Source organism: Gilliamella sp. B14384G10, from assembly GCF_016101685.1.
GTDB classification, from domain to species: domain Bacteria; phylum Pseudomonadota; class Gammaproteobacteria; order Enterobacterales; family Orbaceae; genus Gilliamella; species Gilliamella apis_A.
Window position 1 is genome coordinate 1 of sequence record NZ_JACFQA010000006.1, and the last position, 84,380, is coordinate 84,380.

An 84,380-nucleotide genomic window follows, 5' to 3' on the forward strand; every position below is an offset into this window, starting at 1 on the left:
TTCGCGAAACCATTTGATCATATGACAAGATGTGTATCCACCTTAACTTAATGATTTTTACCAAAATCATTAGGGGATTCATCAGTATTGGGTTCAATATCTTCCTTTCTTTCCGCCAATCCTGGTAATTGATAACTCCAAAGATTAATTCTTGCAAAAAGATCTTCACGAAACTCACCTTGTGCTATAGCCTGTTTGAGATCTTTATTGGTACCAGCAATTAATTGAAAATTGCTTTGAATCGGTTTGTCACTACCATAAGGATAAAATTGTTTTTCTTCAATGGCTTTTAATAACATCGCTTGCTCATCAAGCCCCAGTTCACCAATTTCATCTAAAAACAATAAGCCACCATCGGCACTTTTAAGTAATCCGGTGCGCGCAATATTGGCACCAGTAAAAGCACCTTTAACGTGACCAAACAAGGTTGACATGGCGCCATCACCGCGTAATGTTGAACAGTTGATCTCAACAAATTGCCCTTGAATTTGATGATTATTGTGTTTGAGTAAATAAATCTGTTTAGCTAAAAATGATTTACCCGCACCAGTAGGCCCAGACAATAAAATCGGCGCATGTGATCGACTAGCAACTTGTTCTATTTCGGCTATGAGCTGATTAAATCGCTGATTACGGGTTGCAATACCCGACTTTAAAAGATCGGTGGCCTGAGATGCATAGTGTTGGAAACGAGTCAGGATCTTATCATATCGATGTAGATTCAAATCAATCTGATTCATTGTGCCACGAGGAGTCATTGCTAGTATGTCATCGTCATTTAACTCATTATTGCTAGCGCTAATATCTTTTGGTTGTGGCGGTGACATTTGGAGCAATTTGGCCGGAAAGTAACGTGATTCAGTCAATAAAAACCAGCAAATCTGTGCAACGTGTGTCCCAGTAGTAATGTGAACATAATATTCTTCTTTATCAGGCTCAAAGGTATATTTTTCGGCAATATCAAATAAGCAAGTATAAACTTGCTCAAAATCCCATGGATCTGCTAGGTCTATGACTATTGGTCTAACTTCAGTCTGTGGTGATAACAGTTTAATATCATTAATGATTTCACAAAGAAGATGATAATCATTTTGATAATAAAGTAATTCTAAACGAGAAATAGGTTTATCGGCATGATGACATAAAGCAATGGTTGGTCGCCAATGCTTCCATCGTCGTTTACCTTTGCCTCGTTGGTCAAGGACATTTCCGAGAAAACCAAACACCACATTCTTTTTCATAAACTTATCTATTTTTATAAATTAATATCTAAAATTATAAAAAATACCTTTAAAAAAAACCATGTAAATTTTAATCAATAATGAAGAAAAAAATTTATTTCATTTAAAAACATGTAATTAAAAAATAATTTTAGCTTTTTTTATTAATTGGCACGCTTTTCGCAATAATTAATATGAAGATATAAAAAATATTTTTATAAAACTAAACTTATCAACAAGTGATAACTTGTTAAATGAAATGAAAAAGAGAAAAGGAATTAAAAATGACTCAATATCATTTATTGCAAACCGAAAATGCCAAACCGATTAAGATGTGGACAGAAGGAGTACCAGTTGATCAAGGAGCTAAAGACCAATTAAGCAAAACAGCACAACTTCCTTTTATTTTTAAGCATATTGCTGTAATGCCTGATGTTCATGTTGGTAAAGGTTCGACTATTGGTAGCGTAATCCCAACAATGGGCGCCATTATTCCTGCTGCCGTCGGTGTGGATATTGGTTGCGGGATGATAGCCGTACAAACATCATTAATGGCAACAGATTTACCAGATAATTTATTACCATTAAGAACTGAAATAGAAAAAGCGGTACCACATGGTATCTCGCCCAAAAATCATAAACGAGATAATGGTAGTTGGCATAATCCACCGACTTTGATCGACCAATATTGGCAACAATTATTACCAGATTTTCAGAAGTTAATTGACAAGTATCCTCATTTGGAAAATACCAATAACTATCGACATCTAGGAACACTTGGTACAGGTAACCATTTTATCGAAATCTGTTTAGATGAAGCCGACCGAGTTTGGATCATGTTACATAGTGGATCACGTGGTGTCGGTAATGCCATTGGTCGCTTTTTTATTGAGATGGCGAGAAAAGATATGGAAGTCCATATAAAAAATCTACCAGATAGAGATTTAGCTTACTTAGAAGAAGGTACTGAACATTTTCAGGATTATGTCGATGCCGTTCATTGGGCACAAGAGTTTGCTCGACTTAATCGTGAAGCAATGATGACCAATGTGATTTTAGCTATGCGTAAAATCATTACTAAACCATTTACAACACATATGTCGGCAATTAACTGTCACCATAATTATGTGCAAAAAGAGCATCATTTTGGTGAAGAGATCTTTGTTACTCGTAAAGGAGCAGTTTCTGCCCGTAAAGGGGAATTAGGGATTATTCCAGGATCAATGGGAGCGAAAAGCTACATTGTTCGCGGACTGGGTAATGAAGAAAGCTTTTGCTCTTGTTCTCATGGTGCTGGACGGGTTATGAGTCGCACAGAAGCGAAAAAGAAATTTACCATCGCAGATCAAATTAAAGCAACTGCACATGTTGAATGTCGTAAAGATGCCAATGTTATTGATGAAATTCCAATGGCATATAAAGATATTGATGCTGTAATGACGGCACAAAATGAATTAGTTGAGATTGTTCATCAACTACGACAAGTGGTCTGTGTGAAAGGATAAATGATATCGAGGATAACTTCCTCGATGATCATGACGGTAATAATATGATAACTAATAATTACTTATAACATTTTGATATAAACAATTAATCATTCACGATAACGATAAGATATTTTAAGGATAAACAATGACAACGAATTTAAACACAACAACTGAGCAACCATTCCCAATAGTATGGGATAACAATAGAATCAGTATTTATCATTTTTTACTCCCTTATCAAAATGCTGATAAATTACCAGAGATAGCGCAAACGCTTCCTGATGAATCTTTGGATAATAACGAATTCAAATGGGCAGATGGAGCAATGGATGGTGTTATCAATCATCACGGCGCATCAACAGAACAAAATTGTGCAGAAAATATGCTAATGTTGCTTCAACAAATAACAATACAACCTAATCAATCAAATATCGAGCAACTGTATAATTTAGTCACCACTGAACGTACATTAAGCTTTATTGATGATTTAGCTGAAGCAATACCGAACATTAATGTTGATTTTGATAAATTATATGAGTTTGTCTATTGGTTAGCCATTAATAGCCCTGATCGTGAAATCATTAAATTTAGTATTGCTATATTGGGCTGTTTTACCACCGAACAAACCGAATTATTTATGTTATTCGGTATGCATAATGAGTTTAGCTTATATTCTGCTATTGCATTAGAAAATACATTATCATCTGAAAATGATATTGAAAATACCTTAATGAAACTAGCCCAAAAAGTTGATGGTTGGGGACGTATTCAAATCGTCGAACGGTTAACCAACTATCCATTATCATCAGCAAGCAAAGATTGGTTGTTAAGAGCTGGTTATCAAAATAGCATTATGAATGAATATCTTGCTTATACCTGCGCAGTAGCTGGTGAATTAGATAAGGTGCTAGAGCAAGAGAGTATTGATAATGAATTAATTAGCTCAATCGGTGAAATTCTAGAAGCATTAATTAACGGTGGGCCTGCTGAGGATATATATTGTTATGATGTTGGTGCTCAAATTTGTGCCAGTTATTTAACTCATCTACTTAAACAACCAAACTTAGTCGATCTGAATATATTACGAACGGTTAAATTAATACATAATTTTGTTGCTGAAGAGGTAGATGAAAATACGCCTAACTGGCAAGAACAAATAAAAGATGAAATAATCGAAAAAGCTAATCAGTTTATTCAACAAGATAAATGGCTAGAATTGATTGAAGAAAACCTAACGGCTAACAATGAGAATCAATTTTCGCTAGCAGCAGAACTTTATTCTCAATATGGTTTTGATGCATGGCCAGCACGATTTGAATATCAGAAAAAATATAATGGTGATCAGTGGAATGATTTGATGCAAAGTGATTCAATATCAAGAATCCAACAAGTTATTCAATTAGCTAATCAACAATATGATTTTGCTAAACTCGCAACTGGACCAACATTGGATGATGGCTTTGGCGAAGATGATGCACATTATATATTATTAATGATATTACAAGAACTTAATCGTTTTCCTGAGGTTGGTGAAAATTTAATATTAATCGCTTTAAAAAGCCCGCTAATACGACATCGAACTATGGCATTAAATGCTATAAAAGCTTGGGAGCGGTCATTATGGTCAGACAATATCAAAACAGCAATACAAGAATTGGCAATCATCGAACCTGATGACGAGATTAAAGAAGATTTAGCCGCATTAATAGCTGAAATGAATGATTAAAAATTTTATTCAATTGATGGTTATTATAAAAATTAATAAGGATGTTATTGAAAATGCAAAACCGTATACAAGAAAAACTTATTGAATTAGAACAACAATATAACATCAATATCATTTTTGCCTGTGAATCTGGTAGCTGAGCATGGGGATTTCCCTCACCAAATAGTGATTATGATGTTCGTTTTATTTATATTCATCCAATTGATAAATATTTATCAATTGATAATCCTGCTTCTCATCTGACTTTTCCAATCGACGATGAGTTGGATTTACATGGGTGGGATTTGAAAAAAACGTTACAGTTAATTCGCAAATCCAATACTACGCCATTTGAGTGGTTGCAGTCACCAATTATTTATCAGCAAAATGCTGCAATTGCTGAGCCATTATGGCAATTATGCGCAGAATTTTTTAATGCCCGCGGTAATATTTTTCACTATTTAGGTATAGCGAAAAGTGCTTGGCAAAGTAGTGAAGGGCAACAAATTGGTGTCAAAAAGTTATTTTATGTGTTAAGACCACTATTATGTGCTAAATGGTGTTTAGAAAAACAGCAAATCGCACCGATGGCAATAGCACCATTATTGACGCTATTGCCCGAAAATTTACGTAACAAAATCAATAAGATTATTGAGCAAAAAGCAACCATGGCTGAATCACAACTTATCGCTATCGATCCTGAAATATTACTATTTATTGAACAATCGATGAATGATATTTTGCAACAGGTTGCACCAATAACAGAGCGACATTTTAAACCAGCTAAATTAGATCAATTTTTCATAAAAACATTGATGGATTTGTAATAGGGAAAAGAATATCAAATGACAATTGATGATTTAAAAAGGCAAAATTTAATCTTATTTGAGGTTATCAGTGGTAGCCGTGCTTTTGGATTAGCCACTGAAACATCCGATACTGATATCAAAGGGGTATTTTACTTACCAAAAGAAAAATTTTATGGACTTGAATACATTCCGCAAATTAGTAATGCCTCGAATGATATTGTCTATTATGAATTAGGCCGGTTTGTTGAATTACTGCTTAAAAATAACCCTAATATTTTAGAAGTGTTAGCTTCCAGCCCGGAATGTATTTTATATCAACATCCGATTATGCAGCAGTTGACCCTCGATCTTTTTTTATCTAAACAAACCGAACAAACATTTGCTCACTATGCAATATCGCAAATAAAAAAAGCTAAAGGGTTGAATAAAAAAATCAATAACCCAGTGGAAGTTAAACGAAAAACAGTACTGGATTTTTGTTATATTATTCAAGGACAACATACTTATCCAATGACCAACTGGTTAACACAAAATGGTTTACAGCAACAGTGTTGTGGTTTGGTTAATATACCTCATGGTAGAGATTTATATGCTCTCTTCTATGATGCGTCAGGTAGTTGTGGTTATCATGGCATTATTCAGCATGAAGATTCCACGGAACTCTGTTTATCTTCGGTGAAAATCGATACCCCTGTGATGGCTTATTTGAGTTTTAATCGTGATGGCTTCTCATCGCATTGCCGTGACTATAAAGCGTATTGGCAATGGGTCGCCAATCGTAATCAACAACGTTATAAAAATAATATTGAAAATGGCAATGATTTTGATGCTAAAAACATGATGCATACCATTCGGTTATTGCAAGTTGCCTACGAAATCATGACAAAAGGAACCATTACCAATAAACGATCTAATCGCGATGAACTGTTAGCCATTAAGCAAGGTAAATTAAGCTATGATGAGATTATGCAACTTGCTGAGTCGTTATTAGCAAAAATTGAAACCGCATCATTGTCATCGCGATTACCTGACCAACCTAATCGCCAAAAAGCATTAGCGGTTTTACTAACTATGCGTAATCACTTATATCAATCATAATGATTAATAAAAAAGCGCTCATTTTAATAACGGCGCTTTTTTACATTCATTTTTACTAAAGCTTATTATTTATCATCACCAGCCAATAAATATAATGCTTCGTATGGTCTTAATTGGATTTCAGCGTCGAATGCGGTTGCTTGCTGATAATTACTCAATAATCTTTGCCAATTAGTACCTTGTAAGGTTTTTGGTAACTGCCAGTTAACAGGTTGTTCAGTTAGATTGGTTATCACTAATAGTTGTTGATTATTGTAGCGGCGCAAGTAACACCAATAATCAGCAACATTGGCGGTTAAATCTTGATAATCACCAAAAATAAATATTGGGTACTCTTTGCGTAATTTAATTAATGTTTGATAGCAGTAAAAGATCGAATTCTGATCAGCCAATGCGGCTTTGACATTAATTTGTCGATAATTATTTGCCACCTCAATCCATGGTTTTCCCGTTGTGAAACCAGCATTTAAGCTATCATCCCATTGCATAGGCGTACGACTGTTATCACGTGATTTACTCGCTAAAATTGCTAAAATTTCCGCTTCATTCATCCCTTCAGCTATTTTTTCTTGGTAGATATTTAAACTTTCGACATCACGATATTGGTTAATACTATTAAAATGCGGATTGGTCATGCCGATCTCTTCACCTTGATAGAGATATGGCGTACCTTGTAATCCATATAGTAACATAGCAAGCATTTTCACTGATTCACGGTGATATTGGTTTTCATTACCTAAGCGTGACACAATTCTCGGTTGGTCATGATTACACCAAAAAATGGCATTCCATGCTTTAGCATGCATCCCTGTTTGCCAATCACCAATAATATTCTTTAACTCAAGCAAATCTGGTTTAGCTAATGCCCATTTATAGCCATTTGGATAATCAACTTTTAAATGATGAAAGTTAAAAGTCATAGTGAGCTCTTTTCCGTCTAACGAGGCATATTGCAAACAGTTAGCTAATGAGGTCGAAGACATTTCACCAACAGTTTTGAGATCATTAGGTTGGAAAGCATCACGACTCATCTCTTGTAAAAACTCGTGGATTTTGGGGCCATCGGTATAGAAACGTCGACCATCACCATTGTTGTCATCAGCAAAATCCTGTTGTTTGGAGACTAAATTAATCACATCCAGTCTTAATGCATCAACGCCTTTATCTGCCCAAAATTGGCATACTTTCTTAATTTCGTTGCGAACTTGTGGATTTTCCCAATTAAGATCTGCTTGCTCTTTAGCAAATAGGTGTAAGTAATATTGCCCAGATTGTTCATGCCATTGCCATGCTTTACCACCAAACTTGGAGCGCCAATTATTGGGCTCGCTACCGTCAGCCTTAGCATCTTTCCAGATATAAAATGAGCGATAAGGGCTAGATTTATCTAAGGCTGATTTAAACCATGGATGCTCGGTTGAGGTATGGTTAAACACCATATCCATCATAATGCGGATGCCACGTTCATGCGCCTGTTTGACTAATAATTCAAAATCCGCTATTGAACCATAAGCCGGATCGATATCGTAATAATCGGCAACATCGTAGCCGTTATCTATTTGCGGTGATGGGTAAATCGGCGTTAACCAAATTGCGCTAATGCCGAGTTTTTTTAGATAATCTAATCGGCTAATGATGCCTAATAAATCGCCTGTGGCACTATCTTGGCTGGCTTGAAAACTTTTTGGGTAGATTTGGTAAATGGTGCCGTTTTGCCACCACGGAATATCAATTTTATTCATCGCTTGCTCTTGATTTTTAATCAGTAAATTGTAATATTCACCCTTCTGTAAAGTTAGGTGAATCACCCTGGCTATTCTTTATTGGACATTGAGCGTGCCTTTTTTCTGTTTTATCTTATAAACCACTATCGTTAATAAGATCGGAACGACAATCGCCACTAACATCGCCAATGCATAAATCAACCAGTAAACAGGCTTTATCGATAGGATACCGGGTAATCCCCCCACGCCGATACCGTTGGATAATACGCCATTTAAACCACAGATTAATCCAGCACAAGCGGCACCAATCATGGCGCAAAACATCGGGAATTTATAGCGTAAATTGATACCATACATCGCTGGCTCTGTCACACCGAGATAGCCAGATATTGCCGCAGGAATGGAGACTTCTCGTTCATTATGTTTTTTACTTATTAAGATGATACCAACCACCGCTGATGCTTGGGCGATATTGGATAAGGCGATAATTGGCCAAATAGGTGTGCCGCCCATACTTTCGGTCATCTGCATATCGATAGCTAATGTGGTGTGATGAATACCAGTAATAACCAAAGGAGCATAGAAGAAGCCAAAAATAGCTGAACCAATAAAGGCATAATCACCGGTCATTAAATACTTAACCACATAAGCAATCCCATCACCAAGCATGCGTCCAATAGGCCCTAAAACAAAGTGGGCTAAGACGACTGATAGCATTAAGGCAACGATTGGCACAATCACTAGATTTAAGTAATCAGGAATAATTTTACGAAGGCGTGTTTCAATCCATCCTAATGCTAATCCAGCAAAAATTGATGGTATAACTTGTGCTTGATAACCCACTTTGGCAATGGTAAACCAACCAAAATCCCATACTTCAGGAATAACCTTACCCAAATTATAAGCATTCATCAATTGTGGTGAAACTAACGTTATACCTAAAACAATACCTAAAACCGGCGATCCCCCCATTTTTTTAACAGTTGACCAGCAAATAGCCACCGGTAGAAAATGGAAAATCGCTTCACAAGGTAACCATAAGAAACTATGAATCGGTACTAACCAATGATAGGTATCGGTAAGAGGTTTATCGTCAATAGTTGGCATTTCACCAATCACATTACGCAAGCCAAGTAATAAACCACCGGCAATTAAGGCTGGCAACAATGGCACAAAGATTTCAGCTAAGTTTGAAATTAACCGTTCAAACCACGACATATTTTGCTTAGCTGCAGCTTTGGTTTGTTCTTTGGTTGCTTCATCAATATTTAGTTGTTCAATCAATAATTTGTAATAACTATCGACATTGGTACCAATAATAATTTGAAATTGCCCAGCATTATTAAAACAGCCTTTGACAAAAGGCAATTCTTCAATAGCATCAACATTGGCTATTTTCGGATCAGCAAGCGCAAATCTTAATCTGGTTAAACAATGGGTGACACTGGCAATATTTTCTTTTCCACCAACCAGCTCAATTAGTTGCATAATTGATGCGGTTGAAACTTTAGGTGCTTTCGCCATTGTTAAGTCTCCTTATTTTCAATTTAAGCCAATATTTTGGTTTTTAGTTAAATCATTTCGATCCTAATTTGATAGAGATTAAGCATAAATGGTATTACTATTTAAATAAATGGGAACGTTCCCTTTTTGTGATAAACCTCACAATTTTCAGACAATCACAACTAAATGCTATACATAGTGAGTTATTTCAGTAGTTGGGATGGAACAGTAATAATTTTAGCGTTTACCTGTTTTTCTAACATCAGTAATAGCTCGTTTGCCGCATAGATGCCTGCTTTATCAAAACCAAGATCAACCGTTATCGTTTGAGAAAATAAGAAATTTAACAACTCACTACTACCGATACTAATAACAACAATATTATTAATATTTTTTTCCGATAAAAATTTATTTAAGCCTAAAGCAATCGAATCAGTAGCACAAACTATCGCTGTTGGTGAATGAACTAACACCGATTCGGCAAGCTCATAACCAGAATAATAACTTAAATTACCAAGTACGGCGTTAGGTTGAATTTTATAGGTAGTACAAAAATCAATATAGGCCTGATAACGTAAACCACCAGTAGTTTGATCTTGCTTATCAACGCCAATAAAACCTATTTTTTTATGTTTTTCTGATTGATATAAGTAAGTTAGTGCTTTATTTACTGCACCAATATCATCATAACAAATACAAGAATAAGCTGAAAATGGCCTAGCAATCACCACACATTTATGTTGCCAAACCGTTAACAATGAACTGTCCAATCCCGTAAAAGCAAACACAATAATACCATCAGCTTGTTTTTCTCTTAACATCGTCAGATGTTCGGCGACTTTTGCGGCACTAAATTGACTCTCGATAATTATAGGATCATAGCCATTAGCATAAAAAATCGGCAACATACTTTGCACTGCATGATTTTCAGATATTGAATCAAGGCGTGTGACAATAATACCGATAACCTTATTCCCATAACCGCGCATTGCTCTTGCTGATTTAGAAGGAGTGAATTGATATTGTTCAACAATTGCCATCACTTTATTGCGAGTTGACTCCTTCACCATAGGATCGTGATTAATCACTCGTGAAACCGTCGATTTACTGACGCCACTTAATTTAGCTATATCTTTAATGGTTAAATTAGTTGATGATTTACTCATAATCAATTTGTTGAATGAATATCAATTAAATCATAGTAATATAGATTAAAGAAAATAGCGATATTGACGCTTATTATACGGTGGCAAAACAACTTAATCTGTTATTTAAAAATAACATTAGTGTATTGTTTTAATTTGTTTTTATTATAATCATCAGCATATATTGCTAGTAATCGATTTTTTGTTATCGACTGCGAAATCTTAATAGCAAAGTCAATCATTCTCATGCCAGCCATCATTTAAAAATTTAAATTGACTCAATAAGTGATTTTTAATCATTACGTTGATTGTATTGAATTTATCAACCAAAGTATTAGCTCTTCATTGTGTTTAACAAATCCTACGCAGGCATGGTATTGGCGATTACTATAAATAGATCACATCGAAGACTGAACTAAACCCAGATGAATTTTATTTTGATTGGGAAGAATGTGATAGCTAAGCGCCAAGCATACATATTAAAAAAGGGCAGAATAGCCCCTTTTCTGAGTAAGCTTAAACCCTACTCGTTTTAGTGCTATATTTTGATTTGTAGATACTCCCCCAATCTAACATCGCATCGTGTACTTGTTTTAAACTTTCTCCGACTTCAGTTAAGGTATATTCCACTTTAGGTGGCACTTGTGGGTATACTTTACGGGTGATTAGGCCATTTTTTTCCATAGTGCGTAGATGAGAAGTAAGCACTTTTTGTGATATACCATTTAGTGATTTTTTCAGTTCCCCAAAACGTTTGGTACCTGTCAGCAAATCTCGCACAATTAGGACTTTCCATTTGTCACCCATTAATAATAGAGTGGTTTCAACAGGACATGGCGGTAAATTTTCAATTGCCTGCATAATAAAATTCCTTTAATTTCAACAATAGTATCTAAACGGTAACTATATTACTACTTGGTACCTACTTTACAATAGAAACTTTGGATATTAAGCTAAAAAAATTAATTTATTTAAGTCGTATTAAGGAGAACAAGATGAAAATTGCAGTCATTGGTGCAAATGGTAAATCAGGACAACTATTGGTTAAAGAAGCATTATCACGAGGACATGATGTCACAGCTATCGTACGTAAACCAAGTTCAAATAGCGACGCAAAAGCGAAAGTATTAGTTAAAGATCTATTTCAATTAACTTATGACGATTTAAAACCATTTGATGTGATTATTGATGCATTTGGTACTTGGACACCTGAATCATTACCATTACATCAAACTAGCCTTAAACATTTAACCGATATTTTAAGCGGTAAACCTAACCGTTTATTAGTTGTTGGTGGTGCCGGCAGTTTATACGTCGACCCAGAGCATACCGTTCGTTTAGCCGATTCACCAGATTTCCCTGATGAATTTAAACCATTAGCCAACAATATGGCGAAAGCTTTAGATCAACTAAGAACCTGTGATGATGTGCAATGGACCTATTTAAGCCCAGCAATTGAGTTTATTGCTGATGGAGCAAGAACTGGTCATTATACTGTTGGTGGCGAGCAATTCTTAGTTAACAGCCAAGGTAAAAGTCAAATCAGCTACGCTGACTATGCGGTCGCTATGATTGATGAAGCAGAAAAAGCCCAACATATCAAACAACGTTTCACTGTTGTCGCTGAATAATAGATATCGATAAATAACCTTACATTAAGATAGCCTATATACAAACGGTTATTTTAATGTAAGGAAAATCATTTAAACTTTCCACTCGACTAACCATATTTGTTCACTCACGCCAACAAACCAAAATGGTGCAAAAACACCAACCTTTGGTATATAAATGGATCATTTTAGTGCGCTAACAATTGAAAAAATTAGATTAGACCAGTTATCGGTTAACTGTTCAATTATTGGCATGCTTATTGCATAAATAAAAGATTATTATGAATAATTTGATAATGCCAATAATACTGATAATATGAATTATTATGTGTTTAATTTGTTATCACTTTACTTGGGAAAACGCTTATGCAGTACGATCTAATCATTAAAAATGGTATTGTTATTCTCGAATCAGGCGAGACTAATACCGATATTGCAATAAAAAATGGCAAAATTGCTGCTATTGGCCCTAATTTGGAGCAAGCAGAGCAAATTATCGATGCTGAAGGTTTAATTGTCAGCCCGGGAATGGTTGATATTCATGTGCATATTAGCGAACCTGGCGGTGTCCGCCATGAATGGGAAGGTTATGTTACTGGAACCAAAGCATGTGCAAAAGGTGGGGTGACAACTTTTGTCGAAATGCCACTAAATCAACTTCCTGCTACCACCAGCGGTGAAACATTGCGAACCAAATATGCAGCTGGTGAAGGTAAATTATATGTTGACGTTGCTTCATATGGTGGATTAGTTCCCTATAACCTAACTAATAATGGTATAGAAGAACAAGTTCAAGAAGGTGTTGCTGCGTTTAAATGCTTTATGGCAACCTGTGGTGACCCAAATCTTGACGGTGATTTCGCTAATGTTAATGATTATGCATTATGGGAAGGGATGCGCCAAATAGCTAAAACCGGTAAAATTTTAGCTATTCATGCCGAAAATGCAGCAATCACAGATATTTTGGGACAACAAGCCAAAGCACGAGGGGAAAGCAAATTATCACAATACGTAGCAACTCGTCCGGCATTCACTGAAGTAGAAGCTATTCGCCGAGCTATCTTTTTTGCCAAACAAACCGGTTGCCCAATTCATATTTGCCATGTAGCTTGTCCAGAAGGAGTTGAAGAAGTAATAAAAGCACGTCAAGAAGGTGTTAATGTCACTTGTGAAACCTGTATTCATTACCTCTATTTCACTACAGATCAATTAGATGCAATTGGCCCAATTGCAAAATGTTCTCCGCCAATCCGTGATCAACAAGCACAAGAAGGTTTGTGGAAATATCTCTTTGCCGGCCACATTATCACCGCCGTATCTGACCATTCGCCATGTACCTATGATTTAAAAGACAAAGCCAATGCGTTTGATGCATGGGGAGGAATTTCAGGTGTGCAAAATAATGTCGATATTTTGTTTGATGAAGCCGTTCAAAAACGCGGTATGTCATTAAAACAGTTTGCCGATATCATCGCTAAAAATCCAGCCGAAAGATATAACTTACCAACCAAGGGATCAATTCAAGTTGGTAAAGACGCAGATATTATCTTTATAAAACCTCATTCAGACTATGTTTTAACTGCACAAGATCTCGAATATCGTAATAAATTTAGCCCTTATGTGGGTAGACAAATTGGTGCTCAAGTTGTGCAAACCATATTACGAGGAAAAACCATTTATCAGATTGATTCTGGTATTGATGCAACGCCGAGAGGTAGTTTTATTCGACGTTAATCATAAAATTAAAACGATAAAAAAATAAAATATGTAGGAAAGGAAAATAATGAAGAATAACACAGCACAGTCATCGACGACACCATTGCAGATTGATAGTTCGTTATTACCCAAATCTAGCAAAGATAGGACAATGAATCCTTTGGCTTATGCCTTTATGTGGATTGGTGATGGTATGAATTTGGGTAATATGACCTTAGGTGCTAGCTTAGTCGTAGCTGGTGTCGCCACCATGAATATTTTCCAAACGTTTGCCGCAACGTTTATCGCAATATTAATCATTACCACAATTTTTGTCTTTAATGATCGTCTAGGATATCGATCAGGTATTCCTTATGTCGTGCAATTGCGAATGTCATTTGGCATAAAAGGTGCGATTATTTCTTCATTGCTCCGCGGTATTCCTGCTATTGTTTGGTATGGTTTTCAAAGCTGGATCGGTGCCACGGCACTCAATGAGATTGTAAAAATATTATCTAATGGTGATTTCGATAATGTATTTATTTGTTTCCTTATTTTACAATTTTTCCAAATAGCCTTATCACTATATGGATTCCATGCTATAAAATGGGTCGAAACCCTAATTTCAGTGGTGATTCTGTGTGCATTAGTTTATGTCTTTATTCTATTACTCAACAATCACCAAGATATTATTATCGATAAATGGGTAAATGCCGAAGGAACTTGGGGACTACCATTTTGTGGCTTTATTATGATGTTCTTGGGTAATTATGCAGCAATTTTTCTTAGTGCAGCTGATTATTCACGAGAACTAAAATCAGGTTTTAGCAATCGCAAACGTGGCCTACTCTATTTTTTACCCATTTTTGTCGCTTACGGCTTTATTATTACTATTGGTGTAATGTTAGCATCAGTCACCGGTAACTCGAACCCAGTTAAAGCGTTCGCCATTGTAGTAAATAATCCATATATTACCATTGTAGTCTCATCCTTTATTGTATTAGGTACCATTGCCGTAAATATTGTTGCTAACATCATCCCACCTGCTTACGTAATTACTTTATTAACTAAAGCGAAATATAAAGTGGCGGTAACCATTACGGGTTTATTAGCTATTGCTTCTTTCCCATGGGTGTTAGTTCAAGATACGTCAGCTAAAGGATTAGGTTTATTTATCTTAATTTATTCGGCATTTTTAGGGCCAATTGTAGCAATTTTAATGGTGGAATATTATCTGTTACGTCGACAAAAAATTGATGTAAACACGCTATATGATAATAACGGTCAATTTGCTGGTTTTAACCCTGCAGCGATTCTAGCAATGCTGATTGGCTCAGCGGCTGCATTTTATGAAGTTAGCTTAACATGGATTGTCGGTTTTGTTGTTGGTGGAATTAGTTATATTTTATTAACCAAATTTACCTTTAAAGATTCGCCGTTCAAAAAAGGAACTATTTTTGAAAAGAAATAGCTCAATTAAGTGACCAGCAAAATTAGGTAGTAAATTCAATGTTATCATCATGATTCACTACCAATTTGACAGGTCACCTTAATTTCACGATTATCGCTAATTTCTAAATTTGATAATACCGCTAATTGTGGAAAGTTAGGTCTTAAAAACTGCGCCAGCATAGCCCGCAAAGTATGATTAACTAATAAAACTGGCGGTGCACCAATTGCATCTTGCTGATTAAGGGCTTGCTGAAGCTGTTGGAGTATATGTTCCGCCAAACCTGGCTCAACATTACTGGTATTTTGTAACGCTTGCAGTAATATTCGCTCTAAACTGATACTTAATCCAATCACTTTTACCGGCTCTGTCCCCGGAAACCACTGCTGAGTAATCACTCTACCCAATGCTATTCTAACAATACTAAGTAAATGGTAAGCATCATTTTGGTTAGGTGCTTGTTCACAAATTGTCTCAATAATCGTACGCATATCTCGAATAGAGACTTTTTCGGCCAACAAGTTTTGTAAAATTTTATGAAACGTGGTTAATGGCACGACACCAGGAATAAAATCCTCGACTAATTTAGGAATATCTTGTTTGATGCGCTCCAGTAATTCTTGCGTTTCTAAACGCCCTAATAGATCACTGGCAAATTGATGCAATAAATGATTAAAGTGAGTAGCAATCATGGTACTGGTATCAACCACGGTATAACCTAATATTTGGGCAGCTTCTTTATTATTGGCATCTATCCAAACCGCAGGTAAACCAAATGCGGGTTCAGTTGTTGCAATTCCATCAATTTGTTCGGTCACTGTGCCAGGATTAATCGCCAACCACTTGTTATTCATAATTTCACCTTGGCCTATCTCGCCACCCTTTATAAAAATTTTATATTGATAAGGTGATAATGAGAGGTTATCGCGAATATGTACTTGTGGTGGTAAAAAACCTAATGTTTGGGCAAACTTTTTGCGTAAACTGCGAATTCGGCCAAGTAATTCACCATTTTGGTTTTGATCAACCATAGGGATTAAGCCATATCCAACTTCCATCGCTAAAATATCTTCAATATTGACATCAGACCATGAAGCGTCAACATTTGACGGTTTAGTTGCTGCTACATTTTGTTGCGGAGTAGAGACTGACTTTTCAAGTTTCTTCTGTTTACTTAACCACCACGAAATGAGCGATAAAATAGCCGTAAACATTAAAAATACTAAATTTGGCATACCCGGAATAAGGCCAAGTAACCCAATTACAACCGCAGTTAAAATTAATACTTGTGGATTATTAAATAACTGCTTTAACATTTGGTCACTGATGTTTTCTTGTGAAGTGACCCGCGTCACAATAACACCGGCAGCAGTGGAAATAATTAAGGAAGGAATTTGCGCAACTAATCCATCACCAATAGTTAATAGCACATAGGTTGTACTGGCATCGGATAATGTCATACCATGCTGAATCACCCCAACTAATAAGCCACCAACAATGGTAATCGCCATAATCAATAAACCAGCGATAGCGTCACCACGCACAAATTTACTTGCCCCGTCCATAGAGCCATAAAAATCGGCTTCTTGAGTAACTTCTGCTCGCCGAGCTTTAGCTTCATCCTCACCGATTAATCCAGCATTAAGATCGGCATCAATAGCCATTTGCTTACCCGGCATACCATCTAATGCGAAGCGAGCACCTACTTCAGCTATCCTACCAGCACCTTTAGTGATTACCATAAAGTTAATAATAACTAAAATGATAAACACAACAATACCAATGGCAAAATTACCACCAACTAAAAAGTGGCCAAAAGCTTCAATTACTCGACCAGCCGCGTCACTACCAGTATGGCCTTTTAGTAACACCACTCTAGTTGAGGCAACATTAAGGGATAAGCGCAATAAAGTTGCAAACAATAAAACGGTGGGAAAAGCGGCAAAATCAAGAACTCGCTTAGTAAACAGTGCCACAATCAAAATGATAATCGATAAGGCAATATTAAAAGTAAAAAAGAGATCTAAAATAAATGCGGGTAAAGGTAATACCATCATCGAAAGAATCAATAAAATCAACATTGGCCCAGTTAAAATTCGATAATGACCACTTTTTAAGCTATTTATTGATAATAGATTAGTTAATTTTGATTTCATCATAACAATTACAATTACCTTTATTTATTCACAGATAAAGATTCTGGGATTGATAAATTGGTTGGTTTGAGTGGTTTTTCACCACCATATCTATGCCATCTTTTTAATTGATAAACCCAAGCGAGAATTTGTGCTACCGCAGCATAGAGCTCTGCTGGTATTGATTTACCTATCTCACCATGGCGATATAATGCTCGAGCCAAAGGTGGCGCTTCTAATTGTGGGATCTGATGCTCTTGAGCAATTTGTTTGATTCTGCTCGCTATATTATCGGTACCTTTAGCCAATATCTTGGGAGCGCTCATGGTTTTTTCATCATATTGCAGAGCAACCGCATAATGGGTTGGGTTAGTAACAATAACATTAGCTTTAGGGACATCTTTCATCATCCTACGCCTTGCTATTGCCTGCTGCATTTGTCGAATACGCCCTTTAATTTGCGGATTACCTTCTTGCTCTTTAAACTCATCTTTCACTTCTTGCTTTGACATTTTTAACTTTTTCAAATTGCTCCATATTTGGTAAAAAATATCAAAACCTACCATTGGTATTAAGGCTAATACAATCAATAAACTAGCATAAATCAGCAATTGCATTACCTGAGATAACGCATTATTTAAATACATACTGGGTAGTGCTAACATATTAGGAAATTGATGTATCAAAAATAGAGCTGCAGCAAAAGCGATTAAAACCACTTTAAGAATACTTTTAAACAGTTCTGAAAAAATTCGCAGACTAAATAACCGTTTAAATCCACTAATAGGATTCAATTTACCTAAATTAGGTTTAATCGATTGTAGACTAAACAGCAAACCACCAACACTAAGCGGAGCAATGATAGCGACAATAACTAATCCCACAAAAATAGGTAAAATTGCCCAAAATCCAGCGGTTAATAAATTAATTAAATTGAAAATAATCTGTTTATCATCATCGGTTCGGTGGGCAACTAACATGGCGTGCTGAATAATTGTTTTTAATTTGCTGACAAAATGTGTTCCCATTATCCAAAATAACATAATGCCAACTAACAATATCATTAGCGATGTTAACTCACGAGATCGAGGAATTTGCCCCTTTTCCTTAGCCTTTTTTAATTTACTATCGGTGGGTTGTTCACTTTTATCTAGATCACTATCATCAGCCATATATCAGTTAAACCAATTTTACTGTCTAATTACACTTTACTTTGATAGCACAGTATGAACGCAACTGATTAAAGTTATTGGCTTAATAAGACCCCAAATTACTGGTTATTTAGCTCGTTTAGCTTTAAATAGCATTAAAATGATTAAACTTTAGCACGTTTAGATGAAATCGTTTCAGGCTGTTGATAACCGTGATAAGTGTAAACCGCGGGGTTATTAATACTTTTCAAATAATCAATCGATTGTTGTGTCATATTCATACGATTTTGAATAAGTATACCGTTATCCCTATTGATTTGAGCTAATCGCTGAGTGGTATTCGTGATGGCTTGCCATTTCAACGCTAGCTCAGGGTTTTCACTATAAGGTGATTGGATATTATAGCGTGCACTTACTTTTAACCGTTTTTCATCAAGTAACTTTAACTCGATAAGTAATTGGCTTTTTTGATTTATAACGTCATTTAATTGGCTAATTGTATTAGTCCCAATTAGGATTTGCTGTTCAGACTCTAGAATATCTGAAAGTGATTGCAACATGACTGTTACATTATGAAAAATGTTATCTAACTCTAACATCATGATATTCCTTCAAAAATTAATTAGCTTTCAATCTCTTCAAGAGTTTGCTTAATAATTTCGTCTGCAATTTTATTTGGATTGATGACTAAGTTACCATTAGTAATGGCCTGTTTTATTTTCTCAATTTTACTAATATCAATATCATTTTCTGTCGAATGTAATAATGCGATAGTGTTTTGGCTCAATTTGACATTGCTATTCAAATTTAAGCTATTTGACGTTTGCACAGATGCTTTAGTTTCTTTATTTTGTCCATTTATTAAATCACGATTTAGCAATCCCGATACTGCTGTAACCAATTTTGTTGCATCTATACTCATAAAATTCCTTTAATTCAAGTCAAGGTTTATAGGGTTGGTTTAGTCTAATTATCGGCAAAAATCAAAAAATCATTAATTTTATTTATTGATAATAGTGATAGCTTTTTCACTAACAACCCCTTCAACAACATTACCCGTATTAAGTTTAATATTAATCGATTCTCCCAATGCCCCATTACTTAATGTCTTGCCATGCGTTGCAATTGAGTAACCTTCGCCATTAATAATGACCTTTACAGTTTGACCGACCTTAACATGCCAGTTTTTCTGCAGCATTGAATTTTTTATTACTTCACCATCATTAATATTACGTAAAGCAAGATGATTGATAACTTCAGATTGATTTAAAATTACTGTTGTTGGTAATTTATCTAGCTGACCAGACTGCATTTTTACCAGTTGTTCAGTAATTAATGTTCCTGCACTAATGGCTTGTTTAGCAATAACATAGTGGCCACTCACAGCCACGTATATCTGGATATATTTAGTGATATTTTCGCATCTGGCGGTAATCGTTAAATTGCCCCATTGTTTATTTTTATTCAATATTGCCAATGTTGGTGAGTCACAACTTAATTGCGGTTTTGCAGTTGGATAATTAATGACAACTTTATCAACATTCACATCAATAAATTGTTGATGGATCAGATCACTAATTTGTTTTTCAAGTGCAGTGGCACAAACTATTTTTGAACTACCTAACATACAAAAAAGAAACAACAATCTAATAATCTGAGGCATATTTGTCGGGGTTCATATAATTATTGATAACTAAATTGTACTTTATAAGCTCACCTATCGAATGTTGAAATAAGGGCAATTTTTATCGTTATTTATACGATGATTTTTTTTTGATTTGCTTAAAATTCTTTTTATCTATCAGGATGAGATGATTTTATGCTAAATAAATTAGATACTTTCGTTAATTTTCACCAACAAGCACTCAATGTTCGTGAAAAACGTCAAAATATACTTGCAACCAATATTGCTAATAGTGATACGCCTAATTACCAAGCGAGGGACATTGATTTTAATACTGAATTAAACAGAGCCATCAATAATCAATCGACCCACAATAATATAAAACTAAATATTACTTCTGCAAAACATATTCAAATAACTAGCGCTGATTTCACTAATTATAATCTTCTTTATCGTATTCCTTATCAATCATCTGCTGATGGCAACACTGTTGAGATGGAGCAAGAACGAACTGCTTTTATGGATAACAGTATCCACTATCAAAGTAATTTAACCTTTTTAGGTGAACAGTTTAAAAATGTCATTTCGGTATTACAGCAAGGATAATCATCATGAGCTTCTCTATTTTTTCGGTTTCTGGTTCAGCCTTAATGGCACAAACACAACGAATGAATGTCAGTGCCAGTAATTTAGCTAATGCGGATAGTGTTACCAGTACTTCTGGTCAAGCTTATCGAGCCAAACAAGTTATCTTTCAAGTCGATGACAATGGTTATTCCAATAGTGTTGCAGGAGTAAAAGTAGCACAAGTTATTGAAGATCCTGCGCCAATGAATTTAGTTTATGAACCTAATCATCCTTTGGCTGACGAACAAGGCTACATTCAAAAACCTAACGTTGATGTAGTAGCAGAGATGGTTAATACCATTTCTGCATCTCGTAGCTACCAAGCAAATGTAGAAGTGATTAACACCGCAAAAAGTTTAATGCTAAAAACACTGACTCTAGGACAATAAAAGGGCGTAATTGATGGGTATCTCAAATGTAGCAGTTTCAGAATCAACTAATATGGCCAGTCCACAAGCGCTAAAGAAAGGTACGTCTGATGGTAACTCTAGTCAGGAACTACAAGATAATTTCTTAACATTACTTATTGCCCAAATGAAAAATCAAGATCCTACCAATCCAATGGATAACAGTCAGTTAACCTCGCAATTAGCTCAAATCAATACGTTAGCGGGTATCGAACGACTGAATACCACATTAGGTATGGTTTCAGGCCAAATTGACGATAGCTTATCAGTCAATGCCAGCAACATGATTGGTAAAGGTGTCATGGTTCCAGGTAATAAAATTTTAGTCGCTACATCAGAAGTGGAAGGTTCGGAAAGTGAAAAAGAAACTATTACCACACCATTTGGCTTTGAACTTATGCGTGATGCTGAGTCAGTGGTCATTACCATCAAAGATGAAAATGGCAATGTTGTACGTGAGGTCGATTTAGGTTCGATTCCTGCTGGAGTTAGCTCTTTTACTTGGGATGGGGAACTGAATGATGGAACACTGGCGCCAGATGGTAGTTATACGTTTTCGGTTAATGCCACTTATGACGGGCAAAAAGTATCGTCCACACCACTATCTTACTCGGTTGTATACGGCGTAATTAATAGCAAAGTTAATAATAAAGTATTACTTGATTTAGGGATACTTGGTTCAATTAGTATTGACGAAGTACGTCAAATTCTTTAAAGGGGAATAAGTTAATATGGGATTTTCTCAAGCAATTAGTGGTATGAATGCCGCATCAAAACAATTAGATGTTATTGGTAATAATATTGCCAATTCTGCAACAGTTGGCTTTAAAAGTGCTAGCATTTCATTTGCCGATATTTATGCTGGTTCAAAAGTAGGAATGGGCGTCAAAGTGGCTGCGGTTATGCAAAATTTTAATGATGGCACCACAACGTCAACCAATAATAGTCTAGATGTTGCTATCTCTGGTAATGGCTTTTTCCGCTTAGTTGATAGTAGTGGTCAAATCTATTATACCCGTAATGGCCAGTTTCAATTAGACGCTGATCGCAATATTATCTCAGCCGATGGTTTTCAATTAACCGGTTATCTTGCCTCAGGCACACCACCACAGATCCAACAAGGTTCAGCACCAGGCCCATTAAAGATTTCACAAGAGATGTTAAATGCATCAGCAACCAATAAAGCCTCTTTGCAAACAAATTTAAATTCAAATAGCAAAGTACCTGAAAAACAACCAATTAATGCCACCGATGCTGATACCTTTAATTATTCAACCACGATCACCACTTATGATTCTTTAGGTAATCAACGTAATGTTCAGCTTTTTTATGTTAAAACGGCTGATAATCAATGGGATGTTCATTATCTTGATAGTAGTGATCCTAACGCAAGCCTACAAGCATTAGGGCAAATGGAGTTTGATTCATCAGGCAAATTAATTAGTGATCCAGAAATGACGATTAATATTAATGGGCTTAATGGTTCAGCCGACAATAGCTTCACGCTGTCATTAGCAAACAGTACTCAACAAAATATGGGTAAAGAAGTCGGTAGCATTAAAACCCCTGTCGTTGATGGTTATGCTGCTGGTGATCTGGTTGGCTATAGTATCAGTGATGATGGCTCAATTTATGGCGTCTATTCTAACCAACAAACGATGTTGTTAGGTCAAATTGCCATGGCTGATTTTGCCAATGTTAATGGCCTAGAATCAGCCGGTAACAATAACTGGCGGGCGACTCTTAAATCAGGTGGTGAAGTATTAGGCTCAGCTAATACTGGTACTTTTGGTTTACTAACCAGTGGTGCAGTTGAATCATCCAATGTCGATATGAGCCAAGAGTTAGTCAATATGATTGTTGCCCAACGTAATTATCAATCTAATTCACAAACCATCAAAACTCAGGATCAAATTCTTAATACATTGGTTAATTTAAGATAATTTAAGGAGTATTTATGGATCGCGTTATTTATACTGCTATGTCTGGCGCAAGCCAAACATTAAATCAACAGTCCATAACTAGTCATAATTTAGCTAATGTATCGACAGTTGGCTTTCGGGCGCAATTAACAGCAATGAAAGCCGTTCCCATTGTCGGTAGTAGTATGCCGACAAGAACTATGGTAACGGCAACTACGCCAACCTATGATTCAACAATCGGTGCCTTTAATTACACTGGACGCAATTTAGATGTTGCTTTATCCCAAGACGATTGGCTAGCAGTACAGTTAGCTGATGGCAGTGAAGGATATACCCGTAATGGTGCGATTCAAATCGATGAAAACGGCACACTTAACATTCAAGGCTTTCCGTTACTTGGTGATAATGGCGTATTAACAGTACCTCAGCGTTCACAAGTTAGTGTCAGTACTGATGGGACTTTATCAGCTTTAGGTGCTGGCGATAAACGCACCACCATTGCCCAAGTAGGAAAAATAAAAAAAGTTCACCTTGAACGCAATGAATTGGTACGTGGTGATGATGGATTTTTCCATGCCACTGAGGCAACCATAAATAATCGTGGTGCCGTGTTACAAGATAACCCTAATGCAAAATTGATGTCCGGAGTACTCGAAGGCAGTAATGTTAATCCGGTAACGGCAATGGTGAATCTAATTAGCCATTCTCGTCAATTTGAAATGCAGATGAAACAAATTACCACTGCCGACGAAAATGCCCAAAAAGCCAACCAAATATTATCGTTAACTTAACTAAAATAGGAAACAGCAATGATTAAATCATTATGGATTGCAAAAACCGGTTTAACTGCGCAACAAATGAATATGGATATTATTTCCAATAATTTAGCCAACGTTAGTACAGGGGGTTTTAAACGCCAACGCGCCGTTTTTGAAGATCTGTTATACCAAACAGTTCGCCAACCAGGAGCGCAATCTTCAGAACAAACAACATTACCTTCAGGATTACAAATTGGTACCGGTGTAAGACCAGTTGCAACCGAACGAATTCATAGCCAAGGTAATTTAGAATTAACCGATAACAGTAGTGATATTGCCATTAATGGACAAGGATTTTTCCAAGTTCTTATGCCTGATGGAACGCAAGCCTATACCCGCAGTGGCGCTTTTCAAGTTAATCAAAATGGTCAGTTAGTAACAGCTGCCGGTTATGAAATTCAACCAACAATTAACATTCCATCCAATGCTATAAAAATGACCGTAGCACGTGATGGCATCGTCAATGTCACCTTAGCTAATCAATCAACTCAAGTACAAGTTGGTCAATTAACATTACACACTTTTATCAATGACACCGGATTAGAAAGCGTTGGTGAAAATCTATATCTAGAAACCGAAAGTTCTGGTGCACCAACTGAAAATACACCGGGGCTCAATGGTGCTGGATTGCTATACCAAGGTTATATTGAAACGTCAAATGTAAATGTGGCCGAAGAGCTGGTTAATATGATTCAAGTACAACGTGCTTACGAAATTAATAGTAAAGCAATATCGGCATCTGACCAAATGTTGCAACGTTTAAATCAATTATAAATCTAACAAAATGATAGCGGTAATGAGATATCTTTATATTTTAATAACTTTGTCGTTAGTTGGTTGTAGTCAATTACCTAAAAAAGCATTAGTTGAAGGCGATACCAGTATTGTTCCAAAAATGCCAGAAATTGTGAACAGCAGTGGTTCCATTTATCAAGCCTCACAACCAAGTAGTTTTGGTTATCAACCGATGTTTGAAGATCGTCGACCACGCAATATTGGTGATGTATTAACTATTGTTTTACAAGAAAACGTTAGCGCAAGTAAAAGTTCATCCATTAATGCCGGCCGTAATGGTGGGGTCAATTTAGGGGTAAAAACCGTACCGCACTTTTTAGATGGGCTAGTTGGTCGTGGTAAAGTGGATACCGATATCTCAGGTAGCAATGATTTTAAGGGTTCTGGTGGTGCCAATGCTAAAAATACCTTTAGCGGTACCATTACCGTCACCGTTCAAGATGTCATGATTAATGGTAATTTAAAAGTGATTGGTGAAAAACAAATTGCAATAAATCAGGGCACAGAATTTATTCGATTTTCAGGTGTTGTTAACCCTCGGACAATAAGTGGTAGTAATACCGTTATATCAACTCAGGTCGCTGATGCTCGTATTGAATATGTAGGTAATGGCTACATCGATGAAGCACAAACAATGGGTTGGTTACAGCGCCTGTTTTTTAATCTTTCGCCATTTTAATGAGTATCATTATGCTAAATAAATTACGTACTTTTATCTGTTTTGTTTTGCTAATAGTGGTTGTCCCTTCTAGTTATGCCGAGCGAATAAGAGATTTGGTGACAATACAAAGCGTTCGCGAAAATGCCTTAGTCGGCTATGGTATCGTGGTAGGGCTTGACGGTACCGGTGACCAAACTTCACAGACACCATTTACGATACAAAGTATCACCAATATGCTCTCACAATTAGGTATTACCGTGCCATCAGGAAGCAACATGCAGTTAAAAAATGTGGCAGCGGTAATGGTCACGGCTAAATTACCGTCTTATGCGCGTGTTGGCCAACAAATTGATGTGGTTGTTTCGTCATTAGGCAACGCCAAAAGCCTGCGTGGTGGTACATTGATTATGACACCATTAAAAGGCGCCGATAACCAAGTTTATGCGATTGCACAAGGTAATCTTTTTGTTGGTGGTATGGGGGCAAGCAGTAGAAGCAGTAGTGTAACGGTTAACCAAATGGCTGGTGCCACCATTCCTAGCGGTGCAACCATCGAAAGAGAATTAGTTACACGCTTAGATGAAAACAGCACTATTCATTTACATCTTAACTATTTTGATTTTACTGTGGCTACAAAAATTGCTGATGCTATTAACAAAGTGCAAAAAAATATCGCCATTGCTTTAGATGGCATGACCGTAAAATTGACTATGCCACAAGACAGTCAAGCAAGAGTTAAATTATTATCTAAAATTCAAAATCTCCAAATTAGTGCTAGCCCTATTTCCGCTAAAGTGGTGATTAATACACGTACTGGTGTCGTGGTCATGAATCAAAAAGTACAATTAGACAATTGTGCCGTTGCGCATGGTAATTTATCCGTGGTGGTAAATAACAAATTGAAAGTTAGCCAACCCAATACACCACTCGCCGGTGGCAACACAACAGTAGTTCCAGATGATGAGGTCACTGTCGAACAAGATGGTGGTGCACTGCAGAATTTAGCGTCTGGTGTCGATCTAAATCGAGTTATTCATTCACTTAACTTATTAGGTGCCAATCCTACAGAATTAATGTCGATACTAGAAGCATTAAAAACCGCAGGTTGTTTGCATGCCGCATTGGAAACTATTTAAAGCAGAACTATTGAAATGAAAAACCTAATAAATCAGTCCATGAATCGTTTTGCTTATGATTTTTCTAGCATTAATCAATTAAAACGTAATGCCGTTAGTGGATCAACTGACAGCATAAAACAAGTTGCTGATCAGTTTGAGACACTATTTGTAAATATGATGATGCAATCTATGCGCAAAGCGGTACCCAATGGCGGTTTATTTAATCAATCAGCAATGCAATTATTTACCTCTATGTTTGATCAACAAATTGCTCAACAAGCGGCAGGCAAAGGTTTAGGGTTATCTAATGTTATTGTTAAACAATTAACTAATCAGCCTCATTCTACGCTTAATATTCATTCACAAGCTCAAGCGAATAATAATCAAACCAATATGCGATTGGCACAATCTTTATTTAGTGATAACTCATCCAATTTATCGCCAGCAGCATTAGGACAAATGCTTTATCAACAGCATAAAGCCAACAATTTAACCAAAGCAAATGTTAATAAATCAAGCTTGCCAACATCGCTCAACGAAGTTGATAAAGACCATATTAGCCAATTTGTCGTCGAATGGTTTGAACCAGCAAAGCAGGCATCGAAAATATCTGGCATTCCTTATGAAGTCATTATTGCTCAAGCAGCTTTAGAAACTGGTTGGGGTAAAAAACAGATAAAAACGGCTGATAATAAGCCGAGCTATAACTATTTCGGTATAAAAGCAACCTCATCATGGCAAGGTGATTCAACTCGGTTAACGACTCAAGAATTCCTAAATAACAATATGGTTAAAATTAAAGATGAATTTAGGGTGTACAACAGTAAACAACATGCATTAACTGATTACCTTAATTTATTAACCAAAAGCCCACGTTATCGTGCAGTTGTTAATGCTCCCGATGCTAGAACAGCAGCCAAAGCACTACAAGACGCACACTATGCAACTGATCCTAACTATAGCGAGAAACTGATCCAAATTATTGGTCGAATCGAGAAAATTGCCAAAAATACACCGCAAAAATCAATATCTGGATTTAGACAAATTGCCTTTAAATAGTGCTTAAATAAATATAGCTGTTAAATAAATTACATTATTATCACAGCCAAAAAGTAGACCAAACTCTGCGCTATAGTCAATAAATAACTAATAATGCGTTAGTTGAACATATCGAGATCACCTATAATCACGTTTCTCACCCTTTGGCAAATAGCTGGTCATCAGCATAGCAATATAAAAAACAGTATGATAATAAAATGATAATAGTAAGAAATTTGATAATCAGGAGGTTGTAACCCCCTGTTTGTTAGATGAATAGTCATGTTTAGGATGTGTAAAAATTAATAATAGATTATTTCATTTGAAATAATGACATGTTTTGCATGTTCATAAATGTATATTGTGCTGCTTGTAAATTTGCTTGTAGCATCACATAATCTGAAATCGCTTCATACCAATCAACATCTTCAATTTGACTAATTTGCGTTTCAAAATCAATATCTAAGGTTTTACCCAGTGCGGTTAATCTTTCGACTTCAGCCAATACATTTCCGCCTGCAGCTCTAACAGTCGAGATGTTTTCAAATGAGTTATCAACACCTTGACTGGCTTTAGATAAACCTAATCGAAACTGTTCAATAGCTTCAGGATCATTATCATCTAAACCAATTTGCAATGCCGCTATGGCATAATCGATACTCGCAAAGACATCACTTTCTACTTCTGTATTGGCGCCTGTCATAAAAATCTGTTGGCCAGTAAAACTTAGCGATACTTCACGGGTATCATCGATGAAAACATTAATCGTGGTTGAACCACCGACATAATTCACTTTACCGCTTTCATCAACCACAAAAGGAGGGGTATCATTTTTATTACCAGCAAACAGATAATTACCATTGGTATCTTTAGCATTGGCTAACGAAATTAACTGATCTTTTAATCCTTGTAGCTTATTAGCTAAATCTTGTCTGTTTTCATCATTTAACGTCTCATTACCGGCATAAACTAAAGTTTCTTGGATTGATTGAATCACAGTATTCGCTTCTTTTAATACTGTATCTTGCCGACTTAATGATTTATCAACACTATCTCGTGCTGCTTGAAATTGGTTATTTCTTGATTGAGCTTGCTTTAAAATTAATGTTTGTGAAGCACCCATTGGATCATCTGAAGGTGATAATATTTTCTTGCCAGTTGCCAAATGTAATCCTGACTTTTGCCACTTGGTATTGGTATTTAAAATACTATTTAGATTTTTTTGATACATTGAATGAGTACTAAGTCGCATGTTTAAATCCTTTTATTATTTGGCCAAACCTAAAATGGTATCAAATATTGTCGTTGCCGCATCAATAACTTTGGCATTTGCTTGGTAATATTGCATATAAACTTGCATAGAAATATATTCTTCTTCGATATTCACACCAGAGATAGATTGATTCTGCTCATAAATTTCTTGAGTGATATTTTGACTCGATTGCGCTGAAATTTTAGCTGTCTGCGTCTCACTACCTATATAACTAACTAATGATGTATACGCACTATTTAAGGTTTTAGTACCATTAACTAGTTTTTCATTTTGTATATCAAGTAGTTTTGCCACATTTCGATTATCACCACTACCATTTTCATCATCGTTAATACCGGTAGCGAGTTTATTTACATCTTTAACCAGTAACTGTAATGATGAGGCTACATCGGCAACAGGTTTAAGTAAAAAGCTATCACCAGCAACAGCATTGCCAGTAATTTCAATCGATAAGCCGTCAAAAACTAACTTACCATCGGTAACTTGTGGGGTAATTTGTTGATTATCAGATAATCTGGTTACTACCCAATCGTTGCCATTGAACTCTATTTTATAATCAGAAGCTTTGACTTCAGTTACTGAGTTATAATCCATTTTAACGGTAGCATTACCTTGATTTTGGCTATTAGCAATACTAGTCGGTTTATGATAATCAAATAGTTTTTCGCCAGGATCGCCATTAATATCAACGCCAGACGTATGAACTTCATTAAAGCGCTCAGCTAAATTTAACGCCAGCAACCCTAATTGATTGCGAGCTTCAAGGAGTGGTCCATCACGAAAAGCTAATAATCCATTTAATCGGCCTGATGCGATATTTTGACTTGTCAGTTCTTGTGTCGCACCAGAATTATGGGTGTAAATAATCGTATTTAAGGCAGGATCAGAGGCCGAAGGCTGCACCGCTAACTGATTTGTCGATGCGCCTTGTACTAAGCTTAAACCATTGCTAAGCGAAATATTATATTGGCCATTTTGCTCGCTAACAGTTATACCAATCAGTTCGCTTAATTCAGTTACCAATTGATCTCGTTCATCTAGTAAAGAATTAGGTTCATGACCACCACTGACAGCCTGTAATTTGGCAATTTTTTGATTGAGATCGGCAATTTGTTGGGTATAAGTATTAACTTTATCTATGTTATTTGTCAGTTCAGTATTGATATTGGCAATCTGATTTTTTAAATTCAATTCCGTTTTATTGAACTGGCTGACTAAAGAGGTAAGATCACTAATCACTGTCTGTTTCGTTGCTGCATCACCCGCATTGGAAGAGAGCTTATTTAAGCTAGCAAACAGATTATTTAATTGTGAGGAAATACTGTTTTCGTTTTCAGCTAGTAAATTATCGACTTTTGATAATTCATTGTAATAGGCTTTTATCGAACCATTTTGCGATTGTGATTGGCGTAATTGACCAACCACAAAACTGTTATATGCGCGGTTAACTGATGATACCGCAACACCATTACCTACAAAGCCAAAATTATACTTAGTGCCGTTTGCTTGACGCAAAATTTGCTGCTGGCGATTATAACCAACTGTATGTGCATTACTAATATTATTGCTAATCACATTAAGCATATTTTGTGCTGTATTTAATCCACTAATACCGGTATTCATCAATGAATTTGACATAAAGGCTCCTAAATATAATCTCAGTTAATAATAAAATTATTAAACTAAAGTGTTATTATTTATATCGGCCTACAATTTAAAAACTTTAGTTATTTTTAGATAAAAATGGATTTTTTTTGATTTTAATTTTTTAACCAGCTTAATCTGAGTATTTATGTTGATATTATTCTGATTTAATTTGTTTGGCCTGTTTTAAAAAATCGATGCCAGTCATGGTATTTTCATCTTCAATATACTGCTGTGCTGATTTGTTCAAAATTAAAATACTAATACGACGATTGGCATCTTTGCTGTAATTTGGGTTATTTAATCCCACCGTATCGGCTAAACCAATAATACGAATGATTTTATTGGAATCTAATCCACCAGCTATCAACTCTCTTCTTGATGAGTTTGCTCTATCTGCGGATAACTCCCAGTTACTATAACCACGATCGCCGGTTATATACTGACGCTCATCAGTATGACCAGATAACGTCATTTTATTAGGTAACGAATTTATGATTGGTGCTAAAGCATACAAAATTTCTTGCATATTAGGATGAATAACCGCACTACCAACATCAAACATCGGTTTATCATCGGTGGCTAAAATCTGAATTCTTAGCCCCATTTCAGTTAGTTCAACAATAAGATTAGCGGCTAATTTCTGCAATCGAGGATCAAGTTCAAATACTTCATATATTTTATTCGCTGTATCAATTAATTGCTTTTTTTCATCTTGATTCAAATCAGACTCGACATTCAATATGGTATTTTTATCTTCACCTACATTTTTAGATACATCATCGCCACCACCCGGTATCGGACTTTCACTATCACTGATATTTTTGCCACCATTTTGACCTAATATCAATGGTGTTCTAAAGTATTCAGCAATGCCTTGTAACTCTTGTGGACTGGACTTAGCAATTAACCACATGACGAGAAATAGCGCCATCATCGCCGTCATAAAGTCAGCATAAGCAATCTTCCATGATCCACCATGATGGCCACCGCCATGACCGGATTTCTTTTTAGAAATAATTATTCTTACTGACTTCTTTTTCATTATTCATTATTTTCTGTTGGGTTAGCGTTTTTATCTTTCACTTCTTGAATATATTTTTCTAATTCAAAGAAAGATGGCCGTTCGTGGGAAAAAATTGTTTTGCGACCAAACTCAATACAAATTTGCGGAGCATAATCATGCATACTGGCAATAAGAATCACTTTAGTACATTCTAAAATTTTTACTGTATCGGCATTTTTTTGCCTTAATAAGGCTGCTAAAGGCGACACAAAACCATAAGCAAGTAAAATACCTAAAAAGGTACCAACCATAGCATGGGCAATAAGCTCACCCAATTCGCTAGCTGGTCGGTCAGCTTGTGCTAAGGTGTTAATAACCCCCATAACTGCTGCCACAATACCAAAAGCGGGTAAACCATCACCGACGCTAGCAATAGCATCAGCTGGTTTTTCAAGTTCATGAGTATAGGTTTCTATTTCCTCATTCATTAGTGCTTCGATTTCATATACTTCCATATTGCCACTGATCATCAAACGTAAATAATCAGTGATAAAATCACAAACTTGCGGATTGGCTAAAATAAGTGGGTATTTTTTAAATAACTCACTCTCCTTGGGATTATCGATATCTTCTTCAATCGATAAGCCACCACTTTGACGCACTTTAGTTAATATGGTGTACATTAAATTAATTAATGTTAAATAAAGTGTTTTATTATATTTTGAGGTTTTAAATAAATTACCTAGCGATTTAAGTGTCGCTTTGATAACTTTCTTTTCATTACTGACAATGAAAGCACCAATAGCTGTCCCACCAATAATGAGAAACTCTAATGGCTGAAAAAGTACCGCCAAATACCCGCCACTTAGCACATAGCCGACTAAGGCTGAAGCGATAACCACAATATATCCTATAATTATTAGCATTGGCTTTCCTTTATCTCCATAAAATATAACTAACTCTGTTTTACAGCTTAATGTTTACTTAAATTGTTACCTGATTTGCTGTGACTAAATTAAATGCATTTGGTATTGATAAAACTTGTAAACATTTGGCATGACTCTCTTTATGTGTTTTATTATTTTTTTCTGCTCTTGATGGTGGCTGGCATAAACTGCACACAAAGCTATTATGCGGTTGATAAGCATGGGTAATAAATCGCCCTTTGCACTCCTTGCAACTTGACTGCTGCATAACATTACTTTCAACAAATTTAACTAAAATCCATGCTCGGGTTAATCCTAAAATAGGCTCTTCATCTTGAGGAAAGGAACACTGTTCTAAATAGAGTTGATAGGCTTTTAAAATGGCCTGAACACCAGGTTTAATGCCATTTTTAACTAAAAAATGGTAAGCATTATAAAACATACTTGAGTGAATATTGGGCTCCCAAGTCATAAACCACGTAGTTGAAAAGGGAAGTAAACCTTTAGGAGGAGGACATCCTTGAATTTCTTTATATAATTTAATTAATTTACCACGGCTTAAATTGGTTTCACTTTCTAACATTTGGATTCTAGCGCCGAGTGAAATTAATCGAATAGCTAATTGAACTTCTTTATACTTTTGAATAATACTTGTGCTACTCATCTTTATCATCTACCTACTTATTAATTGAATCTAAAAGTAAGCTTGATAGAAGGATCCCTGTATGCATCTGCTTTATATCACTAACGCGAGATTCCTCAGTTAATTTTTCCATCATTGCCGAATTTTTAAATCTAAATTGAAATGTTAATTGATTGGTTTCAGATAGAACCAACATTTGAGAAGCACTTAAATTACTCAAGATATCAGCTGTTTTTTCATCAATTCCTAATCGATACATCGCCATCACTTTATCTTTTTCAAGCATCTTTTGACTTAATAAAAGCGTTGAAAGATTTAAATGATGAATACATTTCAAAATATCGTCATCTTGTATATTTCCCAATTTAACCACCACAATCCATATCTGCTTGCGCTCGCATAAAAAAACGCAAAATTAATAAAATACAACTAACACTACTTTTTTAAACTTAAAGTTACATTTTTAAACTCGAAAGGTCAATAAAAAAATCATTTCAATTTATTTTCGATTTATTTTTCCATGTTTTACTGTTTTAATTCTTTTTTTTATAAAACAATTTTACTTTGTATTCGTTTAATTGCTTGGCTATGTAATTGACTTACTCGAGATTCGCTAATATCCAACACTTTTCCAATCTCTTTTAAATTTAATTCTTCTTGATAATAGAGAGCTAAAACCATTTTTTCTTTTTCTGGTAAGTTACCAATTTGTTGAACAATAATATTGCGAATTTCATCATTAATAATGGAAGCGAAAGGATTGTTATCGGCGTCAGGCTCAATTAACGCATCCAAATTATCGCCGAGTTTTTTGTGAATCTCATCATAAGAACAGATTTGGCTATAATTTGAATCTAATAATACTTTGTGATATTCAGTCAGAGATAATTGCAGATGAGCAGCAATCTGCTGATCATTGGGAGGTATGCCTAATTTTTGTTCTAATTCATTAATAGCATTAGTGACATCTTTAATTTTTTTCCGTGTTTGCCGTGGTAACCAATCTCGACTACGCAATTCATCTAGCATAGCCCCTTTTATTCTCGGAGTAGCAAAGGTAGTAAAAGTATAACCTTGAGATGCATCATAGCGTTTTATAGACTCTAATAAACCTATATAACCAACTTGCAGTAAGTCATCAAGTTCAATCGTTGTTGGCAATCGAACAGCTAATTTCAACGCTTCATTACGAACTAAATATAGATATTGTTGCCAATCGATTTGATTCACTACACCTTGAGAGTTATACAGGCTATCACTCATTTTTCTGAACCAATGTAAAAAAATGCTAATGATTATTATGACGATAATTGATTGAATTAATGGCAAGAATAAGATATTAAAAAATAGGTAATTAACATTATTAACAATAGTGGTATTAAAAAATACCACTATTGTTATCGTACAAAATTAGAGTGACCGAAATTCTAGTTATGTACTTGTATTGTTTTATTGTAATAAAGACAATACTGATTGTGGTACTTGGTTAGCTTGTGCTAATACTGAAGTACCTGCTTGTTGTAAGATTTGACCACGAGTCATATTTGATACTTCTTCAGCATAATCTGCATCTTCAATACGGCTACGTGCTGAACTTAAGTTATTTACAGTATTGTTGATGTTAGTTACAGTTGACTCAAAACGATTTTGTACCGCACCAAGCTCACCACGTAATTCATCAATTTTTGATAATGCCGCATCAATTGTTTTTAATGGATCTGCGGTTGGCGCATCTGATACATTAAAACTAGCTAAACCTAATTTGTCGCTGTCAATTTGTTTTAAATTGATAGCAATGATTTCACCATCATTTGCACCAACTTGAATGTTAAGGGTTTTGTCTTCTGATAATACTTTAGTACCATTGAAGTCAGTTTGTGCTGATACACGGTCGATCTCTTGTAAACGTTGATCGATTTCATTTTGGATTGATACAAGATCGCTTTCAGAGTTAGTACCGTTTGCTGCTTGAACAGTTAATTCACGAATACGTTGTACGTTATTATTGATTTCGTTTAACGCACCTTCTGTAGTTTGTGCAATTGAAATACCGTCATTGGCATTACGTGCAGCTTGAGTTAAACCACGAATACTAGAAGAAAAACGGTTAGCGATTGCTTGACCAGCGGCATCGTCTTTAGCACTGTTGATACGCATACCAGATGATAGACGCTCAATTGCAGTTCCAAGCACGCTTTGAGAATGATTAAGGTTGTTTCTTGCCATTAAAGACATAGTATTAGTATTAATTACTTGTGCCATTTTTATCTCCTTTAATATGATTAGTTAGATCAACGAGATATTGAAAAATAATTCAATATATATGCTGATGGTTTAGTTATCGGTATTAAAAAAAGAAACTTTAATATTTTTTTGAATTTTTATTTGTTGGTATTAAATAAAGCTGAATAACTAAGTCGTTTGATGAACATGATTAAAGGGCATCATAGATGTTTATATGTGTAGTAATTGAAGTTATGTATCGCTGAATCGACTGGTTGATAGCCTTAATTTGTGGCAACAAAACTTAAGTTTGTCCCCGTTTAATTCATAGCAATATATTTTCTAATCAATCAATAGTAATGATATTGGAAGTTTCACTACACAATTTTAATGTTAGGCAACATAAAGGACAGCTAACAACACTATTGATTGAGATAACTAACTCATTTTTTAATAGATAAAACTGATTATCAATATTCTCATTGCCAAAACCGACTTATTTATTAGTAAAGATAAAAAACTAAAAACAGCTAAACTTTTTACGGTATTGGTCGATAAAACAAGGGATGAAAGAATTTATATTAGGATAATCAATCATGGCAATGAGTATATTAGGAATTGGTTCTGGTATTGATTTAAATGAAGTATTAGATCAATTAGAAGCCGTTGAGAAAAATCGTCTTACACCGATAAAAGCCCAACAAAAAGCAGTTAATAATAAAATAAGCGGTTTTGGTAAATTAAAAAGTGCATTATCAACATTCAACAGCGCAACAGCAAAACTGCAAAAAAAAGAGCTGTTTCAAGCGCGTTTTGCATCTGGTAATGACAACTATTTTACCACTAATGTAAATAGCAAGGCCCAATTAGGTAATTATGCAGTTAGCGTCGAACAACTTGCCACTGCACATAGTGTTGCCACGAATGCTATAAATGATAAAACATCAACGTTAGGTAATGATAATGAAACCCGTACCCTCACAATAGAACAAGCTAATGGCCAAAAATTAAACATCACGTTAGGCAAAGATGATACATCGCTCGAATCAATTGCCAATGCAATCAATCAAGCTAAGGTGATTAATGAAGATGGTTCAACCAGTGACACAACGGTAAATGCCACTATTGTCCGTTCTGGAACTGATAGCTATCAACTGGTTATCACATCAAAAGAAACCGGTGAACAACAAGCCATTACCTCTATTTCATCCGATGATGATAAACTTAATTCACTAATTGGTTTTAATGCTAATCAAGCTGATTCATCAGCTATGAGTGAAGTAGCTAAAGCGCAAGATGCTAAATTTAGCTTTAATGGTATAACGATTAATAGCTCATCAAATACCGTTAAAGAGGTTATTCCTGGTGTCGATATCACATTAAAAGCAGTCACTACAACAGCGCAAAATTTAACCATCAGCGCTGACAATGACAAAGCTCAAGAAGCCCTTAAAGAGTGGGTTGATGCCTTTAATCAATTACAATCAACCATATCAAGTTTAACGCAATTTACCGCTGGTGATGCCAATTCAGATGAATTAAATAATAGTAATGGCCCACTGATTGGTGATTCAACACTACGTAATATTGATCAAAGTATTCGCTCTATATTTTCTAAAGGTCAAACAGGAGAATTATCGGTATTAGCACAAATTGGTATCAATATGGATAGTAATGGCAAGCTGGTAATTAAAGAAAACGAATTAGAAAAAGCCCTTAAAGAAAACAGTGAAGCAGTCGCCATTTTATTTACCGGTGATGGTGAAACAACTGGCATTGCCAACGAAGTCTTTGCCAAAGTAAGTAGCTTTATTGATAGCGACGGCATGATTGATACGGCAACTAACGGTTTAAATTCTACCTTAAAATCATTAGATAAACGCTATGACCAAGTTAATAACTCTATTGACCAAACTATCGAGCGTTATCGGGTACAATTCACAAAACTAGATATCTTAATCAATGAATTAAATGGTATGAGTAATTATCTTACCACCCAATTTGAAATGATGGCGAATTTGAAAAAATAAGGCATAACAATGTATAAAATGGGATCTCAAGCTTATAAACAAGTCAATTTAGAAACCAGCGTTAGTCAGGCTTCACCTCATCAGCTTATTGTTTTGTTATTTGATGGCGCATTAAATGCTATTCGCTTAGCTGAGTTATATATACAAAAGGGTAATATTGCTGGTAAAGGAAAAGCCATTTCTAAAGCTATTAATATCATTGATAATGGGCTTAAAAGTTGCCTTGATTTAGAGCAAGGCGGTGAAATTGCTGAAAATTTAGATCAGTTATATCAATACATCAGTCAGCAACTGGTTTTCGCTAATCTACATAATGATACGCAAATACTGCAAACTTGTTTTGATCTGCTTAATAATATTGCCCAAGCTTGGCGAGAGATAGCATAGTTATGGATGTAGCAACATTGAATACGAGTCTAGTACTAGAACAATACGAGCAACTTAATTATGTTGTTGAGCAAATGCTAATTAATGCACAACAAGAAAATTGGGAATTATTAATTAGTTGGCAAACTAAATATCAGCAGTTAGCACGTGATATTCAACTCAAAAATGGGTTAACTACTATTGATAATATACCATTATCACAACAAAATATTATTCAAATGTATATCAATAATATTCTTAGTTATCATGAGCAATTAAAGCAATTAATCCATCTGCGACATAATGAATTAAGCCAATTAATTGGTGAGCAGGTTGATTATCAAGCCAAAATAGATAGCTACCAAACAATCGCCAATTTAATTTAGATTATTCACAGAGTAGTCAAAAAAATAGAATAAAAATAATTGAGGAACGGGGTTTTTTAGCTATCTTTATCTGCCAAAAACCTCACTCCGCAAACTTTTTTGATTAATTTTACATCGTTAATGTAAACACTTTGCTTGTACTGGTAACTAACTCATTTTGCAATAACTAAAGCATTTTTAACTTCAAAAATAATCTTATAGCGAGTATCTCGATAGTCGTTGTAATAACAATAGTAGTGAGGTTAAGCCAATTTAGGATAAAAATTGGTGATTAATTAATACTATTTTTTAAACCAAAATATTATCATCTAGTCGATAAGTAACCATCCGATAAAGGTTTAAACATTCATATTCATAATTTCTTGATATGCTGCGACTAATTTATTGCGAACTTGAATACCAAATTGTAAAGAAACTGAAGACTTTTGCATGCTAACCATCACCTCATTTAATGCGATATTGGCTTCACCCATCTCAAATGCTTTGGCTTGCTGGCTAGCGTCTATTTGTGTTTGACTGATTTTATCTAATGCCATTTTTAATTCAGCCATAAAATTTTGTTCACTATGATTAATAGATTGCTTATGTGAAAAATCAAGTTGGGTTAATGTTGTGCTATTAAAGGCATCAATACTATTCATAATAAAGGTCACGGTTATTCGTCTTAATCAAGTTATAACGTAAATTATCATAAAGATAACAATCTAAAAGCGATAACTAAAGGGTAAAGCATATGCTTTTTTAGCTATTGATTTTTTTAAATACACAGATAATAAACCCTAGAATTAATCTAGTCAGTTTAGTGTTAGGATACATATGGATAGCCAGGCAGTTGGTAACAAAGGCGAATCAATATTGAGTAAGTTACCTTTTATTAATCAATTAAAAATAAATCGTAAAATGCTACTCCTTATTGTAGGAGTAATTGTAATAGCAATTAGTAGTATTACTTACTTATGGCTTAAAGACGATAATTATGGCGTATTATTTAGTAATTTGAATGATAAGGATGGCGGTGAAATCATTAGCCAACTTGATAAGTTAAATATTCCCTACAAATTTTCATCCTCTGGCACAACTATCTTAATTCCCCAAAATCAAATTTATCATACTCGTTTACGAATAGCCCAGCAGGGTTTGCCTAAAGGTGGCGCAATTGGTTTTGAACTACTCGACAAAGAAAGTTTTGGCATGAGTCAGTTTAATGAACAAATCAACTATCAACGAGCATTAGAAGGCGAACTATCGAGAACCATTGCAATTATTAGTAGTGTAGATGATGCCAGAGTGCATTTAGCAATGCCTAAACCCTCTTTATTTGTTCGAGAAAGAAAATTCCCTTCCGCCTCTGTTGCACTAACTTTATTACCAGGTCGAGCTTTATCGCAAGGTCAAATTGACGCCATCATTCATTTAATTTCGAGTAGTGTTCCAGAATTACAAGCGGATAAGGTGACGATTATTGATCAAAAAGGCAATTTATTAACCGGTGAAAGATACCGTGACAGTAACGTTAATATTGCCCAATTAGAATATAGTGAACGCATTGAAAATCTAGTTCGAGAACGAGTAGAAAAAATTATTATCCCTATTTTGGGACAACAAAATGTTAAGGTACAAGTGAATGCGGATATCGATTTTAGTCGGCAAGAGTCAACATCAGAAATTTATGATCCCAATAGCGATGCCAGCAACCAAACTATTCGTAGTAAGCAACAAATTGAAAATAGCCAATTAGCATCAAGCAATATTATCGGTGGTGTGCCGGGCGCATTATCTAATCAACCGGTACCAACGCCTAGTGCACCAATTGATGGTGAGAGCGATAGCAAAGATAAAGACGATAAACAAAAAATGTATCATTTACAGTCAAATAAAACATTGAACTTTGAAGTTAATCGTCAAGTTATTCATAGCAAAATCCCTGAAGGTCGTATCAAGCGTTTATCTGTCGCTGTTTTAGTTAATTATAAATTTATTTCAGCCGATGAAATCACATCGGCAAATGAAGAAAATTCAGAACAGGAAGCTGTTGAAAAATGGGTAAAACTAGATCAAGAGGAACTCACCCATATTGAAGCGCTTGCCCGTCAAGCAATGGGATTTTCTGACTTGCGTGGTGATTCATTAACAGTAGCTAATTTGAAATTTACCGATCAAATTGAAGATGAAAATGCCGCCATGGTCTTTTTACAAAAACATGAAGTTTTCGACATGCTGAAAGTCGCGATTAAATATCTGATTTACATTTTAATAATCTGGTTTGCATGGCGCAAAGTATTACGCTCGATATGGATTAAAATTCAAAGACAATATCTTAATACTGATAACAGATCATCTGATAGCACAATGGCTAGTGAAGATAAACTCGATTACAAAGCACACAGTAAACTGCAACAGAAGATTTTTGAAGATAATATGCAACAACAGCAATACATCCGCAAAATTGTCGAGAAAGATCCTCGTGTAATGGCTCTGATTATACGTGGTTGGATGAACAAGAAGGACACCGAGTAATGAATTTAACTGAAGCGCAAAAAGCAGCGACAATTTTAATGATTTTAGGTGAAGAATTAGCAGCCAAAGTAATGCAATTTTTAAACCATAAAGAGGTACAAAAAATTAGTAGTGCCATGATGGGATTGCCACAATTAACTCAAGAACAACTGAAAAATATTCTTAATGAGTGTCAAAATACTCTTGATGATTGTGCAGTATTAAATACAGATACCAATGGCTATTTAAGAAAAGTTCTAGAAAAATCAATTGGTAGTGATAAAGCTAACCGATTGCTTGATGAACTATTAGATACCGATATCGAAGATACCACTGATGGTTTAAAAATGCTTAACTTTGTCGATGCTGCACGCGCGGTTGATTTAGTTAAAAAAGAACATCCACAAATTATCGCCACCATTTTAGTTCACTTAAATCGCGATTTGGCTGCTGAGATTTTAAATTTATTTGATGACCAATTACGTAATGACGTCATGCTACGTATTGCAACTTTCGGTGGCGTAGAGCCATCAGCATTAGAAGTGTTATCGACATCATTATCAACCTTACTACATGGACAAAATATTAAACTTAATAACATGGGTGGCATCCGCACCGCAGCAGAAATTATCAATCTGATGAAATCACAACAAGAAGAATTGGTTATCAATGCATTACGAGATTATGACAATGAGCTTGCTCAAAAAATCATTGATGAAATGTTCCTATTTGAAAATCTGATTGATGTCGATGATAGAAGTATCCAACGTCTACTCAAAGAGGTGGATAATGAAACCTTAATCATCGCTATGAAAGGGGCAACAGAAACGCTACGCGACAAGCTATTAGCAAATATGTCACAACGCGCTGCCTCAATATTACGAGAAGATTTAGAAAACAGACCACCAGTTCGCTTGTCGCAAGTCGAAACCGAACAGAAGAAAATTTTGGTTATTGCACGGCGCTTAGCAGAAACTGGTGAGATGATCTTAACGAGTGGTGATGATGAATATGTATAATCATACTAATAGTGTAAGTTGGAAACCATTGCATTTCCAAGATTTGGCACTTAGCGAATTATCACCATTAACCAGCCAGCAACAGCCAGAAGAGTTGGAAGAATTTGCGCCACCATTAGAGCCAGATAGCCACGATGATCAAAATGAGGACTCTTTTGATATTAATAGCCCGACAATATTGCTAGAACTCGAAAATATTAAACAACAAGCAAGAGATGAAGCATACCAAGAAGGCTTTAATTTAGGTAAAGAAGAAGGTTTCAATATTGGCAAACAGACTGGCTATGAGCAAGGATTCACTCTCGGTCACCAAGAAGGGCTGGACACAATAGAACAACAGTTAACGGCAGAAAAATTAACTAGCATAAATGCCATCAAAAATTTAGCAATCAGCTTTCAACAATCGATTAGCCAAATTGATGAGAAAATTGTACCAAAGCTATTTGACTTAGCTTTACTTGCTGCCGAAAAAACAGTTGGTTCATTATCAAAAGTAAAACAAAAACAATTATTACATATTATAAAATCATTAATTGAACAAAATACAATTGTTAACCCACCAATTGTAGTACGAATTAATCCAACAGACTTGTTATGGCTTGAACCACAACTGAATAATGAGTTGCAACCACAGCAATGGCAGTTTATAGCCGATGCCAATATCGAATTAGGGGGTTGCAAAATATTTACCCAAACCAATGAGATCGACGCCAGTGTAACCCATCATTGGCAAATCATCTCAGATAATGTACATGGAGTTGAACATTAAGGTGGACTTTTGTAGGCAATGGATGACTAAAATTGATTGTGCGCAACAAAAATTACAGTCAATATCGTTAATCCGTCAATATGGTCGCTTAGTTAAAGCTTCGGGCTTAGTTTTAGAGGCCGTGGGTTTAAAATTACCTTTAGGTTCTAACTGCTTTGTCGAACGGCAATTAGATGGAAAAGTACAAGCTGTTGAGTGTGAAGTTATTGGTTTTAATGGTAAAACCTTATATCTGATGCCATTTGAATCAACCGATGGCATATTACTTGATGCCAGAGTATATACCTCACAATATGATTTAACTCATTTTAGCCATAAAGTTTTACCTATTGGTACGGGGTTATTAGGACGAATAGTTGATGCAATGGGCAAACCATTGGATGGCAAACCTTTACCAGAAAATATTGAATATGAAGGATTAATCAATAAATCACTAAACCCTCTGACTCGCACACCTATTCATCAAGTATTAGATGTCGGTATTCGTGCTATCAATGCATTATTAACCGTTGGCCAAGGTCAACGAATGGGGCTTTTTGCCGGTTCTGGTGTTGGTAAAAGTGTACTACTTGGCATGATGGCTAGGTATACCAAAGCTGATATTATTGTGGTTGGTCTGATTGGCGAACGAGGCAGGGAAGTAAAAGATTTTATCGAAAATATACTTGGTGAAGAAGGCTTAGCGCGTTCAGTAGTTGTCGCGGCACCAGCCGATGTATCGCCATTATTACGTCTACAAGGTGCAGCTTATGCCACAAAAATAGCCGAAAATTTTCGTGATCAAGGGTTTAATGTATTACTGATCATGGATTCACTAACCCGTTATGCCATGGCACAACGGGAAATAGCCTTAGCCATCGGTGAACCGCCGGCAACCAAAGGTTATCCACCATCAGTATTTGCAAAATTGCCAGCATTAGTTGAAAGAGCAGGTAATGATGCCAAAGGAAAAGGGGCAATTACTGCTTTTTATACTGTATTAACCGAAGGTGACGACCAACAAGATCCTATTGCGGATTCAGCAAGGGCAATTCTTGATGGTCATATAGTGTTATCACGTTCACTAGCTGAATCGGGGCATTATCCAGCCATTGATATCGAAGCGTCAATCAGTCGTGTAATGACCGATCTTACCCCACCAGAAGATGAAAAAAAATCACGGTTATTTAAACAATTATTTTCAAGTTTCCAGCGCAATCGGGACTTGATTAATGTTGGTGCTTACGTAGCTGGAACCGATCCATTATTAGATAAAGCTATCTCACTTTTTCCAGCTATGCAGCAATTTTTACAACAAGGAATCAATGAGCATTGTAGTTATCAAGACGCTTATCAACAATTAATCAATATTGTTGCTGCTCGCTGATAAATTAGGAAAGAATTATGGCCAATCAACATCATGGTAAATTTGCATTTATAACGTTAAAAAAGCTCGCTGAAAAAGCAGTTGATGACAAATTGATTAAATTAAAACATGCCCACGAAAATAAACGTAATGCACAATCACAACTAAATGTATTAAATGATTATTATCACGAGTACCAACAACGGCTAAATAATGCTTTATCCAGTGGCATTAAGGGATCGGAATTAAATAATTTTAATGCTTTTATTACAGCTATTGAACAAGGTATAGCTCAACAAAAAAAACTACTATTAACTTTAGATATAAAACAAAAGCAGATCACCAATGAGCTTAATCAATCACAAAAAAGCCTAAATACTTATACTACATTATTAGATAAACAACATAAAAAACTGTTACTACAACAGAGTCGTTTACAACAAAAATTAACCGATGAATTTGCTCAGCAGCAGATAGCAAGGAGAACATTGAATGAATATTAATCAGTTTAGCGATATTCCATTAATCTCATCTCAACAATTTGAATTAAACGACAACCAGTTATCTATTCTTGATGATGATTTTTTCCAAAAATTATTACAACTTACCGAAAAACAACAATGGCTAAGTGATAATAATAATCACGTTAATGCTACAAACTTAAAAGACAATGAGTTAGAGCAGAAAGAACGAATGGAAAGTGAAGAGTTGTTCATACTATTTTCTATGCCACTCAATCAGCAAGAGGATATACAGCAAAATAGACAATCGGATGCTCAACCGAAAAATCAACCAATATATGAAACTAAACTATTATTAGAAGCTAATCCAACCATGATTGATCCAAAGTTGGATACACAATGTACTGATGATATCAAACAGCGCATCAATATTGATGAAAAAGCTGCCGAAATTATTGCTTCAATTAATCACAGTGAGCAATTAATCAACAAAACCAATAAACCAAACCCTAGTCATTTATTGGCTTGGGAAAATAATCAGCCACAAACGATAAAAAATGCACATTTGAGTATTAATCAAACACAGTCAACAGATACGCTGATAAATAATCATAGCAATGATCATCAAACTGATTTAGCGTCAACTCTGACAGATAAATTGTTTACTACTAATTTGGCAAATACACCATCAGAAATGGCTTTATCAATAGATCTAAATGGCCAATCATCGTTATTTAATCCGCCAACCTCTACAACAAATCCAACCATCTTAAACTTAAATTTACCGATGCCCATGGATATTAGTAAGTGGCAAGCGTCTTTAAACGAACAAATTTGTTTGATCAGTAGACAAGGTATTCAAAATGCCGAAATAAAATTAAATCCACAAGAACTAGGTTCATTACATATTAAATTAGCCATGATTGATGACAAAATCGATCTGCACATGGCGGTTGCGCATAATATGGTTAAGGGTGTGTTAGAATCAGCACTCCCCATGTTAAGAACCTCATTGGAACAACAAGGTATCACTTTACAACACACTAACATTAGTGATTTTTCAATGATGAATGATTCTAAACAGTCATCTTCTTATCAACAACCACAACAATTTGAAACAGAACAACTATTAGATGATATCAATCCAATTCAACAAAAAATTGATCATCATACTGAGGTTGTTCAATCAGGATTAAGTATTTTTGCCTAAATAACGGTTATGGCAATATTTATAAAATGATTGATATCTAAGCTTATAACAGTGTTTAACGTTGATAACTTAATATTAAAAAGGTCGAATAGATAATATTTTTATTGCCTATTCTTCCGATTAATTCTTACGGCATGATTTATTATTTTGGTAATTTTTGGTTATTTAAATAGCTACAAATCTTTCGTTAATTTTCATTGAGACAATAATAAATATGCAAACCACCAATAAAAAAGTAAGAATTTTAAACCTAATACTTATTCTAATTACCTTACTCGCAATAGGTTCAGCAGCTTATTTATGGTTCGAAAATCAAGCTAAAAATACGACGCACACTCATCAAGAACCTCAAGTTTCATCACCAGTTTTTTTAACCTTAAAACCATTTACCATTACATTACCACCTTCTGAAGATAATTTAGATATCAATAAAATTCTATATGTTGGTATGGTGTTACGTGTCGAAGATGAAGATCAAAAAACGGTATTATTAGAATATTTGCCTGAAGTAAGAAGTGATGTATTGCTGTTAACCTCAAAACAATATGTCAATAATTTGAAAAAAGAATCTGGCAAACTCGAATTACAAGAGCAAATAAAAACAGCATTATCACGTCAATACGATGCCAAACATTCAGTAAAAATTGATGAAGTGTTATTCACTGATTTCATTATAAGGTAATTATCATGTCTGATAAGCTTCAATCTACTAGCGATAAAAGTGAATCTTTAGCTAAACATTCACCGAATAATGCTGCCAGTATTGAAAAAAATATTGTGCAAAATTATCAATCACAGCAAAGTAAACGGACTGAAGTAAAACCTTATGATATATCAGTTAAACATAGTTTTATCCCTGAAAGACTAACAGCATTAGAAATCATTAATGAACGCTTTGCTCGTCAATTTCGAATTGGTTTATTTAATTTATTACGTCGTAACACGGATGTTATTACCTCGCCAATTGAGCCAAAAACATTTAAAGAGTTTTCGCATATTTCGGCAACGTACCATTTAAATTTAGTTCATCTTAATCCTTTACGGGGAAGCTGCTTATTTTCTTTTTCACCAGAACTGGTATTTATTGTTGTTGATACGCTTTTTGGCGGTGATGGACATACCACCAATATGGAAACGGAAGGACGTGAATTTACTCATACCGAACAAGAAATTATTAGACGAGTATTAGATCTTGCTTTAACTACATATCAAAATTCATGGATTGACGTATACAGTATTGAAACTGAATATATTCGTTCTGAAGTTGAGAGTAAATTTACCAATATCACCAGTTCTCCCGATGATGTTGTGTTAACGTCCACCTTTTTAATTGAAATTGGAAGCTTTAAAGCAACTTTCTGCATATGCATTCCATATACAATGGTTGAACCTATCAAAGAGCTATTAATTAAACCACCGATCGAAAGTCAAACCCATCAAGATGATAATGTCTGGATGAGTTCCCTCACTAGCGGTATTAAACAATCAACGGTTGAGTTAGTCGCCAATTTTACAAATATTCAAACAACTGTTGCCAAATTATTAGCATTAAAAGTAAACGACATTTTAGATATTGAAAAACCAACCAGCCTAGATGCCACTATTGGTGGCGTACCGGTTTTAAAAGGCCAATATGGTAGTGTAAATAAACAATATGCAATTCAAGTAGAGCAAATAAGCAACCCTGTATTAGAACAATTGAATGAAGGAGTGTTCAATGAGTGATATGCCAAATAACAGTGATGATAGCCAAGCAACTAACTTAACTGATGAAGAATCGGTAACGACAGAAGCTATTTTTGAAACCCTTTCTCCCCAACCGTCAAATGTAAAAGAACAAGATATTAATCTTATTTTAGATATTCCGGTTAATTTAAGTGTTGAACTTGGCCGCACCAAAATGGCCATTAAAGATCTATTAAATTTAACTCAAGGCTCAGTTATCGCCTTAGATGGTTTAGCTGGTGAGCCATTAGATATTTTAATTAACGGTTACTTAATTGCGCAAGGCGAGATCGTGGTGGTGGGTGACAATTATGGTGTACGAATTACCGATATTATTACCCCATCAGAACGGGTACGTAGATTAAGTCGTTAATAAACATTAATGAGATAACCATGAGCGAATCAACTATCAACTCCGGTATACAAAACTTTTCGTCTATTCCTGCTGAATCAAGTTTATATAGCCAAATAGGAATAGCCTTTTTTAGTGTCATCACCATTATTTTCGTTTTAATATGGCTAATAAAACGGTTAGGTTGGCAAAAATCTACTAAGCAATTCATTGATGTTAAAGCAACTTACAATATAAATGCCAAAGATCGCATTATGCTGGTTTATGTTGATCATCAATTACTGGTGGTCGGGGTTACAGCACAACAAATGACTTTACTCCATACTATCAATGAACAACGTACTGAAATGTTATTCGCAGAGCCAGCTGACGTTGAACAACAGTCAAAAAATAATCTGTTCAATCAAATATTAAGATCTGTGTTAAACAGTAAAAAGGTGTGATTAATTGTGCGGTTAAAACTTGTTATTTTATTTAGCTTATTGCTGGCCAGCCAATATAGTTATGCTGAATTATCACCGTTAACAATTGTTACTCAAACCTCACTACCAGAAGGGCAAACTTGGTCATTACCAGTTGAAACTTTAGTTTTTTTAACCCTACTAACTTTTATCCCAATTATATTATTATTAATGACGAGTTTTACTCGTATTATTATTGTTTTAGGGCTATTACGAAGTGCTCTTGGTACCCAATCAGCACCACCTAATCAATTAATTTTGGGTATTGCACTATTTATGACATTTTTTATTATGTCACCAACATTGGATAAAATATATCAAGATGCTTATCTTCCCTATTCACAACAACAAATCACTATGCAACAAAGTTTGACGCAGGCAAGCAAACCACTGCGTGAATTTATGTTGAGTCAAACTCGTGAAAGTGATTTAACGCTATTTGTTAATATGTCCCATACTGGTGATATTCAAACCCGTGAAGATATTCCACTACGAGTTTTAGTCCCCGCTTTTGTGGTTAGTGAACTTAAAACCGCTTTTCAAATTGGCTTTACTCTGTTTATTCCTTTTTTAGTCATTGATTTAGTTGTTGCCAGTACATTAATGGCATTAGGGATGATGATGGTACCACCAGCAACAGTATCACTACCTTTTAAAATTATGTTGTTTGTATTAGCTGATGGCTGGCATTTATTGTTAGGTTCATTAGCACAAAGCTTTTTCAGTTAACACCAACAGTATAAGGGATTATATGCCTTCTGAATATATTAGCCATTTTGCCATTCAAGCAATCAAAGTTGCCGCATCACTTGCAGGTCCTTTACTACTCGCAGCATTAGTCACTGGGCTAATTATCAGTTTGTTACAAGCTGCAACCCAAATTAATGAAATGACCTTATCTTTTATTCCTAAGATTTTAGCGGTGGTGTTAGTATTAATCATTTTAGGCCCCTCAATGCTGACGACTATGATCGATTATATCCGTCTGGTTATTACTGATATTCCTAACTTAACTAGTTAACCTTAATGGACGCCGCGATTCACGATCTGTTTAATATTGATTTTTTTGCTTGGGTTCGATCAAGTTTTCTGCCTTTTACCCGTATTTTAGCGCTAATTATGGTCGCACCTATTGTCGGTGAAAAAGAGGTGCCAAATCGGTTAAAGATTGGTTTAGCAATGCTGATCGTCATTTTATTACCTTTACCAAAGTTAGACGACAACCTTACCCTTTATTCATTACTCGGTATCTGGGTTATTGCCCAGCAAATCATGATTGGCATCATAATCGGTTTTACCGTACAACTTACTTTTTTAACGGTAAGATTTGCAGGTGAATTAATTGGTATGCAAATGGGATTAGGCATGGCGACCTTTTATGATCCTATTGGTGGACCATCTACTTCTGTACTGTCACGTTTAATTAACATTATTGCCTTGTTGATATTTCTCAGCTTAGATGGACATCTATGGCTACTATATGGGTTAGCTAACAGTTTTGATATTATCCCTATTAGCGTTTCACCTTTAAAAGCCAACGGTCACTTAGCCTTAATCGAAACAACCAGTCTATTATTTAGTAATGGCGTTATGTTGGCATTACCATTAATGACGTTATTGCTGATTATTAATTTGTCGTTAGGGCTATTAAATAGAATTACCCCTCAGTTATCAATTTTTGTAGTGGGCTATCCACTTACCTTATTATGTGGCTTGATGATGTTAAGTTATTTATTTTCCACCTTGCCTTCATTTGTGGAATTTATTTTAGAACAGATATTTTCAACTACTTCGCAAATTTTAATCTATCTTGCTGCCACCAATAATTAAGCCAATTAAGCTTAATAAAATTCAGGGGTATTTTTTAACAAAAAATTTTGAGGAACGGGGTTTTTTAGCCTTAACATTAAAGGTTATTAACCATGTATATAACTAATGGTTGCTTATACGAGATAATAAAAAAACCGCTGTGTAGCTTTGCGTTACACAACGGTTCAAGTTAATTAAAACTTAAAAATTAATTAAATAATTTATGGAATTGTAAGCTTATCCAATCCCAAATATTTCCAAAGAAGCCTGCTTCTTCAACATTTTCAAGGGCAACTAAAGGTTGTTCGTTGATCACTTTATCATCTAATAAAAATTGAATTTTACCAACCGCAGCACCTTTGATAATTGGCGCATAGATGTAATCATCAATGGTGTATTGTACTTTAACATCAGCTGAACGGCCTTTTGGCACAGTAATATAAGCACCATTAATAGTCCCTAAATTTACTTTGTTTTGATCGCCATACCAAACTGACTCTGTCACTAATGGTGCATTAGGCTTAACTGGGTTAGCCGTTTCAAAGAATCGGAATCCCCAAGTGAGTAACTTTTTGCTCTCTTCTTCACGACCTTTAAAGGTTCGGCCACCAAGCACGGCTGAAATTAAACGGGTATTACCATCAACCGCTGATGCAACAAGGTTATAACCAGCAGCATTCGTATGACCGGTTTTAATACCATCTACGTTTAAAGTTGTATCCCAAAGTAAACCATTGCGATTCAATTGTGGTTTAGACAGGTTATAGGTGAACTCTTTTTCTTTATAGATAGCATATTCAGTTGGTAAGTCACGAATCAAAGCTTGACCTAATAGAGCCATATCTTTAGCTGTTGTATACTGTCCTGGCGCATCAAGACCATGTACCGTTTCAAAATGGGTATGTTGCAAACCTATTTTTTTTGCATATTCATTCATTAAATTAACGAAAGCACCCTGACTACCTGCAACATGTTCAGCCATAGCGATACATGCATCATTACCCGATTGAATAATGATACCTTTATTCAAATCAGCAACCGAAACTGTTTTACCAACCTCTAAAAACATCAATGATGAACCTTTTAAAACAGGATTACCGGTTGCCCATGCATCTTTACTCACCAGTACCATATCATCATTTTTAATACGGCCTGATTCTAATGCTTGACCAACAACATAACTTGTCATCATTTTAGTTAAGCTTGCTGGATCACGTTGTTGTTCAGCATTATATTGTGCTAGGATTTCGCCAGATTTGGCATCGATTAAAATATAGGCTTCTGCATCTAATTGAGGGATAGCAGGAATAGGAAATGCCATTTCCGCAGAGGCAGAAGAACATATTGCAAGCGCCAACAAGCCAAAAGATAATTTTAATTTCTTTTTCATTTATAAAAATTCCGTTAAATGTTTTTAGATAACATGTATCGATGAGTGTGAATAGACATCATAATGCCAAAACTTGCCATTAAAACGACCAGAGAAGAGCCACCATAACTTATTAGAGGTAATGGTACACCAACTACTGGTAAGATTCCACTGACCATACCGATATTAATAAATACATAGACAAAAAATACCAAAATCAAACCACCAGACAGTATTCGTCCAAACGTCGTTTGTGCCTGAGCAGCAATAATTAATCCACGTATAATTAAGCATAAAAACAAGACTAACAAAACAATAGAGCCAATAAAGCCAAACTCTTCAGCGATAACTGAAAAGATAAAGTCAGTATGTCTTTCCGGTAAAAATTCTAGCTGAGATTGCGTACCTTCAAGCCAACCTTTACCCCATATTCCCCCCGATCCTATCGCGGTTTTCGATTGCAAGATATGATAGCCAGCACCATTAGGATCACGCTCAGGATTAAATAATGTTAATACTCGTTCACGTTGATAATCATGCATTAAATAAAACCACATAATCGGTAAAAATATGGCTATCAATATCAAAGCAACAAGAATAAATCGCCAGTTAATCCCAGCTAAAAATATAATAAAAATACCCGACATAATAATTAAAATAGCCGTTCCTAAATCGGGTTGCATTGCTACTAATAAGGTAGGTACACCAATAATAGCTAAAGTTTGCAAAGTTGTTTTAAGCGGTGGTGGGCAGCCGTCACGATGAATAAACTTAGCTACCATTAATGGTACAGCAATTTTAGCAATTTCTGACGGTTGAAAACGAATGACGCCTAAATCTAACCAACGTTGAGCACCTTTACTGGTATAACCGAAAATATCAACTAATAGTAATATAATAATACAGGCAATATAGAGATAAGGTGCCCACTGTTCATAGCTTCGCGGTGAAATTTGGGCAAAAACAATCATCACAAAAAAACCAAGAATTATTTGGATTACTCGTTTTTGCATCATATCTACATTTTGGCCACTAGCACTCCATAAAATATAAAGGCTATAACCAAGTAGTAAGGTTATAAATAAGCAAAAAAGTGGATCGATATGTATCTTTTGCCAAAAAGATTTCTTAATATTGTTCATAATTAATCTTCATGTCCTGTCGTCGATGATGATGCATCATCTAATTCTGTTGAGTTATCACCCTCAAGATAATAATCCAATATTTTACGGGCTACTGCACCACCATTGGAGCTACCACCGCCACCATTTTCAAGGACTATAGCTAGCGCTATTTTCGGTTTATCATAAGGTGCATAAGCGATAAATAAGGCATGGTCACGTAAATGTTCGGGTATTTTATGGGCATTATAAGTTTCGTTTTCTTTTAAACCATAAACTTGAGCGGTACCTGACTTACCTGCCGCTTGATATTTAGCACCAGAATAAACTTTACGTGCAGTACCTCGAGCACCAAACATAACTCGATGCATACCTTCTTTAGCTAATGCCCAATAGGCTGGATTAACATCAACTAGGCTATTAGGTTCAACATATTTTTCGGGATCAATAGTTGGCTGATTCTGATTAGTATTAATAATGTCACTTTTTTTATAGAGTAAAAAGTGCGGCGTAAAAGTTTTACCATTATTAATTAATGTGGTTAAGGCTTTAGCCATTTGCATAGGTGTGGCAGTCCAATAACCTTGACCTATACCAACTGGAATGGTGTCACCTTGTAACCAAGATTTTTTATGGCGCTTCAATTTCCATTCGCGACTTGGCATAACCGCACGAGTCTCTTCATTAGCCGAAATATCAATGCCGGTACGCTCACCATAACCAAACTTAGTCATCCATAAATTTAGGCGATCAATACCCATATCATAAGCAACTTGGTAAAAATAGGTATCTACCGATTCTTCAATTGCTCGTAATACATCAACATGGCCGTGCCCCCATTTTAGCCAATCTCGATAACGTCTTTCTGTACCGGGTAATTGCCACCAGCCAGGATCATTAACCACACTTTTCGGTGAAACGACACCTTCACTTAAAGCGGCTATCGAAATAAATGGTTTTACCGTTGAAGCAGGAGGATAAGCACCAAGTAAAGCTCGGTTAAATAGTGGTTTACTTGGATCATTAAGTAACTCACTATATTTTTTACTGGAAATACCACCAACAAAATCATTTGAGTCATAACTAGGGCTAGATACCATTGCTAATACTTCACCATTATTGGGATCAATAGCAACAACTGATGCTTTTCGTCCAGTAAGTAGTGATTCAATATAGAGTTGTAATTTAAGGTTGATGGATAAATAGATATCTTCACCAGCTTGTGGTGGATGTTGTTCAAGTAAGCGAACAATACGACCTCGGCTATTTACTTCAACTTTTTCATTACCAGCCGTACCATGTAAAACATCTTCGTAATACCGTTCAATCCCCATTTTACCAATATTGAAAGTAGCCACATAATCGCTGGCTTTATTTTCTTCTTCTAAACGTTGTTTATCTTGAGTATTTATTTTAGAGATATAGCCAAGAATATGGGTAAGTGAAGCGCCATATGGATAATATCGATGTTGAATTTTAACAATCGACACAAATGGAAAACGATGCTGATCAACAATAAAACGTGCTATTTGTTTTTCGGTTAGATTTTCTTTTAGTGGCACAGGTCGATGAGCCCGATAATTACGGCGTTCCTTTTGGAAATTCTCAATATCTTCATCAGTTAAATCAACAATCATTTTTAACTGTTCAAACTGTTCATTAAGGTTTTTGGTTTTATCAGGAACAATATTAAGTTGATAGGTAATATTATTTATCGCCAATGGCGTACCATTACGATCATAAATCATACCGCGACTAGGAGGAATAGGGATAATTTCAATACGATTGTTGTTTGATTTGGTACTGTAATAACTAAAGTTTGAAATTTGTAGATCAGCTAAATTGGCTAATAACACAAAAATTAATAGAATAATTACCACAAATGCAAACAACGCTCTACGCAAAAATAAGTTTGTTTCTGCTGAGTGATCGCGAATATTGCCCTTTTTTGTTTTACCTGAAATAGAGATAATATAGCTCCTCTAAATTCTGTTTATGACTGTTGTTGCTTGTGTTCTTGTTGTTCCCATTTTTCATAAGCATTAACAATTCTAGCTACGACAGGATGGCGAACGACATCTTCACTCTTGAAAAAATTAAAACTAATATCATCAACTTCGCTTAATACTTCGATGGCATGGCGTAATCCTGATTTTTGGTGACGAGGTAAATCAATTTGCGTAATATCACCAGTGATGACCGCTTTAGAATTAAAACCAATACGCGTTAAAAACATCTTCATTTGCTCAATTGTGGTATTTTGGCTTTCATCAAGAATAATAAAGGCATCATTAAGAGTACGCCCACGCATATAGGCTAATGGAGCAACTTCAATAACACTTTTTTCGATTAGTTTTTCAACTTTTTCAAAACCAAGCATTTCAAACAATGCATCATAAAGTGGACGTAAATAAGGATCGACTTTTTGACTTAAATCACCAGGTAAAAAACCTAGTTTTTCGCCGGCTTCAACCGCAGGGCGAGTTAAAACGATACGTCTAATTTGCTGTTTTTCTAGTGCATCAACCGCTGCGGCTACCGCTAAATAGGTTTTTCCGGTACCAGCCGGACCAATACCAAAAGAAATATCATAATCTAATACATGAGCAATATATTGAGCCTGATTAGGTGTACGTGGTTTTATTACTCCACGTTTGGTTTTTATCATGACTTGCTTACTACCATGCAGATCAACATACGCAGGAAGATGCTCTTTAGCTTTTTCTAATGCACCAGATTCTTTAATAGCTAAATGTATCTGCTCTGGCTCAATATCGATAATATTATCTTTTTGTTTAGTTTGCTTATAAAGCAATTGTAATATTTCTGATGCAGCTTTTACACAAATGGTATCACCAGTGATGGCAAAGAGATTACCACGGTGATTTATTTCAATCCCTAAACGACGTTCAAGTTGTTTAATATTGTCATCATAAGGACCACAAAGACTATTAAGTCGCTGATTATCTGCTGGCTCTAGCACGGTTTCATGGGTCGTAATATTCAATGATAAGTCCTCTAATTATTCAGGTTAATGATCAAATACGCTCTTCACATAAAGAACATTTTTCAACACCTTTTAAAAAATCCATATGGCAATGATGACAAGTCACTATGTTGTCACCAACTACATTATTCACAGCACTAGTTGCTTGATTATTATCGAGCCCTTGGCTTTTCAACTTATTGATAACCATCGTGATAGGTGTACCACTTTTTAACTCTTGCTCGACATAAGATGCTACTTGCTGTTCAAATGTAGGTGGAATATAAGTTAAAACATTTTCATTAAAATCAGAATTACAGTGTTGGCATTTAATATATCGACCTAAAGTTTGAAAACTAAAAATAGGAATAAAAAATAGCGTAAAATATTTGGCTACCTTTATTTGCGTATACTGATGTTGTTTTTTATCACCAGCAATATTTTGCTGTGCACAACAGTTCGGGCAATTAAATGGTCCTGTATGTTCATTAACTTCACGTCCTTTTGTACCAAATATAATAAACACTTAATATTCCTTATTTATAAATTACCATCTTTATTATTAATTAAATTACACCACTATTTGTATAATTATGGTTGATAAATACCAACGCCTAAATTATTTTCTTTACGAGTTCGGGAAATAACTGATATTGGTGATTCACTAACCCGTAGATCCATCTGATCTTCAGTTCTCACTACTTTACCACGCAATGAGTTAGGATAAACATCGGTAATTTCAACATCAACAAATTTACCAATCATATCTGGATGTCCAGCAAAATTAACAATTCGATTGTTTTCAGTTCGGCCGGTTAATTCCATAAGATCCTTTTTAGATGGACCTTCAACTAAAATACGTTGTACGGTATTTAACATGCGACGACTAAATTGCATAGCTTGTTGATTGATTCGCTCTTGAAGAATATAGAGCCGTTGTTTTTTCTCTTCTTCAGAAACATTATCTTCCATTTCTGCAGCAGGCGTACCTGGACGAGCTGAATAGACAAAACTATAACTTAAGTCAAAATTAACATCAGCGATTAATTTCATAGTTTGTTCAAAATCTTCTTGAGTTTCACCAGGGAAACCAACAATAAAATCAGAACTGATTTGAATATCTGGGCGAACTTTACGTAATTTACGAATAATTGATTTATATTCAATTGCAGTATGAGTTCGTTTCATCAAATTCAATACGCGATCAGAACCACTTTGTACAGGTAAATGTAAAAAATTAACCAGTTCAGGCGTATCACGATAAACATCGATAATGTCATCTGTAAATTCAATTGGATGGCTAGTGGTAAAACGAATACGATCAATACCATCAATAGCAGCAACTAAACGTAATAATTCAGCAAAAGAACAGATATCACCATCAAAGGTTGGTCCGCGATAGGCATTTACGTTTTGCCCTAATAAATTCACTTCACGAACACCTTGTTCTGCTAACTGAGCAATTTCATAAATTACATCATCACAAGGTCTACTTACCTCTTCACCACGAGTGTAAGGTACCACACAATAAGTACAGTATTTGTTACATCCTTCCATTATGGATACAAATGCCGTTGGGCCTTCACTACGTGGTTCAGGTAGACGGTCAAATTTTTCAATTTCAGGAAAACTAACATCAACAACATGCTGACCATTACCACTGCGGATCTGTTCAATCATATCTGGCAAACGGTGAAAAGTTTGCGGTCCAAAAATAATATCAACAAAAGGCGCTCGTTTACGAATATGGGCACCTTCTTGTGACGCTACACAACCACCAACACCAATAATAATATTAGGATTATGTTGTTTTAAATTTTTCCAACGACCTAGTTGGTGAAAAACTTTTTCTTGGGCTTTTTCTCGAATAGAACAGGTATTTAATAATAAAATATCTGCTTCTTCGGCATTTTCTGTTAATGTTAAACCATGGGTGGATTCAAGGAGATCTGCCATTTTAGTTGAATCATATTCGTTCATTTGGCAGCCCCAAGTTTTGATATGTAATTTTTTGCTCATCAATAACTCAGCTATATTTAATTGTTAAAATGAAAACGGGTTTAAATCCGCGATTTTAGCGAGCCATATTGTAATCCTTTGTGATTGTAGGGTCTATAATAAATATAAAAAACTATATTTATTACTTTATATATAAAAAATAAACAATTAGTAATTAATTTATCGAAAAAACAACTAATTATAATAATCATTCTATTTATTTTATGTTATTATTCTCGTCCTATTAATATTATTAACAATATAAGTGTTTAGGTATGTCAAAAACATTTAGTCCAACAAAGCGCTTTTTGATTAAAGGCATTATGGCAACTTGTTTATTGTCGGTCACACGGGTTGGTTTTGCTGCATCAATGGCTCAGATTATCGCTGTGCGTGTTTGGCCATCATCAACTTATACACGAATAACGTTAGAATCGAACGCAAAACTTAACTATAAACATGCAAAGTTACACAACCCCGATCGTATTGTTATTGATATTGATAATCTCAATTTAAATCCAACGTTAAAAACGATTTCAACAAAAGTACTAAGTCGAGATCCTTTTATTAAATCGATTCGGGCATTGCAGTTAGATCCCAAAACTGTCCGTTTGATGATTGAACTAAAACAAGGTATCGATCCAAATACATTTACATTACCACCGATTGCTGAATTCAAACATCGATTAGTCGTTGATCTTTATCCTTCTAAACCAACTGTAACTGATGATGATCCCCTTTTAGCACTCTTAGAAGAGTATCAAAAAGGCGAGCTCAATAAAAAACAATCACAAATAAAATCATCTAATAAGAAGAAAAATTCACCTATTATCGTTATGCTTGATCCTGGTCACGGTGGTGAAGATCCTGGCGCTATTGGTTATAAGAAAACTCGGGAAAAAGATATAGTGTTGCAAATTGCACGCCGTACTTACAATTTGCTCAAAAAAGAACCTAATGTAAAAGCCTATATGACCCGTAAGGAAGATGTGTTTATACCTTTAAATGTTCGTGTAGCGAAGGCAAGATCTTTACATGCAGATCTATTTATTTCTATCCATGCTGATGCTTTTGCTAATCGCTCAGTTAAAGGATCATCAGTATTTGCTTTATCAACCCGTGGAGCTAGTAGTTCAGCAGCCAGTTATTTAGCTCAAACCCAAAATGATGCCGACCAAATAGGTGGCGTAAGTAGAAGTGGTGATAAATATTTAGATAATACGATTTTAGATTTAGTACAAAAAACAACGTTGTCTAATGGGGTATTATTAGGTACAGCTATTTTAAACCGAATGAAGAAAGTAAATAAACTGCACAAACCATCGATTGAAAAAGCAGGTTTTGCAGTATTAAAAGCACCGGATATCCCATCAGTTTTAGTTGAAACAGCCTTTATTAGTAATATCAATGAAGAGCAAAAACTTAAGACAGCTTCCTTCCAAAATCAAGTATCTAAAGCAATTGTTGATGGTATTAAAGATTATTTAAAACGTCGTAAAAATTGATCTAATCATTTTTTAGATCAATTTTACCTTTACTGAATGATCATTAATCGTCGTTCAGCATTTAACTCCGGAATAGTCAGTTTAATATTTTGTTTAAGAGTAAACCCTTCAGGGATCACATCAAGATCGCTACCTTTTAATGCGTAAAATGATCCTTGCTGATTAGGAAGATGTTTACACCAAGTTAGCATATCTTGCAAAGAAGCAAATGCTCGGCTAATGACTCCATCAAATTTTTTCTCATTATATTCTTCTATACGACTTTGAGTAGGTTGAATATTAGTTAATTTTAATTCAAATTGAACTTGTTTTAAAAAACGAATTCTTTTACCTAAACTATCCACCAGATCAAATTGTTTATCAGGATTTATTATTGCTAAAGGGATCCCTGGTAATCCAGGGCCTGTTCCCACATCAATAAAAGTATTGCCAACTAAATAAGGCGAAACAACTAAACTATCCATAATATGTTTAATTAACATTTCACTAGGATCGCGCACTGCTGTTAAATTGTAAGCTTTATTCCATTTATTAAGCATTTCAACATAATGGATCAATAGATCAATTTGTTGAGAAGTGATCGAAAGATCCGTTTGATCAATAAGATTAATGAGTTTCTTTTTTAACATAGTTTTTCTTTTTTAAATAAACTAATAACATTGAAATTGCCGCTGGTGTAATGCCAGAAATACGTGAAGCTTGGCCAATTGAAACAGGTTTATGCTGTTTTAATTTAGCAACGACTTCATTAGATAACCCTGATATTTCACCATAATCAATGTGCTCAGGAATAAGGGTTTCTTCATTTCTTTTTTGTCTTTCAATTTCTTCAATCTGTAATTTTATATAACCATCATATTTTACTTGTATCTCAACTTGTTCAGCAGCTTGAGTATCAGTTAAACCAGGCGCAAAAAGCGATAATGATTGTAGTGTTTTATAGCTCATTTCAGGGCGTTTAAGCAACTCTTCACCATTGGCCTCTTTGGTGAGATTAGCACTTAAAACAGCATTCACTTCGTCAATGGTTTCAATATGAGGATGAACCCAGATATCACGAAGACGGGCTCTTTCTTGTTCAATAGCTTCAAATTTTTCATTAAATCGTTGCCAACGATAATCATCAACCATGCCTAATTGTCGGCCGATTTCAGTCAAACGAATATCGGCATTATCTTCACGTAACATTAAGCGATATTCAGCACGCGAAGTAAACATACGGTAAGGTTCGTTAGTGCCTAAAGTACAAAGATCATCAACTAATACTCCTAGATAAGCTTGATCACGAGTAGGGAACCATTGATCTTGATCATATACAAATCTTGCTGCATTTAAACCTGCTAACAGACCTTGAGCAGCTGCTTCTTCATAGCCGGTAGTACCATTTATTTGACCAGCTAAAAATAAACCTTTGATCACTTTACTTTCTAAAGTTGGTTTAAGATCACGCGGATCAAAATAATCATATTCAATCGCATAACCCGGTCTTACGATATTCGCGTTTTCTAGTCCTTTCATACTACGAACAAAAGCTAATTGTGTGTCAAAAGGTAAACTGGTCGAGATCCCATTAGGATAAATCTCATTACTATCTAACCCTTCTGGTTCTAAATAGATCTGATGAGAATTACGATCAGCAAAACGCATTATTTTATCTTCAATAGACGGACAATATCGCGGGCCAACACCTTCAATCACACCTGTGTACATAGGACTTCGATCTAAGCTATTGCGAATGATCTCATGGGTTGTTTCATTAGTACTTGTTATATAACAAGGGATCTGTCTAGGATGCTGTTTCGCATCGCCTAAAAATGAAAATACTGGCACTGGATCATCACCATATTGAGTGCCTAATTTAGAAAAGTCTATTGTTCTGGCATCAATACGTGGTGGTGTTCCTGTCTTTAATCGTCCCATTCTAAATGGATATTGATGTAAAGATTTAGACAAACCGATAGAAGCGGGATCGCCAGTTCTACCACCACTATAATTATCTAAACCTATATGGATCTTACCATCTAAAAAGGTACCTGTTGTAAGTACTACAGCTTTTGCTTTAAAAGAGACACCCATTTGGGTAACAACACCGGTGATCTGATCGTTTTCAATGATCACATCTTCAACAGATTGTTGAAACAACATTAGGTTTTCTTGGTTTTCCAGTGTAGTTCTTATTACTTTACGATATAAGGATCGATCCGCTTGAGCACGTGTTGCTCTTACCGCTGGCCCCTTACTGCTATTTAAGATCCGAAACTGGATCCCTGCAAGATCTATAGCTTGCGCCATTAATCCGCCCATAGCATCAATCTCTTTTACTAAGTGACCTTTACCAATACCACCAATAGCTGGATTACAAGACATTTGTCCTAATGTATTGATATTATGCGTTAAAAGTAATGTTTTTCGGCCCATTCTTGCTGATGCCATTGCAGCTTCAGTTCCGGCATGACCTCCACCAACAATGATGACATCAAAAAGATCTGGATAAAACATATAAAGCCTCGTTTTTTATATTACTGATAGATGATCACTATTTTTGATCAGGTGATTTGGTTTTATTTAGTGTTACGAATTTTACGCATCTTTTTTATTACGTCAAATGATCTATTTTGATCGCGATCTAAATTAAATAAGATCTTTTATATGATCTTTTTATTTTTACTATTATTAGCTTGGATCCTTTTTGTTGATAACTGGTTTTTATGTTTATTTTATATGATCTTATTGATCAGTTAATTCTGTTAATTGATCGGATCTTTTTTTAATTAAACTTGTTTATAACTCTCTTATTTATCCACAACATTGACTTCAATTAAGGTTATTAATGCGATCATAACAGCTTATGATCGTTGTTTGTCACAGAGTTATCCACAAAAAATAAATTTGTTTGCTTAAATTTTTATCTTTTATTGCTCATAAATTAAGCTAGCTAATTTAAGTTAATTAGAGGATTTTAGTTAAAAACAATTTATAATAGCAGAAGTTGTATAGATAAATATGTTGTTATGAGTATTAAACAGTTCTACAAAATTCAAAATAAGATCGTCAGTCGTTCTTGGCGCCATAAACCAACTTATCCTGTTCTACCGAGCTGGGAGACTGAATTTGTCTGCATTAAAGGAATAATTGAGCGTATAGATTTACAAGAAGAGTATAATTATTTTGAATTCGTACCTAAAAGCGAACTTAAAAATAGGATAATTAATACTTATATTAATGATTTATCTCCTGAGTATAATTTTGAGGAATTAAAAAAAGATTTCTTAGCAAAAGAAGTTAATTCTTCTATTGATACAGCATCTCTTGAGTTTGATTTTAAGGAATTTAAAAAAAGCTTATTAGCAAAAGAGCCTTCTATTAATGCTGCATCTCTTGAATTTGATTTTGAGAAATTTAAAAAAAGCTTCTTAGCAGAAAAAGTTAATCCTTTTTTAATTAAGGCTAATTTTGTTAATGTTCAAATTGATGGTGTTATTTATCGAGGTTGGATAGGTGATTGCCCTTTTCAAGCGGGTGAAAAAGTTGCTGTTATAGCGCAGTGGCAAGAAGATCATTATGAACTTTATGCTTTAACTAAACCTGACGAAAGGATTATTAGTATATGTCCTAATTGCAGTAAAGGACGAATAGCTTATTTAATACATCAAGCTAAAGCGACATTATTTCTGATCCTTTTTTTTATGATTCTTTTTAATGTTTTTTATATTTTAGTTTGGGGTAGTCTCTATCAATTACTTCATTTAACAGCTGAATATATCTCTTTTATGAAACCTATATTCTTTGGTAGTAGTATTTTTTGCAGTATTGGTATGATTATTGAATCTATACCTAATGTTAATAAAAAAGCAAAAATAGCCGAGAAAATTTTTAAAACTTTAAATCTGCCGAAAATAGCTAGAATGGATTTAAGACGTTTTACTAATAAAAAAGTCGCTAAATTAAAACAAAAAAAGCAGCATAATAGTGTGAAACCTTCTAAAAGGTTCTTTCTTGGAAAAAATGAAAATAATTTATTTTATTATTAATGAATAATAATAAGTTAAAGTTTATAACTAAATAGCATTTTAGTTATGTTATTATTTGTTTTTTTGTAGGTTAACTAGTTTTTGTATATCGATTTTTAATAGCTGCTTTTGCTAACTTATTTTGTTCTTTATAAAAGTAATTGATTTTTGTGAAAGCAAATTTATACTTAGTATGATTGTATTTTTATTGTGAGGTCATTTTATTACTCTTTCACAGTTGCCTTTACCTTTTATATTACCTAATAACGAAACATTTGATAGTTTCTATGTGGGTGATAATCAGCTATTGTTTGATTCTTTGCAAACCTTACTTGATAGGGAAGGTTTTAATGTCTTTTATATATGGTCAGCAAGCGCAGCTGGTCGTACGCATCTATTGCATGCTTCAAGCCAAAATAAATTAGCTAGTTATATTCCATTAAAGCAACATGTGTTATTGGTTCCTGAAATTTTACAAGGTTTAGATAATTATGATTTGGTTTGTTTAGATGACATTGATGCCATAGCTGGTCATCGAGATTGGGAAGAGGCAATATTTGATTTATTTAACCGTTTAACTGAAAAAAATGTTAGTAAACTTTTAATAACTGCTTGTGCTCCGCCTAAACAAATTCCTTTTATCTTGCCTGATTTAGCTTCAAGATTGACTTGGGGACAGGTTTATCAGCTAAAAGAATTAAGTGATGAAGATAAACTAAAAGCTCTGCAACTTAGAGCGCAATTAAGTGGCTTTGAGTTATCAACTGAAGTTGGTTTGTTTTTGTTAAAACGTGTTAATCGCGATATGCGAACATTGTTTTCTTTAATGGAAAAATTTGAGGTTGCAACATTAGCTCAACAACGCAAATTAACTATTCCTTTTATTAAAAATATTTTGGATTTGTAAAAATGACTAAAAAACCTGATGCTATCGTTTTTTTCGATTTAGATGGTACTTTATTTGATAGTAATATAGAAGTGTTGCCAAGTTCTTATGCTGCAATTGAAAGATTAAAGCAAAATAATATTATACCTATGCTCGCAACAGGCCGAACCCCTATGGAAGCCGCTAAATTGATGAAAGAGACGGGCATAAATTCGATTATAGCAATGAATGGCCAAGCTGTTATTTATGAAAAAGAAGTCGTATTTACCAATAATATTGATAAAAATGTTATTACTAGATTATATGAATTTTCAAGGGAAAAAATGAATATTCCTTTGTCTTTTTATAATTATAATAAGATGAGAGTCAGTGAAATTAATCAAGCTACCGAACAGTTTTATCGTTCTTTAAAACTAGAAATTCCTCCGGTTGATGATCAAATTTATTTAAAAGAACAGATTCAGATGTTGTTATTGCTTTGTGAGCAAGGCGAATCGCCTTATCGAGAAGCTTTTCCTGAGTTAACTTTTATTCGTAATACTCATTATTGTGTTGATGTCTTTAACCATGGTGGATCGAAAGGTAACGGCATTAATGAATTATTAAAAACCAAAGGTTTTGATAATGTGCCTACTTATGCATTTGGTGATGGCATGAATGATTTAGAAATGTTCTTAACCGTTGATCATCCAATTGCTATGGCTAATGCAGTTGATGATTTGAAAGATAAAGCTGAGTATATAACCGATAATAATGATAATGATGGTATTGCTAAAGCGCTGCAAAAATTTGGTTTAATTTAAATTTAGATATAAAAAAAATCATCTAATCTTATCAATTAGATGATTTTTTATTTAATTATAAATCGTTATTTTGGATGATGTTGTTTAAAACCAACATTATTGTTACCAAAACAGTTATCATAATCAAAGCCAGTTAGTTCTTTAACTAAGCTTCTTATTTCTGGTGTTGCATCTTCTTTTTTACCACCAGTTTTTAATCTATCAAGTTCTTGAATAATAAGTGCATGAGTAGATTTGTCTAATTTCATTCGGTAAGTAAAGAAAATACCTAATAATGCCATTCCACACACGCCAAAGATAAGAACTAAGTTAATTGCAGTCACTGCACTATCTGGTTGAACGGTATTTACACCAGAGACAAAACCTGAGTATTTCAATACAATTCCTAGAATAAATACAATGGTCGCTCGCATTAGTTTTCCAGCCATAGTCATTGCACCTGCATAGATACCTTCACGACGTCTTCCGGTTAATACTTCATCGATATCTGCTAAGAAGGTGTATACACTCCACGGAATGTAATAAACCCCACCAGTTCCTAAACCAAACCAAATTGTAATACCAATAACAATCCAAGTAACATGAGGCATGTTAAAATAATAGACTCCGATATAACCAATTACTGAAGATATTACGATTAGTATTGCAATAACAAATGGTCTTTTGAATCCTCGTTTTACACACCAAGCCATAAAGAATGCCGTTGAAATTAACTGACATATACTACTTAAACTATTCATTTGTGAAACAAAAGTTTTAGGTTGGCCTAAGTTAAATACTACAAAATAGGTAAATGTTGCCGCGAATAGCCATTCAGCACCAAAACCAAATAGATACATACCTAAATGGTTTCTAAATGTTTTTAAACGGAAGGTTGAAAACACATCTGAGAATAATTTAACAATGCTTTCCCAAAGACCAGAAGTTGTTTCATCTTCAATTTCATCAATTGATTTTTCCCAACTATTTAGGTAAAGCAAGATTAATGCAATAGCCATAATAGTTGCATAAGTAATACCTGTTAGTAAGAACGGTAATGGGGAGTCTTTACCATCAAATAGATAGAAAAATACCCCTGGAATTGCTGCAGCTAAGAAATTAGCAACTTTACCAAACATTGCTTTAGAACCGGCTAAGTAAGTTCTTTGGTCAAAGTTTTTGGTCATCTCTACCGGTAAAGTATTATATGGAATCATAATCATGGTATAGATGAATTCAAATAAAATATAGGTAGTTAAGTAGTACCAAAAATTCATGCCATCAACCCAAAGTAATGGGTAAATAATCATACATGGAACAGCAAATAAAATGAAAAATCGGCGACGGCCAAATCGACGGCCAAGTTTTGTGTGGTTAAAATTATCAGTAATAAATCCCATTAATGGATTTAGAATGACATCTAAATAAGTAGCGATTGAAAAAATTAATGTTGCTTGAAATGCAGAAAGACCACAGAATGTTGTATAAAAATATAGTAACCAAGCAGCACTAATTGCTAGCGCCCCACTTCCTATCAAATTACCACTACCATACGAAAATCGAGTTAGTGTGGTTATTTTCTTTTGATTGTCAGCCATAAATTTATTTCCTTTAATAATTATGAAATACCGTTTTAAAAATATTATTAAAATAATACTAAATTTATACAAATTTATTTCAAAATTTTTTAAGAAATGTGACGTTGGTAACAATTTATTTAATTTGAAAAGTTAATATATTGATATTATTATAAATTAAATTAATAAATATCATAGAGTTATTGTTTTTCTGAAATTGTTTTCTGAAATTGTGATCTTATTAACAGAAAATATTAAAAAAATACCGCTTTTAATGTTTCTATCCACCTTTCCTATCTATTCTTTTGCGGGTTCAGATCAAACAACCTTTCAATATGAACATAACTGGAAATAAATGGCTCGAATTCTTCGTGGTATTATTAAGCTAATTTATTAATACTTTGTATTAGTTGGTAAGCCGCAATAAAAGACTCATTTGGACCACAGATTAAAAGTAAAGATTTTAAATCTGTGACCAGCAGTGAATTATGGAAAGACAATGTTGATTTTAAAATAACTCGTGATCAAAATGGTAATATAGTCTTACCAAAAGAGTTAAAAATCTTAATTGAAAAGAATAAAGCTAAATAATTAAAGAGTTATCAATCTATAAGAACGCTAAGTCTAATAATCAGATTTAGCGTTTTTATTCTTTTTATTATCAATTCAATTTTACTTATTTCTATTCGTCAGTTAGTTTTTAATCTTGTTCAATAAGCTATTATTAATAAGGATATTTAAGTTTATTGCTAACCTTAGCTTAAATATTAATTTAATTGTTATGAAGAAATGTAGAAATAAAAAAGTGTCATTTCATCAATTGAGTTGAAATGACACTGACATTATAGGATGTAGTAACTAATTAATTAATATCAATTAAGCTAATAGGCTTTTGATATAAGCTGTTATTTCAGGATCTTGGCTGTTTTCAAATAAACATTTTTGGAAACGTTCGCCTTTGATTGCATCTTTAAGTAATGATTGATCAATTGATTTCAATGCTTCGATTAAACTTTTTCCTGCAGCATTTTTCATATCATTTAAAATTACCGCATTAGCATTTTGAGATTCTCGGCGTTCAGGTGGATAACCTAAACCTTTTTCACCATCAAATGCTTTTTCAAAAATATAACGAGCATTAAGTTCTGCACCCCAACCAAAGCCTTTAGCAAAAGCAAGTGATAATGCATTACCATTATTCACTTGTGCAAATAAATAAGCATCAGTAGGTTCGATACAATAACCACAATTAACACCAGGAAATGCATTTAATGCCATTAATGCGCCTTGGCCTGTGCCACATCCGGTGATAACAAAATCAACTGCTTTACTGTTTAATAAAATAGCGCTAATTATACCTAAATGAACATAAGTTAATTTTTTATCATTGTCGCCATCCATGCCAACATTAAAAACAGTATGTCCATATTTCTCAGTTGCATTTTTTAATTCATTTAAAATAATTGGATTTTTAGCTGCTTGGCTAAACTCGTTCATTAGTGCTATTTTCATGATTTCCCTCTATTTTCATTGAAATAATAACAAACCACCTAACAATTTTGTCATTTGTTATTAGTACTTACGCTTTAATTATAAGCTCGCAAAAAAATATATCAATTTTTTTAACTAAAATAAAACGATGTTTTAATAAATTTATTGCAATGTGATGAAAGTCACAAAACCATCATAGTTTTTATATTACTATATTTAACAAATCATAATATTTTGAACTTTTTATTATACTTATATTCAGGGAGTTTATATGGCTAAGGGAAATATCGTAAAGCTATCATATTCATCATTTACTGATGAAGATTCAAAAAATGAAATTATCCGGTTAACGCCAGAAGGTGTTTTATGCCATCGTAACTATTTTTATCAAAAATGCTTTACCAATGATGGTCAAAAGTTACTCTTTGCCGGTGAATTTGACTCTAATCGCAACTACTATTTGCTTGATATTGAAAATCAAACAGCAAAACAACTTACTGAAGGACCTGGCGATAATACCTTTGGTGGTTTTTTATCACCAGATGATAAATTTTTATACTATGTCAAAAATGAACGTAACTTACAACAAGTCAATCTTGAAACTTTAGAAGAAAAAAATGTTTATACAGTACCCGATGAATGGGTTGGTTATGGTACATGGGTTGCTAATAGCGATTGTAATGAAATTGTTGGCATTGAAATTGATAAAAAAGATTGGACACCACTCACTGACTGGACAATATTTAAAGCGTTTTACGATAAAAACCCACACTGCCGTTTAATCAAAATTGATATTGAAACTGGTGTTGCTAAAACGGTTATTGATCAAAATGTATGGTTGGGCCATCCAATCTTTAGACCTTTTGATGATAAAACTATCGCATTTTGTCATGAAGGGCCGCATGATTTAGTTGATGCACGAATTTGGTTAGTTGATCGTGATGGTAAAAATGAACGAAAAGCTCATGATAATTTACCTGGTGAAAGTTGTACGCATGAGTTTTGGGTACCAGATGGTTCAGGATTAGCTTATGTATCTTATATGAAAGGACAACAAGAGCGCTATATTCGTCTTTATAACCCAGTAACCAATGAAGATAAAGAGATTATGGAAATGCCTGCCTGTTCACATTTAATGAGCAATTTTGATGGCACGCTTTATATCGGTGATGGAACAGGAAGCCCTGTTGATGTTATTGATACTAGTGGTTATAAAATTGAAAATGATCCATGGCTTTATATTTTAGCGCCTAAAACCAAAACAGCACATAAACTCGTTAAACATAATAGTACATGGCGAGTTTTAGATGGTGACCGTCAAGTTACTCACCCTCATCCATCGTTTTCACCTGATAATAAATACGTTTTATATTCTTGTGATGCACAAGATAAACCTGCACTTTATTTAACCAAAGTGCCAGCTAACATATTAGAAGAAATGTGATAGAGCGATTTTGTCTGTCACAACTATAACGGAGAATATGATTATGTCGATTTTAAATAAATTTTCACTCAATAATAAAATAGCGCTGGTTACCGGCGCTTCTTATGGTATCGGTTTTGAAATAGCAAAATCATTAGCTGGTGCCGGAGCGAAAATCGTATTTAATGATGTGGTACCTGAAAATTTACAAAAAGGTCTTGAAGCTTATAAAGAAGCAGGCATTGATGCACATGGCTATTTATTTGATATAACCGATGAAGCTGCGGTTGAAAAATCAATTGCGCAAATTGAAAAAGAACATGGTGTGATTGATATTTTAGTGAATAATGCCGGCATTATTCAACGCAAATCAATGCTTGAAACAAGTGCTGCCGATTATCGAAAAATTATCGATATTGATCTTACAGGTCAATTCATTATGGCAAAAGCAGTGCTTCCTTCCATGATCAAAAAAGGCAGTGGTAAAATTATTAACATCTGCTCAATGATGAGTGAGCTTGGCCGTGAAACCGTTGTTGGTTATGCATCAGCTAAGGGCGGCTTAAAAATGTTAACTAAAAATATTTGTTCTGAATTTGGTCATGCCAATATTCAATGTAATGGTATTGGTCCTGGTTATATTGCAACTCCACAAACGGCACCATTACGCGAAAAACAGGCTGATGGTTCTCGTCATCCTTTTGATCAGTTTATTATTGCTAAAACACCAGCTGGACGCTGGGGAACTCCAGATGATTTAGCGGGTGCAGCAGTATTTTTAGCATCGGAAGCTTCAAACTTTGTAAATGGTCATATTCTTTATGTTGATGGTGGTATCTTAGCCTATATTGGTAAACAACCTTAATGCCATAACATTGAAAATTAATTGATTTAAGAGATAATAAATTAAAGGGAAGTTTTTATTATCTCTGTTTATTTTATAAATTTAGGAGTAATGCGATGTTTTGTTTTAATTCAGATATTGAATTAATTGATTTAGGAAATGGTGTTAAACGTAAAGTTTTAGCTCATGATGGTAATATGATGGCTGTTGAAGTTCATTTTGAAACTGGCGCTATTGGAGCCATGCATCATCACCCACATGAACAATTAACTTATGTTTTATCGGGTGAATTTGAATTTACTATTGGCACTGAGACCAAAATTGTTCGTGCTGGTGATACTTTGTATAAAAAACCAAATATTGAACATGGTTGTATTTGTAAACAAGCTGGTGTGCTACTTGATATGTTTACTCCGCAGAGATTGGACTTTTTATAAAATAGCTAGTAACTAGTCATTATTAATTATGATATACTTTCGATAATTTTGTGTTGTTCTAATTGATCATTAAATAATAGAATAATGACTATTTTTTAGTAAGGAGATGTGCTAATCATGAATGATAGCTCACCAGAATCGGTTGCTTCGGTTTTAAAAGTTTTCGGAATTTTAGAAGCTTTATCTGAATCTAAAGACATTGCTATTTCGGAATTATCGCAAAAAGTAATGATGCCAAAAAGCACTGCTTATCGCTTTTTACAAACCATGAAATCATTAGGTTATGTTAATCAAGAAGAAGATTCAGATAAATATTCTCTTAATTTAAAATTACTTGATTTAGGTAATCGAGTGCTTTATCACCAAAACTTTTTGGCTATTGCTGATTTAGAAATGAGAAAGCTAAGGGACAAAACGAAAGAAACAATCCATTTAGCTGTTCGTGAAGGTGATCAAATTATCTATATTAATAAAGTAGCATCAGAACAATATAGTCTTTGTTTGACATCTAAAATAGGCAATCAAGCGACGGTTCATGCTAGCGGTCTAGGTAAAGTTTTGTTGGCATGGTTAGATGATGAAAGCAAAAAAAGCTTAATAAATAACATCGATTTTGTTCAATATACAGCTAACACCATTACTAATAAAGACGCATTTTTAGCTGAACTTGATGAAGTAAAACGTGCTGGTTATGGTAAAGATGATGAAGAGTCTGAACTAGGTTTACGTTGCTTTGCTGTACCAATTTACAATCGTTTAGGTAATATAATTGCTGCTTTAAGTTTATCAACTTCTATCTTTAGATGTAGTACAGCTGAAGATGAAGCTAAATTAGTCAGTGAAATTAGCCAATGTGCAGCTAAAATATCTGAATTAATTGGTTATGTTAAGCAATCAAAATCAACAGACTAAAGCTGGTTATTGATAAATAACCCCTAAACATACAGATTGGCTTGCTCCAGTAACTTCTGGAATATTAGAAGGAATATTATTCATTCTACAATAAGCAAGCCAAGCAAAAGCGATCGCTTCCATATCATCACTGTTTACTCCTTTTTTATCTGTAGCAGAAACTTGCCATTTCGGTAGTAATGCTGATAATTGTTGCATAATAAGTGGATTTTTGGCGCCACCACCACAGACTAATAACTGGCATGGCAAGTTATTTTTTATCGGTAATTTATCAATTTCATTGGCAATTGTAATGGCGGTAAATTCAACCAATGTCGCTTGAATATCTTGGCCATTTAAAGCAAAGTCAGTTAATTTTTGCATCAGCCAAGCTAAATTAAATAATTCTCTGCCAGTACTTTTTGGCGCTGGTAATTGGAAATAATCTTCATTACATAACGCACTTAATAAGTTTTGATTTACTTTACCTGATTTTGCCCATAAACCATCTTTATCATAGCTTGTTCCGAGGCTTTTATTTATCCAGCCATCAAGTAATACATTACCAGGGCCGGTATCGTAGCCAATTACTGGTTGGTCAGGTATTAACACAGAAATATTACTGATACCGCCAATATTTAAGACTACACAGTTAATTGCCGAGTTTAAAAATATTGCTTTATGAAAAGCAGGAACTAATGGCGCACCTTGACCACCATAAGCCATATCTTTACGACGAAAATCGGCAATAGTTGTAATGCCTGTTTGGGCGGCGATGATATTGGCATCACCTATTTGCATAGTAAATGGATTATCACCATTCGGCGAATGATAAATAGTCTGTCCATGACAGCCAATCGCTTTAACTTGTTTGTTATCAATATTATTTTGTTTTATAAATTGATTAATACTTTTAGCGTAAAGTATGCCAAGTTGATGATCAAGTTCGCCTAAATCTTGTAATGTTGTTTGTTTACTATTACAAAGCGTTAATAATCGAGTTTTAATTTCGTTTGGCATTGGATAGCAATCACTAGCAATAGCGGTAATTTTTCCATTGCTGATATCAACTAATGCGATATCTACTCCATCCATACTGGTACCCGACATGACACCAATATATAAATTTTGCATAATATTACCCCTGCCGAATGATAGTGCCAGTTTGCACATCGCGAATGATTGATGGTTGTGAACGATTGCCTGTTTGACCAGCTAAAATGGGGAAATTATTACCGAATTGGTTCGCCACTTCTAACGCTGTTTTACAAGCTGGATGGCCAGAAAGATTGGCACTGGTTGAAACTAATGGCTTAGCAAATAAATCACACAATTTACAAACTAAAGGATGATCGGTAACACGAACAGCAATGGACTGATATTTTCCACTTAAAAAATCAGGAGTGTTAGCATTCTTGGGAAAAATCCAAGTATTTGGTCCCGGCCAACTGTTAAACGCCATTTGTATCTGTTCTTTCGTTACTGCCGATTGATCAATATAAGGGATCAGTTGTTGATAATGACTGGCAATTAAAATCAATCCTTTATCAACTGAACGTTGTTTTAGATTTAACAGTTTATACACCGCTGATTCACTGTCAGGATCACAACCTAAACCAAAAACGGCTTCAGTTGGATAAGCAACAACTTCACCTTTTTGTAACAGTTGATTAATTTCTAGTAGAGTTAATAAGTTTGCCATCAAATTTTTATGTTTACCCAATATCATTAAAATTTATATTAAACTGAGGTAAGACTATTTGCAAATTGGCAACAAAAGAATTAATAATGTTATTACAATGAATATCGCTTATTTGCTGTGATAGATAAATTAGCATTTATCGAAAATAGCAAAATTATTCCCAATTCATTTGCGGAAAATAGTTAACTGTTAAATCAATAACCTGTTGCAGGTTGATAATTTTAACTCTTGAATCGATTAGGTCGCCTAAGCCTCGAGCATTAATGTCGTTATCAAGAACATAACAATGATGGGTGTTTTGCAAAATAGCATTTAATGTAGAGTTATCTTGACAACACATAATTACACCATTTTGCCAAAATAGTACGGCATCTTGCGCTGAAATTAACGTTGTATCGATTGTTGATTGGTTCGGTGTTGCAATGGTATGTAACATTTTTCCTCTTTTAGCGTTAAATTTACCCTCAAAAAACCCCGTTCCTCAAAATTTTTTTGGTAAAAATTCAACTTAATCTTAGTTGGTACATCTTTAATGGTTATTAGTATATAATAAGGGCTATTTATTGAGCAAAGAATTCGTTATGAAACCCATTATTTTAGCTAACGAGCAAGAGACAATATTGTTTGGTAAACAGTTGGCAAAACAGTGTTTAAATTATTTATCTAATCATGATAGTACAATTGTCATTTATCTGATTGGTGATCTTGGCGCTGGTAAAACCACTTTTAGTCGTGGTTTTTTGCAACAATTAGGTCATCAAGGTAATGTTAAAAGTCCAACTTATACATTAGTTGAACCTTATCAATTTGATACATTTTCAGTTTATCATTTTGACTTATATCGCCTTGGTGATCCAGAAGAGTTAGAGTTTATGGGCATTCGCGAATATTTTTCCTCAAGATCTATTTGTTTAATTGAATGGCCTATGCAGGCAAGAGGTATGTTACCTGCTGCCGATATTGAAATTCATTTGGCATATTTAGCGCTTGAACGTACGGTTTGTGTGCAAGCTAATAGTGAAAAAGGTCAAGCTATTATCAACCCATTACTATAAAAATTAGTGAAAAAACAATGAAGAAAATATTAACTTTTTTTATATTATTACTACTATGTAGTTCAGCTTATGCTGCAAAAGTTGTTATTGCCGTCGATGCTGGACATGGTGGTAAGGATTCTGGTGCTATTGGTAAGAATAAGTTATATGAAAAAAATGTAACTTTATCGATAGCTAAAAAATTAACAAATTTATTAAATAAAGATCCTAATTTTAAAGGGGTATTAACCCGTAATACCGATAATTTTATTTCAGTCCCTCAGCGTTCTGATATTGCACGTAAAAATAAAGCAAACTTACTAATTTCTATCCATGCTGATGCCGCACCGAATCGTAATGCTTCTGGTGCATCAATTTGGGTTTTATCTACTAAACGCGCTGATACTGAATTGGGGCGTTGGCTGGAACAAGATGAAAAACAGTCACAGTTATTAGGTGGCGCTGGTGATGCATTAAGTGATGATCACGACCAAAATTTAAGCCAAGCAGTACTCGATTTACAATTCTCTTATTCGCAGCGTGTTGGTTATGAACTTGCTACTCAGGTTTTAAAAGAGATGAAAGGTGTTATTAAATTGCATAAAGGCGTACCTGAACATGCTAGTTTAGGCGTATTACGTTCACCTGATATCCCTTCAATATTGATTGAGGTTGGATTTATTACTAATCAAGCTGAAGAAAGTTTGTTGGCTAGTAATGCTCATCAAGACAAGATCGCTAAATTGATTTATCAAGGCATAAAAAATTATGTCAAAAAAAATCCTAATTTTGGAGAACAGCATTAATGGCAATTCAAATTCTATCACCTCAACTAGCTAATCAAATTGCTGCTGGTGAAGTGGTAGAACGACCTGTATCGGTAATTAAAGAGTTAGTTGAAAACAGCCTTGATGCAGGTAGTACGCAAATTGATATCGATATTGAACAAGGTGGTAGTAAATTAATTCGTATACGTGATAATGGTGGTGGTATTGCTAAAAGCGAATTAGCATTAGCTTTAGCACGTCATGCGACTAGTAAAATTAGCTCGTTGGATGATTTAGATACTATAATGAGCTTAGGTTTTCGTGGTGAAGCATTGGCCAGTATTAGTTCTGTTGCTAGATTAACTTTAACGTCTCGTACCGCCGATCAATCTGAGGCATGGCAAGTTTATGCTGAAGGTCGAGATATGAAACCAACCATTAAACCTGCGGCACATCCTGTTGGTACTTCGGTTGAAGTTCTTGACTTATTTTATAACACCCCTGCTCGGCGTCGTTTTCTAAAGACCGAAAAAACTGAATTTATGCATATTGAAGAATTTGTTAGGCGTATAGCTCTGGCTCGGCCTGATGTCACTTTCAATCTGCAACATAATGGAAAACTAATTAAACAGTATCGAGCATCTGCACTTGAAAAACGCGTTGAATTAGTTTGTGGACGTACATTTGTACAAAAAGCAGTAAAATTAGATTGGCAACATGATGATTTGTTAATTCAAGGGTGGGTAGCAAGTAATGAAATTAGTGATCTGCAATATTTTTATGTTAATGGTCGAGTAATAAAAGATAAATTAATTAATCATGCGCTGCGCCAAGCTTATATTAGTCGAACTAATGAACAACAAAGTTATGTGGTTTTTCTACAAATCGATCCCAAACAGGTTGATGTTAATGTTCATCCAGCTAAACACGAAGTGCGTTTTCATGAAGCAAGATTAGTACATGATTTTGTTTATCAAGCTATTGTTATGGCTCTCGAATCAAACCAACAGCTTACCGATGATGAAAAAGTGGTAATAACACCAAATCGACAAGCTGCTGGTGAAAATATTTTTAATCAAAAAATAGCTACGGAGCCTAAAGGCTATTCTGCGACTAACATATTACCCAAAAAACCGATTAATCATGTTAAAGAAAATGTAATTTATGGTCAGTTAATCGATACTAAAGCAAGCTTTGAAATTGAAAAGACGCAGTCTAATCAATTGCCATTAGCCGGTGATAATGGTTCAATAACTGCACCGCAACAAGCGGTTATTGAGACGCTGTTTCCTAAACGAAATGTACCATTACAATCACTGCAACAGCAGCTTGATAGTTCTTCATTAGTACAGTTTGGTCGAGTATTAACCGTTATTCAACCTGATATTGCTTTACTTGAAAAATTACAAGATAGTCAGCAAACATTTATGCTTATGAAGTTAAATATTGCTCAGCAAAAAGTAAAAGCAATAAAATTATTAACTCAAGAGTCAGAAAAATTACTGATTCCACTAACAATTTTGGTCAATCAAAAAGAACAACAGGTATTAAGTGATTATCGTCCGCAATTAATTTTTTTAGGATTTGATTTTTATATTGATAAAGCTAAATTACATTTGCATAATGTGCCGAAAATGTTACGAACTACTAATTGGCAACAATTATTACCAAGTTTAATTGCTTTTCTTTTATCTGATCAATCGACTGTTATCGATCCTACGCAAATTGCGATGTGGTTGGCAGAAAATAGTAGTGATAATTATGCGGAGAGTTGGAGCGTAACGAAAGTTATTCAGTTATTAGCACAACTAGAACAGATAGATATTAATTTATTACAGCAAGATACATTTTTATATCCGATTGATCTTCAATCTTTATCACAATCAATTTTATCATGAATAAAGCAAAAATTATTTCATTAATGGGGCCTACTGCATCCGGCAAGACGGCTTTTGCCATGGAACTTTATAACAAGTATCCGATTGATATTATTAGTGTTGATTCGGCACTTATTTATCGCGGTATGGATATCGGCAGTGCGAAACCCACTAAACAAGAGCAGCAAGAATATCCACATAAACTGATTGATATCTGTGATCCTGCTGAAAGTTACTCGGCAGCTAATTTTCGGCATGATGCGATTGAAGAAATTGAAAAATCGTTAAGTAATGGTCGAACACCATTACTAGTTGGCGGAACGATGCTGTATTTTAAAGCTTTAATTGAAGGACTTTCACCTCTTCCTGCTGCGGATAGTGATATACGGCAGCAAATTGAAGAAAAAGCCAATAAATTAGGTTGGCAAGCGATTCATGAGGAGTTAAAGAAGGTTGATCCTGTGTCAGCTCAGCGAATTCATCCGAATGATCCGCAACGGCTTAATCGCGCATTAGAGGTTTATCTCATTTCTGGTAAAAGTTTAACTGAGCTTACTCAAGAAAGTGGCGAAGCATTACCTTATGACATCATGCAGCTAGCTATTATGCCGGAAGATAGAGCTGAGTTGCACCAACGTATTGAGCAGCGTTTTTTACAAATGCTAGATCAAGGCTTTGAAGATGAAGTAAAAACACTTATGTTGCGATCTGATCTGCATACCAATCTACCTTCTATCCGTTGTGTTGGCTATCGTCAAATGTGGGAATATCTTAATGGTGATATCAGTTATGATGAGATGGTATTCAAGGGTATTTGTGCTACTCGTCAATTAGCGAAACGGCAAATTACTTGGCTTAGAGGTTGGAAACAACCGATAACATGGTTAAATCAAGATAACAAAGATACCGTTTTTAAGCATATTTTTTAAATTATAAATTGCAGCGATAGGTATTAGTGTTTTTTCTATTGATTATAATACTAAACAGAAATTTTTCATTTCGAAAGCCTTTCTAAATTTATGATATCTATCATGCGTATTTTTTTGTATAAATTTCGTTAATTTATTAAATTTTTAGTTATTTGTGCATAAATTGCAGTTGATTAGTTTAAGAGCTGGGTTTTTTATGTTATTTTGATACTTACTACATAAGTATGTTATGTTGCAATCGGATAGATCATCATTTTGATTGTAAATTTATTTTATCTTTATCTTTATATTTTTATTTCATCTTAAAGGATAAACTCATGTCAAAAGGGCAGTCATTACAAGATCCTTATTTGAATTTGCTTCGTCGCGAGCATATTCCAGTATCAATTTATCTTGTTAACGGTATTAAATTACAAGGACAAATTGAATCATTTGATCAGTTTGTTATTTTATTAAAAAATACTGTTAGTCAAATGGTATACAAACACGCAATCTCTACAGTTGTTCCTTCAAGACCTATTTCTGGTTTGGTGTCTCAACCTGAAGAGGAAAGCGAAAGCTAATTATTTGAGTGGAGAATGTGATTGTTTGAGCGATATAAAGGCGGCGAGTCCGCTTTATTAGTCCATGTATTCTTCCCTCAAGAAAGCGATATCGAGGATTTAAAAGAGTTTGAAGTGTTAGTTTCTTCTGCTCAAATTGAAATTCTCGATATTGTGACAACCTCAAGAAAGTCCCCGCAAGCTAAATATTTTATTGGTGAAGGAAAAGCGTTAGAAATTGCCGATAAAGTAAAAGAGCTGAATGCTTCAGTTATTCTAGTCAATCATACCTTAACCCCAACTCAAGAACGAAACTTAGAACAACTATGTGAATGTCGTGTAGTGGATAGAACAGGATTGATTCTGGATATTTTTGCTCAACGTGCTCGAACCCATGAAGGTAAGTTGCAAGTTGAATTAGCGCAATTACAATATCTGTCAACACGTTTAGTTCGAGGTTGGACTCACTTAGAACGTCAAAAAGGTGGTATAGGCTTACGAGGTCCTGGGGAAACTCAGCTAGAAACCGATAGACGATTAATTCGTCATCGCATTCAGTTAATCTTATCAAGACTTGCGAAAGTTGAAAAACAACGAAATCAAAATCGTCAATCTAGACAAAAAGCAGATTTATCAACGGTATCACTAGTTGGTTATACCAATGCTGGCAAATCGACACTATTTAATGCACTAACTAATGCTGATGTTTATGCTGCCGATCAATTATTTGCTACGCTGGATCCAACCTTAAGACGCATTATAGTTGATGATGTTGGCGAAGTAGTTTTAGCTGATACGGTTGGATTTATTCGTCATTTACCCCATGATCTGGTTGCTGCTTTTAAAGCGACTTTACTTGAAACACAAGAAGCATCACTGCTATTACATGTCGTTGATGCTGCTGATCCTAATTTATTAGATAACATTCAAGCTGTTGATGAAGTTTTACTTGAAATTGATGCCCATGATATTCCTACTTTGTTGGTAATGAATAAAATTGATTTAATGGAAGGTAAGCAACCAAGTATTGATCGTGATGAAAATGGCGTGCCAATTCGAGTTTGGATTTCAGCACAAAATAGTTTAGGATTAGATCTCTTATTTACTGCATTAAAAGAAAGGCTTGCCGGTAAGATTCAAGTTTGTCAATTAAACTTGCCTATCCATCTAGCAAAACTTAGAAGCCGTTTATATAAATTAAATGCGGTAGGACATGAAGTCATCAATGATGACGGTAGTTTTCTGCTAAATATAAGAATGCCTTTAATTGAATGGAATCGCCTCTGTAAACAAGAGCCAGATCTGTTATACTTAATCAATACGCAAAATAACAACTAATTGTTAAATGGAGCATATAAAATATGGCGTGGAATCAGCCCGGCAATAACGGACAAGATAACGACCCATGGGGAAATAATAAGAAACCTTCCAATTCAACTGGAGGGATATTTAACCAACTCAAAGATCTCTTTAAAAAAGGGAGTTCAGGTAATAATCGAGGACCTTCTGATATTAAGCTATCAATGAATAGTTCGAAAATTATTTTGGCAGTGATAGTTGTTCTTATCCTAATTTGGGCGGTAAGTGGTTTTTATACTATCAAACAAAATCAACGAGGTGTGATAACTCGTTTTGGGCAAGTTCAACCTGAAATTATTCAACCTGGTTTGAATTGGAATCCATCATTTATTGATAAAGTTTATAAAGTCGATACGCAAGGTACTTATAACTTCAATGTGCATGGCGATATCATTACAACAAGTGAAAAAGGTGAAAACTTAGTCTTTGTTGAAATGAACGTACAATATCGTATTAGTGATCCAGTTAAATACTTATTTAATGTGACTAATGTTGAAGATAGTTTACGTCAAGCTGCGGATAGTGCACTTAGGACTTCAGTAGGTAGTTCTAACATTGATGCTATCATTTCAGATGGTCGTTCAGATTTAGAAGATAGTACTAAAGATGAATTAATTAATGTTATTTCTCATTATGATATGGGGATTACTATTGTCGATCTTAACTTCCAAGTTGCTCGTCCACCTGTAGAAGTGCAAGATGCTTATGCAGATGCAATTAGAGCTCAGAATGATAGTGAACGCGAAATAAAACAAGCTAAAGCTGATAAAGTTCAATTAGTTCAGCAAGCAGAAGGTCGTTCGGCGACCATTTTGGCCGATGCAAATGCTTATAAAGTAAAAGTAGAATTAGAAGCAATTGGTGATGTTGCTCGGTTTGAAAAATTATTACCACAATATAAAGCTGCGCCCGAAATTACTAAAGATCGTTTATATATTGAAACGATGGAAAAAATATTAGCTAAAACGCAGAAAGTTATTGTTAATGATAAGAGTGGTAATTTATTAGTACTACCGTTAGAACAATTATTAAAAAATAAAAATGAGCAATCATCTGAATCAATCACAGCAAATTCAGACAGTGATTATAATATTAATCTGCCAAATCCTTTGGATGCAGAAAGTGCTCAACAAAATAGTATTGATGTGCAAAATCATAGCTCAACGACTAATAATAATTCTAATAATCGCACTAGACGGACTATGGGTCGATAAGGAGAAAAAAGAATATGCGAAAATTATTGATTCCTATAGTTTTAATTTTAATTGGCGTACTTTTTTCAAGTATCTATGTGATAGAAGAGGGTACTCGTGGTGTCGTTTTACGTTTTAATAAAATTATTGGTTTATCTGAACCTGGATTACATTTTAAAATGCCTCTAATCGATAGCGTTAAAACGATTGATGCTAAAATCCAAACTACCAATAGTTCAAATAATAATAATGAACAACGTTTTTTTAATGTACAAAAGAAAGAACTAATTGTGGACTATTTTGTGCAATGGAAAATTGTTGATTTTAACCGTTATTATGAAACTATTGCTGGTGGTAACGATGTTAACGACTTAATTTTGGCTCGGTTAAATGGTCGTTTACGTTCTGAGATTGGTAAATTAAGTAATCGAGATATCATTAATGATTCTAATGCCGATACCAAATCAAGAAATTCATTAATGGCGCGAGTTAAAGATTCGTTAAATGGTTCATCACAAGATGGTGAAGAAAATTTACCGATTGATAAATTAGTTACTGACGCGAAAAAAGATCCTGAAAACAGTAAAACCAGTTTAAGGGCTTTCGGTGTTGATGTAATTGACGTTCGAATTAAACAAATTAACTTCCCTGCTGAAGTCTCTGAATCGATTTATGCTAACATGAGAGCTGAACGTGAAGTTATTGCTCGTGACAAACGTTATGATGGTATCAAACAAGCTGAAGAAATAAGAGCTGAAGCTACATTTGAAAAAACCAAAATTATATCAGAAGCCGAACGTCAATCTCGCTCAATTCGCGGTGAAGGTGATGCTAATGCAGCTAAACTTTATGCTGACGCTTTTGGTAAAGATATTGAGTTTTTTAGCTTTATTCGTAGTTTAAAAGCTTATGAACAAAGCTTTACAGGTAATGATGTTATGGTCATTAGCCCTGATAGTGAATTTTTCCAATACATGAAATTAAAGTCTAACAAATAATACAATGAGTAAATAAACTATGAGTAATAATGTTGTTGTGCTAGGTACACAATGGGGTGATGAAGGCAAAGGTAAAGTTGTTGATTTACTCACAGAAAAAGCCAAATATGTAGTACGTTATCAAGGCGGACATAATGCCGGTCATACTTTAGTTATTAATGGTGAAAAAACAGTATTACATTTAATACCATCAGGTATTTTACGTAATGATGTCATAAGTATTATTGCTAATGGTGTTGTACTCTGCCCTGATGCACTTATGAAAGAGATGAAAGAGCTTGAAGATAACGGTATTCCGGTGAAAGAAAGGCTACTTATTTCAGAATCATGTCCGTTGATTTTGCCTTATCATATTGCATTAGACCAAGCACGAGAAAAAGCCCGAGGTAAAAAAGCGATTGGTACGACTGGTCGCGGTATTGGCCCGGCATATGAAGATAAAGTTGCTCGTCGAGGATTGCGTGTTGGTGATTTACGTGATCGTCAGGCATTTGCTGAAAAACTAAAAGAAGTTATGGAATATCATAATTTCCATTTAGTCAATTACTATAAATCAGAAGCTGTTGATTACCAGAAAGTACTTGATGAGACATTAGCGATTGCTGATATTTTAGTGGCAATGATTGCTGATATCCCAACTCTACTTGAAAATGCACGTAAAAATGGCGAAAGAATCATGTTTGAAGGCGCGCAAGGTACTTTACTCGATATCGATCATGGTACCTATCCTTATGTGACTTCTTCAAATACTACTGCCGGTGGCGTAGCAACAGGATCAGGATTTGGTCCTCGTTATGTTGGTTATGTATTAGGAATCGTTAAAGCTTATTCTACCCGTGTAGGTGCAGGACCTTTTCCTACTGAATTGTTTGATGAGGTTGGTGAATATCTCTGTAAGCAAGGTAATGAATTTGGTGCAACCACTGGTCGTCGTCGTCGTACTGGTTGGCTTGATGCTGTTGCAGTAAGTAAAGCGGTGCAACTTAACTCTGTCTCAGGTTTTTGTTTAACTAAGCTAGATGTTTTAGATGGACTTAAAGAAGTCAAAATCTGTGTTGGTTATCAATTACCGAATGGTGATGTTATCCAAAATGCACCAGCGGCGGCTGAAGATTGGAGTTTAGTCAAACCAGTATATGAATCTATGCCTGGTTGGAGTGAGTCAACTTTTGGTGTCAAAAGTTATGACGCATTACCGGCAGCAGCTAAAGCCTATATTAAGCGAATTGAAGAATTAACTGAAACACCAATTGACATTATATCAACTGGACCGGATCGAAGTGAAACCATGATCTTACGTGATCCATATTCAGTCTAATTTTGCATACAGAAAATCGGGGTAATTATCCCGATTTTTTATTTTTTGCTTGTTAATAAAGTATAATCATTAAATCTCTAAGAGGATACTATGGCAAAAATAGGGACACCACTCTCATCAAGTGCTACCAAAGTATTACTTTGTGGTGCCGGTGAATTAGCCAAAGAAGTTGTTATTGAATTACAACGTTTTGGCTGCGAAGTTATTGCAGTTGATCGTTATGCCAATGCCCCCGCTATGCAAGTAGCCCATCGTTATCATATTATCAACATGCTAGATGGCAATGAGTTAAGAAAAATAATTGAAGCAGAAAAGCCTGATTATATTGTTCCTGAAATAGAAGCAATTGCTACTGACACCTTAGTAGAATTAGAAAAAGAAGGTTTTACTGTAATCCCTACTGCTAAAGCGACGCAATTAACGATGAATCGTGAAGGTATTCGTCGTCTTGCTGCTGAAGAACTTAAATTACCAACCTCTCCATATCGTTTTGCTGCAACTGAAAGTGAATATAAACTTGCGGTTAAAGAAATTGGTTTTCCTTGCTTAGTTAAACCGGTTATGAGTTCTTCTGGTAAAGGACAATCTTTATTAAGAAGTGACGCTGATATTGAATCTTCATGGAAATATGCTCAAGAAGGCGGTCGTGCCGGAAGTGGTAAAGTTATTATTGAAGGATTTGTTGACTTCGATTATGAAATAACGTTATTAACCGTTAGACATATTAATGGTGTTTCATATTGTCAGCCTATTGGTCATCGACAAGAAAATGGTGATTATCGAGAATCATGGCAACCTCAGCCGATGTCGGCAAATGCATTATCTTTAGCGAAAGATATTGCTACCAAAATAACTGAAGCTTTAGGTGGTTATGGATTATTTGGCGTTGAATTGTTTGTAAAAGGTGATCAAGTCTGGTTTAGCGAAGTATCTCCTCGACCGCATGATACCGGCATGGTAACATTAATATCGCAAAATCTTTCTGAGTTTGCATTACATGCTAGAGCAATTTTAGGGTTACCAATACCTTTAATAGAACAATATGGTGCTAGTGCATCAGCAGTATTAATTGCAAATGGTGATTCTGACACAGTTACATTCTCGAATTTAGATAAAGTATTAAGTGAAGCAGACACTGATCTACGTTTATTTGGTAAACCTGAAGTAAAAGGTATAAGAAGAATGGGTGTTGCATTAGCTAAAGCGCCAACTGTAGAAAAAGCGGTTGAAAAAGCTGTTAATGCTATTAAACAGCTAAAAATAACCTTTTAAATAGCCTTTTTGATTAAAAAGCAATCGGTTGAAGAAAAAAAAGCAAATTTTGTAAAATAGGGGTTGACGTAGGCAAGTGAAATGCGTAACATACGCAACCCTTGAGACAGCAAACTGAAACAAGAAATTGTGAAGTAAATTAAAAAGCTGTCAGCTCTTTAAAAAGAAGAAACAGACAATCTG

The 84,380-nt window shown here is 34.8% G+C and carries 80 protein-coding genes and 3 pseudogenes; 51 read left to right on the forward strand and 32 right to left on the reverse strand.

Features of this window, described 5'->3' with window-relative positions:
- Positions 1-80 precede the first annotated feature (80 nt).
- A pseudogene (locus H3T54_RS10625) lies at positions 81-1,241 on the reverse strand (RNA repair transcriptional activator RtcR family protein); the annotation flags it as partial.
- 263 nt (positions 1,242-1,504) lie between these two features.
- Here H3T54_RS10625 and H3T54_RS10630 point away from each other — a divergent pair.
- From H3T54_RS10630 to H3T54_RS10650, 5 genes and pseudogenes are all read left to right on the forward strand, one after another.
- On the forward strand, positions 1,505-2,725 hold the full coding sequence (locus tag H3T54_RS10630) for an RtcB family protein (protein ID WP_198222465.1): 1,221 nt from the start codon (positions 1,505-1,507) through the stop codon (positions 2,723-2,725).
- Positions 2,726-2,852: 127 nt separating this feature from the next.
- On the forward strand, positions 2,853-4,433 hold the full coding sequence (locus H3T54_RS10635; protein WP_198222466.1) for a hypothetical protein: 1,581 nt from the start codon (positions 2,853-2,855) through the stop codon (positions 4,431-4,433).
- Positions 4,434-4,480: 47 nt separating this feature from the next.
- Positions 4,481-4,573: a DNA polymerase beta superfamily protein gene (locus H3T54_RS12125; protein ID WP_198222468.1), complete on the forward strand. Its 93-nt coding sequence runs from the start codon at positions 4,481-4,483 to the stop codon at positions 4,571-4,573.
- 12 nt (positions 4,574-4,585) lie between these two features.
- Positions 4,586-5,239, forward strand: a pseudogene (locus H3T54_RS10645) (DNA polymerase beta superfamily protein); the annotation flags it as partial.
- Positions 5,240-5,257: 18 nt separating this feature from the next.
- Positions 5,258-6,319, forward strand: coding sequence for a DNA polymerase beta superfamily protein (locus tag H3T54_RS10650; protein WP_110448807.1), 1,062 nt, complete (start codon positions 5,258-5,260; stop codon positions 6,317-6,319).
- Positions 6,320-6,384: 65 nt separating this feature from the next.
- On the opposite strand, the gene treC is transcribed toward H3T54_RS10650, so the two are convergent.
- From treC to H3T54_RS10670, 4 genes are all read right to left on the reverse strand, one after another.
- Positions 6,385-8,061: an alpha,alpha-phosphotrehalase gene (gene treC, locus H3T54_RS10655; protein ID WP_198222470.1), complete on the reverse strand. Its 1,677-nt coding sequence runs from the start codon at positions 8,059-8,061 to the stop codon at positions 6,385-6,387.
- A gap of 78 nt (positions 8,062-8,139) precedes the next feature.
- Entirely contained in the window at positions 8,140-9,567 is a 1,428-nt protein-coding gene (gene treB, locus H3T54_RS10660; RefSeq protein ID WP_198222472.1) for a PTS trehalose transporter subunit IIBC, read from the reverse strand.
- A gap of 182 nt (positions 9,568-9,749) precedes the next feature.
- Positions 9,750-10,712 (reverse strand): trehalose operon repressor TreR, encoded by a 963-nt coding sequence (gene treR / locus H3T54_RS10665; RefSeq protein WP_198222474.1) that lies wholly within the window; start codon positions 10,710-10,712, stop codon positions 9,750-9,752.
- A 495-nt stretch (positions 10,713-11,207) separates the two neighbouring features.
- A complete protein-coding gene (locus H3T54_RS10670; RefSeq protein WP_086358394.1) occupies positions 11,208-11,552 on the reverse strand; it encodes a helix-turn-helix domain-containing protein in 345 nt (114 codons plus the stop codon).
- A 134-nt stretch (positions 11,553-11,686) separates the two neighbouring features.
- On the opposite strand from H3T54_RS10670, the gene H3T54_RS10675 reads away from it, so the two are divergent.
- The 3 genes from H3T54_RS10675 to H3T54_RS10685 all read left to right on the forward strand — a co-directional run bounded on the left by H3T54_RS10675 (position 11,687) and on the right by H3T54_RS10685 (position 15,467).
- Positions 11,687-12,322: an NAD(P)-dependent oxidoreductase gene (locus H3T54_RS10675; RefSeq protein ID WP_086363605.1), complete on the forward strand. Its 636-nt coding sequence runs from the start codon at positions 11,687-11,689 to the stop codon at positions 12,320-12,322.
- A gap of 345 nt (positions 12,323-12,667) precedes the next feature.
- The gene (allB, locus tag H3T54_RS10680; protein ID WP_198201510.1) at positions 12,668-14,035 is read left to right on the forward strand and encodes an allantoinase AllB; all 1,368 of its coding nucleotides are present in this window, start codon (positions 12,668-12,670) and stop codon (positions 14,033-14,035) included.
- Between the two features lie 49 nt (positions 14,036-14,084).
- Positions 14,085-15,467, forward strand: coding sequence for an NCS1 family transporter (locus tag H3T54_RS10685; RefSeq protein ID WP_198222476.1), 1,383 nt, complete (start codon positions 14,085-14,087; stop codon positions 15,465-15,467).
- A 47-nt stretch (positions 15,468-15,514) separates the two neighbouring features.
- Here the strand turns inward: H3T54_RS10685 and flhA are convergent, their stop codons facing one another.
- The 5 genes from flhA to flgA all read right to left on the reverse strand — a co-directional run bounded on the left by flhA (position 15,515) and on the right by flgA (position 20,395).
- Entirely contained in the window at positions 15,515-17,602 is a 2,088-nt protein-coding gene (gene flhA / locus H3T54_RS10690; RefSeq protein ID WP_198222534.1) for a flagellar biosynthesis protein FlhA, read from the reverse strand.
- 20 nt (positions 17,603-17,622) lie between these two features.
- Positions 17,623-18,753: a flagellar biosynthesis protein FlhB gene (gene flhB, locus H3T54_RS10695; protein ID WP_198201509.1), complete on the reverse strand. Its 1,131-nt coding sequence runs from the start codon at positions 18,751-18,753 to the stop codon at positions 17,623-17,625.
- Between the two features lie 143 nt (positions 18,754-18,896).
- A complete protein-coding gene (locus H3T54_RS10700) occupies positions 18,897-19,334 on the reverse strand; it encodes a flagella synthesis protein FlgN (RefSeq protein ID WP_198223319.1) in 438 nt (145 codons plus the stop codon).
- A 20-nt stretch (positions 19,335-19,354) separates the two neighbouring features.
- Positions 19,355-19,654, reverse strand: coding sequence for a flagellar biosynthesis anti-sigma factor FlgM (gene flgM, locus H3T54_RS10705; RefSeq protein WP_065579058.1), 300 nt, complete (start codon positions 19,652-19,654; stop codon positions 19,355-19,357).
- Between the two features lie 78 nt (positions 19,655-19,732).
- A complete protein-coding gene (gene flgA / locus H3T54_RS10710; protein ID WP_198222480.1) occupies positions 19,733-20,395 on the reverse strand; it encodes a flagellar basal body P-ring formation chaperone FlgA in 663 nt (220 codons plus the stop codon).
- Between the two features lie 156 nt (positions 20,396-20,551).
- Between flgA and flgB the strand changes: the two genes are divergently transcribed.
- From flgB to flgJ, 9 genes are read left to right on the forward strand one after another with little or no spacing between them, the layout of a single operon-like run.
- Positions 20,552-20,962 (forward strand): flagellar basal body rod protein FlgB, encoded by a 411-nt coding sequence (flgB, locus tag H3T54_RS10715; protein ID WP_198201507.1) that lies wholly within the window; start codon positions 20,552-20,554, stop codon positions 20,960-20,962.
- A 2-nt stretch (positions 20,963-20,964) separates the two neighbouring features.
- Positions 20,965-21,372 (forward strand): flagellar basal body rod protein FlgC, encoded by a 408-nt coding sequence (flgC, locus tag H3T54_RS10720; protein ID WP_086353945.1) that lies wholly within the window; start codon positions 20,965-20,967, stop codon positions 21,370-21,372.
- A gap of 13 nt (positions 21,373-21,385) precedes the next feature.
- Positions 21,386-22,105: a flagellar hook assembly protein FlgD gene (gene flgD / locus H3T54_RS10725; RefSeq protein ID WP_065579055.1), complete on the forward strand. Its 720-nt coding sequence runs from the start codon at positions 21,386-21,388 to the stop codon at positions 22,103-22,105.
- 16 nt (positions 22,106-22,121) lie between these two features.
- Positions 22,122-23,333 carry a flagellar hook protein FlgE gene (gene flgE / locus H3T54_RS10730; protein ID WP_198222482.1) on the forward strand — a complete coding sequence of 404 codons (1,212 nt, stop codon included), beginning with the start codon at positions 22,122-22,124 and terminating at the stop codon, positions 23,331-23,333.
- 14 nt (positions 23,334-23,347) lie between these two features.
- Positions 23,348-24,103, forward strand: a complete 756-nt coding sequence (locus H3T54_RS10735; RefSeq protein WP_065613572.1) for a flagellar basal body rod protein FlgF — start codon at positions 23,348-23,350, stop codon at positions 24,101-24,103.
- An 18-nt stretch (positions 24,104-24,121) separates the two neighbouring features.
- Positions 24,122-24,904: a flagellar basal-body rod protein FlgG gene (gene flgG, locus H3T54_RS10740; protein WP_110448818.1), complete on the forward strand. Its 783-nt coding sequence runs from the start codon at positions 24,122-24,124 to the stop codon at positions 24,902-24,904.
- Positions 24,905-24,926: 22 nt separating this feature from the next.
- A complete protein-coding gene (locus H3T54_RS10745) occupies positions 24,927-25,604 on the forward strand; it encodes a flagellar basal body L-ring protein FlgH (protein ID WP_110448819.1) in 678 nt (225 codons plus the stop codon).
- An 11-nt stretch (positions 25,605-25,615) separates the two neighbouring features.
- Positions 25,616-26,722, forward strand: a complete 1,107-nt coding sequence (locus H3T54_RS10750) for a flagellar basal body P-ring protein FlgI (RefSeq protein ID WP_198222484.1) — start codon at positions 25,616-25,618, stop codon at positions 26,720-26,722.
- A gap of 15 nt (positions 26,723-26,737) precedes the next feature.
- Positions 26,738-27,763, forward strand: a complete 1,026-nt coding sequence (gene flgJ, locus H3T54_RS10755; protein ID WP_198222486.1) for a flagellar assembly peptidoglycan hydrolase FlgJ — start codon at positions 26,738-26,740, stop codon at positions 27,761-27,763.
- Positions 27,764-28,055: 292 nt separating this feature from the next.
- On the opposite strand, the gene flgL is transcribed toward flgJ, so the two are convergent.
- The 8 genes from flgL to H3T54_RS10795 all read right to left on the reverse strand — a co-directional run bounded on the left by flgL (position 28,056) and on the right by H3T54_RS10795 (position 35,496).
- Positions 28,056-28,994, reverse strand: coding sequence for a flagellar hook-associated protein FlgL (flgL, locus tag H3T54_RS10760; RefSeq protein WP_086358406.1), 939 nt, complete (start codon positions 28,992-28,994; stop codon positions 28,056-28,058).
- 15 nt (positions 28,995-29,009) lie between these two features.
- Positions 29,010-30,653, reverse strand: coding sequence for a flagellar hook-associated protein FlgK (gene flgK / locus H3T54_RS10765; RefSeq protein ID WP_198222488.1), 1,644 nt, complete (start codon positions 30,651-30,653; stop codon positions 29,010-29,012).
- A gap of 163 nt (positions 30,654-30,816) precedes the next feature.
- Complete coding sequence (gene motB, locus H3T54_RS10770; RefSeq protein ID WP_110448823.1) at positions 30,817-31,704, reverse strand: flagellar motor protein MotB; 888 nt, start codon at positions 31,702-31,704, stop codon at positions 30,817-30,819.
- The gene (motA, locus tag H3T54_RS10775; protein WP_034900975.1) at positions 31,704-32,591 is read right to left on the reverse strand and encodes a flagellar motor stator protein MotA; all 888 of its coding nucleotides are present in this window, start codon (positions 32,589-32,591) and stop codon (positions 31,704-31,706) included. Before motA ends, motB begins: the two co-directional genes overlap by 1 nt.
- Before the next feature lie 58 nt (positions 32,592-32,649).
- Positions 32,650-33,255 carry a flagellar transcriptional regulator FlhC gene (flhC, locus tag H3T54_RS10780; protein ID WP_198201501.1) on the reverse strand — a complete coding sequence of 202 codons (606 nt, stop codon included), beginning with the start codon at positions 33,253-33,255 and terminating at the stop codon, positions 32,650-32,652.
- A gap of 13 nt (positions 33,256-33,268) precedes the next feature.
- Entirely contained in the window at positions 33,269-33,589 is a 321-nt protein-coding gene (gene flhD / locus H3T54_RS10785) for a flagellar transcriptional regulator FlhD (RefSeq protein WP_034901072.1), read from the reverse strand.
- Positions 33,590-33,780: 191 nt separating this feature from the next.
- Positions 33,781-34,497, reverse strand: a complete 717-nt coding sequence (locus H3T54_RS10790) for an RNA polymerase sigma factor FliA (RefSeq protein ID WP_086358410.1) — start codon at positions 34,495-34,497, stop codon at positions 33,781-33,783.
- A gap of 186 nt (positions 34,498-34,683) precedes the next feature.
- On the reverse strand, positions 34,684-35,496 hold the full coding sequence (locus H3T54_RS10795; protein WP_034900970.1) for a flagellin: 813 nt from the start codon (positions 35,494-35,496) through the stop codon (positions 34,684-34,686).
- 557 nt (positions 35,497-36,053) lie between these two features.
- Between H3T54_RS10795 and fliD the strand changes: the two genes are divergently transcribed.
- Genes fliD through fliT form a run of 3 tightly spaced genes read left to right on the forward strand, consistent with a single transcriptional unit; the run spans position 36,054 to position 38,239 of the window.
- Positions 36,054-37,487, forward strand: a complete 1,434-nt coding sequence (fliD, locus tag H3T54_RS10800) for a flagellar filament capping protein FliD (RefSeq protein ID WP_198222490.1) — start codon at positions 36,054-36,056, stop codon at positions 37,485-37,487.
- 9 nt (positions 37,488-37,496) lie between these two features.
- On the forward strand, positions 37,497-37,874 hold the full coding sequence (gene fliS / locus H3T54_RS10805) for a flagellar export chaperone FliS (protein WP_086360376.1): 378 nt from the start codon (positions 37,497-37,499) through the stop codon (positions 37,872-37,874).
- 17 nt (positions 37,875-37,891) lie between these two features.
- Positions 37,892-38,239 carry a flagellar protein FliT gene (gene fliT, locus H3T54_RS10810; protein WP_198222492.1) on the forward strand — a complete coding sequence of 116 codons (348 nt, stop codon included), beginning with the start codon at positions 37,892-37,894 and terminating at the stop codon, positions 38,237-38,239.
- Between the two features lie 338 nt (positions 38,240-38,577).
- Here fliT and fliE read toward each other — a convergent pair whose 3' ends face one another.
- On the reverse strand, positions 38,578-38,880 hold the full coding sequence (gene fliE / locus H3T54_RS10815) for a flagellar hook-basal body complex protein FliE (protein WP_034900954.1): 303 nt from the start codon (positions 38,878-38,880) through the stop codon (positions 38,578-38,580).
- Positions 38,881-39,055: 175 nt separating this feature from the next.
- On the opposite strand from fliE, the gene fliF reads away from it, so the two are divergent.
- The 13 genes from fliF to fliR all read left to right on the forward strand — a co-directional run bounded on the left by fliF (position 39,056) and on the right by fliR (position 49,907).
- Positions 39,056-40,756, forward strand: a complete 1,701-nt coding sequence (gene fliF, locus H3T54_RS10820; RefSeq protein WP_198222494.1) for a flagellar basal-body MS-ring/collar protein FliF — start codon at positions 39,056-39,058, stop codon at positions 40,754-40,756.
- Positions 40,756-41,754, forward strand: a complete 999-nt coding sequence (fliG, locus tag H3T54_RS10825) for a flagellar motor switch protein FliG (protein ID WP_086358416.1) — start codon at positions 40,756-40,758, stop codon at positions 41,752-41,754. Before fliF ends, fliG begins: the two co-directional genes overlap by 1 nt.
- On the forward strand, positions 41,747-42,523 hold the full coding sequence (locus H3T54_RS10830; protein WP_198222496.1) for a flagellar assembly protein FliH: 777 nt from the start codon (positions 41,747-41,749) through the stop codon (positions 42,521-42,523). The genes fliG and H3T54_RS10830 overlap by 8 nt, the downstream gene beginning before the upstream one ends.
- 22 nt (positions 42,524-42,545) lie before the next feature.
- Complete coding sequence (gene fliI, locus H3T54_RS10835) at positions 42,546-43,889, forward strand: flagellar protein export ATPase FliI (RefSeq protein ID WP_232351577.1); 1,344 nt, start codon at positions 42,546-42,548, stop codon at positions 43,887-43,889.
- Between the two features lie 17 nt (positions 43,890-43,906).
- Complete coding sequence (gene fliJ, locus H3T54_RS10840) at positions 43,907-44,371, forward strand: flagellar export protein FliJ (RefSeq protein ID WP_034900944.1); 465 nt, start codon at positions 43,907-43,909, stop codon at positions 44,369-44,371.
- A complete protein-coding gene (locus tag H3T54_RS10845; RefSeq protein WP_198222500.1) occupies positions 44,361-45,539 on the forward strand; it encodes a flagellar hook-length control protein FliK in 1,179 nt (392 codons plus the stop codon). Before fliJ ends, H3T54_RS10845 begins: the two co-directional genes overlap by 11 nt.
- 214 nt (positions 45,540-45,753) lie before the next feature.
- Positions 45,754-46,221: a flagellar basal body-associated FliL family protein gene (locus H3T54_RS10850; protein ID WP_034900941.1), complete on the forward strand. Its 468-nt coding sequence runs from the start codon at positions 45,754-45,756 to the stop codon at positions 46,219-46,221.
- Positions 46,222-46,226: 5 nt separating this feature from the next.
- Positions 46,227-47,264, forward strand: coding sequence for a flagellar motor switch protein FliM (fliM, locus tag H3T54_RS10855; RefSeq protein WP_198222502.1), 1,038 nt, complete (start codon positions 46,227-46,229; stop codon positions 47,262-47,264).
- Positions 47,257-47,637 carry a flagellar motor switch protein FliN gene (gene fliN, locus H3T54_RS10860; protein ID WP_034900937.1) on the forward strand — a complete coding sequence of 127 codons (381 nt, stop codon included), beginning with the start codon at positions 47,257-47,259 and terminating at the stop codon, positions 47,635-47,637. The genes fliM and fliN overlap by 8 nt, the downstream gene beginning before the upstream one ends.
- A gap of 20 nt (positions 47,638-47,657) precedes the next feature.
- Positions 47,658-48,059 carry a flagellar biosynthetic protein FliO gene (locus H3T54_RS10865; RefSeq protein WP_110448832.1) on the forward strand — a complete coding sequence of 134 codons (402 nt, stop codon included), beginning with the start codon at positions 47,658-47,660 and terminating at the stop codon, positions 48,057-48,059.
- 6 nt (positions 48,060-48,065) lie between these two features.
- Complete coding sequence (fliP, locus tag H3T54_RS10870; RefSeq protein WP_294882665.1) at positions 48,066-48,806, forward strand: flagellar type III secretion system pore protein FliP; 741 nt, start codon at positions 48,066-48,068, stop codon at positions 48,804-48,806.
- A 22-nt stretch (positions 48,807-48,828) separates the two neighbouring features.
- Complete coding sequence (gene fliQ, locus H3T54_RS10875) at positions 48,829-49,098, forward strand: flagellar biosynthesis protein FliQ (RefSeq protein ID WP_034900933.1); 270 nt, start codon at positions 48,829-48,831, stop codon at positions 49,096-49,098.
- Positions 49,099-49,103: 5 nt separating this feature from the next.
- Positions 49,104-49,907, forward strand: coding sequence for a flagellar biosynthetic protein FliR (gene fliR, locus H3T54_RS10880; RefSeq protein WP_198222504.1), 804 nt, complete (start codon positions 49,104-49,106; stop codon positions 49,905-49,907).
- Between the two features lie 187 nt (positions 49,908-50,094).
- Here the strand turns inward: fliR and H3T54_RS10885 are convergent, their stop codons facing one another.
- The 6 genes from H3T54_RS10885 to miaB form a co-directional block, all read right to left on the reverse strand.
- Positions 50,095-51,276, reverse strand: coding sequence for a serine hydrolase (locus tag H3T54_RS10885; RefSeq protein WP_198222506.1), 1,182 nt, complete (start codon positions 51,274-51,276; stop codon positions 50,095-50,097).
- A gap of 14 nt (positions 51,277-51,290) precedes the next feature.
- On the reverse strand, positions 51,291-52,397 hold the full coding sequence (gene mrdB, locus H3T54_RS10890; protein ID WP_065579035.1) for a peptidoglycan glycosyltransferase MrdB: 1,107 nt from the start codon (positions 52,395-52,397) through the stop codon (positions 51,291-51,293).
- Between the two features lie 2 nt (positions 52,398-52,399).
- Complete coding sequence (gene mrdA, locus H3T54_RS10895) at positions 52,400-54,340, reverse strand: penicillin-binding protein 2 (RefSeq protein WP_198222538.1); 1,941 nt, start codon at positions 54,338-54,340, stop codon at positions 52,400-52,402.
- A 29-nt stretch (positions 54,341-54,369) separates the two neighbouring features.
- The gene (locus H3T54_RS10900) at positions 54,370-55,383 is read right to left on the reverse strand and encodes a PhoH family protein (RefSeq protein WP_110448838.1); all 1,014 of its coding nucleotides are present in this window, start codon (positions 55,381-55,383) and stop codon (positions 54,370-54,372) included.
- A gap of 31 nt (positions 55,384-55,414) precedes the next feature.
- Positions 55,415-55,888, reverse strand: coding sequence for a hypothetical protein (locus H3T54_RS10905; RefSeq protein WP_110448839.1), 474 nt, complete (start codon positions 55,886-55,888; stop codon positions 55,415-55,417).
- A 65-nt stretch (positions 55,889-55,953) separates the two neighbouring features.
- Positions 55,954-57,381: a tRNA (N6-isopentenyl adenosine(37)-C2)-methylthiotransferase MiaB gene (gene miaB / locus H3T54_RS10910; RefSeq protein ID WP_110448840.1), complete on the reverse strand. Its 1,428-nt coding sequence runs from the start codon at positions 57,379-57,381 to the stop codon at positions 55,954-55,956.
- A gap of 254 nt (positions 57,382-57,635) precedes the next feature.
- On the opposite strand from miaB, the gene H3T54_RS10915 reads away from it, so the two are divergent.
- Positions 57,636-58,865 (forward strand): N-acetylmuramoyl-L-alanine amidase, encoded by a 1,230-nt coding sequence (locus tag H3T54_RS10915; RefSeq protein WP_110448841.1) that lies wholly within the window; start codon positions 57,636-57,638, stop codon positions 58,863-58,865.
- A gap of 29 nt (positions 58,866-58,894) precedes the next feature.
- Here H3T54_RS10915 and rsmG read toward each other — a convergent pair whose 3' ends face one another.
- Both rsmG and mnmG read right to left on the reverse strand, forming a co-directional pair.
- Positions 58,895-59,494, reverse strand: coding sequence for a 16S rRNA (guanine(527)-N(7))-methyltransferase RsmG (gene rsmG / locus H3T54_RS10920; protein ID WP_198222508.1), 600 nt, complete (start codon positions 59,492-59,494; stop codon positions 58,895-58,897).
- Positions 59,472-61,364: a tRNA uridine-5-carboxymethylaminomethyl(34) synthesis enzyme MnmG gene (gene mnmG / locus H3T54_RS10925; RefSeq protein WP_198222510.1), complete on the reverse strand. Its 1,893-nt coding sequence runs from the start codon at positions 61,362-61,364 to the stop codon at positions 59,472-59,474. Before mnmG ends, rsmG begins: the two co-directional genes overlap by 23 nt.
- Positions 61,365-61,876: 512 nt before the next feature.
- Here mnmG and H3T54_RS10930 point away from each other — a divergent pair.
- The 3 genes from H3T54_RS10930 to H3T54_RS10940 all read left to right on the forward strand — a co-directional run bounded on the left by H3T54_RS10930 (position 61,877) and on the right by H3T54_RS10940 (position 64,564).
- Positions 61,877-62,896 carry a putative type VI secretion system effector gene (locus H3T54_RS10930; protein WP_198222512.1) on the forward strand — a complete coding sequence of 340 codons (1,020 nt, stop codon included), beginning with the start codon at positions 61,877-61,879 and terminating at the stop codon, positions 62,894-62,896.
- A 202-nt stretch (positions 62,897-63,098) separates the two neighbouring features.
- A complete protein-coding gene (gene hda, locus H3T54_RS10935) occupies positions 63,099-63,782 on the forward strand; it encodes a DnaA inactivator Hda (RefSeq protein ID WP_065651976.1) in 684 nt (227 codons plus the stop codon).
- A 2-nt stretch (positions 63,783-63,784) separates the two neighbouring features.
- Positions 63,785-64,564, forward strand: a complete 780-nt coding sequence (locus H3T54_RS10940; protein ID WP_198201482.1) for a Cof-type HAD-IIB family hydrolase — start codon at positions 63,785-63,787, stop codon at positions 64,562-64,564.
- Between the two features lie 65 nt (positions 64,565-64,629).
- Here H3T54_RS10940 and H3T54_RS10945 read toward each other — a convergent pair whose 3' ends face one another.
- Both H3T54_RS10945 and H3T54_RS10950 read right to left on the reverse strand, forming a co-directional pair.
- Entirely contained in the window at positions 64,630-66,141 is a 1,512-nt protein-coding gene (locus tag H3T54_RS10945) for an MFS transporter (RefSeq protein WP_110446868.1), read from the reverse strand.
- A gap of 855 nt (positions 66,142-66,996) precedes the next feature.
- Entirely contained in the window at positions 66,997-67,632 is a 636-nt protein-coding gene (locus tag H3T54_RS10950; RefSeq protein WP_110446869.1) for an RpiB/LacA/LacB family sugar-phosphate isomerase, read from the reverse strand.
- A gap of 250 nt (positions 67,633-67,882) precedes the next feature.
- Between H3T54_RS10950 and H3T54_RS10955 the strand changes: the two genes are divergently transcribed.
- The 4 genes from H3T54_RS10955 (at position 67,883) to kdgR (ending at position 71,227) form a co-directional block, all read left to right on the forward strand.
- Positions 67,883-69,055, forward strand: a complete 1,173-nt coding sequence (locus H3T54_RS10955) for an oligogalacturonate lyase family protein (RefSeq protein ID WP_198222514.1) — start codon at positions 67,883-67,885, stop codon at positions 69,053-69,055.
- A gap of 49 nt (positions 69,056-69,104) precedes the next feature.
- Complete coding sequence (locus tag H3T54_RS10960; protein ID WP_110446884.1) at positions 69,105-69,899, forward strand: gluconate 5-dehydrogenase; 795 nt, start codon at positions 69,105-69,107, stop codon at positions 69,897-69,899.
- 95 nt (positions 69,900-69,994) lie between these two features.
- Complete coding sequence (locus H3T54_RS10965) at positions 69,995-70,315, forward strand: cupin domain-containing protein (RefSeq protein WP_110446871.1); 321 nt, start codon at positions 69,995-69,997, stop codon at positions 70,313-70,315.
- 117 nt (positions 70,316-70,432) lie between these two features.
- The gene (kdgR, locus tag H3T54_RS10970) at positions 70,433-71,227 is read left to right on the forward strand and encodes a DNA-binding transcriptional regulator KdgR (RefSeq protein WP_198222516.1); all 795 of its coding nucleotides are present in this window, start codon (positions 70,433-70,435) and stop codon (positions 71,225-71,227) included.
- Positions 71,228-71,233: 6 nt separating this feature from the next.
- On the opposite strand, the gene H3T54_RS10975 is transcribed toward kdgR, so the two are convergent.
- The 3 genes from H3T54_RS10975 to tusB all read right to left on the reverse strand — a co-directional run bounded on the left by H3T54_RS10975 (position 71,234) and on the right by tusB (position 73,344).
- A complete protein-coding gene (locus H3T54_RS10975) occupies positions 71,234-72,340 on the reverse strand; it encodes an anhydro-N-acetylmuramic acid kinase (protein WP_198201480.1) in 1,107 nt (368 codons plus the stop codon).
- A gap of 4 nt (positions 72,341-72,344) precedes the next feature.
- Entirely contained in the window at positions 72,345-72,908 is a 564-nt protein-coding gene (locus H3T54_RS10980; protein ID WP_110446874.1) for a Sua5/YciO/YrdC/YwlC family protein, read from the reverse strand.
- A gap of 154 nt (positions 72,909-73,062) precedes the next feature.
- Positions 73,063-73,344, reverse strand: a complete 282-nt coding sequence (gene tusB / locus H3T54_RS10985) for a sulfurtransferase complex subunit TusB (protein ID WP_198222518.1) — start codon at positions 73,342-73,344, stop codon at positions 73,063-73,065.
- A gap of 145 nt (positions 73,345-73,489) precedes the next feature.
- On the opposite strand from tusB, the gene tsaE reads away from it, so the two are divergent.
- From tsaE to purT, 10 genes and pseudogenes are all read left to right on the forward strand, one after another.
- On the forward strand, positions 73,490-73,963 hold the full coding sequence (tsaE, locus tag H3T54_RS10990) for a tRNA (adenosine(37)-N6)-threonylcarbamoyltransferase complex ATPase subunit type 1 TsaE (protein ID WP_198222520.1): 474 nt from the start codon (positions 73,490-73,492) through the stop codon (positions 73,961-73,963).
- Between the two features lie 59 nt (positions 73,964-74,022).
- A pseudogene (locus H3T54_RS10995) lies at positions 74,023-74,727 on the forward strand (N-acetylmuramoyl-L-alanine amidase); the annotation flags it as partial.
- 20 nt (positions 74,728-74,747) lie between these two features.
- Positions 74,748-76,607, forward strand: a complete 1,860-nt coding sequence (gene mutL / locus H3T54_RS11000) for a DNA mismatch repair endonuclease MutL (RefSeq protein WP_198222524.1) — start codon at positions 74,748-74,750, stop codon at positions 76,605-76,607.
- Complete coding sequence (miaA, locus tag H3T54_RS11005) at positions 76,604-77,515, forward strand: tRNA (adenosine(37)-N6)-dimethylallyltransferase MiaA (RefSeq protein WP_198222526.1); 912 nt, start codon at positions 76,604-76,606, stop codon at positions 77,513-77,515. The genes mutL and miaA overlap by 4 nt, the downstream gene beginning before the upstream one ends.
- Before the next feature lie 317 nt (positions 77,516-77,832).
- Entirely contained in the window at positions 77,833-78,078 is a 246-nt protein-coding gene (gene hfq / locus H3T54_RS11010; RefSeq protein WP_065555596.1) for an RNA chaperone Hfq, read from the forward strand.
- Between the two features lie 21 nt (positions 78,079-78,099).
- Positions 78,100-79,395: a ribosome rescue GTPase HflX gene (hflX, locus tag H3T54_RS11015; protein ID WP_198222528.1), complete on the forward strand. Its 1,296-nt coding sequence runs from the start codon at positions 78,100-78,102 to the stop codon at positions 79,393-79,395.
- Between the two features lie 23 nt (positions 79,396-79,418).
- Positions 79,419-80,630 carry an FtsH protease activity modulator HflK gene (gene hflK / locus H3T54_RS11020; protein WP_110446880.1) on the forward strand — a complete coding sequence of 404 codons (1,212 nt, stop codon included), beginning with the start codon at positions 79,419-79,421 and terminating at the stop codon, positions 80,628-80,630.
- Positions 80,631-80,644: 14 nt separating this feature from the next.
- Positions 80,645-81,607: a protease modulator HflC gene (hflC, locus tag H3T54_RS11025; RefSeq protein WP_110446881.1), complete on the forward strand. Its 963-nt coding sequence runs from the start codon at positions 80,645-80,647 to the stop codon at positions 81,605-81,607.
- Positions 81,608-81,626: 19 nt separating this feature from the next.
- On the forward strand, positions 81,627-82,925 hold the full coding sequence (locus H3T54_RS11030; protein WP_198222530.1) for an adenylosuccinate synthase: 1,299 nt from the start codon (positions 81,627-81,629) through the stop codon (positions 82,923-82,925).
- Positions 82,926-83,015: 90 nt separating this feature from the next.
- Entirely contained in the window at positions 83,016-84,197 is a 1,182-nt protein-coding gene (gene purT, locus H3T54_RS11035; protein WP_198201472.1) for a formate-dependent phosphoribosylglycinamide formyltransferase, read from the forward strand.
- Positions 84,198-84,380: the final 183 nt, after the last annotated feature.

Excerpts from the sequence above, each read along its gene's own strand:
- fliE (WP_034900954.1), bottom strand. The coding sequence starts at position 38,880 with ATGAATAGTATTGATGCCTTTAATAGCACAACATTAACCCAACTTGAT.
- fliD (WP_198222490.1), top strand. The coding sequence starts at position 36,054 with ATGGCAATGAGTATATTAGGAATTGGTTCTGGTATTGATTTAAATGAA.
- fliQ (WP_034900933.1), top strand. The coding sequence starts at position 48,829 with ATGCCTTCTGAATATATTAGCCATTTTGCCATTCAAGCAATCAAAGTT.
- fliN (WP_034900937.1), top strand. The coding sequence starts at position 47,257 with ATGAGTGATATGCCAAATAACAGTGATGATAGCCAAGCAACTAACTTA.
- flgD (WP_065579055.1), top strand. The coding sequence starts at position 21,386 with ATGGGTATCTCAAATGTAGCAGTTTCAGAATCAACTAATATGGCCAGT.
- motA (WP_034900975.1), bottom strand. The coding sequence starts at position 32,591 with ATGCTAATAATTATAGGATATATTGTGGTTATCGCTTCAGCCTTAGTC.
- H3T54_RS10745 (WP_110448819.1), top strand. The coding sequence starts at position 24,927 with ATGAGATATCTTTATATTTTAATAACTTTGTCGTTAGTTGGTTGTAGT.
- mutL (WP_198222524.1), top strand. The coding sequence starts at position 74,748 with ATGGCAATTCAAATTCTATCACCTCAACTAGCTAATCAAATTGCTGCT.
- fliI (WP_232351577.1), top strand. The coding sequence starts at position 42,546 with ATGACTAAAATTGATTGTGCGCAACAAAAATTACAGTCAATATCGTTA.
- H3T54_RS10915 (WP_110448841.1), top strand. The coding sequence starts at position 57,636 with ATGTCAAAAACATTTAGTCCAACAAAGCGCTTTTTGATTAAAGGCATT.
- H3T54_RS10670 (WP_086358394.1), bottom strand. The coding sequence starts at position 11,552 with ATGCAGGCAATTGAAAATTTACCGCCATGTCCTGTTGAAACCACTCTA.
- H3T54_RS10955 (WP_198222514.1), top strand. The coding sequence starts at position 67,883 with ATGGCTAAGGGAAATATCGTAAAGCTATCATATTCATCATTTACTGAT.
- H3T54_RS10735 (WP_065613572.1), top strand. The coding sequence starts at position 23,348 with ATGGATCGCGTTATTTATACTGCTATGTCTGGCGCAAGCCAAACATTA.
- fliR (WP_198222504.1), top strand. The coding sequence starts at position 49,104 with ATGGACGCCGCGATTCACGATCTGTTTAATATTGATTTTTTTGCTTGG.
- rsmG (WP_198222508.1), bottom strand. The coding sequence starts at position 59,494 with ATGTTAAAAAAGAAACTCATTAATCTTATTGATCAAACGGATCTTTCG.
- flgA (WP_198222480.1), bottom strand. The coding sequence starts at position 20,395 with ATGCCTCAGATTATTAGATTGTTGTTTCTTTTTTGTATGTTAGGTAGT.
- H3T54_RS10885 (WP_198222506.1), bottom strand. The coding sequence starts at position 51,276 with ATGAAAAAGAAATTAAAATTATCTTTTGGCTTGTTGGCGCTTGCAATA.
- H3T54_RS11030 (WP_198222530.1), top strand. The coding sequence starts at position 81,627 with ATGAGTAATAATGTTGTTGTGCTAGGTACACAATGGGGTGATGAAGGC.
- H3T54_RS10930 (WP_198222512.1), top strand. The coding sequence starts at position 61,877 with ATGAGTATTAAACAGTTCTACAAAATTCAAAATAAGATCGTCAGTCGT.
- fliG (WP_086358416.1), top strand. The coding sequence starts at position 40,756 with ATGAATTTAACTGAAGCGCAAAAAGCAGCGACAATTTTAATGATTTTA.
- H3T54_RS10685 (WP_198222476.1), top strand. The coding sequence starts at position 14,085 with ATGAAGAATAACACAGCACAGTCATCGACGACACCATTGCAGATTGAT.
- H3T54_RS10865 (WP_110448832.1), top strand. The coding sequence starts at position 47,658 with ATGAGCGAATCAACTATCAACTCCGGTATACAAAACTTTTCGTCTATT.
- kdgR (WP_198222516.1), top strand. The coding sequence starts at position 70,433 with ATGAATGATAGCTCACCAGAATCGGTTGCTTCGGTTTTAAAAGTTTTC.
- fliJ (WP_034900944.1), top strand. The coding sequence starts at position 43,907 with ATGGCCAATCAACATCATGGTAAATTTGCATTTATAACGTTAAAAAAG.
- H3T54_RS10635 (WP_198222466.1), top strand. The coding sequence starts at position 2,853 with ATGACAACGAATTTAAACACAACAACTGAGCAACCATTCCCAATAGTA.
- flgM (WP_065579058.1), bottom strand. The coding sequence starts at position 19,654 with ATGAGTATAGATGCAACAAAATTGGTTACAGCAGTATCGGGATTGCTA.
- H3T54_RS10940 (WP_198201482.1), top strand. The coding sequence starts at position 63,785 with ATGACTAAAAAACCTGATGCTATCGTTTTTTTCGATTTAGATGGTACT.
- H3T54_RS10950 (WP_110446869.1), bottom strand. The coding sequence starts at position 67,632 with ATGAAAATAGCACTAATGAACGAGTTTAGCCAAGCAGCTAAAAATCCA.
- flhC (WP_198201501.1), bottom strand. The coding sequence starts at position 33,255 with ATGAGTAGCACAAGTATTATTCAAAAGTATAAAGAAGTTCAATTAGCT.
- allB (WP_198201510.1), top strand. The coding sequence starts at position 12,668 with ATGCAGTACGATCTAATCATTAAAAATGGTATTGTTATTCTCGAATCA.
- H3T54_RS10980 (WP_110446874.1), bottom strand. The coding sequence starts at position 72,908 with ATGGCAAACTTATTAACTCTACTAGAAATTAATCAACTGTTACAAAAA.
- H3T54_RS10630 (WP_198222465.1), top strand. The coding sequence starts at position 1,505 with ATGACTCAATATCATTTATTGCAAACCGAAAATGCCAAACCGATTAAG.
- hfq (WP_065555596.1), top strand. The coding sequence starts at position 77,833 with ATGTCAAAAGGGCAGTCATTACAAGATCCTTATTTGAATTTGCTTCGT.
- H3T54_RS10795 (WP_034900970.1), bottom strand. The coding sequence starts at position 35,496 with ATGGCACAAGTAATTAATACTAATACTATGTCTTTAATGGCAAGAAAC.
- tsaE (WP_198222520.1), top strand. The coding sequence starts at position 73,490 with ATGAAACCCATTATTTTAGCTAACGAGCAAGAGACAATATTGTTTGGT.
- hflC (WP_110446881.1), top strand. The coding sequence starts at position 80,645 with ATGCGAAAATTATTGATTCCTATAGTTTTAATTTTAATTGGCGTACTT.
- fliM (WP_198222502.1), top strand. The coding sequence starts at position 46,227 with ATGTCTGATAAGCTTCAATCTACTAGCGATAAAAGTGAATCTTTAGCT.
- tusB (WP_198222518.1), bottom strand. The coding sequence starts at position 73,344 with ATGTTACATACCATTGCAACACCGAACCAATCAACAATCGATACAACG.
- flgG (WP_110448818.1), top strand. The coding sequence starts at position 24,122 with ATGATTAAATCATTATGGATTGCAAAAACCGGTTTAACTGCGCAACAA.
- fliS (WP_086360376.1), top strand. The coding sequence starts at position 37,497 with ATGTATAAAATGGGATCTCAAGCTTATAAACAAGTCAATTTAGAAACC.
- motB (WP_110448823.1), bottom strand. The coding sequence starts at position 31,704 with ATGAAAAAGAAGTCAGTAAGAATAATTATTTCTAAAAAGAAATCCGGT.
- fliF (WP_198222494.1), top strand. The coding sequence starts at position 39,056 with ATGGATAGCCAGGCAGTTGGTAACAAAGGCGAATCAATATTGAGTAAG.
- hflK (WP_110446880.1), top strand. The coding sequence starts at position 79,419 with ATGGCGTGGAATCAGCCCGGCAATAACGGACAAGATAACGACCCATGG.
- H3T54_RS10945 (WP_110446868.1), bottom strand. The coding sequence starts at position 66,141 with ATGGCTGACAATCAAAAGAAAATAACCACACTAACTCGATTTTCGTAT.
- mnmG (WP_198222510.1), bottom strand. The coding sequence starts at position 61,364 with ATGTTTTATCCAGATCTTTTTGATGTCATCATTGTTGGTGGAGGTCAT.
- flgE (WP_198222482.1), top strand. The coding sequence starts at position 22,122 with ATGGGATTTTCTCAAGCAATTAGTGGTATGAATGCCGCATCAAAACAA.
- miaA (WP_198222526.1), top strand. The coding sequence starts at position 76,604 with ATGAATAAAGCAAAAATTATTTCATTAATGGGGCCTACTGCATCCGGC.
- miaB (WP_110448840.1), bottom strand. The coding sequence starts at position 57,381 with ATGAGCAAAAAATTACATATCAAAACTTGGGGCTGCCAAATGAACGAA.
- flhA (WP_198222534.1), bottom strand. The coding sequence starts at position 17,602 with ATGAAATCAAAATTAACTAATCTATTATCAATAAATAGCTTAAAAAGT.
- H3T54_RS10830 (WP_198222496.1), top strand. The coding sequence starts at position 41,747 with ATGTATAATCATACTAATAGTGTAAGTTGGAAACCATTGCATTTCCAA.
- treR (WP_198222474.1), bottom strand. The coding sequence starts at position 10,712 with ATGAGTAAATCATCAACTAATTTAACCATTAAAGATATAGCTAAATTA.
- H3T54_RS10650 (WP_110448807.1), top strand. The coding sequence starts at position 5,258 with ATGACAATTGATGATTTAAAAAGGCAAAATTTAATCTTATTTGAGGTT.
- flgL (WP_086358406.1), bottom strand. The coding sequence starts at position 28,994 with ATGCGACTTAGTACTCATTCAATGTATCAAAAAAATCTAAATAGTATT.
- H3T54_RS10750 (WP_198222484.1), top strand. The coding sequence starts at position 25,616 with ATGCTAAATAAATTACGTACTTTTATCTGTTTTGTTTTGCTAATAGTG.
- H3T54_RS10790 (WP_086358410.1), bottom strand. The coding sequence starts at position 34,497 with ATGAGTGATAGCCTGTATAACTCTCAAGGTGTAGTGAATCAAATCGAT.
- flgJ (WP_198222486.1), top strand. The coding sequence starts at position 26,738 with ATGAAAAACCTAATAAATCAGTCCATGAATCGTTTTGCTTATGATTTT.
- treC (WP_198222470.1), bottom strand. The coding sequence starts at position 8,061 with ATGAATAAAATTGATATTCCGTGGTGGCAAAACGGCACCATTTACCAA.
- H3T54_RS10845 (WP_198222500.1), top strand. The coding sequence starts at position 44,361 with ATGAATATTAATCAGTTTAGCGATATTCCATTAATCTCATCTCAACAA.
- flgB (WP_198201507.1), top strand. The coding sequence starts at position 20,552 with ATGCTAAATAAATTAGATACTTTCGTTAATTTTCACCAACAAGCACTC.
- flhB (WP_198201509.1), bottom strand. The coding sequence starts at position 18,753 with ATGGCTGATGATAGTGATCTAGATAAAAGTGAACAACCCACCGATAGT.
- H3T54_RS10850 (WP_034900941.1), top strand. The coding sequence starts at position 45,754 with ATGCAAACCACCAATAAAAAAGTAAGAATTTTAAACCTAATACTTATT.
- flgK (WP_198222488.1), bottom strand. The coding sequence starts at position 30,653 with ATGTCAAATTCATTGATGAATACCGGTATTAGTGGATTAAATACAGCA.
- H3T54_RS10675 (WP_086363605.1), top strand. The coding sequence starts at position 11,687 with ATGAAAATTGCAGTCATTGGTGCAAATGGTAAATCAGGACAACTATTG.
- purT (WP_198201472.1), top strand. The coding sequence starts at position 83,016 with ATGGCAAAAATAGGGACACCACTCTCATCAAGTGCTACCAAAGTATTA.
- mrdB (WP_065579035.1), bottom strand. The coding sequence starts at position 52,397 with ATGAACAATATTAAGAAATCTTTTTGGCAAAAGATACATATCGATCCA.
- H3T54_RS10975 (WP_198201480.1), bottom strand. The coding sequence starts at position 72,340 with ATGCAAAATTTATATATTGGTGTCATGTCGGGTACCAGTATGGATGGA.
- treB (WP_198222472.1), bottom strand. The coding sequence starts at position 9,567 with ATGGCGAAAGCACCTAAAGTTTCAACCGCATCAATTATGCAACTAATT.
- H3T54_RS10700 (WP_198223319.1), bottom strand. The coding sequence starts at position 19,334 with ATGATGTTAGAGTTAGATAACATTTTTCATAATGTAACAGTCATGTTG.
- H3T54_RS10965 (WP_110446871.1), top strand. The coding sequence starts at position 69,995 with ATGTTTTGTTTTAATTCAGATATTGAATTAATTGATTTAGGAAATGGT.